This window comes from Bacillus sp. AK031 (assembly GCF_053903065.1).
In genome coordinates, this window is record NZ_CP096424.1 from 2,522,043 (window position 1) to 2,634,142 (window position 112,100).

Annotated in this window: 135 protein-coding genes and 1 riboswitch (1 of these 136 only partly in view); of the genes, 39 read left to right on the plus strand and 96 right to left on the minus strand. The window is 40.0% G+C overall.

What is annotated here, in order from left to right; translation table 11 throughout:
• The first annotated feature begins 96 nt into the window (after positions 1–96).
• A complete protein-coding gene (locus M1E09_RS12960; protein WP_456271284.1) occupies positions 97–387 on the plus strand; it encodes a hypothetical protein in 291 nt (96 codons plus the stop codon).
• 193 nt (positions 388–580) lie between these two features.
• Here M1E09_RS12960 and M1E09_RS12965 read toward each other — a convergent pair whose 3' ends face one another.
• From M1E09_RS12965 to M1E09_RS12985, 5 genes are all read right to left on the minus strand, one after another.
• Positions 581–1,291, minus strand: coding sequence for a Type 1 glutamine amidotransferase-like domain-containing protein (locus M1E09_RS12965; protein WP_456271285.1), 711 nt, complete (start codon positions 1,289–1,291; stop codon positions 581–583).
• A 52-nt stretch (positions 1,292–1,343) separates the two neighbouring features.
• Positions 1,344–1,646 carry a hypothetical protein gene (locus M1E09_RS12970; protein WP_456271286.1) on the minus strand — a complete coding sequence of 101 codons (303 nt, stop codon included), beginning with the start codon at positions 1,644–1,646 and terminating at the stop codon, positions 1,344–1,346.
• Positions 1,647–1,876: 230 nt separating this feature from the next.
• Positions 1,877–2,497, minus strand: a complete 621-nt coding sequence (locus M1E09_RS12975) for an NUDIX hydrolase (RefSeq protein WP_456271287.1) — start codon at positions 2,495–2,497, stop codon at positions 1,877–1,879.
• Positions 2,498–2,657: 160 nt separating this feature from the next.
• A complete protein-coding gene (locus tag M1E09_RS12980; RefSeq protein ID WP_456271288.1) occupies positions 2,658–3,689 on the minus strand; it encodes an ABC transporter permease subunit in 1,032 nt (343 codons plus the stop codon).
• Positions 3,682–4,590, minus strand: a complete 909-nt coding sequence (locus M1E09_RS12985) for an ABC transporter permease subunit (RefSeq protein ID WP_456271289.1) — start codon at positions 4,588–4,590, stop codon at positions 3,682–3,684. The genes M1E09_RS12980 and M1E09_RS12985 overlap by 8 nt, the downstream gene beginning before the upstream one ends.
• Positions 4,591–4,946: 356 nt before the next feature.
• Between M1E09_RS12985 and M1E09_RS12990 the strand changes: the two genes are divergently transcribed.
• Together M1E09_RS12990 and M1E09_RS12995 are read left to right on the plus strand one after the other, a co-directional pair.
• A complete protein-coding gene (locus tag M1E09_RS12990) occupies positions 4,947–5,345 on the plus strand; it encodes a secondary thiamine-phosphate synthase enzyme YjbQ (RefSeq protein WP_456271290.1) in 399 nt (132 codons plus the stop codon).
• A 102-nt stretch (positions 5,346–5,447) separates the two neighbouring features.
• Complete coding sequence (locus tag M1E09_RS12995) at positions 5,448–6,116, plus strand: DUF421 domain-containing protein (protein WP_456271291.1); 669 nt, start codon at positions 5,448–5,450, stop codon at positions 6,114–6,116.
• A 391-nt stretch (positions 6,117–6,507) separates the two neighbouring features.
• Here M1E09_RS12995 and M1E09_RS13000 read toward each other — a convergent pair whose 3' ends face one another.
• Complete coding sequence (locus tag M1E09_RS13000; protein WP_456271292.1) at positions 6,508–7,077, minus strand: GNAT family N-acetyltransferase; 570 nt, start codon at positions 7,075–7,077, stop codon at positions 6,508–6,510.
• Between the two features lie 10 nt (positions 7,078–7,087).
• Entirely contained in the window at positions 7,088–7,426 is a 339-nt protein-coding gene (locus M1E09_RS13005) for a hypothetical protein (RefSeq protein WP_456271293.1), read from the minus strand.
• A 226-nt stretch (positions 7,427–7,652) separates the two neighbouring features.
• Here M1E09_RS13005 and M1E09_RS13010 point away from each other — a divergent pair, with 226 nt between their 5' ends.
• The 5 genes from M1E09_RS13010 to M1E09_RS13030 all read left to right on the plus strand — a co-directional run bounded on the left by M1E09_RS13010 (position 7,653) and on the right by M1E09_RS13030 (position 9,528).
• On the plus strand, positions 7,653–8,405 hold the full coding sequence (locus M1E09_RS13010) for a TraR/DksA C4-type zinc finger protein (protein WP_456271294.1): 753 nt from the start codon (positions 7,653–7,655) through the stop codon (positions 8,403–8,405).
• 18 nt (positions 8,406–8,423) lie between these two features.
• Complete coding sequence (locus tag M1E09_RS13015; RefSeq protein ID WP_456271295.1) at positions 8,424–8,615, plus strand: YozQ family protein; 192 nt, start codon at positions 8,424–8,426, stop codon at positions 8,613–8,615.
• 63 nt (positions 8,616–8,678) lie between these two features.
• Complete coding sequence (locus tag M1E09_RS13020) at positions 8,679–8,831, plus strand: hypothetical protein (protein ID WP_456271296.1); 153 nt, start codon at positions 8,679–8,681, stop codon at positions 8,829–8,831.
• 133 nt (positions 8,832–8,964) lie between these two features.
• Positions 8,965–9,129 (plus strand): YfhE family protein, encoded by a 165-nt coding sequence (locus M1E09_RS13025; RefSeq protein ID WP_456271297.1) that lies wholly within the window; start codon positions 8,965–8,967, stop codon positions 9,127–9,129.
• Between the two features lie 114 nt (positions 9,130–9,243).
• Positions 9,244–9,528 carry a hypothetical protein gene (locus M1E09_RS13030; RefSeq protein ID WP_456271298.1) on the plus strand — a complete coding sequence of 95 codons (285 nt, stop codon included), beginning with the start codon at positions 9,244–9,246 and terminating at the stop codon, positions 9,526–9,528.
• Positions 9,529–9,656: 128 nt separating this feature from the next.
• On the opposite strand, the gene M1E09_RS13035 is transcribed toward M1E09_RS13030, so the two are convergent.
• Entirely contained in the window at positions 9,657–10,016 is a 360-nt protein-coding gene (locus tag M1E09_RS13035) for a hypothetical protein (RefSeq protein WP_456271299.1), read from the minus strand.
• Between the two features lie 182 nt (positions 10,017–10,198).
• Between M1E09_RS13035 and M1E09_RS13040 the strand changes: the two genes are divergently transcribed.
• The 3 genes from M1E09_RS13040 (at position 10,199) to M1E09_RS13050 (ending at position 11,690) form a co-directional block, all read left to right on the plus strand.
• Positions 10,199–10,360 (plus strand): hypothetical protein, encoded by a 162-nt coding sequence (locus M1E09_RS13040; protein WP_456271300.1) that lies wholly within the window; start codon positions 10,199–10,201, stop codon positions 10,358–10,360.
• 146 nt (positions 10,361–10,506) lie between these two features.
• The gene (locus M1E09_RS13045) at positions 10,507–11,064 is read left to right on the plus strand and encodes a DUF2179 domain-containing protein (protein ID WP_456271301.1); all 558 of its coding nucleotides are present in this window, start codon (positions 10,507–10,509) and stop codon (positions 11,062–11,064) included.
• A 110-nt stretch (positions 11,065–11,174) separates the two neighbouring features.
• Positions 11,175–11,690, plus strand: coding sequence for a DUF421 domain-containing protein (locus tag M1E09_RS13050; RefSeq protein WP_456271302.1), 516 nt, complete (start codon positions 11,175–11,177; stop codon positions 11,688–11,690).
• Positions 11,691–11,778: 88 nt separating this feature from the next.
• Here the strand turns inward: M1E09_RS13050 and M1E09_RS13055 are convergent, their stop codons facing one another.
• Positions 11,779–12,825, minus strand: a complete 1,047-nt coding sequence (locus M1E09_RS13055) for an ATP synthase beta subunit C-terminal domain-containing protein (protein ID WP_456271303.1) — start codon at positions 12,823–12,825, stop codon at positions 11,779–11,781.
• 174 nt (positions 12,826–12,999) lie between these two features.
• Here M1E09_RS13055 and M1E09_RS13060 point away from each other — a divergent pair, with 174 nt between their 5' ends.
• From M1E09_RS13060 to M1E09_RS13085, 6 genes are all read left to right on the plus strand, one after another.
• Positions 13,000–13,356, plus strand: coding sequence for a DMT family transporter (locus tag M1E09_RS13060; protein ID WP_456271304.1), 357 nt, complete (start codon positions 13,000–13,002; stop codon positions 13,354–13,356).
• A complete protein-coding gene (locus M1E09_RS13065; protein ID WP_456271305.1) occupies positions 13,356–13,670 on the plus strand; it encodes a DMT family transporter in 315 nt (104 codons plus the stop codon). Before M1E09_RS13060 ends, M1E09_RS13065 begins: the two co-directional genes overlap by 1 nt.
• Before the next feature lie 208 nt (positions 13,671–13,878).
• Positions 13,879–14,394, plus strand: coding sequence for a DUF3231 family protein (locus tag M1E09_RS13070; protein ID WP_456271306.1), 516 nt, complete (start codon positions 13,879–13,881; stop codon positions 14,392–14,394).
• Between the two features lie 77 nt (positions 14,395–14,471).
• Positions 14,472–14,717 carry a hypothetical protein gene (locus M1E09_RS13075; RefSeq protein WP_456271307.1) on the plus strand — a complete coding sequence of 82 codons (246 nt, stop codon included), beginning with the start codon at positions 14,472–14,474 and terminating at the stop codon, positions 14,715–14,717.
• Positions 14,718–14,842: 125 nt separating this feature from the next.
• Complete coding sequence (locus tag M1E09_RS13080) at positions 14,843–15,466, plus strand: LysE family transporter (RefSeq protein ID WP_456271308.1); 624 nt, start codon at positions 14,843–14,845, stop codon at positions 15,464–15,466.
• A gap of 844 nt (positions 15,467–16,310) precedes the next feature.
• Positions 16,311–17,069: a MerR family transcriptional regulator gene (locus tag M1E09_RS13085; protein ID WP_456271309.1), complete on the plus strand. Its 759-nt coding sequence runs from the start codon at positions 16,311–16,313 to the stop codon at positions 17,067–17,069.
• Positions 17,070–17,170: 101 nt separating this feature from the next.
• Here M1E09_RS13085 and M1E09_RS13090 read toward each other — a convergent pair whose 3' ends face one another.
• The 3 genes from M1E09_RS13090 to M1E09_RS13100 form a co-directional block, all read right to left on the minus strand.
• Positions 17,171–17,719, minus strand: coding sequence for a hypothetical protein (locus M1E09_RS13090; protein ID WP_456271310.1), 549 nt, complete (start codon positions 17,717–17,719; stop codon positions 17,171–17,173).
• Positions 17,703–18,194, minus strand: coding sequence for a hypothetical protein (locus tag M1E09_RS13095; protein WP_456271311.1), 492 nt, complete (start codon positions 18,192–18,194; stop codon positions 17,703–17,705). Before M1E09_RS13095 ends, M1E09_RS13090 begins: the two co-directional genes overlap by 17 nt.
• Before the next feature lie 222 nt (positions 18,195–18,416).
• Complete coding sequence (locus tag M1E09_RS13100) at positions 18,417–19,847, minus strand: PAS domain-containing sensor histidine kinase (protein WP_456271312.1); 1,431 nt, start codon at positions 19,845–19,847, stop codon at positions 18,417–18,419.
• Positions 19,848–20,058: 211 nt separating this feature from the next.
• On the opposite strand from M1E09_RS13100, the gene M1E09_RS13105 reads away from it, so the two are divergent.
• A complete protein-coding gene (locus M1E09_RS13105; protein ID WP_456271313.1) occupies positions 20,059–20,352 on the plus strand; it encodes a hypothetical protein in 294 nt (97 codons plus the stop codon).
• A 123-nt stretch (positions 20,353–20,475) separates the two neighbouring features.
• Here the strand turns inward: M1E09_RS13105 and M1E09_RS13110 are convergent, their stop codons facing one another.
• From M1E09_RS13110 to M1E09_RS13125, 4 genes are all read right to left on the minus strand, one after another.
• Positions 20,476–20,751: an HU family DNA-binding protein gene (locus M1E09_RS13110; protein WP_456271314.1), complete on the minus strand. Its 276-nt coding sequence runs from the start codon at positions 20,749–20,751 to the stop codon at positions 20,476–20,478.
• A gap of 61 nt (positions 20,752–20,812) precedes the next feature.
• Positions 20,813–21,157 (minus strand): hypothetical protein, encoded by a 345-nt coding sequence (locus M1E09_RS13115; protein WP_456271315.1) that lies wholly within the window; start codon positions 21,155–21,157, stop codon positions 20,813–20,815.
• Between the two features lie 207 nt (positions 21,158–21,364).
• Positions 21,365–22,396 carry an STAS domain-containing protein gene (locus M1E09_RS13120; protein ID WP_456271316.1) on the minus strand — a complete coding sequence of 344 codons (1,032 nt, stop codon included), beginning with the start codon at positions 22,394–22,396 and terminating at the stop codon, positions 21,365–21,367.
• Positions 22,397–22,592: 196 nt separating this feature from the next.
• Positions 22,593–22,742, minus strand: coding sequence for a hypothetical protein (locus M1E09_RS13125; RefSeq protein WP_456271317.1), 150 nt, complete (start codon positions 22,740–22,742; stop codon positions 22,593–22,595).
• A 174-nt stretch (positions 22,743–22,916) separates the two neighbouring features.
• Here M1E09_RS13125 and M1E09_RS13130 point away from each other — a divergent pair, with 174 nt between their 5' ends.
• Positions 22,917–23,147 (plus strand): hypothetical protein, encoded by a 231-nt coding sequence (locus tag M1E09_RS13130; RefSeq protein WP_456271318.1) that lies wholly within the window; start codon positions 22,917–22,919, stop codon positions 23,145–23,147.
• A 90-nt stretch (positions 23,148–23,237) separates the two neighbouring features.
• Here M1E09_RS13130 and M1E09_RS13135 read toward each other — a convergent pair whose 3' ends face one another.
• On the minus strand, positions 23,238–23,561 hold the full coding sequence (locus M1E09_RS13135) for a four-helix bundle copper-binding protein (protein ID WP_456271319.1): 324 nt from the start codon (positions 23,559–23,561) through the stop codon (positions 23,238–23,240).
• 212 nt (positions 23,562–23,773) lie between these two features.
• Between M1E09_RS13135 and M1E09_RS13140 the strand changes: the two genes are divergently transcribed.
• On the plus strand, positions 23,774–24,625 hold the full coding sequence (locus M1E09_RS13140) for a DegV family protein (protein ID WP_456271320.1): 852 nt from the start codon (positions 23,774–23,776) through the stop codon (positions 24,623–24,625).
• A 171-nt stretch (positions 24,626–24,796) separates the two neighbouring features.
• Here the strand turns inward: M1E09_RS13140 and M1E09_RS13145 are convergent, their stop codons facing one another.
• From M1E09_RS13145 to M1E09_RS13170, 6 genes are all read right to left on the minus strand, one after another.
• Entirely contained in the window at positions 24,797–25,012 is a 216-nt protein-coding gene (locus M1E09_RS13145) for a hypothetical protein (RefSeq protein WP_456271321.1), read from the minus strand.
• Between the two features lie 138 nt (positions 25,013–25,150).
• Positions 25,151–26,347, minus strand: coding sequence for a hypothetical protein (locus tag M1E09_RS13150; protein WP_456271322.1), 1,197 nt, complete (start codon positions 26,345–26,347; stop codon positions 25,151–25,153).
• A 257-nt stretch (positions 26,348–26,604) separates the two neighbouring features.
• Positions 26,605–27,123, minus strand: a complete 519-nt coding sequence (locus M1E09_RS13155) for an RNA polymerase sigma factor (protein WP_456271323.1) — start codon at positions 27,121–27,123, stop codon at positions 26,605–26,607.
• Between the two features lie 21 nt (positions 27,124–27,144).
• Positions 27,145–29,100, minus strand: coding sequence for a DUF6449 domain-containing protein (locus M1E09_RS13160; protein ID WP_456271324.1), 1,956 nt, complete (start codon positions 29,098–29,100; stop codon positions 27,145–27,147).
• Positions 29,072–29,971 carry an ABC transporter ATP-binding protein gene (locus tag M1E09_RS13165; RefSeq protein WP_456271325.1) on the minus strand — a complete coding sequence of 300 codons (900 nt, stop codon included), beginning with the start codon at positions 29,969–29,971 and terminating at the stop codon, positions 29,072–29,074. Before M1E09_RS13165 ends, M1E09_RS13160 begins: the two co-directional genes overlap by 29 nt.
• On the minus strand, positions 29,964–30,353 hold the full coding sequence (locus tag M1E09_RS13170) for a GntR family transcriptional regulator (RefSeq protein WP_456271326.1): 390 nt from the start codon (positions 30,351–30,353) through the stop codon (positions 29,964–29,966). The genes M1E09_RS13165 and M1E09_RS13170 overlap by 8 nt, the downstream gene beginning before the upstream one ends.
• Before the next feature lie 217 nt (positions 30,354–30,570).
• Between M1E09_RS13170 and M1E09_RS13175 the strand changes: the two genes are divergently transcribed.
• Positions 30,571–31,446, plus strand: a complete 876-nt coding sequence (locus M1E09_RS13175) for a glycine betaine ABC transporter substrate-binding protein (RefSeq protein ID WP_456271327.1) — start codon at positions 30,571–30,573, stop codon at positions 31,444–31,446.
• A gap of 87 nt (positions 31,447–31,533) precedes the next feature.
• Here M1E09_RS13175 and M1E09_RS13180 read toward each other — a convergent pair whose 3' ends face one another.
• Together M1E09_RS13180 and M1E09_RS13185 are read right to left on the minus strand one after the other, a co-directional pair.
• The gene (locus M1E09_RS13180) at positions 31,534–32,724 is read right to left on the minus strand and encodes an alanyl-tRNA editing protein (protein ID WP_456271328.1); all 1,191 of its coding nucleotides are present in this window, start codon (positions 32,722–32,724) and stop codon (positions 31,534–31,536) included.
• Between the two features lie 8 nt (positions 32,725–32,732).
• Positions 32,733–32,936: a hypothetical protein gene (locus M1E09_RS13185; RefSeq protein ID WP_456271329.1), complete on the minus strand. Its 204-nt coding sequence runs from the start codon at positions 32,934–32,936 to the stop codon at positions 32,733–32,735.
• 326 nt (positions 32,937–33,262) lie between these two features.
• On the opposite strand from M1E09_RS13185, the gene M1E09_RS13190 reads away from it, so the two are divergent.
• Positions 33,263–33,652 carry a hypothetical protein gene (locus M1E09_RS13190; RefSeq protein WP_456271330.1) on the plus strand — a complete coding sequence of 130 codons (390 nt, stop codon included), beginning with the start codon at positions 33,263–33,265 and terminating at the stop codon, positions 33,650–33,652.
• 356 nt (positions 33,653–34,008) lie between these two features.
• On the opposite strand, the gene M1E09_RS13195 is transcribed toward M1E09_RS13190, so the two are convergent.
• The 8 genes from M1E09_RS13195 to M1E09_RS13230 form a co-directional block, all read right to left on the minus strand.
• Entirely contained in the window at positions 34,009–34,533 is a 525-nt protein-coding gene (locus tag M1E09_RS13195) for a CBO0543 family protein (protein ID WP_456271331.1), read from the minus strand.
• 89 nt (positions 34,534–34,622) lie between these two features.
• Entirely contained in the window at positions 34,623–35,270 is a 648-nt protein-coding gene (locus M1E09_RS13200) for a YitT family protein (protein ID WP_456271332.1), read from the minus strand.
• Between the two features lie 127 nt (positions 35,271–35,397).
• A complete protein-coding gene (locus M1E09_RS13205; protein WP_456271333.1) occupies positions 35,398–36,519 on the minus strand; it encodes an NAD(P)/FAD-dependent oxidoreductase in 1,122 nt (373 codons plus the stop codon).
• Positions 36,520–36,700: 181 nt separating this feature from the next.
• The gene (locus tag M1E09_RS13210; protein ID WP_456271334.1) at positions 36,701–37,555 is read right to left on the minus strand and encodes an STAS domain-containing protein; all 855 of its coding nucleotides are present in this window, start codon (positions 37,553–37,555) and stop codon (positions 36,701–36,703) included.
• A gap of 172 nt (positions 37,556–37,727) precedes the next feature.
• A complete protein-coding gene (locus tag M1E09_RS13215; protein WP_456271335.1) occupies positions 37,728–38,645 on the minus strand; it encodes a Na+/H+ antiporter NhaC family protein in 918 nt (305 codons plus the stop codon).
• A gap of 47 nt (positions 38,646–38,692) precedes the next feature.
• On the minus strand, positions 38,693–39,055 hold the full coding sequence (locus M1E09_RS13220; protein ID WP_456271336.1) for a hypothetical protein: 363 nt from the start codon (positions 39,053–39,055) through the stop codon (positions 38,693–38,695).
• Between the two features lie 227 nt (positions 39,056–39,282).
• On the minus strand, positions 39,283–40,008 hold the full coding sequence (locus M1E09_RS13225) for a hypothetical protein (RefSeq protein WP_456271337.1): 726 nt from the start codon (positions 40,006–40,008) through the stop codon (positions 39,283–39,285).
• Between the two features lie 29 nt (positions 40,009–40,037).
• Positions 40,038–40,232, minus strand: a complete 195-nt coding sequence (locus M1E09_RS13230) for a YbxH family protein (protein WP_456271338.1) — start codon at positions 40,230–40,232, stop codon at positions 40,038–40,040.
• Between the two features lie 170 nt (positions 40,233–40,402).
• On the opposite strand from M1E09_RS13230, the gene M1E09_RS13235 reads away from it, so the two are divergent.
• Both M1E09_RS13235 and M1E09_RS13240 read left to right on the plus strand, forming a co-directional pair.
• Positions 40,403–40,984: an HD domain-containing protein gene (locus M1E09_RS13235; protein WP_456271339.1), complete on the plus strand. Its 582-nt coding sequence runs from the start codon at positions 40,403–40,405 to the stop codon at positions 40,982–40,984.
• 91 nt (positions 40,985–41,075) lie between these two features.
• Positions 41,076–41,570, plus strand: coding sequence for a DinB family protein (locus M1E09_RS13240; protein ID WP_456271340.1), 495 nt, complete (start codon positions 41,076–41,078; stop codon positions 41,568–41,570).
• 26 nt (positions 41,571–41,596) lie between these two features.
• On the opposite strand, the gene M1E09_RS13245 is transcribed toward M1E09_RS13240, so the two are convergent.
• Genes M1E09_RS13245 through M1E09_RS13255 form a run of 3 tightly spaced genes read right to left on the minus strand, consistent with a single transcriptional unit; the run spans position 41,597 to position 42,760 of the window.
• The gene (locus M1E09_RS13245) at positions 41,597–41,779 is read right to left on the minus strand and encodes a hypothetical protein (protein ID WP_456271341.1); all 183 of its coding nucleotides are present in this window, start codon (positions 41,777–41,779) and stop codon (positions 41,597–41,599) included.
• Positions 41,780–41,839: 60 nt separating this feature from the next.
• A complete protein-coding gene (locus M1E09_RS13250; protein WP_456271342.1) occupies positions 41,840–42,259 on the minus strand; it encodes a GNAT family N-acetyltransferase in 420 nt (139 codons plus the stop codon).
• 24 nt (positions 42,260–42,283) lie between these two features.
• Positions 42,284–42,760 (minus strand): GNAT family N-acetyltransferase, encoded by a 477-nt coding sequence (locus M1E09_RS13255; protein WP_456271343.1) that lies wholly within the window; start codon positions 42,758–42,760, stop codon positions 42,284–42,286.
• A gap of 222 nt (positions 42,761–42,982) precedes the next feature.
• Here M1E09_RS13255 and M1E09_RS13260 point away from each other — a divergent pair, with 222 nt between their 5' ends.
• On the plus strand, positions 42,983–43,978 hold the full coding sequence (locus tag M1E09_RS13260) for an NADP-dependent oxidoreductase (RefSeq protein ID WP_456274981.1): 996 nt from the start codon (positions 42,983–42,985) through the stop codon (positions 43,976–43,978).
• A gap of 85 nt (positions 43,979–44,063) precedes the next feature.
• Here M1E09_RS13260 and M1E09_RS13265 read toward each other — a convergent pair whose 3' ends face one another.
• The 4 genes from M1E09_RS13265 to M1E09_RS13280 form a co-directional block, all read right to left on the minus strand.
• Entirely contained in the window at positions 44,064–44,858 is a 795-nt protein-coding gene (locus M1E09_RS13265) for a TerC family protein (RefSeq protein ID WP_456271344.1), read from the minus strand.
• Between the two features lie 28 nt (positions 44,859–44,886).
• On the minus strand, positions 44,887–45,279 hold the full coding sequence (locus M1E09_RS13270) for a sporulation protein (protein WP_456271345.1): 393 nt from the start codon (positions 45,277–45,279) through the stop codon (positions 44,887–44,889).
• Positions 45,280–45,296: 17 nt separating this feature from the next.
• Positions 45,297–45,425 carry an FbpB family small basic protein gene (locus M1E09_RS13275; protein WP_456271346.1) on the minus strand — a complete coding sequence of 43 codons (129 nt, stop codon included), beginning with the start codon at positions 45,423–45,425 and terminating at the stop codon, positions 45,297–45,299.
• A 299-nt stretch (positions 45,426–45,724) separates the two neighbouring features.
• Positions 45,725–46,186: a dihydrofolate reductase family protein gene (locus tag M1E09_RS13280; protein WP_456271347.1), complete on the minus strand. Its 462-nt coding sequence runs from the start codon at positions 46,184–46,186 to the stop codon at positions 45,725–45,727.
• 361 nt (positions 46,187–46,547) lie between these two features.
• Here M1E09_RS13280 and M1E09_RS13285 point away from each other — a divergent pair, with 361 nt between their 5' ends.
• Together M1E09_RS13285 and M1E09_RS13290 are read left to right on the plus strand one after the other, a co-directional pair.
• Positions 46,548–48,194, plus strand: coding sequence for a peptide ABC transporter substrate-binding protein (locus M1E09_RS13285; protein ID WP_456271348.1), 1,647 nt, complete (start codon positions 46,548–46,550; stop codon positions 48,192–48,194).
• Between the two features lie 379 nt (positions 48,195–48,573).
• Positions 48,574–49,071: a hypothetical protein gene (locus tag M1E09_RS13290; protein WP_456271349.1), complete on the plus strand. Its 498-nt coding sequence runs from the start codon at positions 48,574–48,576 to the stop codon at positions 49,069–49,071.
• Positions 49,072–49,136: 65 nt separating this feature from the next.
• Here M1E09_RS13290 and M1E09_RS13295 read toward each other — a convergent pair whose 3' ends face one another.
• The 13 genes from M1E09_RS13295 to M1E09_RS13355 all read right to left on the minus strand — a co-directional run bounded on the left by M1E09_RS13295 (position 49,137) and on the right by M1E09_RS13355 (position 63,266).
• Positions 49,137–50,309 (minus strand): endonuclease, encoded by a 1,173-nt coding sequence (locus tag M1E09_RS13295; RefSeq protein ID WP_456271350.1) that lies wholly within the window; start codon positions 50,307–50,309, stop codon positions 49,137–49,139.
• 210 nt (positions 50,310–50,519) lie between these two features.
• A complete protein-coding gene (locus M1E09_RS13300; protein ID WP_456271351.1) occupies positions 50,520–50,912 on the minus strand; it encodes a DUF1259 domain-containing protein in 393 nt (130 codons plus the stop codon).
• A gap of 62 nt (positions 50,913–50,974) precedes the next feature.
• Complete coding sequence (locus tag M1E09_RS13305) at positions 50,975–51,343, minus strand: IDEAL domain-containing protein (RefSeq protein ID WP_456271352.1); 369 nt, start codon at positions 51,341–51,343, stop codon at positions 50,975–50,977.
• Positions 51,344–51,999: 656 nt separating this feature from the next.
• Complete coding sequence (gene dnaN, locus M1E09_RS13310) at positions 52,000–53,127, minus strand: DNA polymerase III subunit beta (RefSeq protein ID WP_456271353.1); 1,128 nt, start codon at positions 53,125–53,127, stop codon at positions 52,000–52,002.
• Positions 53,128–53,267: 140 nt separating this feature from the next.
• The gene (locus tag M1E09_RS13315; protein WP_456271354.1) at positions 53,268–54,770 is read right to left on the minus strand and encodes a flotillin family protein; all 1,503 of its coding nucleotides are present in this window, start codon (positions 54,768–54,770) and stop codon (positions 53,268–53,270) included.
• A 377-nt stretch (positions 54,771–55,147) separates the two neighbouring features.
• Positions 55,148–56,116: a cation diffusion facilitator family transporter gene (locus M1E09_RS13320; RefSeq protein WP_456271355.1), complete on the minus strand. Its 969-nt coding sequence runs from the start codon at positions 56,114–56,116 to the stop codon at positions 55,148–55,150.
• 11 nt (positions 56,117–56,127) lie between these two features.
• Positions 56,128–57,003 carry a cation diffusion facilitator family transporter gene (locus tag M1E09_RS13325; RefSeq protein WP_456271356.1) on the minus strand — a complete coding sequence of 292 codons (876 nt, stop codon included), beginning with the start codon at positions 57,001–57,003 and terminating at the stop codon, positions 56,128–56,130.
• A 159-nt stretch (positions 57,004–57,162) separates the two neighbouring features.
• Positions 57,163–57,363: a cold-shock protein gene (locus tag M1E09_RS13330; RefSeq protein ID WP_113930092.1), complete on the minus strand. Its 201-nt coding sequence runs from the start codon at positions 57,361–57,363 to the stop codon at positions 57,163–57,165.
• Between the two features lie 177 nt (positions 57,364–57,540).
• Positions 57,541–58,299 carry an STAS domain-containing protein gene (locus M1E09_RS13335; RefSeq protein ID WP_456271357.1) on the minus strand — a complete coding sequence of 253 codons (759 nt, stop codon included), beginning with the start codon at positions 58,297–58,299 and terminating at the stop codon, positions 57,541–57,543.
• A 90-nt stretch (positions 58,300–58,389) separates the two neighbouring features.
• Positions 58,390–59,022 (minus strand): LysE family transporter, encoded by a 633-nt coding sequence (locus M1E09_RS13340; protein ID WP_456271358.1) that lies wholly within the window; start codon positions 59,020–59,022, stop codon positions 58,390–58,392.
• Between the two features lie 190 nt (positions 59,023–59,212).
• Positions 59,213–61,060 carry an LTA synthase family protein gene (locus M1E09_RS13345; protein WP_456271359.1) on the minus strand — a complete coding sequence of 616 codons (1,848 nt, stop codon included), beginning with the start codon at positions 61,058–61,060 and terminating at the stop codon, positions 59,213–59,215.
• A complete protein-coding gene (locus M1E09_RS13350) occupies positions 61,057–62,667 on the minus strand; it encodes an aminotransferase class V-fold PLP-dependent enzyme (protein WP_456271360.1) in 1,611 nt (536 codons plus the stop codon). The genes M1E09_RS13345 and M1E09_RS13350 overlap by 4 nt, the downstream gene beginning before the upstream one ends.
• Before the next feature lie 11 nt (positions 62,668–62,678).
• Positions 62,679–63,266 carry a glycerol-3-phosphate acyltransferase gene (locus M1E09_RS13355; protein WP_456271361.1) on the minus strand — a complete coding sequence of 196 codons (588 nt, stop codon included), beginning with the start codon at positions 63,264–63,266 and terminating at the stop codon, positions 62,679–62,681.
• A gap of 312 nt (positions 63,267–63,578) precedes the next feature.
• On the opposite strand from M1E09_RS13355, the gene M1E09_RS13360 reads away from it, so the two are divergent.
• Positions 63,579–64,166: a redoxin domain-containing protein gene (locus M1E09_RS13360; protein ID WP_456271362.1), complete on the plus strand. Its 588-nt coding sequence runs from the start codon at positions 63,579–63,581 to the stop codon at positions 64,164–64,166.
• Positions 64,167–64,227: 61 nt separating this feature from the next.
• Here M1E09_RS13360 and M1E09_RS13365 read toward each other — a convergent pair whose 3' ends face one another.
• Positions 64,228–64,920: an aspartate/glutamate racemase family protein gene (locus M1E09_RS13365; protein WP_456271363.1), complete on the minus strand. Its 693-nt coding sequence runs from the start codon at positions 64,918–64,920 to the stop codon at positions 64,228–64,230.
• Between the two features lie 217 nt (positions 64,921–65,137).
• Between M1E09_RS13365 and M1E09_RS13370 the strand changes: the two genes are divergently transcribed.
• A complete protein-coding gene (locus M1E09_RS13370; protein ID WP_456271364.1) occupies positions 65,138–66,010 on the plus strand; it encodes an aminoglycoside 6-adenylyltransferase in 873 nt (290 codons plus the stop codon).
• A gap of 96 nt (positions 66,011–66,106) precedes the next feature.
• Here the strand turns inward: M1E09_RS13370 and rlmN are convergent, their stop codons facing one another.
• Positions 66,107–67,177 carry a 23S rRNA (adenine(2503)-C(2))-methyltransferase RlmN gene (gene rlmN, locus M1E09_RS13375; RefSeq protein ID WP_456271365.1) on the minus strand — a complete coding sequence of 357 codons (1,071 nt, stop codon included), beginning with the start codon at positions 67,175–67,177 and terminating at the stop codon, positions 66,107–66,109.
• Positions 67,178–67,383: 206 nt separating this feature from the next.
• Positions 67,384–67,698, minus strand: coding sequence for a hypothetical protein (locus M1E09_RS13380; RefSeq protein WP_456271366.1), 315 nt, complete (start codon positions 67,696–67,698; stop codon positions 67,384–67,386).
• A gap of 128 nt (positions 67,699–67,826) precedes the next feature.
• Here M1E09_RS13380 and M1E09_RS13385 point away from each other — a divergent pair, with 128 nt between their 5' ends.
• Positions 67,827–68,051: a hypothetical protein gene (locus M1E09_RS13385; protein ID WP_456271367.1), complete on the plus strand. Its 225-nt coding sequence runs from the start codon at positions 67,827–67,829 to the stop codon at positions 68,049–68,051.
• Between the two features lie 331 nt (positions 68,052–68,382).
• Complete coding sequence (locus M1E09_RS13390) at positions 68,383–69,198, plus strand: STAS domain-containing protein (RefSeq protein ID WP_456271368.1); 816 nt, start codon at positions 68,383–68,385, stop codon at positions 69,196–69,198.
• A 46-nt stretch (positions 69,199–69,244) separates the two neighbouring features.
• On the opposite strand, the gene M1E09_RS13395 is transcribed toward M1E09_RS13390, so the two are convergent.
• The 10 genes from M1E09_RS13395 to M1E09_RS13440 form a co-directional block, all read right to left on the minus strand.
• Positions 69,245–70,927 carry a M3 family oligoendopeptidase gene (locus tag M1E09_RS13395; protein ID WP_456271369.1) on the minus strand — a complete coding sequence of 561 codons (1,683 nt, stop codon included), beginning with the start codon at positions 70,925–70,927 and terminating at the stop codon, positions 69,245–69,247.
• 193 nt (positions 70,928–71,120) lie between these two features.
• Positions 71,121–71,702: a GNAT family N-acetyltransferase gene (locus M1E09_RS13400; RefSeq protein ID WP_456271370.1), complete on the minus strand. Its 582-nt coding sequence runs from the start codon at positions 71,700–71,702 to the stop codon at positions 71,121–71,123.
• Between the two features lie 18 nt (positions 71,703–71,720).
• Positions 71,721–73,574, minus strand: a complete 1,854-nt coding sequence (locus M1E09_RS13405) for a putative bifunctional diguanylate cyclase/phosphodiesterase (RefSeq protein ID WP_456271371.1) — start codon at positions 73,572–73,574, stop codon at positions 71,721–71,723.
• A 297-nt stretch (positions 73,575–73,871) separates the two neighbouring features.
• Entirely contained in the window at positions 73,872–74,603 is a 732-nt protein-coding gene (locus M1E09_RS13410; protein ID WP_456274982.1) for a class I SAM-dependent methyltransferase, read from the minus strand.
• A gap of 242 nt (positions 74,604–74,845) precedes the next feature.
• Positions 74,846–76,030, minus strand: a complete 1,185-nt coding sequence (locus tag M1E09_RS13415) for a DL-endopeptidase inhibitor IseA family protein (RefSeq protein ID WP_456271372.1) — start codon at positions 76,028–76,030, stop codon at positions 74,846–74,848.
• Positions 76,011–76,532, minus strand: coding sequence for an RNA polymerase sigma factor (locus M1E09_RS13420; protein ID WP_456271373.1), 522 nt, complete (start codon positions 76,530–76,532; stop codon positions 76,011–76,013). The genes M1E09_RS13415 and M1E09_RS13420 overlap by 20 nt, the downstream gene beginning before the upstream one ends.
• A 239-nt stretch (positions 76,533–76,771) precedes the next feature.
• A complete protein-coding gene (locus M1E09_RS13425) occupies positions 76,772–77,164 on the minus strand; it encodes an NUDIX hydrolase (RefSeq protein ID WP_456271374.1) in 393 nt (130 codons plus the stop codon).
• 507 nt (positions 77,165–77,671) lie between these two features.
• Positions 77,672–77,893, minus strand: a complete 222-nt coding sequence (locus M1E09_RS13430) for an EthD family reductase (protein ID WP_456274983.1) — start codon at positions 77,891–77,893, stop codon at positions 77,672–77,674.
• A gap of 167 nt (positions 77,894–78,060) precedes the next feature.
• The gene (locus M1E09_RS13435; RefSeq protein ID WP_456271375.1) at positions 78,061–78,789 is read right to left on the minus strand and encodes a YwaF family protein; all 729 of its coding nucleotides are present in this window, start codon (positions 78,787–78,789) and stop codon (positions 78,061–78,063) included.
• Positions 78,790–78,942: 153 nt separating this feature from the next.
• Entirely contained in the window at positions 78,943–80,208 is a 1,266-nt protein-coding gene (locus M1E09_RS13440; protein WP_456271376.1) for a cytochrome P450, read from the minus strand.
• A gap of 255 nt (positions 80,209–80,463) precedes the next feature.
• Positions 80,464–80,564, plus strand: a riboswitch (purine riboswitch).
• A gap of 109 nt (positions 80,565–80,673) precedes the next feature.
• On the opposite strand from M1E09_RS13440, the gene M1E09_RS13445 reads away from it, so the two are divergent.
• A complete protein-coding gene (locus M1E09_RS13445; protein ID WP_456271377.1) occupies positions 80,674–81,966 on the plus strand; it encodes an NCS2 family permease in 1,293 nt (430 codons plus the stop codon).
• Positions 81,967–82,841: 875 nt separating this feature from the next.
• Here the strand turns inward: M1E09_RS13445 and M1E09_RS13450 are convergent.
• Entirely contained in the window at positions 82,842–84,326 is a 1,485-nt protein-coding gene (locus M1E09_RS13450; RefSeq protein ID WP_456271378.1) for a Na+/H+ antiporter NhaC family protein, read from the minus strand.
• A 239-nt stretch (positions 84,327–84,565) separates the two neighbouring features.
• Here M1E09_RS13450 and M1E09_RS13455 point away from each other — a divergent pair, with 239 nt between their 5' ends.
• Complete coding sequence (locus M1E09_RS13455; RefSeq protein ID WP_456271379.1) at positions 84,566–85,063, plus strand: L,D-transpeptidase family protein; 498 nt, start codon at positions 84,566–84,568, stop codon at positions 85,061–85,063.
• 27 nt (positions 85,064–85,090) lie between these two features.
• Here the strand turns inward: M1E09_RS13455 and M1E09_RS13460 are convergent, their stop codons facing one another.
• The 11 genes from M1E09_RS13460 to M1E09_RS13510 all read right to left on the minus strand — a co-directional run bounded on the left by M1E09_RS13460 (position 85,091) and on the right by M1E09_RS13510 (position 92,646).
• Positions 85,091–85,363 carry a GNAT family N-acetyltransferase gene (locus M1E09_RS13460; protein ID WP_456271380.1) on the minus strand — a complete coding sequence of 91 codons (273 nt, stop codon included), beginning with the start codon at positions 85,361–85,363 and terminating at the stop codon, positions 85,091–85,093.
• A gap of 214 nt (positions 85,364–85,577) precedes the next feature.
• Positions 85,578–86,414: a DUF2785 domain-containing protein gene (locus tag M1E09_RS13465; RefSeq protein ID WP_456271381.1), complete on the minus strand. Its 837-nt coding sequence runs from the start codon at positions 86,412–86,414 to the stop codon at positions 85,578–85,580.
• A gap of 8 nt (positions 86,415–86,422) precedes the next feature.
• A complete protein-coding gene (locus M1E09_RS13470) occupies positions 86,423–86,974 on the minus strand; it encodes a GNAT family N-acetyltransferase (protein WP_456271382.1) in 552 nt (183 codons plus the stop codon).
• Between the two features lie 204 nt (positions 86,975–87,178).
• Positions 87,179–87,520, minus strand: a complete 342-nt coding sequence (locus M1E09_RS13475) for a zinc ribbon domain-containing protein YjdM (RefSeq protein WP_456271383.1) — start codon at positions 87,518–87,520, stop codon at positions 87,179–87,181.
• A gap of 38 nt (positions 87,521–87,558) precedes the next feature.
• Positions 87,559–88,458, minus strand: coding sequence for an EamA family transporter (locus tag M1E09_RS13480; protein ID WP_456271384.1), 900 nt, complete (start codon positions 88,456–88,458; stop codon positions 87,559–87,561).
• 4 nt (positions 88,459–88,462) lie between these two features.
• Complete coding sequence (locus M1E09_RS13485) at positions 88,463–88,957, minus strand: hypothetical protein (protein WP_456271385.1); 495 nt, start codon at positions 88,955–88,957, stop codon at positions 88,463–88,465.
• Between the two features lie 59 nt (positions 88,958–89,016).
• Positions 89,017–89,292 (minus strand): YiaA/YiaB family inner membrane protein, encoded by a 276-nt coding sequence (locus M1E09_RS13490; protein ID WP_456271386.1) that lies wholly within the window; start codon positions 89,290–89,292, stop codon positions 89,017–89,019.
• Positions 89,293–89,471: 179 nt separating this feature from the next.
• Entirely contained in the window at positions 89,472–90,044 is a 573-nt protein-coding gene (gene clpP / locus M1E09_RS13495) for an ATP-dependent Clp endopeptidase proteolytic subunit ClpP (protein WP_456271387.1), read from the minus strand.
• Between the two features lie 19 nt (positions 90,045–90,063).
• On the minus strand, positions 90,064–90,744 hold the full coding sequence (locus M1E09_RS13500) for a sigma-70 family RNA polymerase sigma factor (protein WP_456271388.1): 681 nt from the start codon (positions 90,742–90,744) through the stop codon (positions 90,064–90,066).
• A 291-nt stretch (positions 90,745–91,035) separates the two neighbouring features.
• Positions 91,036–91,641: an alpha/beta hydrolase gene (locus M1E09_RS13505; RefSeq protein WP_456271389.1), complete on the minus strand. Its 606-nt coding sequence runs from the start codon at positions 91,639–91,641 to the stop codon at positions 91,036–91,038.
• A gap of 21 nt (positions 91,642–91,662) precedes the next feature.
• The gene (locus M1E09_RS13510) at positions 91,663–92,646 is read right to left on the minus strand and encodes a ring-cleaving dioxygenase (protein WP_456271390.1); all 984 of its coding nucleotides are present in this window, start codon (positions 92,644–92,646) and stop codon (positions 91,663–91,665) included.
• A 222-nt stretch (positions 92,647–92,868) separates the two neighbouring features.
• On the opposite strand from M1E09_RS13510, the gene M1E09_RS13515 reads away from it, so the two are divergent.
• The 3 genes from M1E09_RS13515 to M1E09_RS13525 all read left to right on the plus strand — a co-directional run bounded on the left by M1E09_RS13515 (position 92,869) and on the right by M1E09_RS13525 (position 95,833).
• Positions 92,869–93,690, plus strand: coding sequence for a hypothetical protein (locus tag M1E09_RS13515; protein WP_456271391.1), 822 nt, complete (start codon positions 92,869–92,871; stop codon positions 93,688–93,690).
• A 19-nt stretch (positions 93,691–93,709) separates the two neighbouring features.
• Positions 93,710–94,615, plus strand: a complete 906-nt coding sequence (locus M1E09_RS13520; RefSeq protein WP_456271392.1) for a VanW family protein — start codon at positions 93,710–93,712, stop codon at positions 94,613–94,615.
• 708 nt (positions 94,616–95,323) lie between these two features.
• Complete coding sequence (locus M1E09_RS13525) at positions 95,324–95,833, plus strand: hypothetical protein (protein WP_456271393.1); 510 nt, start codon at positions 95,324–95,326, stop codon at positions 95,831–95,833.
• 74 nt (positions 95,834–95,907) lie between these two features.
• Here M1E09_RS13525 and M1E09_RS13530 read toward each other — a convergent pair whose 3' ends face one another.
• The 7 genes from M1E09_RS13530 to M1E09_RS13560 form a co-directional block, all read right to left on the minus strand.
• Positions 95,908–96,435, minus strand: a complete 528-nt coding sequence (locus M1E09_RS13530) for a GNAT family N-acetyltransferase (RefSeq protein ID WP_456271394.1) — start codon at positions 96,433–96,435, stop codon at positions 95,908–95,910.
• A gap of 66 nt (positions 96,436–96,501) precedes the next feature.
• Positions 96,502–97,152, minus strand: a complete 651-nt coding sequence (locus M1E09_RS13535; RefSeq protein WP_456274984.1) for a YdcF family protein — start codon at positions 97,150–97,152, stop codon at positions 96,502–96,504.
• 76 nt (positions 97,153–97,228) lie between these two features.
• Complete coding sequence (locus tag M1E09_RS13540) at positions 97,229–97,456, minus strand: NIPSNAP family protein (protein ID WP_456271395.1); 228 nt, start codon at positions 97,454–97,456, stop codon at positions 97,229–97,231.
• Between the two features lie 169 nt (positions 97,457–97,625).
• Positions 97,626–98,762, minus strand: a complete 1,137-nt coding sequence (locus M1E09_RS13545) for a bifunctional cystathionine gamma-lyase/homocysteine desulfhydrase (RefSeq protein ID WP_456271396.1) — start codon at positions 98,760–98,762, stop codon at positions 97,626–97,628.
• A gap of 4 nt (positions 98,763–98,766) precedes the next feature.
• The gene (locus tag M1E09_RS13550) at positions 98,767–99,684 is read right to left on the minus strand and encodes a PLP-dependent cysteine synthase family protein (protein WP_456271397.1); all 918 of its coding nucleotides are present in this window, start codon (positions 99,682–99,684) and stop codon (positions 98,767–98,769) included.
• Between the two features lie 15 nt (positions 99,685–99,699).
• The gene (locus M1E09_RS13555) at positions 99,700–100,161 is read right to left on the minus strand and encodes an S-ribosylhomocysteine lyase (protein WP_456271398.1); all 462 of its coding nucleotides are present in this window, start codon (positions 100,159–100,161) and stop codon (positions 99,700–99,702) included.
• Between the two features lie 254 nt (positions 100,162–100,415).
• Positions 100,416–101,060: a class I SAM-dependent methyltransferase gene (locus M1E09_RS13560; RefSeq protein WP_456271399.1), complete on the minus strand. Its 645-nt coding sequence runs from the start codon at positions 101,058–101,060 to the stop codon at positions 100,416–100,418.
• 233 nt (positions 101,061–101,293) lie between these two features.
• On the opposite strand from M1E09_RS13560, the gene M1E09_RS13565 reads away from it, so the two are divergent.
• The gene (locus M1E09_RS13565) at positions 101,294–102,193 is read left to right on the plus strand and encodes a hypothetical protein (RefSeq protein WP_456271400.1); all 900 of its coding nucleotides are present in this window, start codon (positions 101,294–101,296) and stop codon (positions 102,191–102,193) included.
• A gap of 15 nt (positions 102,194–102,208) precedes the next feature.
• Here M1E09_RS13565 and M1E09_RS13570 read toward each other — a convergent pair whose 3' ends face one another.
• The 8 genes from M1E09_RS13570 to M1E09_RS13605 form a co-directional block, all read right to left on the minus strand.
• Entirely contained in the window at positions 102,209–103,507 is a 1,299-nt protein-coding gene (locus tag M1E09_RS13570; RefSeq protein ID WP_456274985.1) for a Glu/Leu/Phe/Val family dehydrogenase, read from the minus strand.
• Between the two features lie 363 nt (positions 103,508–103,870).
• Complete coding sequence (ggt, locus tag M1E09_RS13575; RefSeq protein ID WP_456271401.1) at positions 103,871–105,583, minus strand: gamma-glutamyltransferase; 1,713 nt, start codon at positions 105,581–105,583, stop codon at positions 103,871–103,873.
• A gap of 367 nt (positions 105,584–105,950) precedes the next feature.
• Positions 105,951–106,289 carry a KGG domain-containing protein gene (locus M1E09_RS13580; RefSeq protein WP_456271402.1) on the minus strand — a complete coding sequence of 113 codons (339 nt, stop codon included), beginning with the start codon at positions 106,287–106,289 and terminating at the stop codon, positions 105,951–105,953.
• 393 nt (positions 106,290–106,682) lie between these two features.
• Complete coding sequence (locus M1E09_RS13585; RefSeq protein ID WP_456271403.1) at positions 106,683–106,862, minus strand: small, acid-soluble spore protein, H family; 180 nt, start codon at positions 106,860–106,862, stop codon at positions 106,683–106,685.
• Positions 106,863–106,943: 81 nt separating this feature from the next.
• The gene (locus M1E09_RS13590; RefSeq protein ID WP_456271404.1) at positions 106,944–107,078 is read right to left on the minus strand and encodes a hypothetical protein; all 135 of its coding nucleotides are present in this window, start codon (positions 107,076–107,078) and stop codon (positions 106,944–106,946) included.
• Positions 107,079–107,212: 134 nt separating this feature from the next.
• Positions 107,213–107,758: a GNAT family N-acetyltransferase gene (locus M1E09_RS13595; protein WP_456271405.1), complete on the minus strand. Its 546-nt coding sequence runs from the start codon at positions 107,756–107,758 to the stop codon at positions 107,213–107,215.
• A 285-nt stretch (positions 107,759–108,043) separates the two neighbouring features.
• Positions 108,044–108,325 (minus strand): hypothetical protein, encoded by a 282-nt coding sequence (locus M1E09_RS13600; protein WP_456271406.1) that lies wholly within the window; start codon positions 108,323–108,325, stop codon positions 108,044–108,046.
• 60 nt (positions 108,326–108,385) lie between these two features.
• Positions 108,386–108,937, minus strand: coding sequence for a VanZ family protein (locus M1E09_RS13605; RefSeq protein WP_456271407.1), 552 nt, complete (start codon positions 108,935–108,937; stop codon positions 108,386–108,388).
• Positions 108,938–109,205: 268 nt separating this feature from the next.
• Between M1E09_RS13605 and M1E09_RS13610 the strand changes: the two genes are divergently transcribed.
• Complete coding sequence (locus tag M1E09_RS13610) at positions 109,206–109,478, plus strand: YpbS family protein (RefSeq protein WP_456271408.1); 273 nt, start codon at positions 109,206–109,208, stop codon at positions 109,476–109,478.
• Positions 109,479–109,530: 52 nt separating this feature from the next.
• On the opposite strand, the gene M1E09_RS13615 is transcribed toward M1E09_RS13610, so the two are convergent.
• A complete protein-coding gene (locus tag M1E09_RS13615; RefSeq protein ID WP_456271409.1) occupies positions 109,531–109,968 on the minus strand; it encodes a Dps family protein in 438 nt (145 codons plus the stop codon).
• A gap of 202 nt (positions 109,969–110,170) precedes the next feature.
• Between M1E09_RS13615 and M1E09_RS13620 the strand changes: the two genes are divergently transcribed.
• The gene (locus tag M1E09_RS13620) at positions 110,171–110,929 is read left to right on the plus strand and encodes a SurA N-terminal domain-containing protein (protein WP_456271410.1); all 759 of its coding nucleotides are present in this window, start codon (positions 110,171–110,173) and stop codon (positions 110,927–110,929) included.
• Positions 110,930–111,096: 167 nt separating this feature from the next.
• On the opposite strand, the gene M1E09_RS13625 is transcribed toward M1E09_RS13620, so the two are convergent.
• Entirely contained in the window at positions 111,097–111,576 is a 480-nt protein-coding gene (locus M1E09_RS13625; protein ID WP_456274986.1) for an NUDIX domain-containing protein, read from the minus strand.
• Between the two features lie 94 nt (positions 111,577–111,670).
• Positions 111,671–112,100 carry the 3' portion of a selenocysteine-specific translation elongation factor gene (gene selB / locus M1E09_RS13630; RefSeq protein WP_456271411.1) on the minus strand. 1,463 nt of this gene lie beyond the right edge of the window, so the window shows 430 of its 1,893 coding nt (coding positions 1,464–1,893); its start codon lies beyond the right edge, outside the window — the gene reads right to left on this strand; its stop codon occupies positions 111,671–111,673.

Here is a 112,100-nt window from a genome sequence, read left to right on the forward strand (position 1 = left end):
CCGAGCTAAAATGATCGTTACCTGACCGTAAAAGTCAGTCATCCTCACGCAGATATCATATTAGGAGAGACAATTTTTTAAAGAGGAGGTGCATCCATGACTTTCAATATTGAACAGCTTGCTGAGGAAATGCCGGATTTCACCAGCCACAATGAAGCCAGCGCGTGGTTTGGCAATCGGTTTCAAGGGCAGTTTATTTTTAAAGAGAAGGATGTCATTAATGAGGTCCCCACTTACTTCTATCATATTGTGAAAGATACCAATAACTATAACGAGTACATGAACTTGCTGTCAGATGAAGATCAAAAAATTGACTCAAAGACTTCTTTCTACAGCTATACAACCGTTATCATTTCTGAACATGGAGATGTAGAGATATCCTTGTAAAGGTTAAGGTTTTATTCTGCCATGAAGATGGGAAATCCGTATGTCAGTCATAAAGAAAATATAAAACAAAACGTCCTGTACCATTCACAGGACGTTTTTAATATGAATCTTGGAGAAGGATAATCCAAGGGGAGACTTGATCTATTTATCCATTTTAAATTTATGTATTCCTTCCCCATTAAGGTCCCGTTTGTTAATTTGAAGCAGTGCTCCCTAGATATATTGTATCCATTCTTGTCTCCACTGCGTTGCCTGCATCTTCTTTTATAAAATACGCTGAAGCGTGGGGCCGGGAACTGACGACTTTCGCCAGCTTTCCATTAATAAAATGCAATGCGGCTCCGTCATCTGCTGCAAATCCAGGACTAATCTTTGATTCAGAAATGAACCTGGAATAGGAAGGCCTCCTCTCCAGTTCACCATCATAGTGTGGACAATGGCTTCCTTTTAGAAACCCAAGGCTCTTCAATGGTTCCAATCCATCACCGAAAGAATCCGTCACCCCCTCTTCGAACCAGCATATCGAGCCAGCACTCAATCCTGCCAGCACAATACCCTTCTTCAATGCTTCCTCTAATGTTCTGTCCAATCCCCATGCCTTCCATAGTGCAAGAAGGTTCTTTGTATTGCCGCCGCCAACATAAATGATGTCCTGCTCCAAAAGAAAACCATGTATGTCCCTCGTATGGGGTTTAAATAAAGAAAGGTGGGAAGGGACACAATGTTTGTTATTAAAAAAGTTATAAAATCTTTCAATATAACCCTCGGAATCTCCACTTGCGGTTGGAAGAAAACAAATCTTGGGGTTCGATACAGAAGCTTGACTCAATATATAAGTGTCGATAAGATCATTTTCCGGTTCCATCGAGAACCCGCCGCCTCCCAGTGCGATGATTTGCTGCATGACTTTCCTCCTTTGTACATATTTTCCTGGCCAGGTATTGCGCTTGGCCGCATTAATTCAAAAACTTGGGGTTGGTTTCAATATGTCTCAGTAAATCCAACTCCGGGTGCTTTTTATCCAAACTGTAAATATATTGAATAAAATGTTCACTTCCAAAGGAGTACGCTACTTCAGGAAACAATTCACTGATCAGAAGCAACTCCTTTCGGCTGGCAATTTCTAGAAATTGGATGGTCTTTTCTTCATCCTGCAATAGCAGGTCCAGCAGCCTGTTCAAGGTATTTTCCATTCGTGCATCATCATCATCCATAAGAGCTAATTTACCGAGTATATTCCTTACATTTTCGTTAAACATTCTATTTCCTCCAATAAGCAGACTTCTTTGATGAAAATTGCAGCTGTTTTGTAAAGGCTCTCTTCTTAAACTTTGTTGCTATTTAATATGAATTTCAAAAAATATAGCCATAATCCATAGGAAATAACTTAGTAAGCAAGAAAGAAAATTGCTACTCTCCCTGTTTAGAAAGAATAAACCTTGTACCCAGGGGATATACGAAAACAGCCTTTGTAAAACCTACATATATTTTACTCTCCGAGGAGTTCCTCACAGAAATGCTTTAAGATTTGGGCTGTCAGTCCCCAGATTACTCTATCTTTGTAAAAGTAAAAATATTCATCCAGCTTTCTTGTCTGCCAGTTATAATTTTCCCCTCCCGCAATTAAATCAAGAGGAAAATCTTCTTCTGGCTCAATTTTAAATCCCACTTTATAAATCTCAGGTTCATTGTTAAGAAAGTATGACAATGGAACAGTAAACACTTCTGAAACTTCGTCAGGATTCGGCAATATTTCTGCTTCATTATCTAAGATCCCAATATAGGGAAAAATGAAGGTGCCGAATGAAGAGACAATATAATCCATTGGATAAATTCCCGTTAGGCTCACTTGATTAATCCCTAACTCTTCACATGTTTCCCTGATTGCCGTTTGTTTTTCTGTGGGGTCTTCTTCGTCAACCTTCCCTCCAGGAAAACAAATATCTCCCGGCTGTCTCCTTAACTTTTCTGACCGGACTTCAAACAGGATGTGAATTTCACCTTTTACTTCTATTAGTGGCAGCAGCACCGAAAACCGATAGTACTGGCTGCTCCCTAATATTGTTGGAGTTCTATTCGTGAATATTTGTTGAATACGATTCAGGTCCATCTTCTCACCTCATATTTACCTTTACCCATTTTGAACTTCCTGACAACTTTTTTGATTCACCGGTTGGATTAGAATGCCGACCCGTACACCGCTGAACGGGACACCTCTACTTTTTTTCAGCGAGCTCCGGTGTCCCACAATGGCTAGCTTACTTTTGCATTCACATTGGTGTGTTTTTGACATTATTGTACAGTTCAAATTTTTCTTTTGTAATTTTTTGCTTCATCTTACTAGCGTGACCATCCCTATCCTTAAACTTTTTTTTCTTCTTCCTGGCCGGGTTATCCGAGAGCAGACTGATTTCCTGTATGGAGGAAGAGATGAAGTTGTAGGCAAGGACTGTAAGTGACAGTGAAACTAATGGTACGAAGACCAGCCAAGGCGAAAGCATCAGTTCAAAATACGCTTTTCCGATATTTCCCGCCCACTCATTGGATAGTGAAAAGCTCCTTACTTCGCCGACCATAATCTCTTCTTCAAATGATCCTCCAAGAAAGAGAGAAAAGAAACTTAGATGCGCAAATAATATAAGAACCTTCACATTCTGCTGTACAAACAGCAATACAAGCCTTGGAAGCAAATTCTTGAATATATGATTTTTATACAAGTGCCAGCCTCTTGCCCCTAATGTCCTGGCACCATAAACAAACTCTTCTTTAAGAGCCTTTTTCAGTTCTTTGGAAAGCAGTACGATTAATGGAGGGATACCGATAAGAGCAATCAGGAATAACTGTATAAAGAGATATTTTAAAAAATGTTCTTCAGCTTCCAGTATAATATCCAAAGGCCTTAACAGCATGATTGCGACAACTGCCAACGGAATGTAAATCATCGATTCAACAAGGCCCTCAATCCAGGAGATTGCTCGTTTGATGAATGTAATCAGGAAAACAGACACCACCAGGGCAGCGAGTACTTGTATAACACTTACCAATGCGCCTGCAAGAATCGTATATTTTGCCCCCTGTATCACATACGACCACAAAGGGGTTCCGAGCCTGTTGGTTCCAAAAGGAGGTACTTCAGCTGGTGAAAAAGGCGGCCCCAGCATCTCTCCGTTCTTTTCAAAGAAATCGATGTTTTCTACATGGCCGGCGAAAAATGGTTCATATAAAAAGCTTGCTGCCAGAAGAAGAATGAGGAATGAACAACTGATAACGAACTTCGGTTTTCTCAGCAAACTTCTAAACATACAGCTCTTCCTCCTTTCCCTGTCCTGTCTTTTTCAACAGGTAAAACTCGGATAATGAGAAGACCATATAAAAAGGAAGAAAGACTGACATTGTTATCAACACGAATGAGTAGCCGCTTGACCATATTAGCAGGTCCATCAGCCCCTTCATATTAAATAGCCGTTCAATAATAAACAAATTGGATAACATGAAAGCAAATATAACCTTTGACCGATAGAACAGACTATATAGAGCATTCCGGAGACTATGTACGAACAGTATATATATTCTGTTCAACCCTTTCCCCCTGGCAAGATCGACATATTGCTTACCTTCCTCTTCCCTCAACAGCAATATCGCTGTTTTCACCAGGAAAACGGAAGGGACAATTGTCAAACAGAGAACAGGCAGCAGGTAAATCTCTTCATTAAGCATTGCAATTTCAGCGACTAATGTTCCGGTCCTTCTGAGTATGATAATGACTAACAACTGCAAGCCGACAATAATAAAAACATCAGGCAGTGCTTCCAGGATATCCACAATAACCGAGAAACCCTTTTTCATTTTGGCAGGCAGCAATGAATGAATGATTGTAAATACCAATGTAATGAGGAGCGCAGCTGCCAGCGCCAGCAAAAATACCTTCATTGTGTAGCTGTATCTTCCCTCCATCATTTCAAAAAAGGTATATGACCTCCCGAAGGTCGCATTTATCTGCCAAAGCTCAGGTTGTAAAAACACCAAAAATTCTTTCTTCAAGCTTGCAAGATATGATAAAGGATAGAATCCGATTCCTTCCCCGCTGGGAGCAAGTACTTCGATAATATACCTGAACCCTAGACCTCCATAGAAAAGCGAAGGGAGGCAACCGATTAAAAACATTCCTGCAAACACCATTACTACATCCCTTATATACCTCATCCCCGACCCCCAATAAATATTCTGTCTTTTATCTCTTTTAGTAATTCTTTTTATGGATACTATCTCCTGCTTTTTTCCCTTATTTTCTCTTAACAGGCAGTATTTAAGTAATATCCACTCAATGGGAATTTCAGCATGCCCTGCTCTCTCATTTCAAGCAAAGAGCCGCATATCCCTCCCACTTCATTCAATCCATTATTAGAAAAGGCATTCGCAAGGATTATACCTGTAAACATAAGCGAAAAAGGAGGATTTGATACACCGATATAGAAGTTTTAATGCGATTGGGAAATGGGTATGTTAAAGGTTTAATTGTGCCTCAACTGCTGCATTAAACAAGAAGAAAGGATGATAAAATGATAAAACAATTTGAACTCAGCACCTCCAAAAGAGATGAAATGGTTGATATTACTTCATTGATACAGGAATGGATCAAGGAGAATGGAATCCTGGAAGGGACACTGATTGTCCAGTCGATGCATACAACGGCGGGAATTACTGTAAATGAAAATGCTGATCCCGATGTGAAAACTGATTTTCTCATGAGATTGGATGAAACATTCCCTTGGAATCATATGAAAGACATGCACAGGGAAGGAAATACTGCAGCTCATTTAAAGACAAGTACTGTAGGACATGCCCAAACCCTTATCATCTCGGAAGGGAAGATCCTGCTGGGAACCTGGCAAGGGATCTATTTCTGTGAGTTTGATGGCCCGCGTTCCAGAAGGTTTACCTGCAAACTGACTGAATAAGGCAATATTGTTCTGGTATAATCACCTTTTCTTCTCCGTATCCTATTTAACGATAGATTATGTTTTTACAGCTATCGATTGGATAAAAGGAAGTGAAAGTTTATGGACTACAGTTTACTATGGAAGGCTGGGATCATTGTCATTGGAGGCACTCTGCTCCTTCGGGTTGCAGGGAGAAAGTCTATATCCCAGATGACTCTTGCCCAAGTCGTGATCATGATTGGGCTGGGATCACTTTTAGTCCAGCCCATTGTCGGAAAAAGTGTGTGGACAACACTTCTAGTAGGACTGATCTTAGTGTTGACACTCGTTTTTATGGAATTTACTCAAATTAAAAATGACTCCCTGGAAAAATTTATTACAGGCCAGTCAAAAGTTGTTATCCATAATGGAACTTTACAAAAAAACGCCTTAAAGAAGATGCGCTTGACTGTTGATCAATTGGAAATGAAGCTGAGGCAGTCTCAAGTAAGTGATATAGCTGATGTACAGTATGCAACATTGGAGCCGAACGGGCAGCTTGGCTTTATTTTAAAGCCTGATAAACAGCCAGCTTCAAAAGGAGATATCAGCCAGCTTAGACAGGAAATAGAGCTTCTTACTCAAATAATCAATAATCGTTTAAACGCTGTACCCCCGCCTCCATTTAAAGGGAGGCCCACACAACAACCGGCAGCCTATACTGCCTCTACTTCTTCTCCTCAGGGAACCCTGTTTGATGAAGTGAATAATCAAGGACATATGACTGATCCCCCAGATGATTTGCAATAATAAAAACGAGGCTGGGACAAAACCTTAAAAAAAGGCTCTTTTCGCAAAGAATGTGTCTGAGTAACAAGAATGGATTTCCGCTCCAGGTGCACGACTCCGCGGGGCGGGCGGTGAGCCTCCTCGGCTTTGCCTGCGGGGTCTCACCTGTCCCGCTAGTCCCGCAGGAGGTCGCGCACCTTCCGCTCCAATCCGCCTACGTTCAGGAAGCAACGGTAAATAACCTTAAAAGGAACATCTTTAAAATAAGAGCCTAATAACTTGAATAAACCGCATGAAGACAAGAGTATATCCCCTTGTTCTCATGCGGTTTTATTTTCGATTATTTCTACTTAAATCAATTAGTTTTCAACTTATGTCCAGCCTCATTTTTATTAAACTTTACATAATAATGTTACTGTACACTTTCTAAGTACTCATTCTTCAGTAAAGAAAACACCACTGTATCATGATACCTTTCTCCATCGAAATCAGTTTGGCGTAGGATGCCTTCTTCCTTAAACCCATGGGAGAGCAACAGTTTTCGCGAGCCAATGTTTTCAGCAAAAATATCCCCCACTACCCTGTTTAAGCCTAAATCAAGAAAACAATAGGAAAGGACTCTGGGCAATATCTCTTTCATAACTCCTTTGTGCTGGTGATCTTTTCGAATCACTACTCCCATTTCAGCTTTCTTATGCCAGTAATTCAACTTATGGAGCCTCAACATACCAATAACTTCCTCTGTGGCTTTATCAACAATGGCCCAGGGAATTTCCTTTTCTGCACGATATTGCTCCTGGTGCCGTGCTATCTTCTCTGCCACATCGGAAATATTCTGAGGGGGATGGGGCGTTAAGTACTTCATTGTTTCTTTGTCTCCTAAGAATTTATACATCTGTGGCGCATATTCAGTTTCCATGTAAGATAAATAATAATGATCTGTAGTAATGATGGGTGCTTTTTTGGTATGTAAATTTTTCATCGTTCTCCCCTTATTTCTTGCCCATCTTAATGAGCTTATTGTTGTTATACGTGATGATCACTTGATCACCTATCCTATAATCCAAATACTTGTCACAGGCTACATCAAAGATTTTTTTATTGCTGAATTCCACAATACACTTTTTTTCCTTTTGGTTATCATTTTTGATTTCCTTATTTGTTTTTACTCCTGAAGCAACTGATGAGTCGCTGGGTGAATAATATTTCTCCACCAATGTTACTTTATCAGTTTGGGATCCATCGTCGTCTGTTTTCTCATATAAGAGCATGAAAGTCAATATTCCAATCAGTATGATAATAATCGCAATTTTTAAAATCACTTTGTTCATCCTATTCTCCCCTGTTTTGAAGTATTCAGCAACTTATGAATATTTTAGAAACAGGGTAAATATTACAGGAAGATGTTTCGAAAAAAAGAACTCTTTACTATACTTCGACCGCTTTTGGATAATTCCTTTTAAATATTCACGACAGAATCCGGAATGATTTAACATTAATGAAATCCTTGTTCTGCTTCATACTAATAAAGAAAATTTCCTAGGAAGGAATGATGAAATGACACTGACAAAACAACAACTGTCTGCCTTCCGCTCGACTTTAGAAGAACTGGAAAATAGTATCAATAAAAGACAGGAAGATAATGATAAATTTGATTTGAATCAAGGGCATTTTCATGAATCAATGGGCGAACTTTCAAGCTATGACAACCATCCAGGCGATGAAGGAACAGCTCTTTATGAGCGCGAAAAGGATATTGCGCTTCACCAGCATCTCGACTATGAATTGGAGAATATCCAAAAGGCTTTGACCGCAATGGAAAACGAAAATTATGGAAAATGCTTAAAGTGCGGTATAGAAATACCTGTCGAAAGACTGGAAGCAATTCCTACTACTCTTTATTGCAAAGAACATAGTCCGGACCAAACGGTTTCCCATAATCGGCCGATAGAAGAAGGGGTTTTGATGCCTCCATTCGGTAAGTTTTTCCTGGATGACAAAGATGAAAATACAGCCTTTGATGCAGAAGATTCCTGGCAGGCAGTTGCTGAATGGGGAACATCTGAAACTCCTTCAGCACTGATGAATCCGCCAGAGGATTATAATGATGTCTACCTTAATTATGATGAGAATGTCGGCTATACAGAGGATTTTGAGAATTTCGTCGGAAATGACATCGAAGGCAGGAATATTACGGTATACCCAAATGAACAGCATGAAAGATATGAACAAGCATTGGATGAAGAAGGCACAATGACAACATTCGGCGACTTGCCTGCATATGAACATGATCCCTATGTAGAAGACTAAAGAAAGAGGTGATATTTTTTGAATAAGAACCAAACTCAATCGACACAACTTGCCGGCAGAACCTATGAGTCAAATGATTACAAGCGAAAAGATGAATTATCACAAGGTCTTGCAATCACACATGAACAAGCAAGTGACAGTTTGACCGAGGGTACAATTGATGGAAAAATTGAAAATGCAAACGGAAAAGATATTGACCTGCAGCGCTAAATAAACAAGGGTGATAAGGGCACTTTCCTTTTCACCTTTCCAACTGATAAGGAGTGAACCCTCATGGTAAACACAGAACCAGGCAAGGTAGCAAAGCTTTCAAATGAACACAAAGCAACCTATCCCGGCAACAAGCACATCAAACAAAACGCCGGCAGTATATATGGTCCTCAGCGAACAGAAAATCAATTGCCAATCGTTTTGGAACAAGAATAAGCCTTAACCAATAACGCGATGAGGGTCTATCCCCCATCGCGTTATTTGGTTATTCGTTTATTCTGTCCTATAGCGGGTATTAATCCAGTAAGTATTAAGTATTATTATTAATTACTTTGAAAGGAGAATCAGCATGGTACGCAGAAATGAAAAAAGACTTCCGTACAAAGGGATTAATTCTGAAAAAAACAATGGATTATCATCTACTCAAGAAGTTCTTTATGCCAAAGAATTTAAGGAGGCAACCAAAGCCGGTTACCCGGAAGAAGTAAGACAAGACAATGGACAGAATCAATAAATCACGAAACCGGAGGAAACTTCCTCCGGTTTTTTGTATCCATGTGCCGTTCCGATTATTAGCAGGCAAGTAGGGTAATGTATTCTATACACATTATTAGGAAGGAGGATCTATATGGAATTAACACTGGTGCATATTTTGCAATTATTTTTACTTGCCGCAGCTACTTTGTTTGTCAGCGGTCTCATAACTTTTGTTCTGCCTGGAATTTCTTTAGCTGTTCTGCTAATTTTGAGTTCCATGGCCGGGTATATATTTACGGCTTCCAACCAACTCGGAGAATTGATTATACCTATTTCCATCTTAAATGCAGCTCTTGCTTTAACTGCCTCCTGGCTAGTCAGGTATGGACAGTTTATCAAAAAGATGGCTGAAAAATATCAAAATGCCACTGTCTAGAACAAACAAAAAGGGTGCCCCTTACTAAATACAGGGTCACCCTTTAGTCATTGGCTTTTTCACAAGTTTCTCCCAAATGCCTTGTCAGCTTTCAACTGAACAATCCTTTCTCCAATCAAACAGCTTCTTTAATAATACATACCGCGGTTATTATCCAGAATTTCAGCACCTAAATAACCTGCCCCTAATCCAAGCAAACCTGCTCCTAAAGGGGATAGGCCTCCTCCTGCACCATATCCGCCGCCATAAGGTGTGCCATATCCAGGAACACCGTAGCCATATCCGCTGTACCCAGGCGAACCATACCCGCCATATCCAGGGTTTTGATAAGGGCCATACTGTCCCCCATATCCCGGACTGCCATAGCCATAACCTGTATTATATCCAGGCCCATACCCGGGATATCCACTTCCATATCCACCAGAAGGAAAACCGCCAAACAATAAATTCTGTCTTTGATTTAAAAAACGCTCTCTATGATTAAACAAGACATACACTCCTTAGAAATTATCATACTTACTCTTCGCGATATGTATATGCTCCAGGTACTTGTCTCGACATTTTCAAGTGTTTCAAAATGTTTATCCTCTCGTGTTTTAGTGAAATTGTTTATAAAGAACAAAAACAGCCTTCTATACTTTTGTGAGAGTTATTAAAAGGAGGAGTTTAAATGAAAAGAATGAAAAGAGCAGCTCTATTAGTTCCCTTGAGTGCAGGCATGCTTTTATCCGGTTGCATGGAGGAAGGAAGGATGAGCCCTGAGGAAGAGGATGTGGATGTTGTTGACCCAGGACTTGGAAACGAAGAAAGCAATGAAGGCACCTCAGAATAAGGTGTTGAATCAAGACTGCCGGCTCCCTGCAGCCGGCTTTTTATATTTTATAAAAAAATCAGCAAAAAACTCTTTCTTCCATCCCTTATTCAGTGTTATATTTGGAAAGTATTTTTTTCAAATTAAATGTTAAGGGAGTTTTTCCTATGATAGATATTTTGCTGATATTTGCACTTCAGTTGATATATGTTCCGATTCTTACACTAAGAACCATATTTCTTGTCAAAAATATGAGTGTAGCCGCTTCTGCTTTTGGATTTATGGAAGCCTTAATATATGTTTTTGGATTAGCGCTTGTATTTTCCGGTGATCAAAGCATTGCCAGCATGCTGGTTTACGCACTCGGTTTCGGCGTTGGCTTATATATTGGCAGCAAAGTTGAAAATAAACTGGCTATCGGCTATACGAGTATTGTAGTCAATTTAATGGAAATGAATGAAAAGCTAATTGAAATTCTAAGGAATGAAGGGTTTGGCGTTACCGTCTTTGAAGGAATGGGCCGGGACAGCAAACGATATCAACTTGAGATCCTGACAAAACGCAACCGCGAGGAAGAATTACTGGAAATCGTTGAAGAACACGAGCCACGTGCTTTTGTAATTTCCTATGAGCCTCGCCGCTTTAAAGGTGGATTCCTTGTCAAAGCAATGAAGAAAAGAATGAAAAAGAACCAGCGTGAGGCTTCAACAGCACCGAATAACTAATCTACATCTATAAAAACAGGCACTCTGTTCCCAACAGGGTGCCTGTTTTTTGTTTATCATGCTCATTTAAAGGTAAAACAAATCACATAGAAAAAGAAAGGAGAATCTGAATGTTTTTCTATGACTTACAGACTATCCAAAGAACGATAATCATTGGATTTTGTGCTTATATCTCGTTAATTATTTTGTTAAGAGTATCCGGAAAAAGGACACTCTCGAAATTGAATGCTTTTGATTTGGTTGTGACCGTGGCAATGGGGTCCACCCTTTCATCGATACTGATTAATAAGAATGTTACATGGGCACAGGGGATCACCGCATTTATCATGCTGATCGGACTTCAGTTTGCCATCGCCAAGCTGGCAGTCAACATGTCACCCTTTAACAAGCTGATAAAATCCAAGCCGCAGGTGTTATATGTGAATGGTGACTTCAGAACACGACCCATGAAGAAAGAAAGGGTACTAAAAAAAGAAATCCGCCAAGCTGCACGTTCACAAGGCCTCAGTTCAATGGCACAAGTGGATACAGTCGTACTGGAATCGGACGGATCTCTCTCCATCATAAAAAAATCAGAGCAATCAGAAAAAGATACGTTAATCGATGTAGACGGGTATCCCGGGTAAGGTTTACGACTTTAACCCACAGAGGGACTGTCCCCCACTGTTGCTTTACCACGCTAAAAGGGACTGTCCCTTTTAGCGCTTTAAACGGTTAAAGCTTTCCGATATATTTGAGTTCCTGAGGCGACTGGCTGTCTGCGCCTCCATCGATGATTTTTTGTACTCCTGCCAGTGTCGTTTCTGTTGGAACATATTCGCCCATTTGGTTAGTGAATGGTTCAGCAACATAAAAAGGCTGAGTCAAAAATGCTTCCAGCTTTTGTCCTCTGTTATACAGCTCCAGCTCTGATTCCGGGATCCTATCTTCCCCGATATTGTTAACAAGGACTCTTATTTCCCTGTATCGACGCAATAGTTTGCGGGCTCTCCGCTGTATGGACAAGTGATTATTATCGAGCAGCGCATCTTCAAGCAGCGTAGATGTTGCTTTTACAGGCTGTACAGCCGGATACATTTGCCTTGTCGCCAGGTCCAGGTCAAATGGAATCAAAGTATCCAGCGGCCCGTATGGATCATCTTCATCGACAGCCTCCCCGCTCGGATCATATAAAAATGTGGTGATTTCCGGAAACCCTGATTGCTCAAATTCCTCATTCATAGTGAACATGTCACCTGATTTCACTATGGCACGGTCAGCAATGATAACGGCTTCTTCCTTATTCTCCAAAGAATTCAACAGTTCAAATACGTCTTTTGCACCTTTACAGACAAAGTCACACGCTTCTTTTGCTTCTTCCACATCCGGGACATTTGATTCTGCTTCTATAAATATCATTTTGAACCCTTTTTCCTGGAACCTGACAATCAGTTCATTCAACAGAACCAATTGGCCCATTTGAGCACGAGCGATGAATCCGATTTTTCCGCCTTTGACAATCGGGCTGAATAAATCGACGACCTTTATTCCGCTTTCGATCATCTCCAGCCTGCTTCCACGAATCAGTAATTCATCAATCGTGCAGTTTGCTAATGATGCTAACGCCACAATGGTTTTAACCTCCGCTCTCCCTACCGGAATCTTTCCTGTGCACAGGTTAGAAACTGTGGCTGGCCGTAGTCCAACAGCTTTAGCAGCTGATGTAAGATTAGGCACCCTGCGGCGAAGCAGGGCAACATTTAACTTTATATTACTATTCATAATGCTATCACCCTCCGTTACTTTATATAGTGATTTATTTTACTTTAAATAACAAGTTGCTTTATCATAATTTTATAACTCAAGGTTTTTAAGTACTTTCTATTTGCGATTTTTTTTGCAATGTGGATAATGGGGAGGGTAATATAGAATCTTTAATCAGGAAGGATGGCAGATATGGCTTGGATATATCTGATTATCGGCGGTTTATTGGAAGTTGGCTGGGCGATAGGGTTATCTTTTTCAGAAGGTTTCACTAAGCTGGTACCAAGTGTTATTACCGCTGTTCTTCTGTTCATCAGTTTTTATTTCTTTGCAAAATCAATGAAAATGATTCCGATTGGAACAGCGTATGCAGCATTTACAGGAATTGGCGCCGGGGGAACTTCCCTCATTGGAATGGCCTTTTTGGGTGAGGAAGTCAACGGGGCAAAGATTTTTTTCATTTCACTTCTTATTTTTGCCGTACTTGGCCTGAAATTCACAACTGAGGACAATGAGCCAGATCCTGTCCAGAGCAAGGGGGAAAAATAATGGCATGGATTTTCTTAATTGCTGCCGGCTTGTTTGAAGTACTCCTCGTAACATTTATGAAGTTATCAGATGGATATAAAAAACTGATTCCAACAATTTTAGCTTTCATATCAGGAGGCATAAGCTTTTATTTACTTTCACTTGCACTGATTTCCATTCCTATCAGCACAGGTTATTCGGTATGGACAGGAATTGGTTCAGCAGGAGCAGTCATAGCAGGGATGCTCTTTTTCCGAGAAAAGAAAGACCTTAAAAGAATATTCTTTATATTATGCATCATTGCCAGCGTAATCGGTTTAAAAGCATTTTCCTGAAAGGAGCAAGTCATATTGCTCCTTTTTTTATTTCATTTCAATTTGTTACTTCAAATAGCCGTACCTGGTTCACCCCACTCTTCTCCCATAATTTCCCGAAATGATTCCTCTCTCAAATACAGAATACATTGAAGCATTTTGTAAATATTAACGATGTGCAGCGTAAGAAAGGTGGCACTTAAAATTGAATTTAATCAGGAGGCTTACAATGGGCATACTCAGTGGAAATCCTAAAGATGAACCTTTACATTATGGTGAGGTATTTGGTACATGGTCGTATTTGATGACAACAAAAGGAATGATTGCCGGATATCAGACAATGAAAAATCATGCAGGGGATGAAGATTTAAATAAATTCATTGAAGATGCCATACAAAATGGGCTTCAAGAAGTGAAACAATTAGAGGAATTACTGAAGGAAAACGGTGTAGGCCTTCCTCCTTCCCCGCCTGAACGCCCGAATGCGTGCGTTGAGGACATTCCTGTTGGTGCAAGGTTTCAAGATCCCGAAATCTCTGCTTCGATTTCAAAAGATATCGCCAGTGGATTAGTGGCATGCAGCCAGGCAATCGGGCAATCCATCAGAGAGGACATCGCCATGATGTTCGGGCAGTTTCATGTCCAGAAGGCAACACTTGGCGGAAAATTACTGCGTCTGAACAAAGAAAAAGGTTGGTTGATTCCCCCACCGCTGCACCAGCATAAACCGGATGATTGTAAGTAAATTCAATCAAAAGAGGAAATTCCATCATTGGAAATTTCCTCTTTTTCCCCTTTTTAATAATAGAAGGAGTGATACCTATGACAAACAATAGCCTTGAGGAAGCTTTAAAACAAGTTGAAATGGCTGAGCGCAATCTGCTGGATGCACAAGGAAACAATGACCCCCAGCATTACCAGCGTGCACAGCAGGATATCAGATATGCCCAGGAGTTATTAAGTAGTATTCACGGCTCAATATCCAGCGCTTCTCCCGATGAACAAAAAAAGTACCATCGGGCCCAGGAAATGATGAGACTTCTTGAAGAAGCTCAAGCTTCCCTGTAGATTCAATCTATTTTTTCAGAGCAGCTGTTTTAACCTACCCGTGAGGCAGCTGCCTTTTCTGATTTGTGATAATGAGGACAACTCCTGAATAAGATGTACAAGTTATCTTATTTAGGGGTGAAAAGATGGGAGTTTTTTTAAGTTACATTTTTCTGGGATTATCTCTGGCCGCTCCAATTGGCCCTATTAATGCGGCTCAGCTCGATAAGGGGATTAAAAGCGGTTTTTGGCATGCGTGGCTGATAGGGGTCGGTTCAGTCGCCGCTGATTTTTTATACATGCTTGTTGTCTATTTTGGTGTCGTCAATTTTCTACATACTCCTTTTATGAAAACCTTTTTATGGTCTTTCGGTTTCTTTGTTCTTGTATATACAGGAGTTGAAAGCCTCCTTGGTGCTGGAAAAATCAATTCTCTATCACGGCAGAAGGATGACTCGTATATCAAAACATTTATGACTGGTTTCCTTATGGCGCTTTCAAGTCCGTTGACAATCCTTTTCTGGCTTGGCATCTACGGTTCCGTCCTTGCAAGGACGGCTCAGACATTTGACCAGACACATATGCTCATCTACAGTGGGGCAATTTTCATCGGCATTACCATTTGGGATATTTGCATGGCCGCACTCTCAAGCTCGTTCAGAAGATTTTTGACGGATAAATTGCTGGTGCTGATTTCCTCCATTTCGGGTCTTTCATTGATCGGGTTTGGGCTTTACTTCGGCTGGGAAGCCATCAAGATGATTTTTTAAAAAATCTTTAACAAATTAAAGCAGCGAGGGACATTCCTAACGAGTTCGGATTTCGAATTCAAAAACTAAATTAGCACACCAATCAGCAGTCCAATTCGCAACTGAATTAGACTGCTGCCTTTTTGTTGATATATATAGGGGTTAATAATATGACCGCTAAATCTGCCCTGAACTTCGCCCCCCCTTTTAACATGGCGTCATAGGTTATTGTCAACATGAAAATTTGTATGCTAATCGTTATACCAATTGGTGTGTTACAAACTGGCAGGGGGTGTTGATTTTTGAAAGGCAGATAAATGAAGCGGACATTTTTTTCCTTAATTCTGAGTAACCTCTGATTATTTAAATAAGGGTAGTTTTTCCCGTTATTCTGCAAAATAGAGGTAAATTTAAGGAAATAACAGGAATTTTTCCCCTTAAGGCAAAGTCAAATGTCCCATTTTTATGCTTTTGGAGCAAATAGCGGGAATCATTCCCTCTATTTACTCTATTTTTCGTGCTGTTTCCTCAATAAGGGGAATTTCTCCTCTTATTTTGGAGGCTTACTATATGAGGATTCTTGGATAACCGGAATTCACTAACCAGTGCTTATCTTGGGATAAAAAATGCTCCGAGCATGTGTCTTCATGCACCAAGCATTTCTCTTCCTATATTCTTGCCAAATTGCTTTTTAATTTTGGTGCGAAATACTATACAAAAAGTGATGTTAATTCATATTTTATATTTCAAAACAGATCCCTTAGGGTATTCCCCTTCTGATTTAATGTGTTTAAACAAAAAGTTTAAATAATTGTTTGACTCTGACGCAGCGTTATAGATTAGGATATAAGCAGGAGGTGATGAGGTGACGTATCAAGTAAAAGAAGTAGCGGAAATGGTCGGTGTAAGCGTGCGCACATTACACCATTATGACCATATCGGACTGCTTCAGCCTGAAAATATAACACCGGCCGGGTACAGGCAGTATACAGATAAAAATCTCGAGCGCCTTCAACAAATCGTATTCTTTAAAGAAGTGGGTTTTGGGCTTAAAGAAATCCAAAACATTTTAGACAGCCCTATGTTCGACAGAAAGAAAGCTCTTATGGACCACAAAGGTGTACTGGAAAAGAAAAAACAACGGCTTCAAAACATGATAGCAACTGTAGAGAAAACTATAGATTCTATTCAAGGAGGCATAAAAATGGAAGGGAAAGATTTATTCGGTGGTTTTAGCATGAAGGAAGTTGAAGAACATCAATCGAAGTATGCGAAGGAAGCCGAAGAAAAGTATGGGGACGTATATAGGACATCTCAAAAGAAAACAGCTGACTACTCAGAAGCAGACTGGCAAAACATCATGGCAGAAGCAGACAGCATTTATAAAAGGCTGGCAGCCCTAAGGGGGTTGCCATCAACTGATAAAGAAGTTCAATCAGCAATCGAAGACTGGCGTAAACATATCTCTGCCCATTATTATGAATGCACTATTGAGATTTTTCGAGGTCTCGGTGACATGTATATCGCGGATGAGCGCTTTACCAAGAATATCGATAAATATGGTGAAGGATTGGCGGCCTTCATGAATGAAGCCATTCAAGCATACTGCAAACGCCAGTCTTAATTTCGATGGGCTTAACAGTGGTACAGGATATATTCCAAAGATGCCGGTTCAGCCTGAAAATCCCTGAATTGTGATGAACAAATCAATTGGAAAGACAGATATTACGCTTTACCGTATATATCTGTCTTCTTTATTCTCTTTTTAATTACCTTTCTAAACCAGCTGAAAAATAACATGTTAATTCCTACAGCAAAACAATAAAACAGGAATGAAAAACCTGAGTGCCACTTATTGAATTGAAATAAGTTAAACTGCAGTGAGATCAATTCCAGCGCTGTCAATATGGCTGCACCTATTAACACAAAAGGAAAAAACTTCAGACTCTTAAGCGGGTAAAAATAAATTAAAATGATCATTTGGATCGGGTATGCAGCTACCTGCAATATTATGTCAAAGAGTTCTGCATGAGGAAAATCAAGAGTGTCATAAAAATCAATCGGTGGTTCAGCAAGAGTCGATTCTACCAACGTAATAAGGAGCAAATTAAAGAAATATAATGACAGGAGCTCAGTCCCTAAAAATTCTTTATACTTTTTATGGATAAAATATAGAACAGCTGACACTAGAATGCTAATGCATAGTGAAAAAATTTCATTCTCATCAAATTTCTCCGGCATCAAAGGCTCAAGTATATTACTCATTAACTTCATACCTTACCTTCTCTTTTCTCATTATCTTTTCAATCAGCCCATCTGCCATAAAAACGATACATATGATGACCATTCCCAAAAACAGATCAATAGAAGGATACCAGCTGCTGCTGTCTGATTTTAATAATCCTGCTGCCAGAAACCACTTTTCTGCGGCTGTAATAGAAGAAACCCACAAAAAAAGAGCAAATACCTTTACAGCAGGAGGAACTTCGATTTTAAATAAATAGAGACCCCATACCAACAATGAGGGAAGGATAACAGCATAGAATAATTTGACTGTCCATTTATCCACAAGCTGATTGGTGAAATTAAGGCGATCGTAGCTGGAAAACACCTTGTAAAATATATTTTGGCAAAGATATGAACTGAATAGAGTGATAAGGAACAATTGAATCGTGTCAATGGCCCTTTTGCAAAAGATGAGAGAGTACAGCAACAACACTGACAGAATTATGGTCACAGTAAGCAGCAATTAACAGAACTCCTTCCAAAAAATACTGTCTATGCCCTTTAGTATAACTATTTACCACCTGATTATTACCCCTCAAGCTCCAATAAAAAATAAGTATAAATGCATGAGGGGTTTAACCGCCCGCTCACAGGAAACTCGGAGCAACAAACACAATACAACTACCTTGTTAAACAAAGGAAAAAAAGTAAAAGAAGAACTGTTTGACAGTTCTTCTTTTACTAATCATCTATTATCCGTTACAGGAAGAGTGATAATGATTTCCGTCCCTTTGTTTTCCCTGCTTTTTATTTCAAGACTCCCTCTATGGTTCTGAATAATATTATTAGTCACCATTAATCCCAGTCCTGTTCCTGTTTTCTTCGTTGTAAAAAAAGGGGTTCCAATATTGCTGATTAACTCTTCGGGAATGCCGCACCCTTCATCTTTAAATGATAAAATCACTGCACCTTGATTTCCCTTCGCTGAAATCCATACTCTGCCTCCAGTCCCCATTGCTTCAATGGAATTTTGAAGGATATTAATAAATACCTGCTTGAGCTTGCTTTCTGAGCAATAGAGCGGCAGATCTGTGTCCGGGAAATCCATATGAATCTCAATGTTGTACATATTTGCTTGAGCCTTCATAAAAACAACCACTTGTTCAATGACTCTCCTGATATCGATTTCTTTCAACTCATCTACAGTCGGTTTGGCAAGAAGCAGGAATTCATTGACGATAGAGTTGATACGGTCTATTTCCGAAAAAATAATATTGTCATATGGGAATGCTTTGTCCTGATAATTTGAAGATAACAGTTGAAGGAACCCTTTCAAAGATGTTAACGGGTTTCTGATTTCATGTGCAATTCCAGCAGCAAGCTCACCCACCAGGTTCATCTTCTCGGACTTTTGGAGCAGTATGTTATTCTCCTTTTCAAGAGCTTTATGATAAGTATTGTCCCTGAAAACAACTTGAAAAGCATTTTCACCCTGAAACATGATTTCGGTACTGGCACACAAAATTTCTTTATCCCTTCCATCAGGCAAACGGATCCTCACTTCCAGTTGATCTCTATCAAGATGGTTATTCACCAGTTCAAAGTAATCATCGTGGTAGTCTTTATTAATGAAATGCAGAATCGGTTTTCCGACTACTTCATCTTCCGTAACCCCCAGGACTTTCTTGCCAGCTTCATTCAAGTACAAAATTTCATTTATATTATGGACGCAAATGGGATCGGGACACAAATCCACTAGTTTACGATATTGCTCTTCACTCTTTTTCAGCTTGTCTTCCGTTCTCTTGCGCCTCGTTATATCTTTGACCTGGCTGATTAAATAGACATGTCCATTCTTTTCCCGGAAAGACGATACACTCAGATGGATCCAAACCGGATGTCCCTCTTTATGTACATATCGCTTTTCCATTTCATAATATTCTAATTCTTTATTTATCAATTGCTCTGACAAATGAACGTCGATTGCTACATCGTCCGGATGAGTGATATCCTTAAAATTCATTTTCAGCAATTCACCTTCTGTATATCCAGTAATTCTAGTAAGAGAAGGGTTTACCATAAAAAATCTCCCCTGGGTATCAACTAAAGCCATTCCTACAGCGGCATAGTTAAAACTGGCGTAAAAAAGATCATGTTTGTATTCCTCACCCATCATAAGCCTATTCTCCTTCACTACTAAACTATTATTCTAATAGTAGCATGAAACCGAAACGGCAAAAACCCCTTATTTTTCCAAATGTACGATTTGTCAGAAACTTCTGTATTATAATCAATGTGCAAATTTGCTTGATCTGTTTAACCCTTTCCTTTTGTGGTAAACAATTTATAGGCAGCTAGAACACAAAATTCAAAGGAGAGTGTTAGATATGAATAAGAAAAATTTATTACTATCGATCCCTCTAGCAGCAGGAATCATCCTGACAGGTTGCAGTGATGAAGAAGGCCAGGAAGATGACACACTTATTGAAGATGAAGAAAACATGAATGAAACAGATTCAACAGAAGAAAATTCTGATACCACTGGCAATGAAGAAGACAGCATTGATTCTGAAGGATCTGACGAAGATAATGAAGGTAGTTTAAATGAGGTTCCGGAAGATCCTTATGGTGAAGGTACTGATGAACCTGATTTAGATGATAGTGAAGATGAAGAGCTGTAATATAGATATATTTAACAGAAAAAACGGCCGTAATTGGCTGTTTTTTTTGTTTGAAATTTAACGGATTCAACCCAAATATCATTCAAGTGAAAAGGCCAGCTCCCAGGCTGGCCATAAAGAAAATTAATTATTAACACTGTCTTTTAACGCTTTACCCGGTTTAAATGCCGGCTGCTTCGTAGCAGGTATTTCCATTTCTTCTCCTGTTTGAGGGTTTCTTCCTTTTCTAGCTGAACGTTCCCTGACCTCAAAGTTTCCAAAACCGATTAATTGCACTTTTTCACCTTTGGAAAGAGTCTCTTCGATATTTTGCAGCACAGCTTTCACTGCATTTTCTGCGTCTTTCTTACTTAGTTCAGCTGATTCAGCTACCGCGTTGATCAATTCTGTTTTGTTCATATGTAAAACCCTCCTAATGAATTATCTTCTTCATATGATTCTTACCACTGGCTCAAGAGTGTTAAACCTTTTCTGAAACAACAATCATACGTTTATGAAGAAATACTTTGCACCGAGTTGCATCTTCTTTAGAGAATCCTTCTTTTAAAAGCAAATCTCCTAGTTCTGTCAATTCCACCGATCCATCATCTTCATCAAAAGCAGTTGCCAGACCATGGATGCCTCCACCAATTTGTTGAGTATCCACGTTGAGCAGTTTCCCTTTAAGCGAAGTGTTTGCTTGAAGGCTTTTATACTGCTCAGGGTCAACGGTTAAAAATTCATAGGTCCCGACATTCTCTTTCATTTTAAGATCTTCTGACAATTCACTTTCAGAACTATAAACTCGATACACGTCCCTTTTCATACCTATCCCTCCTTCCCATATCCTCTCAATTCCCTCTGCCTTTTTAAATAAACACTGGCTGATAGAACGTTTCACCAACACCCTTTCATTTCCTCCTTCAAGGCCTAAGAGGGTAATTAAAAGGGACATTTCCTGAACAACAAGGTATTTAGAAAACAGCCTTACTAAACGCATAAAAAAATGAGCACCATAATGGCGCTCATTTGATTAATATAATTGCCTTCCTTGTTGTCCGATAGCATAATAAATCCCATGTTTCAGAGTCGAGAAACAGCTGAATCTGGAGAGTTGCATGTCTGTTGCTGTAATTTCCTGAGCAAGCTCGGGAGAAATTCCTACAAGGATCGTATCAGTACCTATTAAAGAAGCAGCAGCGGCAAGCTTGCCCAAAAACTCTACTGTAAACTGGCTGATATATTGATGAAGTCCAGTCAAGTCAATAACAAGATAGTCGGCCTTATGTTTAGGCAGGTTATTCAGGGTCTTAGTTATCAAGTCTTCGGAACGGTTTTCATCATATTTACCCAGTAAAGGAACCACTACAATCCCTTCAAGAACTGGAATGATCGGAGAAGAGATTTCTTTAACGAGGTTTGTCAGTTCCTTTGTACGCTCTTCGACCATGCTTTCCAACTTTACAATACGTTCTGACTCTGACCTTCTTGTCAACTCATGGATATTCTCTTCAATGGTGATAGTGGAAGGAACTATTTTGAACTCACAATGATCTCCCTCTTCTATTTGGTCCTTGGTTATTTCAAACCATACATTCTCGCCGAATAAACCGGAAAATATACCCGAGAAATGACCCGCGAGAAAGGTACCTGTTTTCTCTTTCCCTTGAGCGACATTAATTTTGTATTCCCAGCTGTCTGTCAGTTTGACTTTAGCCTTTCTTTCAATTTTATTCAATTCGGAGATTTCAATTTTACCCCAGCCTGCTGAAGCATATGTATTGGGGATCGCTTTTGCAACATCCTCAATTGGCATGTCCAATGACTGAAAATATTGGCCGACAACGAGACCTTGCCTGAAGCCTGTTGTTTCCATCACTACTTTTGCTGCCTCTTCACCTGATACTTCTTCTATCGTATCAAAAAAAGATTTCATCGCTGACGAAATCCAGAATAAGACCGCATCCTCACCTTCAAATTGGAATAATCCCTTATCACTCTCCCAGGCAAAATCCAATCCGCTGATATTAATTTTATCCTTATGTATTCCATCCGTTCCATTCATTCGTTCAGGACCCCCGTATCATTGATACTACTAATTTATCTCATGTAAGTTTATACGTAAAGCACCAGCCCTTATATACCAGAAACCAAAAGTGTTTAGTTGTATTTACTTACCCTATATTGAAATGACTCCGACAGTGTTGCAACAAAGAAACAGAAAGACAGCATAAAAAAAGCTCTGCAGCGAATGCAAAGCTTTAAGCACCTAACAATAATAGCCCGATCATTAAAATGGAGGGAATACCATAATAGAGGAGGCTCATGTTAATGACTTTCTTATCTTGGCGGCCTTTCCATTCGCCATACTTTTCATTTTTTGCTGTGTACCAGTTACCTTGATTATTCATTTACTTACCTCCTAATAATATATCATTTATCACTATTTACCCTATCTAACAGGATTTAAAAATAGAAAATTAAGGAAAAGGCGGCCGATTATGAAATAGGGTTTGATATACCTAATTCAAGGGAACTTTTTTAATAAAGAATTAAAAATTTAAATATACGGGGAGGAATAAAAGTTGAAGAAAAAAGACAACGAGCAATACAAGGGCAGAGGATTTGAGAATTTTGACAATCCAGAACAATATAAAAAAGAGAAAGAAAGTATCCTTGACAAATTTGAGAGTGAACAAAACGTTGATCCCCTTCCATTAGAAGATATTAAAGAAGAACAAAGGGAAGAAAGAGAAAAAACCAATACAAAAGACCAGTCATCAAGCGAAAAGAAATATAACCAGGACTATAACTAAGCTTAATGAGTTACCGTGCCTGATAAATAAGAGAAATTACAAAGAGCAGTTCCCTATACAGGAGACTGCTCTTTTACCAGTAACAAAATCCTAGATCATCTTCTTGCAGGCGTCCACACAGTTGAAGCAAGCGTCAGCGCATTTTTGGCAATGGTCGTGGTCGTGCTTCTTACATTCATTACCGCAGGATTCACAAACTTCAACCAGCAACTTGAGGATACTAGTGACATTTGGACTTCCTGACTGCATGGCGCTGATGGCAAGGTTACAGACATCTGCACACTCTCTGTCCAATCGGATGCACTGAGCCATCTTGCTAACATTGTCTTCCTTCAAACAGCTGCCAAAACACACATTGCAAGCCTCTAAACATTCCTGGCAAGCTTTTACACATTCACTATAAGTTTGATTCACTCTGCCACCGCCTTTATAAGTATTTTCAAAAAATTGTTTACCACTGTATTTTTTTGTTAAACACTTTAAATAGAATTTTTCAGGAACAATTAGACAAAAAATAGAAAAGGACTCTTTTTACTGATAGAATAAAGTTGGTGATTTACAATTCAGACACCCTTTAACAACCTAAATGAAACCAAAAAATTATTATTTATGAAAAGGAAGAGACAATGACAAAAATCGCATGGATAACAGATAGTACTGCCTATATTACAGAAGAGCTTAAAAACCATAAGGACGTCTATGTTCTGCCACTGAGCATCATTTTTGGCGATGACGATTATGAGGATGGAGTTGATTTATCCACTGATGAATTATATAAAAAAATAAACAGTGAAAAAGAAATACCAAAAACCTCCCAGCCATCTGTCGGTAAAACAGCTGAGTTATTTTCACAGTTAAAGGAACGTTACGATGCTGCCATAGCCATCCATATCTCAGGCAAGCTAAGCGGCACTCTCGAAGCAACCCGATCTGCAGGCGAAATTGCAGAATTCCCTCTGGAGACTGTGGACAGTAAATCAATGAGTTACGCAATCACGTCCCTTCTTCTATCTGGCATTAAGCAATCCGAAGAAGAAGCCGATTACAAGCAATTGGCTGCAAACCTTCGAAAAGAAGCGGAACTCCATGAGAACCTGATTCTATTAGGCAATCTTGAGCAATTTTATAAGGGAGGCAGAATGTCAGGCACTCAGTTTTTACTGGGCAACCTGCTGAAGATCAAACCGATCATCCGCATCAATGCATCCGGTGAATTTATGCTTGCAGAAAAAGTTCGGTCAGAAAAGAAAGCCACCAAAAGAATACTCGAACTCTTTAGCGAGTCATACAATAAATATTCGATCAGCCAAATCCAGATCCTCCATGGAAATGTTCCTGAAAGAGCGAATGAAATCAAACAAGATTTGCATTCAAAGTACCCTGCACTCGATATAGTAGTGGGCGAAATCAGTTCGACAATCGCAGTCCATGCAGGTGAAGGAACAGTCGGCCTTATGTGGCAAAATCACTCTAGATAGGCAATGATTCTCTGTTTTTATGAACCACTTTCATATTTCAAGCAAATGGAGGAAGAAATCATTATCGATTTCTTCCTCCATTTGTTATGTTAGTTATTCAGCTTTTCCATCGACTACTCAATCCGTTAATGCGAGACATTGGTTTTTGTCCTAGTGATTTCTTCGCCTCATTTAAAACAGATTAAAAATATATGGCCCTACAGAGAAAATATAAATCAGCATGTAAACAAGCATGAAGTAAAATACTCCTGCAAATGTTCCCCAATCAGGATCTCTTCCCCACTTCCATACTGCTGCCGTAATGATACTCATTAGAACCAACAGGATACTGCCGCTGTTTGGAAATGTATAATAGAAAGGGGCCATTTCATAAAAATAAGGATTCATTGCCTTGTTCATATAAGTGAATGGCATAACCAGGAATATAAGGATGCTTGCATATTCAACCCAGTTAATGTCATCCTTTTCAAATATATTCGGTTTTAGAATATACAGAGTCAACAATAGCGTTAGAGAAGGCAAGAACTAATAGAATGATGTTAAAACTGTAACCATACTGCTGAAAAGCATTAAAAATGCATTATATGCACTGAGTTTCCAATCTTCGGCATTCAGCTCTGTACTTGCCTCTTTCACTTCGGCAGACTGGGAGGCTCCATATAATTGATAATGATCACCATTAAAGGAGATCCACACAACTGACTGATCATTTACCTTCATTGGATTTTGAGCGACATGATTATTGGTATTAATCGGAAGTGCTTCAATTGCACTTCCATTATCGAGCGGTCCGGAATAAAGCCTCATCGCACTGTTGTCCCCGATTCTCTGTCCTTCAGCCGTGAACATTAAGTGAGGTCCATTGCTTAAGTTCACTATGTTTGCATAATCAGGAGACTCAAGCTTCGCGTTATTCTCTTTGTTAATAAACGATAATTTTTCTACAGACAATGGCGTGCTTGCCAATTCGTCAACAGGGCCTGACGCTTTATACATATTAAAGGAAAGCGATCCTCCTGTTCGCATCTGCCGTCCATATATAATCGAAACCTTTTCTTCTGTTGTCATCATGACAACATTGCCAAGTTTATCATACGCAGAATTTTTCACAGTCAGTACAGGGTTTTCAATCATTACCCCAACAGAATTCACAAAAAACAATTCCCCATTCGCATCGTCCTTCTGATGAATTACCGCATAACTGCCGTCACTGGCTAAAACAATATCAATAATGTCATTCGGAAAGCTATGTACTTCAGTAGAGTTCTCATTGTCAATATCATACTCGTAAACCGTTCCCGATTTCCAATACAAAACCTTTCCTTCGTCAGTGGCAAGGCCTGTCACATCTTGATCGATCACCTGCTCTTCTCCATTTTGGGAAAGAGTCAAATTGCCTGTCGACAAAGTCAAAAACCTTTCACCATCAGTCCAAAATGGATAACCCCTCGGTATATCCATGTCAATCTCTGCAGAATCTTCTATCGTAAGTCCGTCACCAACAACAAACTTATTTACCTTATCAACGTTAGTAAGATATAATTCATTTTCACGCTGAAAACTGATTGGCATCTCTTTTCCTTCATATGGCAGATAAACAGACCGGCTCCACTCTTCATTAGGCAGCTTTGTCATAGTCGAAAGCTGGTGGAAATACAATGCTGCTAGAAGCCCAGCAATTAATAAGAACGGTATTCCAAATGCTTTTAATTTTTCCTTCATCGTAACATCCTTTTATTATTATTTGGATTTTGAAAAGCAATAAATACTTTCTTTTCCTGATTCCTATACCAGGGCAATCCTTCACCAGAAGAATAATTAATATTACAAACATGTAACACCCTTGATAGACACATGTAAAATATTAGGGTGAATTTTCCGAAAAGTCAATGTTTCTTTTTGTTAAAATACTATTTTAGCAGAATACTTACTTTCTCCATGAAAAAGGAGTCTTCTCATTTCAAGAAAACTCCTTAGTCTTAAGCACTGAATTTCATTGAGTATCGGTTTTTCAGTGTTTGCCTTGCTCTAAAAAATCTGGTTTTCACTGTACTTCTCTTTATATCAAGCCGCTCTGCAATTTCTTTCTCATTTAGTCCGTATTGCACACGCAGCAAGAAGACTTCCTGTTGGCCAGGCGGTAATTGCCTGATCTCTGTCACTAACTCTTCCTTCAACAAGGAAATCCCAACAAAATGTTCTACTTCCTGACCAGATGACAAGAACTTCGATTCTCTTTCAAGATCAGCAGGGTCAATCAATACTTCCCGTGCTCTGATTTCTTTGCGGACAAAGTCGATACTGGTCCTTGTGGCAATCGAAGAAAGCCATCCTCCTGCTTTGCTTTCGTCAACTAAGCTTTCAATCTTGTTGAATGCCTTCAAAAAGGTTTCCTGAACAATATCTTCTGACAGACTGCTGTCTTTCGTTATTCGGTAAGCGATATGAAAGACAAGCTTATTGTATTTTGTGTATAGCTGGTCGAAACATACAGCCATGGGTCTTCCCCCCTCTTACTATCATCTGGTGAAACCTTCAGTAATATATTGCGGAATAGTTTCTTCAGTGAAGCCTTTTATATCCGGATAATCTTGTCCTTTGAAATAGAATGCAATCATATACTCGCTCTCCATCGACCAGGAAGTACTCTCTAATAACTCTTCAATTTTTTCATCTGATTCAATGGTCATTGTTTTCCCTTTTTGCTCCAGTTCTGCAACAGAACGCTGGAAATCAACCGCAGGACCAGAGGCCTCCTGATGATCTTCGCGTTTAAAAACAACGACTCTTGAAACATCATTCGCTGTGACTTTAACTTTTTCAAAAAGCCCTTTTGTCTCCAGCCACCTCTTGAAGTTTGTGTAGGCTGGTTTCCAAGAGGTATAAATTCTCCTGTCATCACTGAGGAGCACCTCAATGTCATAGAGTGTATCCCTTCTATCAACCATGCTTTCATAAGATTCTTCTTTCACTTCCTGTTTAAGAACCTCTAAAGCTTCTTTAAGCAAACTTTCATCTGTCAATGACATTTGTTTATTATGCGGTCCCCTTGCAGTGATAGAAATCTTATCTGCCATCTCGATATCAACTGACAGAATGGGTTCTATTGCTTGTTTGTATTCAACAGATTCATAGATTGCTGCATAATAAGATTTGTACTCACTGCGTTTTATATCATATTCCCTGATCACCTTGCTCCCGTCTTTCAACTCATAAACAATAAAGGCCTGGTCCATACCGTCCCTTTTCGGCTTCTCAGATACAATCTCCTCATGCAACTTCCTGACATTTTCAATGTTTTCTTTCTGCTCCAGGTACCTGACAGGTTCCTCTCCGTAAGAATCAAGATAACTGTAAACATTATCACTAAAATGAACCTTGCTGATTTCATCCATATCAGGAATGGCCTTTTCATAATTGTTAAAGCCCAGCTGGAAAGTAAATATGATTAATGAAATGAACACAGCAAAGCCGGCAAGCTCCTTCCATCTCGGAGAGACTCTCCATGTCTTTTGCAAAATCATCTCAGAAATAAGATATCCAATGATGAATCCTGAACCATACCCAAAAAGTGTCCAGGAGAGTTTACTTTGAACCTCACTGAAATAAGCTCCCGACAACAGCATTAAACAGAGGATGATTCCAAACTTGAATACCGGCTTCATCAATGGTACTGAAATTGCCTGAGATGCTGTTTCCAATTTCCGCTTTTTATATAGAACAATAGATAATACATACAACAGGATACTCAGACCCGCATAAAGCACCACTTCAACAGCGGACAAACTGACATTATGAAACATCCCCGCTTTTAATATTGGCGAAAAACTTTCCGGCTGGACATTAAAGAAGTACTCTTGCGGAAAACCAAACAGGAAGTTTTTTAAATTTAATACAACCAACACATAGATGCCTGCTGGAAACAGAAGGGCAATATATGTCAACAGTGCTTGTATAACAGACAATCCTGTCAGCATTCCAAGCGTTATTCCAACGACAAAAAATAAGATATCCATTAATAGGGTTATAAGAGTCCATTCGAGAATATCCTGCGGCTGAAAATGTGGGCCCAAGTCATTCGACAAGGTTATGACTGTCATAAGTAAGGCAGTTATAATCACTGGAATCACCAGCATGAGGAATCCTGCTATCGAAAAGTGATAGAAAAGTTTTTCTCTCTTTACAGGAAGACTGTGTATCATGTCCGCCTGTTGTTTAACATGCAAATACCTGAATAGAAATACAGACAGCAAAACCGGGATTACCATCATCAATCCTGCCTGAAGAACAAAATTCAGTTGAAACATATGGCCATATGTAAGGTAATAATGATATTCTTCATTAGATAGCTGCATCCATACATTTAGTGGAAGAGCAAATAACAGTCCGATAAAATAAGCAATACCCAACCAGCCGGTATTTCTGCCAATAAGGATGAATAATTGTTTATTTCCCAAGGATGTTCTTGACTGCATAACCTGCATCCTCCATTTCATAAATAAAAATTTCTTCCAGAGTGAGGGGGAGAATGTCAAAAATCAACGGATCGAAAGTCTTTATCTCCTCTTCTATATGTGAAGCGTCCCCTTTTACAATACAAGAGATAACACTCCCTCTCTTCTCTTGATGGACCACTTGCAGTTTCTGCAGTAATTCTTGCGGATCGTCCCGGAAAGCAATCTGAACTTTATGATAACCATATTTCAATTCATCAAGCTCTTTTTCAATCAGAAGCTTCCCTTGATGAAGAATTCCGACATGGTCACATAGGTCCTCGATTTCTTCAATATTGTGTGAAGATATCAGAATGGTCATTTGCCGGTCTGCCACCTCCTGCATCAGAAGGGACTTGACCTGTTTACGGACGACAGGGTCCAATCCATCTATTGGCTCGTCGAGGATCAGGACTTCAGGATTACAGGAAAGGGACAGCCAGAATGCAGCCTGCCTTTGTACTCCTTTGGAAAACTTATGGAGTTTCGTATTTGGGTCCAGATTAAAAACATCACTTAATTGTTGGAACTTCTCGGCATTCCAATTCGGATAGATGTTCTTATAAAAGTCAGCCATTTGCTTTAAAGTATATTGAGGAAAAAAGCAAGGCATATCCGCAAGGAAAAAAAGCTTTTGTTTTGCTGCGGAGTTTTCAAAGACCCTCTCTCCGTCTAAAAATACCTCTCCTCTGTCCGGTTTATAGATTCCTGCCAGCATTTTAAGAAGAGTAGTTTTTCCAGCACCGTTTGAACCAAGCAGCCCATATACTGAACCTTTTTGCACAGACAGAGATACATGATGGACTGTTTCGCGGCTCTCGAACTGCTTAGATACCTTTTGAAATTCAATCATTGTTTCTTCCTCCTCCCACACTTTTTGCTGTTCTATTTATCAGGTCGATCATTTCCACGGTGGAAATGCCAAGATAGAGGCCTTCTGCAATCAACCTTTCCAACTCGGAAGTAACTTTCTCGACTTTCATTGTATTTTGAATGCGGACTGCTGGATTTACAAAGCTTCCTCTGCCTTTTACTGAATAGATATACCCTTGAGTTTCCAGTTCCCGATAAGCCTTTTGTATTGTGTTAGGATTGATTGTCAATTCACCCGCAAGCGTCCTGACCGAGGGAAGCTGTTCGTCCACTTTCAATACCTCATTGATAATCATTTCCTTTAATTTCTCGACAAGCTGTTCATAGATCGGCTTGCGGCTCCGCAAATCTAATTCAAACATATACACCCTCCCATCTGTATGTAGTGTACTATGTGTCTTAATACAGTTAATCTTAGCTTAAATTTTTTTAAAATCATAGCTTTTTTTATAAATTTTCATCCCTTAATAATCTTTTTGCTGACTCCGCTGCAGCTTGCAAGTCTTCTTTATGCATATTAACTATTGGCAGCGGAAACAATTATCTTATGTAAGTAAATTGGAGAAGAGGTGTTATAAAATGAAGAATTCACGCTATTTATTACTTTTGATATTGCTGTTTGCAGGCATTCTACTTTCAGCTTGTAATAATGGCAATGGAGGAAATGGTGAGGAAGGCGGTGAAGATAAATCACTGGTATTCGGACGAAATAACTGGGCAGAAAATGTCGCTGTCTCGAACATGTGGAAGATTCTTCTAGAAGAAAAAGGCTATGAGGTAGAGTTAAAATCCATGGAAAAAGCTCCAGTATGGCTTGGAATAACCCGAGATGAGCTTGATGTTGCACCTGAAGTCTGGCTCCCTAATACTGATAAGCCTCTTATGGATAAGTATGGTGAACAGCTGGATATCCATGAAATATGGTATGAAAACACAGGACTCGGATTGGTAGTCCCTTCTTACATGGAGGATATTTCAAGTATAGAGGAACTGAATGCAAGAAAGGATGAATTCGGCGGGAGAATTGTCGGAATTGATCCAGGAGCAAGCCTGACAGCAATGGCTCAAACGGCCATTGATGAATATGGCCTTGAACTTGACCTGGTTACAAGCTCAGGACCGGCGATGATGGCTGAACTTTCAAAAGCTTACAAGGATAAAGAACCTATTGTCGTCACATTGTGGAATCCTCATTGGGCATTCTCGGAGTATGATTTAAAGTACCTTGAAGACCCCAAGAAAGTTTTTGGGGAAGCTGATGACATATATTATATGACAAGAAAAGGTTTTGAAGATGATCATCCTGAAGTAGTGCAATGGATGAATAATTGGAAAATGGACGATGCTTCACTTGGAAGCTTGATGGCCGTCATTAAAGATAACGGAGATCCGGCTGAAGGGGCAAAAGCATGGATTGAAGATAACCGGGACATGGTCGACGAGTGGCTGCAATGAAAAAGCGCAAGCCTCACGTTTTAAAAAATTTACACCTTAAAAAGGGAAGTAATCTGGTGATCAGATTACTTCCTTTTTTTTAATGAGTTATATTCGTTCTAATAGGCGGTTTACCAATTCCTCACCAGTTATCACAGCACTCCCGCCGCCTTGTGCCATGGCAGGATTTCCACCGCCTTTCCCGTTTGTTATCTCTAGGGCAAAACCTATCAACTCTTTACTATTTACCTCAAGTGAAGAGGCTGTGCCAACTACATATTGGAGCTTATCTTCATTTTCACTTACAAATAAGACAATCCCATGGTACTCGTTCAATATTGTCCTTGCAATCTTTTGTAAATCTGACATTGAACGGTTCTGAAAAACATGAGTGATGATCTCAAGGCCATTTTTTTCAAAGCAGGTTTCAGCAATGTTTTTTGCTTCATATTGAAGAAGTGTTTGCCGCGCCTGTTCTAGGAGCTTTTCGTTTTTATTGCCATTTTCAATTAATGTCATAAGCGCCGTCTTCATCTCCGCAGGTGGAGCATTCAATAACTTGGTTAAATCTTTAAGCACCTCATTTTTTTGATGAAGCTGGATTGCAACACGGCGACCGCAAACAAAGGAGATTCTTATATTTTTCCTCTGCTTTTCCCAGCCCAGGATTTTTATCATGCCTACTTCTCCAGTACTGGAAGGGTGGGTTCCGCCACAGCCGTTATAATCGAAGTTTGGAATAATCACCAACCTGATATTTTCATCAACAGTGGGCTGTTTCCTCATTGGATATTCAGTCAGTTCTTCTTTCGCCACCCATTTAGTATGTATTGGCCTGTTTTCAAGAATAATCTCATTCGCCAGGTTTTCAGCTTTATGGGATTCCGCTTCTGAAAGGGTCTCCACGTTTAAATCAATTGTGCAAATGTCTTCTCCCAAATGAAAGCTATTCGTCTCATAACTCAGGCCTTCCGAGAAACTGGCAGACAATATATGCTGGCCGGCATGCTGCTGCATGTGGTCAAAACGCCTCTCCCAGTCTATAGAACCGACTATTTCATGTCCTTCTTCCAGAGGCCTGTCTATATAATGGCGTATGATTCCATTTATTTCCTGAACGCCTTGTACTTTACAGTCATTCAGAAACCCGGAATCAGCCGGCTGACCGCCTCCCGCAGGATAGAAAGCCGTTTCTTCTAATTGAACGAACCACTTGCCATCTTTATCTTTTTGTTGTCTGACGATTTTTGTTTTAAATGTCACCCTATATGAATCTTCATAGAATAGTTTCTCCTTCAATACCTGTCTCACCTTCTCTGTTCAATATATTCTTTCGGGTCTGTAAACATGGAGATTGAATCAATTATTCCAACATAGATCAGGAATGCACCGAGCAAGATAAAGCCAATTTTCACTATCTTGTGCTGGACATTATCAGCATCCTTGTCTTTAAGCCCTGCAAAAGCAAATATTAGCAATGCCAAACCAGCCAGCAATGAAACAACAAACAAATGGAAAACCTCCAATCCTATTGTATACTCCTTCTATCCTGTTTTTCCATTGATTTAAACAATCAAACTTATACCCGAATAGAAAGATCTATTCCGATGGTTGTAACATTGGTTGTTGGATGGCTTAAATCAATGAAAAAAGGCACCCCTGAGCAACTACAAGTGTGCTTGGCAAATCATCCGTTCACATTATTACCCCGTTGCCCTGTTATTATTTCCCTGCACAGCTGGGATAAACCTGATTTCCTTATCCATATATAATGGACTATAAAAACGATAGAATGAATACAGTGCTCAGTGGGCAATTTATGAAAAGGAGGGATTCCATGAATGAATTTGTTGAAAAAATAAAGTCATTTTCTAAAAACTTAAGTCATGATTTGTCATCAATGGTCAATGAACTTAACTGTGAAAAGATTCCGCTTACACAAGCAATTGAGCTGATAAAAAGCCACCCTCATTGCCACCACAGCAGCCAAACCTTACTGGGCAGCGTGTTTAATACATACAGGATTGTGGTTTCCACATTTTCCATTCACCTGGAAACCAAAGGCGCAAAAGATGATTTCATTTTGGAACTCTCAATTTTTTCTGATGGTAAAGTCATCTATTCATACAAATCCTATGAAGCTAAATCTAAAAAGCTCAAAACCATATCAATACCAAAAGCACTGTTAAATGATGAACTCCTACAGCACAATGGATTGATTCATTAAAAGGTAGGCACCTACAAAAGGAATGAGGATTAAACCCTCATTCCTTTTGTGCTTCACTCCATCCATTCTGTGAGGAAAGCCGATTTTAATTCACTTGCGTTTTACCAGACACTGTTTTTTCACTAATATTAATTAAAATATCGATTTTTTTAGAACAAAGGCTGTAATGTATCCAGAGTTGCCAATTGAGGGGGGCGTTTCTGGAAACAGGGAAATTGGCGGGCCCATAGACGCTCTATGAGGATGTCGTTTCCGAAAATATGAAAATTGACATACCCATAGCCGCCCCTTGAGGTTGTCGTTTCTAAAAACACAAAAATCGGCCTATCCATAGCATTTTGTTGATCTATTGGCATTTACTTAAGTACATCAAGTGGAATATCAAAAATCAACCAAAGCCCAACAATAACCGGAAATGTCAGTATCCAGGCAAATAATGGTTTCCTGTAATGGATAATCAGCATCGTAAACATCATTAGATTAAAAAGAATATCCCATCCAAACCCCCACCCTCTGTGATAACTGAGTCCTCCGAGCGAATGGGCAACGTATTCATTTAGACCATAAATCGTGGTCCACAACAAAACCGCCAGAAATTGTTTTCCAATTGATTCTGGCAGCCTCCCTATAAAAATGGCAACAGTTGCTGTATATTGGATTCCCATTTTTGCTAGAGCGATAAACGTATGATTCAAGCCAGCTAAGCGATCTGCATCATCCATTGGATGGAATTCCCAAAGTGAATAATCAAAGAGGAGAAATTGGGATAGGAGATCGCCAATTATGAAATAAAGCAACGTAGGATAATATTCTTTGAAATTTTTCCATTCACCATATTTAATTCCGGCAATTATGTAGATTGATAAAAGGAGGATACTCATAATACGGCCTTTCAGAGCAAGGATTTTCCTTATCATTCTTCAAAGAGGCAGATATTATGCTAAAAAGCAGTCCTTAAACACCCCTGTCTTCATAACCCTTGCCGCTCTCGAACCGAGGGGGAGGTCCGGTTTGCTAATAATATTGGCTTTTTTAATAGAACATTCACCTTCAACACAACAATTAGGTCGAGAATTCGAGTTCCTATATATTGACAAATCAAAGCAAAAAGAATAATCTTCCAGTCAACCACCAGCCCCGTTAAGAGAAGCAGGCTTCCATTAATATAAAATAGACACTTTCCAGGTGAATACCCTTTTAGCTTGGAAAGAATCAGAGCCAAAATATCCATCCCTCCTGAAGATGCACCCATCTTGAACAATATCCCTATGCCAACTCCAAAAATGACAGATCCCATAATCGTATCTATCAAGATGTGCGAAATAGGTGATACCCCGGTGGAGGAGATTATCTCGATGACACCAGAAGTAACTGATACACAATATAAAGTCCATAATACACTGCTTCTTCCAAGCCATCTCATAGCTGCTAGAAGCAAACCAACATTCAATCCCCATAACGTAAAAGCATAGGGTATATCCATTAGAAATTTCAGGAGGACTCCAACACTTGCTGCCCCCCCTGAAGGGATAAAGTGCGGAAACAGGAACAATGCCATCGAGGCCCCCTGTAAGGCGGCAGCGATACCGAGCAGGCCAGCTTTTTGAATGTAACTCATATCTTTTCTCCCTTTAATAAAATTGGAAATAATACAAAACTAAAGGTTATCATAACATATTCGTCCTTTTTTTATCAGGAGATTAAATCAGGAAAATCAGTTGACTATGCGCCTTTCAACTGTAAATCTATGCATCTGTAATTGCCCCCAGGACCTCATAATCGTTCATATCCAGAATTGTTTCTGCTCCGATTGCCAATCTTGCTAATTCTGCTCCTAGAAATGGTCCGCTTGTCAAACCTGATGCACCCAGTCCATTGGCAACCAGGATTCCCTCATAGCCTGGCAATCTTCCTATAACAGGCAGAAACCCGGGGGTGTATGGCCTGAAGCCGACCCGGGTTTCCAATAGGGTCGCATTCACGAGGCCGGGAGCAACCTTCAGTGCCTTATTAAGTATTTCATAAACCCCTCCAGCAGTAGGTCGGTTGTCAAATCCTGTATCATTTTCATGAGTGGCTCCAGCCACAATTCGTCCATCCCCAAAACTGAGGAGATACTGATCATTCGGCGGCATGATGACCGGCCAGTCGGTGGTGTTCATCCCCTCCATTTCGAGATGAAGGATTTGTGCTTTCTGGAATGAAACCTCAAAGTTCACACCAATAGCGTCTAAAAGCTCTCCAGCCCAAGCACCGCCTGTAATGATAACTTCATCTGCACTCAAATATTCTTCCTCAAAAAGGACTCCCGTTATTTTATTTCCTTTTTGAACCAAAGACCCCTGCCCAGTTTTAAAAGCGGCTCCATGCTTTCTGGCCCCATTAATTAAAGCGTCTCTAAGTGCTCTCCCATCAACGCGGGCTCCCCCACTCACAAAAATTCCACGGCATTCCTCTGAAAGGATCGGGACAAATTGTCTGATCTCTTCGTTGGTCAGTATTTTGATATCCCCTATCTCAGGAGCCTCTTCACGTTTTTTCTTTACCCTCTCCACCATCTTCTCTAATTTTTTAACATCTTGGTGCAGACTGATTGCACCTACTTTTTTATAACCGGTATCTTTTTCTCCATCATCCTCTAATTTTCTGATCAATTCAGGGTAATAACCCGCCCCCCCTTTTACCATTTGATACCAAGCTTTATTGCGTCGTTGAGAAAGCCATGGACATACTATACCAGCTGCAGCGTCTGTTGCCTGCCCTGTATGATGGCGGTCGACAATAATAACTTCTGCTCCTTCTCTTGCTAAATGATAAGCGGCCGAAGCTCCAAGAATTCCGGCACCGACAACGATAATTTTCTTCATGCAAACACCTTTTCTGTAAGATTTCTTTTTAAAATTGTACTAGAGTTATCATAACTACTCAATCAAGGCAAAGGAAACCAATATGCCGCCTGAGTAAATCGAAAACCACAAAGCTAAAGCCAAATTGAATGAAGAGAAAATTATCTAAAATAAAAAAACCGGAGTATGCTCCGGGTTTTCTTTACGATTGTTTAGTAAAAGTTCCGACATGCTTTGCAATAGAATGAGAAAGTGTGGATTCTATGGAGATCCTGTCTAAAGGTATTCCCAGCTGTACTGCTGTCACAGCAATTTCAGGGCGTATCCCTGACAAGGTAGTTTTGACGCCAATCAGGCTTAACGCGTCAATCAGCTGGAAGATTTCATGTGCGACCATTGTATCTATTATTACTACACCCGAAAGATCAATGAATAGCTGATCGACCTCTTTTATCGTACATTGATGCAATGTATTTTCCAGTATCACCTTGGCTCTTGCAGTATCGATATCACCTACAAGGGGAAGCAGGGCCGTATCAGCACTGATGGAAATGATTGGAGAGCTCAGTTCATTGATCATTTCCTGCTGTGCTCTTAACTGTTTCAATGATGCATTATGGGTACCTTCAACGAACTGAAGGACTACATAATCAAAGACATCTTGGATAAGATCTTTCCATTTATCAATTCGCTGCTGCTCGATTCTTTCATCTGCCTCTTTCGCAAATTGATTTATGTAAGAAAAATACTGATCTCTCACTCTTAAGAACTCACGGATTACATTATGGATGGGAGTTTCAATGTGCTCCCCATCATTGGCGATCTTATGTATCCACTTATTGAAGTTTTCGTAGAATACATCTCGATCATCAACGAAGACATTTGCCATATGCACATAAAATTCATGGTTTTGTTCTTTTAATTTGGATATCACTACATCACTTGTTGAGGCATAAACTCCTGATGTCTCATGCCTTGCTATTGATTGATACCATTCCTCACTCATGTGTTTGGTTCGTTTTATAAAAAAGTCGTGCAACTGCTGGTTTAGACGCATAACCTTGCTCCCTTCTAATGCATTTCTACATAAATTTTACCTCACTCTATTACAAAAGAAAACAAAGATAGCTTGCCTTTCGATGGTGACATGTATAAGAGGTTGATTATCGTTTGGTTAAATTGTTTTTTATTCCTCAACACCACTCTTGAACGAACGACTTTGAAAATAATCAGCTAGATAATTCAACTTTATTTCTAACATACTCTCTGTAGAAAGAAAAGATAATAGTTAACAATGGCAATGACCACAAAAACACGGCATACGGCAAGTAAGCCAGGATCGGCACACCCAATATGGTACTGCACATGATGGCCAGTACACTCCATGGAATCATTCCTGGAAATACCATCGTAGAATCCCCCATGACTCTTGCAAGTTCTAAATTTCCATATTTATCTTTCCAATGATTTATAAAAGATCGGCCGGTAAGAATAATCGGCAATGTCTGGTTGGCTGAGATTAAAGAGATTACCAGAGTAGCAAAAATGGTTTTCAATGAATCGGCCGCAAGACCTTTTGAGTTCCGAAGCCAATTGTTAAGCAGCGGCTGAATAATGCCGAACCCTTCAAGCAAGCCATTATAGGCTCCTGCCAATGCCAAAAAAAGAAGCAAAAAATACATATTCGACAGGCCTCCGCCTATTCCATCGACTCCAAACCACAAGGACTTAAGCACTGAGACTGGATTCACCCCATCCACTAAAGCAATCATCGCTGCTGCCAGCACACTGCAAATGAAGGCATACAAAATTCTTATTCTGAAAAGGACAAATAGGATCAGGATTAAAGGGGGCAAGAACTTAATTAATGAAAGATCTTCCCACTGAAAGTCCTGGCTGCTGAAAATCGTGTTTCCTGCTCTTTGGTTTGTATCCGCTAGAAAGTAAAAAACAAGGCATACAAGCACAGCACCCAGAGTAGTCGGCAGGAATTTACTAAACTGCTTTCCCGTATCTGTTTCCACAGTATGCGAGAGCAGCTGATGCGAACTTGAAAAAGGGGATGTCCGGTCACCGACAAAGGCACCAGAAACCAAAGCCCCTGCCGTTATTTCCGGAGGCATCCCCAAAACAGCAGCAGTGCTCATCACTGGAATCCCCACTGCACTCAATGTACCTACCGATGTGCCAAGAATCATCGAGAAAAAATAAGTGTTGATAAAAAGGATAAAACATAAAAGTGAGCTGGTGTTATAATGTGCAGGGTGATGGATATCAACTGGTCAATTACACCGGATATGTACCAGGAAGGCAAAATAAAGCTTACTAACAAGAGAATAAAAATGACTCCTCTCGTTCGTTTTACACCTTTCCACGAGAGTCTCCAAACACCTTTAACATCGGCTCCCTTTTTAAGAATAACGCCCATTAAAACCAGATAACCCGGTGAAAATCCAAAGAACAGCGGAACATTTATTGCAACAGATAAGAGTACTCCGCTAAGAGTCACTGTTACGATCCCTACTACTTCTTTTAAAGAAAATTGAAATGAATTCAAACTGATCAACTCCTGTCTAACATACAATCCATTCTACAGCAGATTTTCTCATTATTGTTCCGTCAGACCTTATTAGCACTATATATATTAATTGATTTTTTGCTGTGTACAAAAAGAATTTTTTTATGACAACGTGCTTTATATATTTTAATTATGAAGCGTTACCATAATCATTGAAAAAAGAGAACCACAGAAGTGATTCTCTTTAGCCTCCTTGCTTTATGGTGTTAGTCAAAATTGAACTCGCTCAGTTTATCACTGTGGCTGGCAATCATTGCAATAATGGTATTTGCCTCTTCTTTACTGAAAATGAAATGTGATTCGTCTCTTATCAGCTGGCCATCTTCCGTGCGGATCCTGTTTAACCTTCTCAATACCCCGTCGCCTGTGTCGGTGATTATGCCGAACTGGTAGGTTACTTCCACCTCGTCAGCATGTAAAAATGCCGTTACTTCAGGCGTTTCCCATTCTACATCTATTTCTTCAAGGATATCGCCTTCCTCATAATCTTCCTCTACTTCGTCATAGTCATAATCATCGACCACATAGTGGACAGGACCTTCTTCACCTTCATCTTCTACAACATAATCGATATGGTCATCGTCATATTCATCTGCCTCATCGTAAAAATCAACTTCCTCCATACTTAAGTAATCATGAAGGCTTTCATGAACGGCATCAATGATGTCCTCAATATCAGGAAGTATGACCTTTAGGGATTGGCCATAATCAATATCATAAGATTCCATATAGAATTCTTCATTATAGGGATCAAACATAAGGGAACAAAAGTACTCTCTCTCATGGTCTTCTGTCTCTACATAAAATTCAATCCTTGGATGCTTGGCTCCTCTATCGATGTTCATCTGACCGACTTGATCATATTTTTCACATATGGATTCAAGGTGATCTTGCAGCTCACCGCTTACTCTGTCAAACCACTCTAACTTCATGCTATCCCATCCCTTCTTAAATGCCTTCATTATCCTCTCGTTTGTTCATAACAATAATGAGATACCAGCTCTTCAATCTGATCATGTTCAGGAAACTTTCCATTGAATTCAAAAGGAATTTCTTCAATAAACGATCCGTTTTGATATACATGGATGACACCTTTTTGGTTGATTACACTGAATTCAGGTTCAAATACAAAACCGTTTTTCTGAATAGCTCCCATCTTACCTCTCCTTGTCTTACTTTCTATTTTTAGTATGATAAAAAATGGTGGAAAATAATCAATCTTACATAGATAGGTTAATTATGGTAAAATCTCCATGACAGGCTCGATTTACGAAAAAGTGGCAATTGCTACGAAACATCCATTTTCAATGTAAGGGGTACAGATAAATGAAGCAATCACTCGATTTCTTATTAGAAATTGACAAGCTAAAGAAGATTGTAAGAAGGACATATATCTCAGACGGAAGCCGGAATGAAAATACTGCAGAACATTCCTGGCATGTTGCGATGATGGCAATGACTCTATGGGAACACTATGAGCATAAACAAGATGTCGACTTATTCAAGAGCATCAAGATGCTTCTTTTGCATGATATCGTAGAAATAGATGCCGGGGATACATATGCTTTTGATGATTCGGGCTACGAAGATAAAAAGGAGCGTGAAAATCTTGCAGCAGACAGATTATATGGCCTCCTTCCTGAAGATATTGCAAATGATTACCGCAGTACCTGGGATGAATACGAAGAAGGAAAAACACCAGAGGCTGTTTTCGCCCATATAATCGATCATATCCAACCTTTGATGTTGAACATTGCAACTTCAGGTATTTCTTGGGAAGAACACGGTATCCATTCACAACAGGTTTTAAAACGCAACCAATGGATAGAAAGCGTTTCTCCTGCCATTTACAATCAAGTAAAAGAGTGGGTCGATAAGGGCATAGAAATGGGTTGGCTGAAGGCTTAACCGCTTTAGCACTTTAAAGCATCACAAGGGACTGTCCCCTATGACGCTTTAAAGCGGTGAAGCTAAATTAGTGATCATGGGGGTTTATGTGATGAAGGCAGTGGATACATTAAGATCTTTGCAAAGTTATACAGATTATTTAATAGGCCTCAAGTCAATCAATACAGAGTTGGCAAACGCACCTATTACGGAAGGAAAATGGTCAATCAAGGAAATCATAAGCCATATTTACAGATGGGACATCTATCTTTTAGAGGTGGCTCTGCCATCTGCTATTCAAAGTAAATCAGTAAATTTTCCTTCTCATGATGAATACAATGAAGCATCTGTTCTTTATTCCGAAACAGTCGGCTTCAATGAGCTTATCGACCATTCTGTTCAAATAAGGAACAACCTTATCAATGAGATAAACAATTGTAAAGTTAAGTTGGAAGAACCTATTACGGTTCAAGGAAATACTCATTGCCCTAACACAAATGCTGTCTATACGTTCCTTTATTTATTGGGTGAATTCGTCGAACATGATAGACACCACTTTAACCAAATCAATACTTACCTGTCACCTGAGGGGGCAAAACCCATATAAAAAAACGCCAAGAGTTTGGCGTTTTTTTATTGGTTGTCATCTTCATTTCCAGTTACATTTTTGATTGCCTTTGAAGTAGTGTCTACAGCTCCCATAGCTGCATTTTCAGTAGCCTCTAAAGCTTTGTGGGTTGCATGGAATACTGCACCTGCACTATCTTTGATATTATTCGTGATTGTATCTTTTCCCTTTTGCTGATTGTTTGACATATCATCACCTCCTGGACAAGCATAGGTTATGCTAAATCCAGGATTATATCCTTGCCTGATCTAAGTGTTCCATCTTTTTTGCAGGTAATATTGCCTGCTTCCTTTAGGAAAATCCTCCAGAATCCCAAAAACTTCATACCCTTGCTTTTTATAAAAATCAGGTGCCTGAAAACTGAAGGATTCAAAAACATCAATAGGCAGCCCTTTTTTTTGCCGATTCTTTCTTTTTCGCCAATAAAGCTCTGCCATAGCGATTGCCTCTGCAAAATTCATCCACCCATAGGAAATCGATATGTCAATGGCCCCAGAATAAGGTGGCCTATTCCCTCCAACGATCCTGTCACTTGTAACTCTCAACATAGAACTGACATTTCCCTGTGGAGACTTAACCTCATCACTAGTATTGCCCATATTATGCTCAATGACTTTTCTTTTAATAAAATCACTATCTTCCTGCTTCCATAACTGTTCGATTTTCATATCACTGTTAAGCCCTTCGTTAATTTAAGATTGGAATACTTGAATATACAGACCATCACTTTTCTTTTCAGTCCAATTACCTATTGTATATTGATCAATTACATTTCTCCAAAAGATAATGGCTGGCTCATTGCCTTCTATCTGCGACACTTCCCAAGTCCCCTTGAACCGCTCAAACACTTCGATTGCCGCCAAACGCCCCAACCCGGTTCTGCGGTATTTCTTCATAATAAAAAATTCAGCGATTGAATGGAAGGCTTCCCCCTCATTGAGTACTTCCCTTACTAATACAAATCCAACATATTGATTCCCCACCTTGAGCGTAAATGGAAATCTGCCTTCTTCTTCCCAATAATGATCCAGGTAAGGATAGGATCCAAATTGACCGTTTTCAGTTACATCAGCCCTATTGAATTCTGAAAAATCATAAAAATAGAATTGCATTAAATTTTTTATTACATCCTTTTCACTTAATGATGCTACACATAGTTCCAGTTTCATTTTCATTTCTCCATTCCTGCTGGCGATAACCTTTTTTTGAACCGTATATCCTTTTTAAGCAATAACAGTTCTATTTCTATGAGAATGTTTAAATTCCTTCTTTAGTGCTGTTTTCCAATGAAGTGAGCAGGATTTTTCGTTATTCTGTACCGATATGCTACCTTAACCTTATAACCTGCATACTAGGAGGATGATTCATTTGATACAAAAAAAACAAAAAAAATCAGCCTGGCTTCACGCCCTTCCGGAAAACCAGATAGCAAGGACTTTTCAATAAAGGAAGTGCCAATCAATGAACCGAACGAAAACCAGGTGCTCGTGAAAACGATCTACCTTTCTGTTGATCCTTACATGAGGGGAAGGATGTCTGATGCAAAATCCTATGTGGAACCATTTAAGCTAAACGAACCCTTAAATGGCGGCGTTATTGCAAAAGTCGTTCAATCGAAATCCAGTCAGTTCAAAAAAGGGGACTTCGTTATTGGCATGCTCCCCTGGCAGGAATACGCCGTTGCTTCAGAGGTAGAAATCCGTAAAATCGATTCAGAAATAGCCCCGCTGACCTCTTACCTCGGGATATTAGGGATGACAGGGTTAACTGCATACTTCGGCCTTCTGGACATTGGCCAGCCAAAAGAAGGCGAAACGGTCGTCATTTCAGGAGCAGCAGGTGCCGTTGGATCGGCCGCAGGCCAAATTGCCAAGATAAAGGGTGCAACGGTTGTCGGAATTGCTGGATCGGATGAAAAAGTTGAATACCTAGTTTCTACACTTGGATTCGATAAGGCGATCAACTATAAAACCTGCGGAAATATCAAAGCGGCCTTAAAGGAAGCCTGTCCAACCGGTATCGACGTCTACTTTGAAAATGTAGGGGGAGAAATAGGGGATGCCGCTCTCAGTATGCTCAATAAACATGCTCGTGTGCCTGTGTGTGGAGCAATTTCAGCTTATAATAACACAGAGGCAGATATCGGAAACCGGGTGCAAACGAATCTAATCAAATCAAGCGCCCTTATGAAAGGGTTTGTAGTCAATGATTACTCACACCGTTTTAAAGAAGGAGCAGCCCAACTGGGGAAATGGCTTTCGGAAGGCAAGCTAACCTACGAAGAAACCATAACTGAGGGATTCGATAACATCCCTGAAGCATTCCTCGGCCTGTTCGAAGGAAATAATCTCGGTAAGCAATTGGTTAAAGTAAGTGACCCTTCCTGACAAACAAAGGATAAAGCAAAAATAAATAAAGTGCATGATAGCCGGCAGGAACCCCTGCCGGCTATATTTCTTAATACTCCTTGATTCAATTAAAATCCGAGCTCTTTTCCATTTGGGTTTCTGGCTCTCCCTTTTCTTTAGATAAAAACCATCCCCCGGCTGCAATCAAGATGAGAACTGTATAAAAGGTGATTTTCCATCCAGGTGACTTTGCGAAACTTTCCGATAATACAGCTAACGAAGGGTGGGAAAGTGTATATACAGCAAGTTTGACACCCACCCATCCTACTATCAGAAAAGCTGCAACTTCAAGGCCGGGTTTCCGGTGGAGCAGTTTCACAAAGAATCCAGCTGCAAATCGCATGATAATGAGGCCGATTAGGCCTCCGGCGAAAATGACAAGGAACTTGCCTCCATCCAGACCTCCTATTTGCGGGAGTGAGGTATCTGGCAAAACGACAGCCAACGCAACAGCAGCAAGGATGGAATCAACTGCAAAGGCTATATCTGCGAGTTCAACCTTTAACACGGTCTGCCAAAAACCCACTGGTTTCTCTTTCTTCTCAGCATTTTCTTCATCACTACTTTTCTTCACAACAACTTTCCTGAATATATGATTGGCTGCGATGAACAATAAGTAAAGTGCGCCAAGAGCCTGAACCTGCCAGATGTTCACCAGAAAACTGATGGCAAACAACGACCCAAACCTGAATATAAACGCACCAGCCAGACCATAAAACAACGCCTTTTTCCGCTGTTCTTCAGGCAGATGTTTTACCATGATCGCTAATACAAGAGCGTTGTCCGCCGCCAACAGTCCTTCTATTCCTATTAATAGCAGAAGCACCCACAAGTATTCCATTAATAAAGCAAATTCCATATGATGACCCTCCTTGAATGTTTAATGTCTATAACACAGAGATAATATCTTGATCTTTACTTTCCATTCCCTCATCGAAGAAAAGCCTTGTCTTGAACTGAAAGCGGACAGTCTCTGATGAAGCCTGGAGAGAAGGAGGTATTCTAAAGGTGAATTTTCTTTGATTCCTTTCCTGGGGTTTGACCACAGCAGAAGAAAGGATTGTAGCAGTATTGATAACTGTTTCCTTTTTTGACAGCGTATCCGTCATCACCAGGTCGCACTCAATCCTGTTAATCTGCTGGTCCACCGTACCTCCTTCTATATAGAAGCATCCTATTACTGTTTCTCCTGCCTGAAAAGTATATTTGGGCAGCTGCAAATCAATTCGGGCCGATCCTATTCCAATCAAAGACATATATTTTCTCAGTAACACTTTCATTGCCTCCACTTTGAAATTTATTTAGAGTTATTAACCAGTTTTTCATCAAGCCGCATTTCAATCTTTTCAATTTTCACTTTATCCAGCAGGAGCTCTTCTTTATTTTTTCTTAAAAGTTCTGCAATGGTCATTTGACCTTTTTTCATTACTCTCACTCCCCTCTCCCTATGGCGGCCTTTTGAATAACTCTCCCAGGCCGCAAAAAAAGCCTTTACCAACAATTTGGCAAAGGCTTTTCAGGAACATAAAAAAAGACCTCTACCGCACAGGTAAAGGTCTTGCTAACAACGTCATCGCTGCCAGCAAAGCCGAGAGCCAAGGACTCCGAAATGACGACTTTGCTGTAAAAGCTACTCCCCTTCAGGAGAAACTATTCAAATGTATAAATCAAGAATAAAACATCCATAAGAGTCTGTCAATTAACTTTGTGAAAATTGGGCAAAACCTATTTAACCTTTAAGGAATAATGCAGCTGCACAAATTGGTTATTACGTCGCATATCCTTAAGTTCCAGTGCTAATTCTTCATCATGGCTCCTAAAAAGAGGTATCCCGTTTCCTAACAGTGAAGGAGCAATAGTAAGGATCAACTCATCAACCAACCTGCCTGGCAGCAGTGAATGTACAAGTTCTCCCCCTCCTACAATCCAAATATTTTGTCCTTCCTTTTCTTTAAGTGAATTAATAACACTCTGAATGTCCCCTTTTAGCACCTTAACAAATTCATTCCCTTTTCCCATGGAAGATGAAGCAACAAAGCACTCTTTATTTTCATAAGGCCACCTCCCCTTTTCAAGGATGAGGATTTGTTCATATGTTGACCTTCCCATCAAAATGGTATCCACCGATTGATAAAATTCTTCATATCCATTATCCCCTACACCTTGAGTGCTGAAAAGCCAAACCAAGGAATGATCTTCCCTGGCTATATAACCGATAACCGTCCAGACTGAGTGCAGTAAATAAAATAGATCTTCTCATAACAAATCTCTCTTTTTTCCGGCAAAAGTATACTTTAGTTTCTTTCGGGAAAACTCTACTAGAATCCTTTTAACTAGCAAAAGTAAACTTTTAGATATTTCAAAATAATTTTAACTGTATTGAAAATCTTCTGAATGTTCTCTTGATTGTTAATCTTGGTAATTAAGTTATTATTTCAATATAAAGTCTAATTCTTGATTTTCAGTTTTTTTATGATTAACATTGGTAATGGTCCCGCTTTCACAAACGGGATACATATAAAAAAAACAGATAGGTGGTTACGTTTACATGAGAAAACAGTCATTCATTTTACTGTCTATTCTGCTTGTTTTAAGTGCTTTCTTAACAGCATGTGGAGGCGGAAATGACAACAACAACAATGAAACTGCCGACACTGGCGGCGGAAAAGATGAGCAAGTACTGAACTTGCTTGAAAGCTCAGAAATTCCTTCCCTCGACACAACTCTTGGAACAGATTCCGTTTCATTCAATGTAATGAACAACGTATTTGAAGGTCTTTATCGTTTAGGTGAAGATGATGAGCCTGTTCTTGGATTGGCAGCAGAAGAGCCAACTGTTTCTGAAGATGGTAAAACATATACATTCAAACTTCGTGATGCACAATGGTCCAATGGAGACCCTGTGACTGCGAAAGACTTTGAATATGCATGGAAAAAAGCTTTAAACCCTGATAATGCTTCTGAGTATGCTTACATTATGTTTGACATCAAGAATGCTGAAAAAGTAAACAACGGGGAACTTCCTGTTGATGAAGCAGGAATCAAAGCAATCGATGACAAGACTCTTGAAATCCAATTGGAAACAATTGTACCTTACTTCAAATCATTGCTTACATTTGCAACATTCCTTCCGCAAAACCAGGCATTTGTTGAAGAGCAAGGCGACCAATACGGCCTTGAAGCAGACACGACTATTTACAACGGTCCTTTTGTCCTTTCAGAATGGAAGCATGAGCAAAGTTTCCAAATGAAGAAAAACCCTGATTACTGGGAAGCGGATGTTGTTAAATTGGAAGAAATCAATTTCAACATCGTTAAAGATACATCAACACGTGTTAACTTGTATGAAACAAAAGAAGCTGACGTTTCTGTATTATCTGAACAATATGTAGACACATACAAAAACGACCCTAACTTCCATACTAAATTGGGAACTTCCGTTTTCTTCCTTCGTTTGAACCAGAAGAACGAAGTATTCGCAAACAAAAATGCACGCCAGGCATTTGACATGGCATGGGATAAAGAAGGTCTGGTACAGGTTCTATTGAACGACGGATCAATCCCTGCATACTATCTTGTTCCAGATGACTTTGTAACAGGACCAGATGGTGACGATTTCCGTGATACAAACGGCCAGCTGGGTGAATATAACCCTGAGGAAGCGGCTGAGCTTTGGAAAACGGCTCTTGGCGAAATCGGCAAAGATGAAGTTTCTGTTGAATTATTGAACTATGACAGTGAGAACTCCCGTAAAATCGGTGAGTACCTGAAAGAACAATTAGAGCGAACTCTTGAAGGCTTGACAGTTACAATCTCTCAACAGCCATTCAAGCAAAAACTGGAAGTTGAGCAAAAAGGAAATTACGACTTCTCATTTGCAGGATGGGGACCTGACTATCCAGACCCAATGACATTCCTGGATATGTTCGTATCGGGAAGTTCATATAACCAAACAGGCTTCTCTAATGAAAAATACGACCAGCTTATCAAAGATGCACAGACAACATTGCTTGGTGATCCTGAGAAACGCTGGGAAGCTCTTTTAGAAGCTGAAAAAATCTTAATGGAAGAGCAGGCCATCAGCCCTATGTACCAAGACGGTGAAGCTTACATCCAAAGAGATTATGTTAAAAATCTATATCGTCACAACTTCGGTGCAGACTACTCTTATAAGTGGACTTATATCGGAGAATAATACAAAAGTGGAGACCATTAATTTGGTCTCCTTTTCTGTATTCATTAATGTGAATTAACATTATGGGACAAACCTTTCCTAATAACCTTGCATACTATATACTACCCTCAAAAAATGTTCAATTTTTAGAAACAATTACTTACTGGATTATACGGACTTTTCTTTACATTAATTATATTATGTTAACTATCAAATCAAGGTCGATATGTTATCTATGATATATGTTTATCCAGAAGTTATAAGGATAATGGTATAATAAATACCTTTTTATGCGTTTCGAACTATGTTTAGATGGCCACAATAGGTACTACCCATCCTATCCTCATGCTATCAAACACCCCAAGCGCCACGGATATTTCTTATAAAAGGTGTGACTCAATTGCAAGTAGTTAAAGTTTACTTTCCCGAAACCAAAGGGATCATTAAGATCATGGCAAGTGTTTATATTCTATTATTAGCAGGTGGAAGCGCGTTAAGCTTTATGCTGAATGAAACGCTTGCACAGTGGACAACGTTCCTATTACAAAGTCTTCTCTATATTGCAGTCTGCTCGCTTATCTACATTGCGATTAAAAGTCAGCGGATCATTATTACCGAGAAGCAGTTTATCCTTAAAGTCATTGGCGTGACCCGGCACAAAATCGACTTCAGTCATATACAGGAAGTTAAAAAAGGAAAAATGAGCGGGTCGCCAATAATGGAGATTCACGCAAAAAAAGATCAATATAAAAAAATCTGCCCTGTCCCCTTTCTGCCATTCTCTGAATCATGGGATGAACTTCTGTTAACGATTGAAAGGAAATGCGGGAGTGAAGTAATAGGGAACATGGATCTTAAACGAAGAAAAGGTGAAGTCCGGACCTGGAAAGAATCTTAATGAATCCTGCTATACAACAAATAAACCAAGGACACCATTGTCCTTGGTTTTTCTTGGTCAATTTATCACCAAATTAATTCCGCCCATTCAGGATGGTCAATAAAAGGATTGCGGTTCCCTTGATAATTTTCAAAGATGATATTATTTCGACGTATCTCCATTTTATCTACAGGATCTTTTTTATGCCAATCCAGTAATACGGAAACTCTTCCATGAAAAGGGTTAGATCTATTATCGACCTTATTGTTTAATTCTAGATCAGTCTCCCCGTTATCTCCTTCATATCTGACCGCCATATAGAAGAGCATGCGTGCAACATCTCCTTTCACCTCATCTCTTGGCTCCCAGGAATCAGCGTCAGAGTAATTCCCAAACGCTTCTTTATGAGGGATTCCTCCATTATCAAAATCCAGATTGCTTCTTGACGAATTTACTGTCGTATCTGTCGGGCGCAAATGATGCAAGTCTGTACCCGCACCTTGGGAGGTACCGAAACTTCCATGTGATTTTGCCCAAACGTGTTCCCGGTTCCAGTCTTCCGAACCTCCCCCATTTGACTGTTTTGATTGTGATCTGCCTGTATATAGGAGAATGACATTATTTCGATTAGATGGATCCTCGTCCGTTACCCTTAACGCTTCCCAGACGCCATTATAAGAAAGCATCCGATGGTCGTCAATGATGTTATGAAGTGCCGATTTTAATGCAAGGCCGGTTTTTCCTCTTGCCTCTTCGTAGTAAGCTTCCTCCACTTCGGGTATTTCTTCTCCATAATCAGGGTTTTCCTGCATTGATACTAATACAATTTCTTTAATTGATTTAATTCCTCGATGAGCAAAGTAGGATTCACGGACACCTGAAACTTTCAACTTTTCCCCCAATAATGAAGGGTTACTCTTCAAACCGTATCTTTCACGGAATTCTAAAGGGATTTGGATAAAAATCATCTTCTCACTCTCTGTTTCATCTTTGCTGTCTGCCAGTGTCAAAGCAAAATCATTTGAAAATCCCTCTCTTACTACCTTATCGCCCGACAATGGCTGGCCAACGATAAAACCCTCTACAGTAAGAGCTTTCCCTTCAGGTTCCAAAAGGGATTCTCCAATTGAAAGTGCAGTATCAGATCCATTCGTTTTTATATAGCCTCCAGAAGAACTGTCCTTAAAAGTGCATCCCGCTGTAACGCATAACAGCAATATGAAAACCACTGCCACACCATATTTTTGATAGAAATACATGTTGCCACCCCTTTTCTTGTATTATATCAACTAATGCCACCTAAATTCGCAAATAAGTAATGAACTAAAAATAGATTACTATACGTCCTGATAGATTTGTATGGTGCCTTCAAAAATGAGACTATCTCCTTATAACACACAAAAAAACAACCCATTGCTTAGAGTTGCTTTTTCTCGAGATATTTATTTGGCGAAAAACTTTGGAAGATGTTAAGATTTAAGAACTTCAAAAGCTTTCGAAAGTCTTTTGGCAAAGGATTCAGGTTTTTCTATTGTTTGGACATGCAAGTACTTAATTGCCGGTTCTGCAAAAAGCCAATGGTTATGCAGTGCAGTTATTGGGATATCATTCTTACCTAACTCAATTGTAAAGTCAGGGACTTCTTCCGGCAATAATACGATTTCAGCATGATTGAGAGCTGTGCCGTCTTCCTGGAATGATTCAAAGTGAATTTCCATGTCTGTTTCACTATTGAAAGCCCTTCCTTGTACCATTACATCAATATCACATGGTTTCTCAAGAGCAATCATTCCGTCTTCTGCTTCTCCTTCGGCGCCCAGGATCTCCTTCAACTTTTCAGCAGTATCTTTCAAGTCCTTCATTTCACTCCTCCTTTGGTCATTCTTGCTATCTCTACTTTTTCACTTGAATTTTCTTGAAATCATTACCGTTTAATAGAATATTCTTTAATACTAGCTGAATCCTTATTACCGCTGCTGCCGTTAACTCCCTTGAGTGCATTTGTTAATTTAAAGAACCATTGCTTATCTTTTGTTTGAAGCGCTATATCAATAAGGTACTCCAACTGTGCCTCGGTAATACTTTTATTATCAGGCATTCTTTCTATTAGGCTGTCATCCATATTCAATGAGTAGCCTATAAGATCTTTATCGTCACTTTCAATCACCCTGATTTTGAATAGCGGGTCCAATGGATCGATATTTTCCATATATCCCTGTATCAGTGCGCCATTTTTTGCAAATCCCCTAACCCAATCGCCAATTCCTACTTTGTCTCGTTTACTACTACTCATTCTATTACACCGCCTTATTTAAATTGCTGTTTCATTTTCAAGTCATTATTTATCAGCTTCTGTCTTTTTTATTATCTTAGTTGCTAATTATCCGAAAATTGTTGATGATAAACATGTATACTGAATTACAACGTGCTAATAAGAGGACTAAAAAGGGCCTGTTCTTTTGGATTGCTGCTATGTATAAGGCTGTTTTTGTAAATATTGTAGCTTGGCGGCTATTGAACAGTGATCTCTGCTCCAACTGCGTAGGGAGTAGCTCAGTCACCCTATAACACGGCACTTTGTGTTTCAGCTAATCCACAAACCTGAAGCTGTTAATCATAGAAAAAAACACCGGACCACTAAACGATAGGCCGATGTTTTTCCCTGTAAAAAATCATATTCCGATCAAAAATTACTTTAAGGTAATCTCTGGTGATTGTATATACATTTAACAATCTTGCTGTGGACACAACTTGGATGCCTTTTGTAAGAGGGCTATTCTTCAATAATAAACGCAATCGATAAGACTACCGAGGCAAAAAAGCCGATTCCAAAAGCATATCCACTATAAGCACTTTCATCAAAACCAATCACTATTATTGCACAAATAAGGATGGTGATGTAACAGAATATTATGAGCTTGTTTTTTACTCCTCGTTCCTGCTGCATTGTTAAGAAGCTCTAACTGGGGAAATCAGATGCAATGTGGACTTTTTATTATATGGAGTAATAATAACAGGGCGAAGATTTCCTCCAAAAGTGAGCGAAACCATTTCTTCATTGATGGATTTCAATGTTTCTGCGAGAAATTTGCCATCAAGGGAAATTTGCAGTTCTTTATCCCCCTTGATATCCTGCAGCTTAATTCTCTCCGTAATCTGACCAACTTCAGTTATATTCGAAGCTATCTGCATTTTCCCATCTTCTGTTAAAGATAATGTGACGTTATTGTGTTTCCATTGAGAAGCGAGCAGATTTGCCCTATCAACTCCTTGAAGCAGCAAACTTCTGGAAACGACCAGCTCAGTGACAGATTCTTCAGGGATGATGCGACTCACATCAGGATAATTGCCTGAAATCAGCCTCGTATAGAACAGAATATCCTTCCCCCTGAAAGCCATGGAATTCTCATTTGGATAGATAGAGATGAATTGATGTTTGTCTATAGAATTCACCAGTTCCCCCAATGCTTTCACAGGCAGAATGAACGACCCGGTGACCGTTGAGTTAAGGACCGTCTTTCTTAGAGCCATTCTTTGGGAATTGGTAGCAATCATCGTGAGTGAATTCTTCGAAAAAAGCCAATTTACACCTGTAAGAACCGCTCTTGAGTTCACTTTAGCAGCAGCAAATTGAGTTTCTCTAATCATCTCGATTAACAGGCTTCCTTTCATTGTCACCCCGTTTTCTTCAGATATTCCAGGAAGTGAAGGATAATCCTCCTCATCCATTACACTCAGCGTCGTTTCTATCTCCCCTGCAGTAATTTTAATATGGCGATTATTCTTCCTAACATTAATTCTTGTACTATTCGGTAGCTTCTTGATCAACTCATGGAAATACTTACTGGGGACAAGAAGAGTTCCCGGTTCAATGATTCTCCCTGAAGTGTAATCATTACCAAGCGGTATCTCCCTGACAATGGTAATATCACCATCCCCTCCGGTTACCACTATGCAGTTGTCTGCAGCTGTTATTTTCACTCCACTCAGAGCAGGGTTTGCCGTTGGCTCCGATACTGCTCGTGCAACTATATTCAATACTTTCTTTAACATATCGCTACCAATGAAAAATTCCATAATGCTCTCCCTTATCATTTGTTCTCATTATATTTTAACACATTGAAATATTCAGAATTCAAAAGATTATCAAATATCAAAAGCGCACCCTGTTGGATGCGCTTAAACTCGCAGATAGACCTTGCTTAATTACAGGCTGCTTACTGTTCGCTGTCCTGTTTTACATCTTTAACTTCAGGTGCTTCGTCCGCTGGTTTCCGTGATTCTTCAATAGCTGTCTGGCTTCCGGCATCAGCAATCTGATTCGGATTTGATCTTGAAACATAAGACTTTAACAGCTCACCTACGTCTATGCCCGTCATTTCTTTCAGAGGTTCCTGCATATCGACCATCGTTTTCGTAATGCTTTTACCGAAAGAAGGAATGCCATTTCCATTTCCTGAATCAATGATCTTGACAGATTCAATGTTATTTAATGGCTGTGCAATTTTCTCTGCAAATAGAGGAAGCATTTCTATCAGTTTCTCGGTAATGATAACATCTCCATGCTTTTCCATCGCTTCGGCCAGCAATTTACGTGCTTCGGCTTCGGCTTTCCCTCGCTCACGGATGACATCCGCTTCTGCAGAACCTTCCTCTCTTCTTATCTTAGCTTTTGCTTCACCGTCAATTTCAGACCTGCGTGCTTCTGCCTCAGCTTTTTTCGTGGTTTCGTAGTACTCCGCATCCGCCTTAGTTTTTCTTACTTTACTTTCTTCTTCTTCTAATTTAACCGCTCTTTCACGTTCTAAAAATTTCAGTGTCAGCTCTTCCTCTTTAACTTCTTTTGCCAACTTGGCTCTTTCGAGTTCATAAGACTGCTCTGATTTTGCACGTGCCCTCTCTGTCTCTTCCTTAAATGAGGCATCCTTAATATCCTTTTCTTTCTTGCTTTCAGCAATGGAAATTTGGCGCTTGTATTCTTCTTCTTTTGCCTGCTGATCAGTTTGCGCTCTGTGAATTCTGGTTTCCCGTTCATTTTCGGCTTCGGCAATTTCAGCAAGCTTGCGGACTTCAGCAATACGCGGACGCCCAAGATTCTCCAAGTAACCATTTTCTTCATCAGCATCACGCAAGTCAGTAAGGCCTAACGAGGTAATTTTGAATCCCATCAAATCCAGTTGTTTTTGTGCAACTTCTGAAACATCAGCGTTGAATTTCTCCCTGTCGCTGTTTATATCTTCAACTGTCATCTTTGAAAGAATCGCTCTCAGGTTACTCCCCAGGACTTCGATGATCTCTGATTCAATTTCATCTTGGTCCTTCCCCAGGAACTGCTCTGCATAATTAGCAATCCCATTAAGCGTGTCAGCTACCTTTACCATTGCAACTGCATCTGCTACAATCGGAACTCCTCCATTGGTATATACGCGCGGTGTCGACAATTTCAATTGAAACGAAGTCAGGTTTACGGGTGTTGAAGTCTGGAACCTTCTTAACCGATACCCGCCTCCCCTGATGATTTTCATCGATCTTCCTTCATCGTCTGTGAAAATGTTCGTTTCTTTCTCCGGATCGCCTAATCTCGGCCCAGTAATGATCAGTGCCTGGTTGGACTTAGCTGTACGATAACGGAATCTCACCCAAAAGAAATATCCTACACCAGCTATTGCCGCAATAATCAGCACCGGTATCAGGATCATAAGTATACCTATAAATTGCATAATGTTTTCCCCTCCTATAATCTCTTTCCCTTTGGTTTTTATCTAGCGGGTACAGTCTATATACGAGGGTAAAAACAAAAAAGTTTCAATTTTTACAAACTTATTAAAGTTAACTGATTTGTTCTGTGTTACTTCCAGTAGTTCTTCATAATCTCACTTGTCCATCTCTTTTTATAAGGGAATGGTTTTTCTTGCTTTTCCTTGCAACAAAAGCCACTCTTACTGATAGGGTTACATTTTTAATATTGGCGATGGCTCTGATTTTCTTTTTCCTGGATTTCATGGCGTTCTCCAGTGTCTGGCAGGGCTTGGGGTTAGGTGAATATTGTTAAACACAAAAAAAAGCCGCCTTACATTCCTGTAAGGTGACTTCTTGGTTACTCGGACCCTTTATTGCCTTTCCATCTAAGGTGCTCATCATCTTCATCAAATTCAACGAGGACATCAGTCACCCCTTTTTCCTGTAATATTCTTTCTTCGATCCGGTCTTTAATGTCATCTGCAGCTGCAACCGTGATTGTTGGGTCGACTTCGATTGTCAATTCAACATGCAGCTCATCCCCTTCTTTGAGGACAGCAATTTCCTGAACATCCTTTACTCCCGGATCTTGGAAAGCGATATCCCCGATTATTTTTCTCATAGATAAATCGGCTTCCCCAAGTACTCCCGCAGCATTGTCCAGGAAGGTCTTACCGACTACTATGAACATAAGCAGCCCGATGATGATTGAAGCAATCCCTTCAGCTTCATGGAACGTTGTGTATTGAGCAATAATGACCGCAACAAGAGCCAATAACCCGCCTCCGGTTGCCACTAGGTCCTCCAGGAAAACAAGTTTTGTTGCTGCCTTGGCCTTATTGATATTCGCAAAACTCTTTGGAATGATACCTAAACCTGAAGCTTTCACCCCTACTTCATGCAGTGTTTCTTTCATGGCTTTATATAATACAAATGCTTCAAGAATGACAGCCAGTATCAAAACACCGGCTGTTATCAGAAAGCCTTCCGATTCACTTGGATGAAGAATGTGATGATACCCTTCAATGATGGTTTCATAGGCCATGATCCCCACTATAAGTACTGCGGCCAGCAACACTAAATTGACGAGTCTTCCAAACCCGTTCGGGAAGCGGGGAGTAGGAGCTTTTTTACTAAGAGCAGACCCGATAAAGACGAAAAATTGGTTAGCTGAGTCGCCGATGCTGTGCAAGGTTTCTGCAAACATCGCTACATTTCCGGTCATAGCATAGGCAATACCTTTTACTGTTGCTATAACTGCATTAATAATAGAAGCTAACAGAGCTGATTTATTTCCTTGTTTTAACAGAGCAAATAATTCACCCATACTCTTCCTCCTCAGTTTGCTTTCTGAATATTTGCCTTATCCTGATCCATCTTAAATTCAATAGTCGAGTGAGTCACATGGCAATCAGATATTAATCTTCTGATCTGCTTCTTAACTCTCTTTTGGTCATGAACGTCCATACTCCCTGAGACTTTCAAATGGACAGAAATCGCATTCTCTTCTCCATCAATCGACCAGATATGCAAATGAGAAATTCCCTGTACTCCTTCGATCTCCTTTATATCTTTTTCAACTGAATCAAGATTGATACCTTCAGGAACCCCATTAAGAAATATCCTCATGGTTTTTATAAGCTTTTTCACCACATTAAACAATACAAAGCACGCTATGGCGATAGCCAGTATCGGATCAAGTATATGAATATCTTTAAATAACAGAACAATACTGACGATCAATACACCGACCCATCCAAGAATATCCTCCAGCATATGCCAACTGAGAACACTTTCATTCATGGATGATCCCTTTTTCAAGCGGTATGCAGCTATCCCATTAATCATGATGCCCAGAATCGCCAGCCAAATCATTCCCTTGGCATTAGGATGCTCAGGATGAAAAAGCCTTGGAACAGTCTCATAAAGAACTAGCAGGGACCCGACTATTAAGATGATTGAATTGATCAGGGCACCAAGCAAGGAGAACCGTTTGTATCCAAAGCTGAATTTCTGATTACTGCCCTTTTTAGAAAGCTTTTCAAGATACCAGGAACTTCCTAGAGAAATCGAGTCGCCTAAATCATGGACAGCATCTGAGAGGATAGCCATGCTGTTGGTCATAAGGCCGCCGATGAATTCGATGATGGCAAAAGAGAGATTTAAAAAGAAAGCCGTTTTTGAATTCTTTGCAGAAGAATGATTGTGCTCCATGATTCCAACCTCCATCTATGTAATCATACACTCCTATTACCCATCAAAATTGAATGTATTCAATGGCTAATTCAGTTAATGCAACATTCATCAGAGAGAATATAAAAAAGCCTGCAGAATTTCCTGCAGGCTCGTAAATTTCACTCAGAAGTTTACTTATTATGCTTTATTAACGTTAGCAGCTTGAGGTCCGCGTTGACCTTGCTCGATATCAAAAGTTACTGCTTGACCTTCGTCAAGAGATTTGAAACCTTCGCCTTGAATAGCTGAGAAATGTACGAATACGTCTTCTCCACCTTCAACTTCGATGAATCCGAAACCTTTTTCTGCGTTAAACCATTTTACTGTACCTTTTTCCATGTTTGTTGCCTCCTAGTGCGTTTCACACATTATTAATACTATCCTTGCTCTCAGCGGTATTCAGAATTAAAGATCTCAACTCTTTGTTTCTTATACACCGAACAAAAATAATTCTTCTTTATCATAACAGGTTACCGGAAGATATGAAAGCAAAACAGCACTTTCTTTAAAAATTTTTTAACGAATTTGGCTGATTACGTATTTTAAGCCTTGATGGGCAGTGCTGAAAACTCGATTGCCTTGCGATAACTCACCGGCAGCCATGGCAAATTCCGGAGTGATTCCTGCAATGATGCACTGAGAGCCAATAAGCTTTAAACAGTCACAAAGTTTTTGGATATGGAATTTTATATTCATATCCAGTTCATATATTCCTCCCAGATCAACCACGACGTACTCTATTTTGTTCGCAGCACATTCCCGGAGAACAGAAGCGATCATCATTTCTGCCCTGTCTGTGTCGAAGTGTCCAATTAAAGGCAGTGCTATCGTTTTCTCCCAAACCTTTATGATTGGAACAGATAATGATTTAATCAGCTTTTCCTTCTCTTCATCTTCTTTGGCTTTCGTAGTGACGTCGGTAAGCATTACGACATAACCGTCAATCATTTTTTCTTCATTTTTGATCGGTGTAATGACGATGTCTGCTGCAAACTTATCTCTGATCGTAATTCTTGCCCTATGTATTTCTGTCAGCTCTTCCATAATTCTCTCTTGGTGAGATGGTTTATGGTGGAAGCTGCTCATATGCAGCCCTATCATCTCTTCTGCACTATCAAGTCCAAAAAGAGGTGCCAAGTCGGACATCAACTTTGCTGCATTACAGTTCATCCATGCTATAGAATATTCCAGATCAGCGATGATTATATTTTCTCCTATGCTGTTTAAAGCATTTAAGAGAGAGATCTTTTCTGGTAGCACTCCTATAGGATTCATCTTTCTCCCCCATTCATTTTCACCACCTATTATACTACTTCTGGCTTTGCAACTCTATTTTCAAACATAAGGACCAGTCAGCGCTTCAGATTAATTCAAAAGCACACAAATGCCCTGCCAGCCAAAATAGATTCCAAATCCTATGAGAGAAACCCCTGAAAGAACGGAAATCAGGACCAATATGTTGGAATTGAAATATCTGCGCAGGAAAGTCGTTAGGAAAGCCACAAATAAATCCCACATGGATAATCCCAGAAAAATCATACAGCTGTAAATCAATAGGTGACCAGTTCCATTGCCTGCTGCGGTCTTCGCCAGGACAGACCCATATATACCCAGCCAGAACAATATCGACAGTGGACTTGATATAGACATAATAAAACCAGTTAAGAAACTTTTCACCAAGGAGTCCTTAGTCCTCACTTCATTCCAGGAAAAAGTTTTCATGCTTGTAATACTTTCGATTCCTGTGTAAACCAGTACAAAACCTCCGAACAGCCACAGAAAAATCTGAACAGCAGGTATATCGAGAAATTGCACCATCCCGATATAAACCAGCAGCATGAAGATGGCATCAGCAAACATGGATCCAGTTCCAACAATCCACGCATGCCAGAAACCGCTTCTTATTCCTTTGTCCAGCCTTGCTGAATTAACGGGTCCAATCGGAGCAGCCAAAGCTAGTCCAAGAATGATATAGCCCAACAGTATGTTAATACTCAAATGAACTCTCCACCTTTTATAAAGCTTGTACATTTTATGTAGGAGAAGAGGTATTTAGAATTGTCTTTCAGTTATAATCAACTATTTGGGAATTGTGGTTTCTCCTTCATTAGGCAGCATGGAAATATCAGAGAGGCTTTCGGGCAATGCCAAAAAACCTTTTGCCTGAATTTGCAAAAGGTGATTGGCTCTATTGCAGGAACCTTAAGAGGTCTCCGTAAATGATATCGTCGGATAATTCAAGTTCTTCCCTAACTATATCCTGATAAGGGAGGCACCCACCGTGTGAAAGTTTACCGCTGGCTGTCTTGTAACATACACCGTCTTTGAAAATGTAATCCCCCGTGATAAAACTTCCATCTCGGAAAATAACAGGATGATTATCATTCCTGGTGAAGATATCATGGCCGAATGACGGCTTGCTTCTTGTATTGATTCCTAACAATTGAAGGATTGTCGGCCTTATATCTATTTCTCCGCCGAGATTTGGAATGGTCTTGCCGCCTTCACCAGGTATATGAATAATGAAGGGGATCTCTTGCAGTTTAATGTGATTTACTGGTGATGGTTCCATCCCAAGCAGTTCAAAAACACCTTCTTCATATTTTTCAGAGATACCATAGTGATCTCCATAAAGGACGAACATCGTATTCTCATATAAGCCTCTCTTTTTCAGGTCCTTAAATAAGGATTTCAATGCTTCATCCTGATACCGGACAGTAGTGACATAGCGGTTGACTACATCGATCTCCGTTTCGGCTTCATCAATCAACATGTCCTCTTCTTCCAGCAAAAATGGAAAGTGATTTGTCAGTGTAATCAGCCTGGTATAAAACGGCTGGGGAATATTTTCGAGCATGTCTGCAGTCTGTTCAAAAAACTCCTTATCCTTGATGCCATAATTCACTGAGTTTTCTTCGGTGACTTTATAGTCTCTTTCAGAATAAAAGTGATCATATCCCAGCGCCTTATACATGTTTTCTCTGTTCCAGAAGGTTCGTTCATTTCCATGGAATACTGCTGAGTAGTAATTCTCTTCCTTAAGAATGTGCGGAAGGCTGTAATAGGTATTTTCAGGCTTTTGTACGAAAACAGAGCCGCTGGCAAGCGGGTAGAGGCCGTTATCAATCATAAATTCCGAATCGGAAGTCTTGCCTTGCGCTGTCTGGTCAAAAATATTGCTGAAATAATAACTGTCTTTAATAAGGCCATTTAAAAAAGGGGTTATTTCCTCCCCGTTCACTTCTTCGTTTATAACAAAGTTTTGGGTCGACTCCATACTGATTAACATGACATTTTTCTCTTTGGCTACTCCAAATAAATCGGAGGTAGTCCCGGTTTTACTCTTAAGATATTCTTCAGAAGGAACTGCGTCTGCTTTTGAGGCCAATGGCCGGCTCAGCGGTGTAATGGCACCAAGTGAAAAGTCAAACAGATGATAATTGTATGGACCAATAGCTTTCACCAATCCCTCACGATCATAGGAAGCAGAAAACAAGTAGGGGGACTTCAAGAGGCCAAATGCCACAGTGGCCGCTGTCAAGGTAATCCCAGCCGCAATATACTTCCCCTTTTGAACCGATTTAATTTCATAGCTTTCGGTAGTGGTCTTTAGAATCCATGGAATGATCAGCAAATCCATGAACAGCAAAGCATCCCAGGGACTCATCAATTCAACCGTACTCGGACCAAGCCCGCCGACATTATTAAACTGAAACAGGATGGGAAGCGTCACAAAATCTGTATAGAACCTGTAGTAAAGTAAATCACCATATAAAAGGGCATTAGCTGCAACCCAGGCTATCCAGAAGAGGGTCTTCTTAAATCTTTTTGTAAAGTAAAAACTTAGTCCCATCAGCAGGATCAATGAACCAAGTGGGTTGACCACTACAAGTAAAAAATCTGCAGCCGTGGTGATGTTCAAGTCGAAACCTAACATGACCACAAATACCGTTTTTATCCAAAGAGCAATAACAGTGAAAATCACTAATGATAAGGGCTTAAATCTGTTGATATGATCCTTCTTTAAAATGTTCATAACGTTGGCACTTCGCTCAATTTATGTGACCGGAGTTCTTTCAAGAAGAGATTTATAGCAGATTGAACTTCATTATGATCATAATTCCCCATTAAGGCCACTTGAACCCAATTTCTTTTTAGCAGATATTCACTTTCATAACTTAATAGGACTCCTTTTTGTTTTAAAGAATCTCCGAATTCTTTTGATGACAATAAAGGCGGCAGTGGAATGCTCACGATCCCAGGTGAATAGTATTCATCACCCAGATACTCCACTCCTGCATTGGATAGTGAATCCTTCACAATTTGTGAGAGCCTTGATGACTTCGTTTCATCTAAACAATTCAATGCCATACGAAGAGCGGCAACAAGGTTTGATGAGTGAGTATAGGGAACACTGCCATGCAATTGATACATTCCCAGGTCCAAGTATCTCGGCAGTGAAGGATCAGGATTCATGGGGTCACGATGAAATAGTATTGCGAGACCCGGGTAAGAACCCAGGCCTTTTCCGCTTACGGTTGTGGCCATATAAACATTTCTCAAATCCATAGGGACCACCCCTGCAGAACTGCAGGCATCCACACAAAGTTCAACACCATGCTTCATGCAAATCTTCTCTAATCCTTCAATATCAAATAAGTACCCTGTGGATGTTTCACAATGCACTGTCCATAGCCAGGCCACTCCGGGATGAAGATCGAGATAATGATCGACCTCTTCATTTCCGATCGGTTCGTTCCATTCTTTTTCATAGACATCAAATAAGAGACCCATTCTCTCAGCATGATCGATGAGACGAGAACCAAACTCGCCATTCGCCAGGATGATACCTCTTTCATTTCTTTTCTTCAACTGAGCCGCCACCAGATCATTAGACAATGTACCGGTACCAACCAAAACCTGGACATATCGGGCACCTGTTATACGCTTAAGCTTTTCACGAACTTCCTCCATTTCAGACACAAACCCGGTCGATCTGTGGGAAATCGCCCTCTTGGAAAAAGCGGTTTCCACTTCTTTTCGGACTGGCACAGGACCGGGAAGAAAGTTCACAGGTTCCTTTGTTGAATTCCTTTCCATTAGTCTCTTAAATGCTTTAGTGGAAGTTTCAAAGCTGTCTTTTGTCAGGTACATGGGCTGAAATCTTGCTGCCTCATCGCCCACTAATGGACCGAACGGCACAAAGCCAATTCGCTTGTAGAGCTTAAGCTGAAGGACAGTACCAGAAATTAAGGCAAGGTTATAGCCTTTCGCAAGACAATGGGAAACCGCTTTTTCAACTAACTTGTAAAATATTATACTGCTCCTGTATTCCTTCCTCACAGCAAGCAGGCGAATTTCGCATGGAACACTGCCTTCAGGCAAAAAAGAATCAATATCAGCAAGTTTTTGGTCAAGCGAAAAAGGTCTGCTGCCTCGTACAGCTATCATTCCGGCCAGTACGGCATTATTTTTGGCTATAATATAGGTATTTTCATGATGAAATCGATCAACCAGCATCTCTTTTTCATTTCTCTGGTGCTGAGGGATTTCATCAACAAATGTTTGATAGTTCAATCTATGTATCTGGTTAAATTCTTCAGGCTCGGTTGCTATTTTATAGTGTAGAGAATCTGTGTTCATTCTCAAACCTCCTATGGCTGCCGGTTATGAAGTTGTCTCGGCGGTGATTTTTTATGTACCAACAGTACTATGCCAAACATGACCAGCAAAACAGACCAATACTCAGGAGGGTGATCTGTCAGAAAAGCGGTCAGAGGGATGGAAAGCATTGCTATGAATCCTGAAAGCTTATACTTCTTAGTTATCAAAAAGAGGATGCCCATTATCAATCCCAAAACCAATATGCTCGAAGGCACCAAGTAAAGAGAACAGGCCAAGAAGACGACAATGCCCTTTCCTCCCTGAAATCCCAGCTGAATCGGGAATATATGGCCGGCAAGCAGAAAAAATGCACTTAGCACCATAGCCGTGGGATCATTTTCAGCCATCCAATAGGTAATTGATAATGCAGCTATCACTTTTGCAACATCGAGGATGACTGTCAAAACAAACCCTTTTTTCCCCAAAATGCGTCCTGCATTCGTCGCTCCGACATTCCCGCTCCCGTGAGAGCGTATATCTTCCTTCATATAATATCCTGTTACATAATACGCTCCATTTAAGCCGCCAAATCCATAGGATAAAAGACAGACGGCAACCAGCATATAGATATTCATCATTTCACACTCGATTCATTGTTTTGGAAGAATGGCAGATTTATTCCTGACCCATATAAAGTTAACGATACAACTCGTTAAAAAGTTTCATTTTTTTAAAAAAAATGGGTTCCATGAATTTTGTAAATAGAACTTCCTAAATAGCATTCTGCCTGATTTCTTGTTTCTATAAATATATTCTTACTTATCATAACAGAATGATCATTGCTGAAGTAGTGGTTATTCTGCTCATCAATCCTCCGTTTTTCAGTTCTAATAAATCAGCAATTATATGAATATATTTAAACATCTTGGGTTCAGAAGAGAGGTGAAGTGATGGAAAACAACAAACCGTTTTGTGCACAGACCGGCGACCCAGCCCCGTTATTTACAGCAGAAGCTTATTACAATTCAGAAAAAAAGATTAAACAGGTTTCCTTAACACAACTGAAAGGTAAATGGGTGATATTATTTTTTTACGGAAGTGATTTTACTTTTGTTTGACCAACTGAATTGGCAGCGGTCGCTGCTATTTACCCTGGTCTAGTCTCTTTAAACGCCGAAGTGCTGGCTATCAGTACGGACAGCGTCTATGCCCATAAAGTATTTACTGATGTTTCTCCATCAGTTGCAAAGGTACAGTACCCGCTTGTTAGTGATAGAACGCATGAGATATCAGAAAAGTACAGAGTATTAAATGAGAAAACAGGGGCAGCCATGCGAGCCACGATCATTGTGGACCCTGAAGGAACTATCGCCGCCAGATTGGTAAACCCTTCTGAGGTGGGCCGCAATGTATATGAGGTGATGAGACTTCTTCAGGCAGTTCAATATGCACGGCAGACAGGGGAAGGAGTTCCCGCCAACTGGCTGCCGGATCACTACGGCCTGATAAAGGATCCAAAGCTGATTGGGAAGATATAAAAGTGGTGCCTGGCACAATAAAGCTGAATTGTACCAGGCACCTTTTTACAGAAGAGCTCCTTTACAGTTCAATCGCTTTTCTTACAGCTGCTTTTGCATGAATATTTGCCGTATCAAACAACGGAACGCCCGAATCACCTTCCTTAACCAGCAGTCCGATTTCTGTACACCCTAACACGATTCCCTGGGCTCCTTTTGTTTCAAGTTCCTCAATGATTTTTTTAAAATAAAGACGGGAACTATTATCGATCTTTCCAAGGCAAAGCTCTTCGAATATGATGCTGTTGATTTTGTTTCTGTACACTTCTCCAGGAATTATAATTTCAATCCCGTTTAATTGTAATCGTTCTTTATAGAATTCCTGCTCCATTGTATATTTTGTACCCAGCAGGGCTGCTTTCCTAATCCCATTAGCCCTTAAACTCTGTGCAGCCGCATCGGCTATATGAAGGATCGGAATGGTGATTCTTTCTTCCAGCTGCCCGATCACCTTATGCATTGTGTTGGTGCACAAAAGGATGAAGTCTGCACCAGCTTCTTCTAAAGCAGCAGCAGCTTCCCCCAGAACATCTCCTGCTTTTTTCCAGTCGCCTTCCCGTTGATAACGTGCAATTCCTTCAAAGTCCACACTGTACATAATACATTTTGCGGAGTGCAAACCGCCCATTTCAGTCTTCACTTCTTCGTTGATCATACGGTAATATTCTAATGAAGACTCCCAGCTCATGCCGCCAATCAAACCAATTGTTTTCATCCTTCGACCCCTTCCGCAGAATTCTTCTCACTACCATTATAAAACATTCGTTTGCCCAATGGCTCCCCCGAATTCTCCGTCTCTGTTAAATTAACTATTCAAGAGAGCTTTTCTTTTAGAAGCCAGGGTTTGCATTTCTCTTTATTTAAACTCAATATTCTGAATTTTGATATAATCAGGATGAAAGGAAAAACATCTTCAACGGGAGGCCATACATATGAGAACTGACCAAGAAATGCTTCAATTGATTATGAATAAGGCAGAAAAGGATGAAAGGATAAGAGCTGTGCTCCTCAACGGATCACGTGCAAATCCCAATGTAAAAAAAGATTTTTTTCAAGACTTTGATATTGTGTATCTAGTAAGGGAGATAGACTCATTCACTTCAGATCATCGCTGGGTTGATTACTTTGGCCGCCGTATCATGATGCAGATGCCGGAAGACAAAGTCGTCCCTCCTCCCTTGGGGAATGGAGTGTTTGTTTATCTTATGTGGTTTCAGGACGGAAACAGGATTGACCTTACATTGCTTCCTGAGGAGCAATTGGAGACTTTACTCAACCCTGACAGCCTTACAAAGGTTTTATTAGACAAAGATGGGATAATTGCTCCCCTTCCTGCGGCAAGCGACAAAGATTACCTTGTCAGGAAGCCCTCTGAAAAAGAATTCAGCGATACCTGCAATGAATTCTGGTGGATCTGTATGAATATAGCCAAAGGATTATGGAGAAAAGAATTGTCCTACAGCATGTTCATGTATGAGCAGATCAACCGAAATGTGCTTATGAGAATGATTGAGTGGGAAATCGGAAGAAGGACCGGCTATACAAAAAGTGCAGGTAAGCTTGGAAAATATTTTGAAGATTTCCTAGAGCATGATGAGTGGGATAACTTTGTATCGACTTATACGAATGGTACTTATGAAAACATTTGGGATAGTCTATTTACAATGACTGAGTTATTCCGTCAAGCGTCCCGAACTGTTGCTGAACACTTTGGCTTTCCTTACTCTTACGAAGAAGACAGGAATGTTTCACAACACTTGATGCATATCAGGAGCTTGCCTGAAGATGCAGAGGATTATTGTTAGTCTACATAATATTTTTATGTTAAAGAGTGTAATTTTATAGAAAAAAAAAGCTGTCAGCAATACGCTGACAGCTTCTTCCCTGCAAAGAAGATATTATTATGAACGAATTTTATCCTTTTTAATCTGCTTGCTTCGGAGCTGTCCGCAGGCAGCATCAATATCAGTACCATGTTCAGTACGTACACCGCAATTGATTCCCTGATTCATCAATGTACCGTAGAATTCAACAATGGCTTCTTTTGTACTTCGCTGATATTGCCCATGTTCATCGACGGGATTGTAAGGAATTAAGTTAACATACGAAAGATGCTTTTTATTTTTCAGAAGCTTCGCGAGCTGGAGAGCTTCTTCTTTATGGTCATTAACATCCTTTAACAATATATATTCAAATGTGATGCGGCGGTTTGTTTTTTCAAGGTAATAATCAATGGCGGGCATCAGCTTTTCTAATGGATAAGCTTTGTTTATTTTCATGATTCGGGAACGCAGTTCATTGTTTGGAGCATGTAGGGATACTGCCAGATTGACTTGAATATTCTCGTCCGCCCAATCATAGATTCGGTTAGCCAGGCCGCTTGTCGAAACAGTAATATGTCTGGCACCAATCGATAAACCTTTCTGGTCATTGACGACACGTAAAAAGTCCATTAGATTATCGTAGTTATCAAACGGTTCCCCGATACCCATGACAACAATATGGCTTACTCTTTCATCCTGTTCTTTAGCATCGAGATGATGCTGGACATTCATGATTTGCTCGACGATCTCGCCGCTGGACAAATCACGGTTTTTTCTCAGCAATCCGCTTGCACAGAAAGAACAGCCAATATTGCAGCCCACTTGTGTAGTGACACAAACAGAATACCCATAGTTGAACTTCATTAGCACTGTTTCAATCAGATTTCCGTCTTGAAGCTTGAAAAGGAATTTAATTGTGCCATCTTTTGATTCTTGTTTGATTTCCTGCTCCAAGGTCCCGATATGAAAATTCTCTTCTAAAAGCGTGACACAATCCGCTCCAATATTTTTCATATCTTCAAAGCTCTTCACACGTTTTTTATATAACCAGTCCCATACTTGAGAAGCACGGAATTTCTTCTGCCCATGCTCAACCATCCAGGATGTCAGTTGATCTATCGTTAAACCATATATAGAAACTTTTTCCATAGTAAAACCTCATTTCAAAATACTTGCCTTTTCTACTTTTTCTATACTACTTAAAGTATGCCAATGTCGCAAGCCATTTATAATGAAAATAGATGAATATCTGCTCTCAATCTGATTATTGAATGATTCAATCACACCATTACAGGTGGTTTCTCTTTTTATAATGGTACGTTTCTCTTCAAAATCACACCCTTGCAGAAGCTGGCTTAGTGGGACTCATCACCGGACTGTTTCTGCCCGTGAAGGGATATATATTTTATAGAAGGTACGTGATCACCGTACCACTCATATTCAATATCGTAGGAAGCTTTTTCCTTGATCACATTCCAGAGGTTTTCATCTTTAACTTCAAGTTGCATGTCACCAGCAACGATATAATAGTGCCCGCTTTTTTCAAGCTTCTCGGAAATAGTTACTTCCTTTAACTTATCCTTATGAATTAATGTGTAATTTCCAATGTAGTAGATGACTGCCGAGAGTATAATGATTGTAACAATGATGCTTCTTAACAGTTTTGACACTAGAACTCCTCCTTTCTTTTTTTGAAACTCCTCCTTAAGGCCGACAAAATATTCTATTAATTCGGATAAAATACTTATATACTAGAAGAAAGTAAGAAAATAAGTGAATTTTTTTAAGGAGAGATAATATGACCGGAACCATTGCTGTCATTATGGTTTTTTCCATCCCGATAATAGCGATTTTAACTGACCACTTCCAAAAAAGCTATAAATACAAACAGTCAATAATACAAGATGAGTTAAAATTGGAAAAGCTTAAACAGGAAAACTTCGTAATGGAAACTGAGAAAATGAAATTGGAACTGGAGCGTATGAAGCTCGACCGCCCAAAAAACAAGACAGAAATACTCTAAGAACTTTTTTCTGTTTTCACAATTGTTTTCTTTCGCTGTTTTCTTAAGCTTGCTGCTCTTTTAAAAGTGGTGGATTATATCCTCTACATTATGCGATGCAGCTTGCTTTAGAAAACAGTCCTTTATTCACGAAAGAATCCCTTCCCTTTTTCACAGTGTTATTATTCATTTTCCCAGTCAATTGACCGTCACCCCTGCCTCTTCTAATAAAATCCCCAAATATTCCTCACTTTTAATATATTTATACTAACAAGGCGTATAAATTGTAAGTGTTTAAAATGTTATGTAGAATAACAAGGATGTTGACTATATTAATCTATGAGGTAAATTCATGAATGAATTAAGATTGCTGTCAGAAAAGCTTTTGGAAAAGGAATATGAAATTGCTAAAGAAATTACCAATATTAAATCTTATACTGAACTAGGCTTAAACCAGTCGGTGATCAATGAATTGATTGATGGAAGAGCCAAATTGATTCATATTCTGGCTTTGGCTCTTCAGGAAAAAGATAGTGATGCCGCAAGAAACGGTGTCATTGAATGGGCCAAGATGGCAGGACAGTCTGCAATAGATAACAAAGCACCAATGGAAAGCACGTTAAGCACGTCTAAATTATATAGAAAACATATTTGGAAATATATTAGAAGAATCTCTGCAGAACATAACCTTTCCCTCGAAACCGTATTCGATGCATCATCCATCATTGATCCTTTAATGGATGATGCGGTATATATTTTCAGTTTGAGTTATGTTCAATACCATGAGCAAATCCTAAGAAACACTAAAGATGAATTCCTAAAGATTTCTTCCCCTGTTGTTAAGATTTTTGAAAATGTAGCCGTTTTGCCGCTGATTGGAGAAATTGATGCCGACCGTGCAAGAATCATCCTTGACAAGACATTGTCTCAGGCAGCGAAATTCAGGCTTTCACATCTGGTAATTGATTTATCGGGAGTTACTTTAATTGATGATATGGTTGCTCAAGAGATCATTAAGATTGCAGAATCACTTAAACTGCTTGGCATTAAAGCGGTATTAACAGGAATTTTGCCTGATATGGCCCACACGATCATTCAGCAGGGCATTGACCTCCATGATATTGAAACTTTAGGTACATTAGATAAAGCAATAAAAGAACTGATTTAATTCACTTTTAAAAGGGGAACCTTCACAGGATTCCCCTTTTAGTTATCTATAAGTGATTCTTTACCCACTTTTGTGCAGAATCAAAAAAAGGAATTAGTGCATCGGCTTCAAATGGGGATGTTAACCCGGCTGCCTGCAAGTGCTCCTTAAATGAGCGGCTTCCGCCCGCTTTGCACATATCCAGGTAGCTTTTCCAGGCTGCAGGGAAGTCTGATTGGGATTTTTGCCATAACTGCAGCGCGCTGTTATGTGCAAGGTCGTAATCAATAAAATAGAACGGGCTTAAAAAGATATGAGCAATCCCATGAAAACTTCCACCGCCCTCTAAATATTCATTTCCATCATAATCCAATTCAGGAAGGTAGACAGCCTCCAGTTCCCTCCATTTTTGTTTTCTATCTTTAATATCATCGTCAGGACATTCATAGAGATAGTGTTCAAATTCATCAATGGCACTTGCATGAGGCATATACAAAAAAGCTTCCGTGAAGAGACTATATTTATAATCAGCCGCATCATCACCAAAAAATGATTCAATCCACTGCCAGGAGAACCTTTCCATCGCAAAAGAAAAGACTTCAGCCGAATCAACAGGGATGATATATTCCGGGACACCGAGGCTCCTGCTCATATAAAATTGAAATGCATGTCCTGCTTCATGTGTGAAAACGCGAAAATCATTTGAGATACCTGTGAAGTTGGCAAAAATAAATGGCTTTTTGTCACTTCCTAAATAGGTTGCATATCCGCCTCCTCTCTTGCCTTGCCTCGGGAAGAGATCATAATTCTCATTTTCCATCAGTTCCTGATAAAAGCTTTTTGTATCTTCCGACATCTCCGAAAATAATTCCTTCATCTTCTCTGTTATTTCCTTAATATCCATATTCAGTTTCGGTGAGCCACCTTCAAAGAGCACCTTATCATCATAGTATTTCAACCGGCTGACCCCGAGCCTGTTTCTTTGCTTTTCCCGCAAACCAGATACAAATGGTACACCATGAACTTGTATCTGCTTACGGTAGGTGCTCATGTCCTGAGGGGTTATGTCAGTACGGTTCATTCGCTCATACCCAACACTGATGAAATTGTCCCTGCCCAGCTTTCTTGCCATCTTCGTCCTGATTTTTATCAACCGATCAAGAATTTCATCAAACGCAGGTTCATTCTCATTGAAATATTTGGAGCGCGCTTCATAGGCCATCTTCCTTATACCACGGTTTCCACTTGCCATGTAAGAATGTAAACATGTTAAGCTCACCTTTTTACCCTGAAATTCTGTTTCTGCAGTTCCAAGCAGTTTCCCATACTCTGCCATCAGCTGATTCTCCAGGTTAAGTTCTTCTTGAATGTCTGTATTGAGAAACCCGGTCTTCACCTCAGCAAGTCTAAACAACTGTTTGCCCCAAATCTGTTCAAGTTCTTCTCTGAAAGGAGTATGCATCAATGCAGTGTAATATCTTTGCACGAGTTTTTGATAAGCCGGTTCATTGGCCATAAAAGCCTGATAGTCCTTCTCTGCAATATCATTTTTGAAATCCTGGACAAGCCAAAGTGTTACAAGGTTTTTCTCCGTCTCAAAGTCAAATCTCGCTGAGTTCAACTCTTTTAATAGTAAATCTTGTTTCTTAACATTCTCACAGTGTGAGAATTCCATAAGTAATTCATCAAATACCCCGGCAAAATAGTCAAAATCAAAAACATTTTCTTTTTGTTTACGGTAACTTACCATATAATTCCCTCCCTCTTCGCTTAACTTAATAGTAATTTAAATTACTATTAAAAGTAAGTAATTTTATTAATAATTCTTAATAAGGTAAATGCGTACAGGCATTGTTAGTAAATTGGTAACTTTTCCGAAACAAAAAAGCCCACTAAGTGGACTTTCAGTAGAGATTCCCGTGTAAAACACCTAGTGTATTTAGTTAAACAACCATTCTTTTCTGCTGCTCATATTCCTCCTTCAAAATTGAATAAAGTTTCAGATCCTGATGGCTGCCTTTCATGAATAGCCCTTTTCGGATAACACCTTCAAAACTCATACCCGACTTCTCCATGACTCTTTGCGATCCGGCATTCTCCAGGAAGCACCGTGCTTGAATACGGACTAGGCCCATTCTTTCAAACCCAAATGCTATGACCGCTCTGGCCGCTTCTGCAGTGTATCCTCTTCCCCAGTTTTCTCTAGAAAGGACATAACCAATTTCGGCGGTCTTATGTTTTGGGTCCCAGGAGACAAAATCAATTGTTCCAACCAATTTACGACTCCCCTTATGTTCCATCCCCCAAAAAGCGATATTCTTATTTTCATATTGTTGTAGGATATGTTCTGCGAATTCTTTTGAATCTTCTATTGTTACATGCCTCGGCCATCCGACATACCTTGAAACAAGCGGGTCTGTTCCGTATTCATGGATATCCTGAGTATCCTCCAATGTTAACTTTCGCAATATCAGCCGTTCAGTCTCTAAGTCAGGAAGGCTTCCGTAAACTTCTTCAGTATTCATATGATAACTCCTTTTACATCATGTAAGAATTGCGCTGGTATTCCAGGTTGCATCATTGCTCCTTAAGAACTTCAGCAAATCGCTGCTGTTTAACGGCTTGCTGTAATGATAGCCCTGTGCGTAATCACATTGCTGGCTGACCAGAAACTTTTCCTGCTGAGGCTGTTCGACCCCTTCAGCTACGACCTGGATTCCCAGGTTCCCTGCAATGGACAGGATTGCTTTAACGATTGCATCATCTTTTCCGCTGTCATTCACACTCTTAATGAAAGACCTGTCGATTTTAATGCTTTGAATGGAAAAATCTTTTAAATAGCCGAGAGAACTATATCCTGTTCCAAAATCATCAATTGATATTCCAAATCCCTTTTCCTTGAACTCTTTTAAAAGAGCAAGCGTATGCTCCGTATTGACCATTGCCATTGATTCTGTTATCTCAATGGTGACTAGCGAAGGAGAGATTCCGATTTCGTCGACTATGTCTGAGAGTGTTTCAAAGATACCTTTCTTTGAAAATTGTTTAAGAGATAAATTAACCGAAACGATAAAATCCTGGTTCAACTGCTCGTTCCACTGGTGGATTTGACGGCAGGCTTCATGAACTACCCATTCACCTATGGGAATGATCAATCCAGTTTCTTCTGCAATGTGGATAAATTCTCCCGGGTTGACCATCCCTTTTTCCGGGTGGTTCCACCTCAAAAGCGCTTCAAATCCAATTATCTTCTTTTCTTTAAGATTGACCATTGGCTGGTAGTAGACTTCAAATTCCTTGTTCAACAAGGCTTTGCTCAAATCAGATTGCAAGGTTACATCCTTTCTGAATTGTTTCTCCAGAAGCTCATTATATATAGTATAGGAGTTCCGTCCGTCTCCTTTGGTTTTGTACATACTGATATCAGCTTTGACCAGCAGGTCTTCAGGAGAATCGGCATTCACAGGGAAGGAGGACACCCCTATGGATGTTGTAATTGAAATTTGGCGGCCTTTAATAACAATCGGATTTGAGAAGTACTCCAAAATACTGCTGCAGAATTCATTTATTGATTGGGAACTTTGTTCATCATGAAAGATAATGACGAACTCATCTCCTCCCAGCCTCCCTGCAATATCGGAGGCACCGAGCTTACTTTTAATGAAGGAAGCAACTGTTCTAATCACCTCATCACCAAATAAATGCCCATGGGTATCATTGATATGTTTAAAGTAATCCAAATCAAGCAGCAAAAGGTAAAACGGTTTGCCCTCTCCCACTCTTTTTTCCAAATCTTCCTGGATATACAGCCGATTATACAACCCTGTAAGGGAATCGTGATAAGCCATATAGTTAAGGTTATTCCTCTCATCCAAGTATTGCCTTTCCCCCTTGGCCACCGAAATGACAACCAGAAGAAAGACGCTTGCATATTCAAGGTTGAACAAATCATAGTTCACTGAAAGTTGAAAAGCTTCCATGACTGTTGTAATCGAGCCAAATATGGAATGGCCAGCTGTAAGTGAGATGAAAGCCAGGGATAAGTTCCTGGTTTTTTTCCGAGCATGAATCTGGTCAAACCTGACTTGCTGCAGCACTCTGGTGAGGAGAAATAATGTTATTATTGTATGGAGGGCTGCGAACAATAGATTGTTATTCAGGATATATGTATTAAATTCAGTAATCTCCAAATAAAAATTGCACTGTAAGGCCACAAGAAAAAGGCCTGCAACGACGCTGCTGATAAAATAACCGAGAGAATTCTTGTCCTGCTGGATATTTTTCAGGTTATAGAATACTAGACTGAAAGCCAATATGCTGAATACAAACAAACTGGAAATTAAAAGCCAATGCTTTTCCAATACAATTCGGTCCGAAAAGCCGAATTCCTTAGCCATAAAGAAAATGACACACCATATTACCGCTGAAGCTGCAACAGAGTTCAGCAATACTGCTTTTGTGTGGCGAAATAAGATACTATACTTGAGTAAAATAAACACTGATGTGCTTATTAAGATTATTGATATTAAAATGAATAACCGGTCGGTGCCCACTAGACTTTCCCCTTCCACTCTCCGTGACGGCTGCGATAAATTTTACATTTGAACTGATGAGCATTACCCCTCCAATGAACAAGCCAAAAACCCGAAGAACAGTTCAGCCTGCGTTTCCTGGCTATTTCCGTTTCAGGACATTCAAATTAACTCCGCTTTAATAATGAACCTGTGCTGCTTAACTTCGAAATACCCTTTGGTTTCAATGTGTTTATGAATCTTGTACAATCTCTCCATATAAATTTCCGGAGAAAACCCCTCCACCTGCCACGGAATTGCTTTCAAATAATACACCAGGGCACCAATATCATAAAAACGCTGGACAGGATACTGCTCCCTGCTGAAAATGGCCGTAAAGCCGTTTCCCTCAAGTTCACCCAAGGCATATTCCAAATTCCAATGACCGAACTCGCTATTTGCTTCCGCTTCAAGAGCTTCATTGATTTCCAAACAGTCCAATCCACCCACTTGCTGGGTAAGGAATATTCCGCCAGGAGACAGAATCCTCTTGACCTCTTTGACCGAGTAGGCTTCATGTTTATTTAAGATAGTATCGAATTGTCCATTCTCAAATGGCAGGTCTGAATCATTTACAATTCCAACGACCCTTACACCCAGAGGCTCCAGGTTCGCCCTTGCCACCGGGATATTCGGTTCATAAGCTTCTGTAGCATATATGGATGCAGGAAAAGGCCGGAGCATTGATAAGAACTCTCCCCCACCAGTTCCCATATCCAAAACAGATTGCGAATTTCCCATCACCATCAGCGCTTCACTTCCATAAGACCAATCCAGCGGACTGGAAACCATCCTGCCCGTGCCTGAAATGAAAGAGAAATCCCATCCAGAAAATGTTTCATTCGCACTATCCATTAATCTACGAAAATCTTTATTGGTATCCACCGTAATCACTCCGTTGCTCTCTTAATTAGCTTTTAGTAAAATTTCTGAATTCTTTTTTATTTTACCATATTTTTCTTTTCACTTACCTGTTTTTTTATCACGCAGCTTCTTAATATTTCAACAGATTTAATTGATCGGTTTATTTTCCATATGAAAGACCTATGGATAAACAATCGAAAGGCAGGTCAATTCCCGACCGGCCATTCGATTGTTTATTGGATCGGCATAAATCCGACATTCCAAATTCCATCTTCGTCTTTCACCATCTGGAATCCCATCATTCGATTTGAATTATGGAATTTAATCCATCCGCTGTTTTCATCACTTTGAATGAACTCGCCCTCTTGAATTCCATTATACAACTGAAGTATGGCTGGTTTATCAGGAGGAACCAGACGGTTGTCTTCCAAATGTTGTTCCTTTGTCCACTGAACATAGCCTTCTCTGTCTGTATAGAGGGCATAAACGACCTCTTGATTGTTTTCAAGTTCAGCGTTTACATACAGCTTGGCGACACTTAATGGATCCCACTCCTGCAAATGCTCTTCGTTTAGATCCTCTGAGAATTGCTCGTAAATGGCATTTTCCGCTGGAGTCAAGGTGAATTCAGTAGTCGTCTCACCCGCAGCAGTTTCAATGTTTCCTTCCGTATTATCACCATGTGAAAAAGGCAGGATTTCATCCAGCTTCCAGCCATCCTGGAACTTAAGCGTCAGCTCAAAGATCTGAAATTGTTCTTCCCCATCTGTTTCGACAGGCACTTTATAATGGGCGATCCTGATGTTGTCACTGTCTTCCCTGAACCTCTGTATCTCTCCATCCCCCCATAGTAAGTTACCGCTAATGTATTTATTGGGCTGAGCTAATTTTCCATTTTGTTCGATGAAAGGCTGTTTTTCAAAGATTTCAGCTGCTATTTTCTCCGTATATTTTTCCTCTAAATATGAGAGAACTTTTTCTTCTGTCTGAAATTCTTCCCCCATGAAACGATACTCTTTTCCATCATATTTGAACATTGAACCCGTCTCAGGGCCTCCGCCATTTACCACAATTGAATAGTGTGCAAAAGCATTTTCGATAAGTGCTTTAGCTTCCTCTTCGGTGATCTCCGTCACAATCTGTGAGTCTTCCTCATCAACATCTGATACCGCAGGCTGTTGTTCATTGCCACTTGAACCGTTAATGCTTATCCATTCAGACCCAAAGTACATACCGACAAGCAATAATGCCGCTGCCACCAGGTTGGGAACCCAATGATTCAATTTCCTCTTGTTCATTCCCACTCCTTCTTCTTCTGCCAGCTTATTGTGCAACTCGTTTTTAAACTCCGCTCTAGGCGTTAGACCTGGTCTGTCTTTCAACGGCTTCAGAAACTGATCAACCTCTCTTTTGTTCATTAAAAATCACCACTCCTTCATTCGTCTTGGACAGTTGATTTTTCAACAATTTGATTTCCCTATGAAAATCAACTTTGACTTTTGTTTCTTTCCAATTCAGAATTTCCGCAGTTTCTTTAACCGAATACTCCTTCAGTCCTCTTAGAATGATGACATTACGAAAATCCGGTTTCAGTGTGGAAAGGGCTCTTTGAAGCATTTCCCAGTCATCAAGATGATCCATCTCTTTATCTGGTATTCCATCAAGGCTTTTTCCCATGTTTGAAATCAAATCAGGAAGCCTAGAAATCATTTTTCTTTTACGGTAAAAATCAATGGCCGTTCTTTTGGCAATCGACAGTATCCAAGTCTTCACAGTAGATTTCTCCTGAAACCTTTCATAGCTTTTAAATGCCTTTATGAATGTTTCCTGGGTTAAATCCTCTGCATCTGACCGGCTGTTTGTAAAGTATAATAAATAGTGATAAACATCATGAAAATATGTTTCATATAATTCGTCCAAGTTGGCCTTTTCCAGTCCCTTTCCCTCCTTAACTTACACATTAGTCGATTATCCTTCTGATATGGTTTCAAGATTTCAAAAAATTTTTATAAGGCCTTTAGAAAATTCCTCACTCTTGCAGCCTCGTGGGATTGATTGGAACAGACAGACCGTTCATTTGGCCGGAATTAACAAGGATAAATAAGTTACATACTTAATAAAAAAGTAGAGGAGCCCTATTTGAGCTCCTCTGATTAAGGCTATGTATATGCTAATTCTTTTATAAGAAGCAGATCCTCGGGATACATTTGCTCTAGTTGTTGATATTCCTCAATAGACTTCCAGTCAGCTTCTGCAATGTCCTGGTCGTGATCGTTTACTGCGATTTCTCCGCCATCCTTAACCACCTTGAAATAATGTGTTGTCACGTTGATCCCCTGAATAACTTTCTCTTTAACGTAGAGCCTTCTAACTATTGAAACCGTATAACCGGTTTCTTCCTTCACTTCTCTCACACAGCATTCCTCTGGCGTTTCACCTTGTTCAATCCCTCCAGTAGGGACACTCCAAATATTCGTCCCTGCACCTCTGACGACCAATACCTCTTTTTGTTCATTCAAACATATGGCTGCCGCACCATTCCATTCTCTCAATCAATTCACCCCGATACAGCTATATTTGATAATAGTATACACGTTTTTTAGAATTTTTTGATTCTTTATAGATAGGCTTTGTTAAAGAGTTATGTAGTTTTAGGAACCTACTTAAATGATGTTGCCTAATTTCCGCTCCAGGTGTGCGACTCCGCGGGGCGGGCGGTGAGCCTCCTCAGCTTCGCCTGCGGGGTTACGTTCCGGTGGGTACGTAACCTTGGTCTCACCTGTCCCGCTAATCCCGCAGGAGGTCGCATACCTTCCGCTCCAATCAACGGTTTTTTCTATATTTCACTGAATTTTTGAGATTCTAGAACTATAAGAAACGTATTTACACCTATAAAATGACCACAAAAAAACTATTCACTAATAACAGAAGCAGCAGCATAATCCATATATTTTAATTGATAAGAGATTCAGCATTAAAACCTGATTAACAACATCATCAACTAACAGAGCCTATATTTAAAAAGCCTCTTTCTCCAGTAAAGGAAAAAGAGGCTAACCTCATTCTGTCACGGCGATAATTGGTGGTTTTTCTAAATATGTCATTAAATTGGGTACATCATCAGTGACGGCTTTCCACTCAGTTGAGGAAAATGCTTCGTTCATTCCTGCAGCGTCTTCAAACTCAATTTCCATCACGATATACAATTGAAGGTCTGTATTTTGCGTATTGAGGACTTTTTGAATTATTGCACTTTTTAGATGAGGAACCTTTTCAACCAGGGGGGTATGCTGATTGAAGTAATACTTTTCAAAACCTTGTAAGTCTTTGGGTCTTTCTTACATGACAATCACCTTAGGCATAATCGCACTCTCCATTATTGATAGAATAGGAAAGGTTGTCCTACAGACAAAACCTTTCTATCTATAGTATTAGGACAGCCGGCCCATTAGTACTGCCCCCTGACTTTTCTCTTCTCTAAAATATAAAACGGAAGATAAAGCAAAGAAAACAACAATAAAGCCACTGCTTCCAGTGAAAAAATATACCCTGGGTAGGGCCCAAGAAAATCTATAGGACTTGCGTTAATTGGCTTATGAGCAAGAAACATATAGTTCGCATCAATTGCAATATCGATTAAAAACACAAAAAACGCAATAATATTTAGCGCTGCCAAGGATTTGAAAACAGATGCATATGTCACCCTGAACCCTTCAATCCAGACCATGTAGAGACAGGAAAGCACAATCGCAGTATGCGCTATAAAAAATTGAAAGTACCGGAAATGGGGGAAGCCGAAGAACAGTTCAGGTGTGATCATGGCGACAAATGCTCCTGTCATACTGACAAAGAAACTGATCTCAAATATTCTAAAGCTTCTGGTTAACAGCATTATCGTACATAAATAGAGCGATAAGGAACATAATTGAAAAGGTAAATTGATGCTGATGTCCCATTTATCGTTGACGAAATACCAGTATTGAAAAGATATTTCACCGAAAACAAGGAGACCAATCAGTAAGAATCGTAATGGCTTTTTCCAACTGGCTATTATCTCTTCTCTGAACCAGAATAGACCAAGTACCAACAAAAACATCATTGAAATAGCTAATAAATGAGAATTTGAAAATAAATCGAATGGATAATTCTCATAATCAAAGTTCAAAAACTCCCTCACTGAAATGCCCCCGCTCTTTACCACCTTTAAAGCAACGGGGGACAGTCCCCCTTGCTTTAAAGCGTTGAAACTTTAGTTTATTATAATTCTATCATGTTGACAAAAAACCCACCCTTATTGGTGAGTTTTTCTAAGCCGTTGTTTATTCTAGTGCTAGTCTATTTCCCTTGTTTGTATATTATGCATGATAAACCCGCTTTTAGGCATGGCAGGCATCCTTGCCATGCTGTAACTCAAGTCTTGGGCGGGTACATCATAGACCATTTTATTGGCAAGAAAGTTGAGGCTTTCTTTCATAATCAGCAGCGTAACCCATTCCCCTGCACATCGATGCCCCATATAATGGTCTCCTCCGCCTTGGGGAATGAAGTTAAAAGGACTCTCATTCCAGTTAACAAAACGTTCGGGATTGAAAACAGCAGGATCATCCCATAAATCCGGGTGGTGGTTGGTTCCATAAATATCAAGCATCACCAATGTACCCTTTTTGAAGTGGTAGTGCTGCCAGCTAAAGTCCTTTTTAACACGAGCACCTGTAAAAGGTGCGAAAGGATAGTATCGGCGTACCTCCTGGATAAACATTTTCCCATATTCATCCGGATCCTTTTTCAGCTTCTCTTGCACTTCAGGGTGTTCATGAAGTGCAAGAGCACCAAAAGTGATAAATCTGCCGACCGCAACCATCGGCCTAACAATGTTGATTAACTCTATTGCAGCCATATGATCACTCATCAGTTTTCCTTTTAAATCTCTATGAAAAGAAAAAATGTATGCTGCTGTATTTTCACAGGGATTGAGCTTCCTGGAGCGGATGTTCTTGATAATATTTTCAATCCATTTCTCTGTCCTTCCCCTCGCTCTTTTACCCTCTCTGTAACGTTCTCCAACTCCGCCAAATGAATCTATCATTAAAGCAAAATCTCTGGCCCTGTGTTTAACTTCATTTTCTTCAAGCGGAACCCCCGCCCACCTGCACGCTAACCGGCAGATCACTTCTTCCGTTTCTTCCATCAGGATGGCCTCTTTCTTAATATCCATCTCCTGTGCTTTTCTTTCCCACTCTTCTTTTGTCAACTCTTGCAATTGCTTTAACCGGTCAGGAGTCATTAATGACAAGAACATCCTCTTTCTCTGTTTATGATTCTCGCCGTCCATTGTTTGTATGGCACTTTCTCCAAATAAGGTCTTTTGAACTCTTTTCGGCGCGGCGCCTTTCCGAACGAATAATTCATCATTGTAAAACAGCTCTGCTGCTTCCTTTCCGCTCATGCATATTGCTTTTTGACCCAGAAGCCTGGTTTGGAAAATATCAGAATTCATATAATCCCTTCTGTTTGGGATGAATAAGTATCCTTCAGAAATCAACGAAAGCGTATGGTCCAGCCCTTTCTCCTTCGGCAGCAGACTTTTAGAATCCATCTTTGCTCATCTCCCCTTTGAAAAATATGTATAAGAATCACTCTTAAAAATATACTTGTAAGTTTCCCGCATGGACGTTAAATAAACCCGTACCTATGATAATCAAGTTATCACTTCCACACTTTAAAATAACGGTGGACTGTCCCTCAATGCTTTAACGTGTTGAAGTGTTTTCTTCATGTTAATAATTTGAATTCAATAACAATTCATGTTCCTATTGACGATTAGTTTTGATGTTGTTAAGATTTCTACTATTATATTTAAATAGTAATTCCTTGTATAAGTTCAAGAATAAGGCTTGAACGTTTCTACCGGCTACCTTAAATAGCTTGTCTACAAGGATAGGGATAACTGTATACTAGTATTCCTATCCTTATGGATAACTGCTTTGGCGGCGCTGCTGTCAAAGCTTTTTTTATATCCTGCACACCCAAACCATAATAAAGCAACAGGAGGTCCACCATCATGAGAAAGTTTTTTCAATTTGAAGAGCGTGCTACAAATTACAGGCAGGAAACTCTGGCCGGCATCACTACCTTCCTGTCCATGGCTTATATACTAGTGGTAAACCCAATAATACTGAGCCAATCCGGAATGGATAAGGGAGCATTGTTCACTGCTACAGCCCTATCAGCGATAGTAGGAACATTGCTGATAGGGATACTGGCGAATTACCCTATCGGCATTGCTCCAAGCATGGGACTGAATTCATTTTTCACTTTTTCGGTTTGTATCGGAATGGGAATCCAGTGGGAAGTTGCCCTTACAGGCGTGTTTGTGGCGGGAATCATCTTTATGCTATTGAGCCTGCTGAAAATCAGAGAAAAAATCATTAACGTCATTCCACAGGACTTAAAGCATGCAATTGCAGCTGGAATCGGCTTTTTTATTGCTTTCATCGGTTTAAAAAATGCCGGGATCATCATCTCTAATCCTGATACTTTTGTTTCAATCGGGAAGCTTGCCTCCCCTTTGACAGGGCTGGCAGTGGCTGGATTTGTCATCACCGTTTTAATGCTGGTGCGAGGGATGCATGGAGCAATCTTTATCGGAATGGTCATCACGACAATCCTTGGAATGGTATTCGGCTTAATCAGTGTCCCTAATTCAATCACAGGTAAAATACCAAGTCTCGAACCGACATTCGGCGTGGTATTTCACCATCTAGATGATATCTTCACTCCCGAAGTAGTGACAGTGATCTTCACCTTTCTCTTTGTGGCTTTTTTTGATACGGCAGGTGCCTTAATCGCTGTAGCAAGCCAGGCTGGACTAATGAGAAATAACGAGATTCCCAATGCAGGGCGTGCCTTGCTTGCAGACTCTGCGTCCGGAGTTGTTGGGGCGGTGCTGGGTACTTCCACGACAGCATCTTTCGTAGAATCCTCTGCAGGTATTGCAGTGGGAGGAAGAACGGGGTTTACCTCCATCGTTATATCAGCTTGTTTCTTTATCGCTCTTTTCTTCTCTCCAATTCTCGGGGTCATCACCCCTGAGGTCACAGCACCGGCACTCATTATCGTAGGTGCCCTTATGGCAACCGAAATGAGCAAGATTAATTGGGGCAGAATGGAAGTGGTCATTCCTTCATTCGTAACAATTCTGATGATGCCTCTGACATTCAGTATTGCAACAGGCATCGCGCTTGGCTTTATCTTATATCCACTGGCACTTATATCACAAAAGAGGTTTAAGGAAGTTCATCCAATCATGTATGCTCTTTGCATTCTTTTCACATCCTACTTCTTGTTTGTATAATGTAAAAAGAGGATGACGGTTTTTATACCCAAGTAGTTCATTTTTGGAGTATAAAAACACTATTTGTCACCTTAATTGAACTGCTTTTTTTATATGAAATCGCATACTAATCTGCACCGTGATTCGTAAGATAAAGTGCAACCAAAACTGCCGGCCTTACTGAGAAAGTGATAAGATGAAGGAGAAGGAGCAGGATAATGGAAGAAGATTTTTTGATTATAGAAAGTCCTATCCTTAAGTGAGGGGTCACAGATCCATAAATAGGGGGAGAAATTCCCCTTAAACTGCAAAACATAGCTGAGTTAGCTATAAATAAGGGGAGATTTTCCCCTTAATCCTCGCATAGCACCCCATTTTTCATGTTTTTCAAATGAATAGCGGTAAATTTTTCCCTTATTTCAACTATTTTTAGTGTCATTTCCTTAATAAGGGTAGTTTCTCCCCTTATTTTTATCAGCTCATACTGCTGATTTCATTTGGGCCCATGTGATTCCGCTCTTGGATGGCGGGGTGGGGCCACCCAGTGAACAAACGGCATTGTTACTTGAAGAAAAGCCGTCTTTCAAACAGTTAATCCGCTGCATATTTGAACCCCTTATGAAGGAGCGAATTATAACCTTAATGGACACAATTCTTTATGGTGTTTTTATGCCATTTCGCAAGTTAATTCGCTACATAAATCGCAAGACTACATCAATGTTGTGGAAACGTGTGCGAAACTAGATGCGAAAAAACACTTGAAAGATGACTTGCTGTAATACCAATAAAAAATAGCATACGAATAATGGTGAGAATTCGTATGCTAAAGACTTTGGATTTTTACGTTCTGTACCTCTAAAGTGAACTCCTTATTTTTATACCGGCAGCGTTTTTGTTTATGAATGATAATCTTTCGGCATGACCTCTTCGCCATTTTTACCGCTGTACCTAAGTCCCCAGCCTGTCAAAGCTGCGATCAGCATTACAATGAGCAATCCCCAGCCTTGGAATACAAAAGGGAATACCTCTGTAGGGCTGACAACCGGCAGGAATTCATATTCTTCCGCAGCTCCTTTGATTGTAGCCCAGGCAAGCAATACCCCTCCGCTCCAGGGAAAGATATACCCTAATGATGACGAAACGGTATCAAGGAAATTGGCCCTTCTGTATGGATGGATATTCATTTCTTTACCGATTTTACGTACAAACGGTGCGGCAGCAATTTCTGCTGCAGTATTGATTGTGATGAAGATATTCAAGAATGCGACAATTCCAAAGATGGATAACTCCGCCCTGCGAACAACATTATTGATCAACCTCAGGAAAAAGTTTTTAATGACTTCCATTGTGCCGGCCACTTCCATTAAATGAGCGGCGGCCAAGATAAATAATATTAAGATCGCCATATTGAAATATCCGCCTATTCCGTTCATTAACGCCCCTTCAACAACAGCGTTCCCTGCTTCATCCTTATAAATATGAATTACTTTGCTGAATGGAGTTCCCGATAGGAAAATGACAGCTATAGATGCAACAATCCCCCATGTAAGCGAAGTTAACAGATGATGGCCGCTTAAAGCCAAATACAGCACAAGCGCAAACGGGATCAGTAACAGCAGGCCTGCGGGCGAAACCTGTTCCTGAAGTTGCAGCATTGTTTCTGTGCTTCCTATATCACCTCCGCCGCCAAACATCACAAACAAAATCAGCGCCGGTATTGCAGCACTGATTGAATATTTAAATCGGGAACGGACAACACCCGGTACATCAGCATCCTGAGTCGTCGCTGATACAATCGTTGTATCCGAAACCGGTGCCAGATTATCCCCAAAAACAGCGCCGCTGAGTATGGCGGCAAGAAGGATTATTGGATCTGCACCTAGAATTATACCCGCGGGATACATCAAAATCCCAAAAGTAGCTACCGTCCCATACCCTGTCCCTACTGCAGTAGAAAACAGTGCAGCAAGAAGGAAGGTTAACCCGACAAACAATCCGCCTTCCAGGTTGGTTTGCAACCCAAACCAGATCAATCCATCAACCAGGCCTCCGGCTGACAGTAATTTTGCGAACATCCCTGCCCAAAACCAGGCAATCACGGCAATAACACCTATTGGCTGTGCCATGCCTGAAAACAAACTTTGAGCATAATCAGACCACTTTGATTTACAGAAGAACAGACCAATCGCAATTCCTATCACCATACCAAGAACCAGCGCTTCTTCTGTAACAAGTTCCACTACACTCAATGAAATTGCCCAAATGATGAAGAACACCAAAGGGATAGTGGCAGCAAACACCCCTCCCCTGAACTCCAGGCGTTCAATGGATTTTTCTCCAATCGCTTCATCAATCACTTGTTCTTTTTGCTTCTTATCCATAACGTTCCCCCCTAAGTTGCAGTCTCTATCAGTCTACCATTTACCGGAAAATTTTGAAAAGAATAAATAATATCAGAATAACATTTTAGTGCTTTATACCCCTTTAAACTCAATCTTCCATCCTTCCAACTACAATCTGCGAATAACATATTGATGGATATAAAAGGAAGAATCCATATTTATGCCACTTTTTCCAACCCAGTTACATAAAGTGAATTAAACAATATAGGAGGGCAGCTATGTATAAGCATACGGTTAAACCTGGAGAAACACTGTGGTCGATTTCAGAGGACTACCGGGTGTCTTTTCAGAACTTAGTAAATGTCAACAGTATCACGAATCCAAACATGATATATGTGGGGCAGAAACTAACCATTCCCGGAATTCCGAATCCTGATAACATTCCATATACAATTCAAATCTCAACAACCCAGCGCAAGCTTACACTTACAAAAGATGGATCTGTTGTCAAAACCTATCCTATTGCAGTGGGCAGAATGGTATCTTCCACCCCCACAGGGCAGTTTGTCATCATTAATAAGGCTCCTAATCCCGGCGGGCCATTTGGCACAATGTGGATGTCACTTTCAAAAAAACACTATGGAATCCACGGGACCAATAATCCCTCTTCTATTGGCAAAGCAGTATCAAAAGGATGCATTCGGATGTACAACAAAGATGTGGAAGAACTCTCAAGGACAATTCCAGTAGGCACACGGGTTATTATCAGGCAATAAAAAAGAACCCTTCGCTTGGGTTCTTTTTTATTTGAGAATGTCACGATATTGATGATTGTTTTCTAAAACGGAAGCGGCATAAGCACATTGAGACTCGATCTTATAATTCTCGTCTCTGGCGAACTGTACAGTTTCGTCAACCAGTCTTCCTCCAACCCCCTGTCCCCTTAAATCCTCTGACACATATGTGTGCTCAATGACAAGAGTATTATCTACTTTTCTAAAAACAATTTCAGCGTCGGGAGTCTGTTCCTTTTCACCAAAGAAAAATTTATTCGTGCCTTTCTTAATCTCACTCATTGCAGGTCTCCTCCTCTCCATCTAAAGTTAATTATCTATTCCTGCTTAGAAAGTTTGTTAAACTTTCAAACTCTCTTGAAGTCGTCTAATAGTGACGTCACCCTTAACCTGCCCAAATAACTAAACATTAATCTCCATCTTCCTGGCCTGGGTAGTCATCCCCATCTTTTCGTAAAAACTTACAGCCTGATTGATTGAACTCCCCTGCACCAAGCTACGATGGGTTGTAAACCACTTGATGCCAATGACCAAGAACTTTTTTGATGGTTTTTTGTGTTTCCTTATGATTTTGCAAATACTCAAGACGGAAATATAGTGACTTTAAAAAATCAGATATATTTTTCTTCCTTCTGAAAAATGGCAGGGTATATCCTGTAGACTGATTGCTTGCTTTAAGCTCAGCATTTAAAGAAATGATCCATTCATCCAGTATGTGGACCTCTAATCCTTTCTTCAACAGAGCTTCAATGGCAAAAATCAATCTTTCATCTTCATCATCCATATATACCGCTTCTTTCTCAAAGCATAAAGCAATCACTTCCAGACAAGAAGGGATTAGGGCACGATCAAAAGATGGATGGTTAATGGCTGCTGTTAAAAGATCTGCACCGTGAGCAATGCTGTGAGCCCAGCCTTTTCCCGAGACAAAACCGCGGGTATCTCTTTCTTCTTTTAAATAGTTGATTGATTTATCTATTGCGCTTTGGATGAGTGTTTCCGGCAGTTGCAGACCGTTTGAATCCTTTTCAAGAATAAGGGCAGCTGCCAATGATGAAAAGCTTCTGGTGAATACTGAATCAGTAAATCTCTTGCCTATTTCATAAAACAAATGCTCCTCATCCAATACTTTCATCAGCAATTTCCTTTCCTGTTCGATGGAAAGGATATCACTGTTTACCCATCTTGCCAGGGTACTGTAAATCAAGGTATCTCTCAGTTCAGGGTCAGGATGGCCGATATCTTCGATCATTTCTGTGAGCAGCCTGTCAATATTAGCAATGTTTAGATCACCTGTACTATGGTATTCTTGTAAAATGCTTTTCAAGTCCATATCAAACCTCAATTCTTGTTATTCTTCCATTCTTCTGCCAGTATTCCATATACTTCATGATCAACATATTGATCATAAAGCCTCTCTGCCTGCCTGATTCTTCCTTCATTAACAAAACCCAGCCTTTCAGGAACGCTTCTGCTTTTTCGATTTTCCACTGCTGCCCGGATTTCCACTTTATTCAATTTCAGTTCGCTAAAGGCATAGGCAGTCAAAGCTTTAGCAGTTTCAGTCATAATTCCATGGCCTTGAAAATCCTGTCCAAGCCAATACCCTATGTAAGCAGTCCGGTTGGACCAGTCAATTTTGTTGAAGCCGGCTGTCCCAGCTATTTCACCTTTAAAAAGGATAAGCGCAGTCAAACTTTTCTGTTCAGCATAACTTGTAAGGCAGAATTTAATGAATTCTTTTGTGTCTTCAGCTGACCTGGTTCCATCAAGCCATGGGAGCCATTCACGCAAATATTCTCTGGAGGAATTTGTCAGGTTGTATAATTTTTCAGCATCATTCAGTTCAGGCAGCTTCAAAGATAGGTTTTCATTGATAATATGTTTAAACATTTTCACACCCGCTCCTTAATAGTAATAAGTCATTCTCATTTTCTGAAGATTCCACTTCTATAAATAATCTATCGGCAAATCACTCGCAGACTTTATGTACTTGTATAATTCACATTCGTATAAGCTTAGAAAATAAACTTAATAAACGTCCAGAGGTTGCTCCCCAGACGCTTTACGTGGTGTTTTCTTATACAAAATTAAAAACTATGCCTTCTTGACAAATTCTGATTTTAAGTTCATTGGACCAAAGCCTTCAATTTTGCAGTCAATGTTATGATCTCCATCAACCAGCCTGATGTTTTTCACCTTTGTTCCTATCTTAAGAACAGAGGAGCTTCCTTTGACTTTTAAATCTTTAATGACCGTAACGGTATCGCCGGCACTTAATTCATTTCCGTTTGCATCTCTGATCACTTTCACTTCTTCAGAACCCGAACCTGCTGAATTCAATGTCCATTCGTGGGCACATTCCGGACAAACGATCAACCTTCCATCCTCATAAGTGTATTCTGAACTGCATTTAGGGCAGCTTGGCAATTCGTGCATTTATAAATCCTCCATTTCAGTCGCATCTTTAGACGTATTTATTCTTCTGCTTTAAGAACACGTTTCTTAAAGCGTGGTAAATTGGAGACTATTATAGCAAGCAGAATAAGTATAACACCAACCCACTGCATATAAGTAACAGATTCCTTTAATATCATCATGGAAAGCCCAATCGTGACCGGCAATTCTGCCGACCCCAAAATACTCCCCATTCCCGATCCTATTTTCGGCATGCCATATGCAAATAAAAACGGAGGTATGAACACACCAAAAAAACCAAGAAGTGTTCCATAATACCCTATACTTGAAATATCTCCTGCGCCTTGCTTCACCACTTCCGGCAGGAATGTTACCGCAACGACCAGAAGGCTTCCAGTAACCATATAAAAACTCCGCTGGACTGCAGGCAATTCCGGTGCAACCCTTGCATTGGCAAATATGAATATAGCAAAGGCTGCTGCTGCCAACAATCCGAACACGACTCCTCTGCTATCAACCGCAATTACATCACCGATATTGATAATATTACTGCTAAAAATAGTCCCGATGAATAATATGACTATTGATAGGAATGTTTTTTTCCTTGGCATTTTCCTGTCCAGGAATCCTTCAATCAGAATACCCATCCAAACAAATTGAAATAGCAGAATGATAGCAAATGATGCTTCCACAGTCTCTAATGACAGATAATAGAAGATACCAACCAAGCCTGAGGGGACCCCGCCCGCCATTAATAACATCTTTTTCTTCCGGTTAATCCTCGGAAGGTCTTTTGCTAATATCCAGAATACGGTGATCATCAGCCAGCCGGTTATAAATTGTGCAAGCGACACTTCTGCTGTTTTAATACCTTCTCTATACGATACTTTTACAATGGTCGAAAGGACGCCGTAGGAACAAGCTCCAATAAAAACAGCAATTAGGTACTTAAGTTTCATCGTATCATTCCTCCAGCAGATCTAAGCCGGAGTTGGATGTGGAAATTTTTTTGAAATGTTCTTCTATCTGCTGACAGTGCTCCTCGTCATGCTCAATCAATCCCTTAAAGTAATGGCTCCAGGTGATATCCTTCCCAGCCATAGGCTGACTGAAAATCTCCTTCGGCAAGGCTTCGACCATGGATACGAGCAACAAGCGGGTTTTTTTAAAATCCTGAATAATCTCGGCTGGTGTCCTTTTCTTTGCATATGACGCTGCACCATCATTTAATTGTTGTACATCGACTGTGTCAGACCTCGGTTCTTCCTTTAAAAGGAACGGTTTCAATCGGTTATCGATAACAAATTTGTCCCAGAAGCTAAAATGGGCAATAACTTCAACTGGTCCCCAAGCACCCTCTCGAATTGGGAGAACCCAATATGACTCCGGCACTTCCTGCCAAGTTAATACCCAATCGATGATTTTTGTTTTCTCCTTGATAATCCGCTGTTTTTCCATAACGCCCTCCTATAATAATAAAAAGCGCAGGTAATTTAACATTCTGCGCTGCTGATGACTTATATATTATTGCTTGTTCCATTGCTGCTGTTCGTTCTGGTTTGTTGTTGTTCAGCAAGGATCTCGTTGTCTTCGGCATTATCCCTGGTCACCTTCTGAGTCAAAATGGCACCCACTGCAACCAGGATCATGACTGCAATATAATAGCCTTTTTCGTTTAATTCCAAGCTGGTCTCATTGTATAGGCCAATCGAAAACAAACCCACGCCTGCAAACAAAGTAAAGTATGATAAAACGGTAAAGGCCGGGGTGTTCCTTCTTCTATACCTATGCATCACAACACCTCATTTCAAAAATTATATGAACAAACTGAATATACCATAATTTTCTTGCGAAGTGGATAAAAATTTACCATTCTTGAAACTCTGAGTGCAGGCTCAATAACAGTAATGTTGACTATTTCTTAGTTGCACAGCAAAAAAAGAGCTCCCTATGGGAACCCGATATTTGACAGTCAAACGATTTTGTCTATTATTCCATACTCCAAGGCTTCTTTTGCTGACATGAAATAGTCTCTATCTGTGTCTGAAGCAACTTTTTCAATATTTTGCCCCGTGCGCTCGGCAATAATAGTATTAATGTGAGCTTTAAGCTTTAAAATCCTCTTAGCAGAGATTTCTATGTCTGTCGCCTGCCCTCTTGCTCCGCCGAGCGGTTGATGGATCATAATCTCACTGTTTGGCAGCGCCAATCTTTTACCCTTGGTTCCTGCCAGGAGCAGCATCGCTCCAAAAGATGCTGCCATCCCCGTACAAATCGTGCAAATTTCCGGTTTAATATACTGCATTGTATCAAAAATGGCGAATCCGGCGGATGTTGAACCTCCCGGGCTATTAATATAGAGGGAGATGTCTTTTTCACTATCCTCTGCAGCAAGAAATAATAGCTGCGCCACTACACTATTAGCAACGTGATCATTAATTTCTTCGCCAATCATAATGATTCTGTCTCTCAGCAGTCTTGAGTAGATATCATAGGATCTTTCTCCACCTTTTGTTTGTTCGATGACATATGGAACTGTTCCCATTGTTGCCCTCCATTCCGATTTAGGCAGCAAGAATCGGACTTCTCTGGAATGATCTTTGTATCCCACTCGAAAGCAATGTTGATGTCCGGTACTCCATAGAAGGTTCTGAGGTTGTCTCTTTTGTTTCCTTTAACAGCCTTATCATCATGGATGGAGACTCGTTTATAAGACCATCAGTTAACAACCTGGAGATTTGTGAGAGATCTCCGTCTGCATCTTCCAAGCAGCCGGTTTTCAAACGAGTCCTCATTCTGAATAGGGATGCTTTAACAGCACCCTCTGTTGAAGCAATCTCTTCAGCAATTTCTTTAAAGCTATATAGGAATACATCTTTCAACAGAAAAGTCACCGTTTGCTGCATCGTGAAATTCTTTAACAGCTTTTCTATCACATTTTCAACCTCTAATGAACATACCTGTTCTTTACACCTGTCAAGCTGATTCTCCATTAACTTTGTTTCTTTTGCGTTCTTTCTCACGGTATCTATCCAGTTATTTCTGGCTATCGTGTACAGCAACCCTGTGCTTAATGAGGAAGGACTTTTAGAATATGTCCTCAAAACCCTTAAAACGGTTTCCTGGGCAAGGTCGTCACCATCCCAGCTGTTTCCTGCAAGTTTGCAGCAGTAAGATTTTAATTTTGGATAATAATCCATTAACTGTTCCGCGGTTTGGGGTGTATTGCTAAGCTTAGCTCTCAAAACTGATCACTCCTTTTTGCACCTCTATATTAGAAACGTATAAGCCGGCCAAAAGGTTACGGGGTTTAAAAAGTTTCCGGACCATATTATTGCAGCCCTTCCCTAATGAATTCATTTTCATTAAAATACATACTGATTTTCACCTATTTATCAGCTTTTTCAGACAGGGAATTGAAATCCACTTCAATTCCCCTTATTCATTTTGTTAAATTATAGCACACATCAATTGAATTTATTCCCAATTAAAAATGCAGGAGCCGCTGGGCACTCCTGCATTTTCTATCCTCATTATTACATTTTTTCTTTAAACCAATCGGCAGCTTTTACAACTTCTTCTCTGGTCAATTGATGCCCGCCTCTGGTCCAGAATTCAGTAACATCTGCATTCGCTTTTGTCAGGTCATTAATGAGTTCTTTGGTCTCCTTAGCGGGTATGAGCGGATCATTTTCACCCGCAGCTATAAAGACAGGGGTTCCGGTTAAATCGGCCATTTTCGATCCACGAATCGGAACCATTGCATGAAATAATACAGCTCCTCTAACGGCATCTTTATAATGGTACATCATACTCGCAGCTATATTGGCTCCGTTTGAATAGCCAATTGCAATCACTTGGCTGCGGTCAAAGTCGTACCTTTCCGCACATTCGTCAATAAATTCTTTCAATTCTTTGGTCCTGTATACCAGATCTTCTTCATCAAACACACCTTCAGAGAGCCTTCTGAAAAAACGGTTCATCCCGTTTTCCGAAATATTTCCCCTCACTCCCAACACTGGGTATTCAGGGGCAATCATCTCCGCCAGCGGAAGCAGGTCTCGTTCATTTCCTCCAGTACCATGAAGAAGCAGCAGGGTCGGCCCTTTCTGATTTTTTCCCGGCTTAAATATGTGTTCCATCTTCATCCTCCTTCTATTCGTTTATTCTTTCGTTTTCAGAGGCTTCAATCTTGCTTCAATCTGGTCGCGCTGGTCTTCAAAATAAGGTGGAAGTGCGAGATTTTCTCCCAGGTGTTCAAAATCTTCATCACCTTCAAACCCAGGACCATCAGTGGCAAGTTCGAAAAGAATTCCGTTTGCTTCTCTAAAGTATAAAGAACGGAAGTAATATCTCTCTACAAATCCTGAGCTGGGGATACGCAATTCTTTTAGAAGCTCTACCCATTTTTTTAATTCCTCTTCATTTTCCACCCTGAAAGCAACATGATGGACACTTCCGCGTCCCGGCCTTTCCACCGGAAGGTCAGGGCGTTCTATCAGGTGGACTTCAGCTCCAGTACCTCCTTCCCCGGTCTCCAGCACGGAAACCTCAAATTCCTTTCCATCCACTGTCATTGAATAACTGCTTTTATTTCGATAGCCCATTAAGTCGGTCAGGATCTTCTCGGTTTTTTCCCTTTTTGCGACAGTAAGATGAATCGGACCCAATCCGCGAATCGCATATTCTTCAGGTACAGGGCTTTTCTCCCAAGGCTTCCCGCCTTCTACACCCTTGTTGTTTTCATCAGATACAAGCATAAGCCTCTGTCCTTCAAAATCTCTGAAAGAAAGAACTGCTCTCCCACTTTCAGTTGATATTCCATCATGATCAACCCCATGTGCTTCCAATCGTTTCAACCAATAACTCAGGGATTTATCTGAAGGAACGCGTAATGAAGTTGTCGAGATGCTATTGGTACCATGGTAGGTGTTTCCAGCATGTGGTATTTCAAAAAAGGTTAAATCTGTTCCCGGATTACCTCTTTCATCAGCATAAAACAGGTGATAAACAGATGTATCATCCTGATTCACTGTTTTTTTGACAAGGCGCATTCCTAAAATTTGTGTATAAAAGTTAAAATTCTCTTTTGCATTAGCAGTGATGGCGGAAACGTGGTGCTGGCCTTTCAAAGGTTTCAAATCCATTTTAACTCCTCCTTATAACAACTCTATTTTCTTCATAATGTGAGTGTTATTGCGTTTATTGATCTTTTCTTAATTGTAACGTTATTTATCTCAAATTAAAAATATTTTAGATTGAAACTTCACAAACACGGTTCCTTGTTGTTTCCATTTTTTTTTGGCTATTCTTATTGAAATTCAGCGCAAAATAATGATATTACCTTACATTCGGAGTTGATTAATTTTGTGAGAAAGCTTGTCATCATTTTTATTATACTTTCTGTTTTGGCTGGTCAGCATACGCAAAATACCTTTGGAAAAACAGGTACGGCAATTGATTATTATATCGAAATGTCCTCTTGGGAAAAGGTGGATGAAATTCTTCCACGCAAATCGGTCTTTACTGTCATTGATGTTGAAACCGGTGAACATTTCAAGGTTCAAAGACGGGCTGGGAGCAGGCACGCAGATGTTCAGCCACTTACTTTTAAAGATACTAAAATCATGAAAAATATTTACGGCGGCAGCTGGAGCTGGAAACGCAGGGCAGTCCTGGTGTACTCCAACAATCTATTGATAGCCGCTTCCATGCACGGCATGCCTCATGGAGCAGGAGCACTGAAAAATGGTTTTCCCGGGCACTTTTGCATCCATTTTAAAGGGAGCTCGACACATAAGACAGGAAAGCCGGACCTGTCCCATAATCTTATGATTTTAAAGGCAGGAGGAAAACTTGACCCGTTTTTAAAGGAACTACCTCCCGTTGCTGTGCTGGAGGTATTCCTTGCGGGCGTAAAGAATAATGACGAGGATCTTATCAGGAAAACCGGCACATCCCGGAAAACAAACATTGAAATTGCCGACAAAGTCGAGGCTCTGAAATGGAGTATTAATTCAGCCGATCAGGAAAAGCAGAAGCCATTAGTTTCCACAGTCCAAGTAGACATCCAGCTTTTCATTAAAGAAACAGGCCCCATAAATACTAACATTGCCTTCCATATTGTGAGAACCTCACCAACATCCCCGTGGAAAGTTGATGGGAGCCCTTTGTTCGAATTGCTTAGATAAATTCAAGGAGGTGAATATTTTGAGTCTTTTTCTTTCTATACTGATGGCACTCCAGATTCATACTGCCCCACCGGAACTTACCGTAAATCATGATGGAGAAACCATTTTCAAACTTAATCGGTCTGAATTTGAATCAAGTCCTTATCCGGAATATCTGATCGACCATAAGAAATTAGATGAATTAATGCATTCGGTTAATGAACAAATCTCAACAGAACCCACCAATGCATCTCTCAATGACCATGGAATAATCGTCGGAGAGAAAAATGGACGAATGCTGGACTATCTTAAATTTAAAAAGAATTTCTATCGAGCTTTTTATAATAACACCTCCGCTTCTCTGGAAGTTCCATTAAAAACCGTTTATCCAAAAGTGGACAGCGAACTTCTCGAGAGAATCAAGCGCAAACGGATCAGCCATTATGTTACCTACTTTAACAGCCGTAATAAAGAAAGAGTCCATAACATCAAACTCGCCTCTGAAGCGATCAACAATCATGTAGTGTTTCCTGGAGAAACTTTCTCATTTAATCGAGTCGTAGGAAAGCGGACTGTTTCAAAAGGATATCTCCCGGCACCTGTCATAGTAAAAGGCGAGTTGACTGAAGGTGTGGGGGGAGGAATCTGCCAAGTGTCTTCAACTTTGTTTAATGCAGTTGACCGTGCAGGGGTAAAGATCCTGGAGAGGTACTCACATAGCAGAAATGTTCCTTATGTTCCCCCAAAGCGTGATGCTACCGTCAGTTGGTATGGTCCTGACTTCACTTTTAAGAATCAGCATAACCAGCCACTGCTCATCCGTTCCCGTGTGATTGGAGGCCAGATGATCATAATGGTATTTTCTTCCGAAGATATCGACTTTGACCAAAAAGACATTCCGAGCGCCCCATCTAAGGTTACAAGTGAAGTAAATACAAATTATTAAGCAGTGTTTCCTACGGATAAGGGGTTCGGGGTTCGGATTTCGAATACAAAAACTAAATTATCACACCAATCAGCAGTCCAATCCGCAACTGAATTAGACTGCTTCTTTTTGCTGTTTATAAGGGTTAATACGCTAAATCCGCCATAAATCTCGACCCCCTTTTAACATGGTGTCATAGGTTTTTGTCAACATGAAAATTCAAATGCTAAACCGTTATAACAATTGGTGTGTTACAAACTAGCAGGGGGGTTTTTGAGAGACTGATAAATGAAGCGGACATTCTTCCTTAATTCTGAGTAACCTATGAATATTTATACAATAAGGGTAGTTTTTCCCGTTATTCTTGATAATAGGGCTAGATTCGGGGAAATAAGGGGAATTTTTCCTCTTAAGGTAAAGTCAAATCGTCCATTTTTATGTTTTTGGAGCAAATAGGAGGAATTCTTCCCTCTATTTACTCTATTTTTCGTGCTGTTTCCTCAATAAGAGGAATTTCTCCTCTTATTTTGGCAGCTTATTTCATGAGGATTCTTGGATATTCGGAAATCACTAACCAGTGCTTATCTTGGAATAAAAATGCTTCGAGCATGTGTCTCCTAGCTCCAAGCATTTTTCTTCCGCTTGCTTTATCATTTAAAGAAGCCATTCATAATATATGGTATAATTAGCATATTATTTAGAATTATCAAATTTCAATCAGGAGGTAACATGTTATTATATATTGCTTTTGCCGTTCTTATAATCAACTTGGTTTTCTTCTTAGCCAAGTGGCTTGCTCCTGAGTCAGAACTCCTTAACAGTTTTAAAAAAACTTCTCATTTCTGGTGGACTCAAGTTGTGCTTTTACTCATTTGCGGTTATTTTTTCGGTGCCCATTTTTACGGATTGTCCAAAGCTGAATGGTATACCAGCCCTATTTTCGAAAGAGAATCACAACTGTATGTAGGTGAACAAAATGGACCCGCTATACGCCACGAGGCATTTGCATTTGCAGGCAGTCCTTTTGAAACGGAAATCATCATCCCCGGCATCAGGGATGGAGAAAAGGCCATATTGTCTCCCGTATCGGAAAAAGGTGAAACCATTGAATCCATTCACATTAAAGCCAATGATGAAAGCTCACCTCTAACCATCACGTTCCCGGAAAAAGGGCAGTGGAGAATAGATGTTGAAGTTGAAGGAGATGAGAGAGGCTCTATTGTATTGGAGGTAAAGTAACCTGTCCTGTTGACGGCTGTTCATTAGAAACAGAAGGCACCGCGCCTTCTGTTTTTTCTACCGGTCTATATAGCTTATTTATTGCTGATCCAATACCTTTTGATAACGTTCCCATTTTCTTCAATATAATCAGCGTCTGCCTTGCCGCTGTTTTTTAAAATTGTTTTTTCCGAACCAATATTTCCTTCATCGCAGACAACCAAAACTTTCTCAATTCCCAGTTCTTTCGTTTTTTCTAAAGATAGGGACAAAATTTGGGTGGCATATCCCTTTCTTCTAGCCGAAGGCCGAATTCCATACCCAATATGCCCCCCTGCATTCATAAGGTTCTCTGTTAATGAATGCCTGATATTTACAGCCCCTACAATCGCTTGGTCAGTGTCTACAAGCCAATAGGTAGAATCAGGAACCCATCCTTCAGGAAGACCTAGCCCTTTTGAATTATTATCGAGGAACGTGAGCATTCCCTGGAAATCAGTCGGGTCCTTTTCAATAACCCATGGGACCATATCCTCACCACAGTCTTTCCACTCTTGGTAAAACTCAAGATACTGTTCCTGCAATTCCATTGTCGGCTGTACGAGGGTTACATTTTTGGCCATCTCTTCACCTCCTATGTAAATTTCAACTATATTACCATATATTTCAATATTAATAAATAAAAAGATTTATAGAGGACTAATATCTCCGCGTTCTCCATACTTGAGGATCCTCAGAAATTCACCCCATACTCGGTTTCTTCCTGTTTCACTTTTACTCCAGGTGTTCCTGTTTACTATTGTTCCATTATATTCAGCATCAAATGAAAAAGGAATATACCTAATATGGTCTCCCAGATGTTTGACCAGCGTCCTTTCCTGACGTCCTGCAACATGGCTTTTACATATATACATGATTGTTTGAGTGTTTGTGAAGTTATAAATCTCTTTAGCATATAAAACGTTTTCCAATGAATTTGAAGAACGATTTTCGTAAATTATATTTCCAGATGGTACTCCAGCCTTCACAAGATGTGTAATGATAACTTCAGCTTCAGTAGCCTGACCCTCTTTCCATTCCTGATGGGGCACCCCTGTCAGACTCCTTCCACCTGTGACAATTATCGTTCTGCATAGATTCTTCTGATAGGCTTCAATTGCCTTCTCCCAATGGCCAGGATGTGTACCGCTGAATATAAACAAGACATCACTTTCTATAAGTTCCCTGGCTTCCCCAAAAACAATTTCTGTTAGATTTTTGATCTTCCGCTCGGTAAATTCCGGCGCTTCCGGTTCTTTTGAAATTATTGGTTTCATCCTAACATTTCTCCTCTTTTTCATATTCACCTGTCATCTCCCAAAACTCTTGTTGGCTATCGAGAAACAATGGCTGCAATGACGACTTTCTCTTTTTTGCTTATTTATGCAGTTTTGTCTGTTTTATTTGCTGTTCAATCATTTCATATTCTTGATAGCTATCATATTTCCATATAGCTGTTATTTTCTCCTTGGATGTATCAACCCATCTCCCAACAAGATGTGCTCCTTGCTTCTTTTGATTAGGCAGCAGATATTTATGGGAAAATTCATTAAACACCCCCAATTGTTCTTCATTTATCCTGTACGTTTTCACTTGATAAATCAATATCACCACACCTTTATTCATTATTATACTGTTTTGTTCGGTTTTTGCAATATATTATTTCTCTTTTATTCTCATTTGTTAATGAAAACAAAACAAAAAAAAAGGAAGGAACAAAATGTCCTTCCAGAAATCACATTCTCACTAAATGAAGACTCTCGCGCTGATAATTCTAAGATTGTAAGGCACTTTCAACGTCCTCAATCAGATCCTCTACATCTTCAAGGCCAATCGATACGCGGACAAGCCCATCTGTTATCCCTAACTCAACTCTTCTTTCCGCCGGTATGGAAGCATGAGTCATTTTTGCTGGAACGGAAATAAGGCTTTCCACCGCTCCAAGGCTTTCAGCAAGGGTAAAGTAACGGACGTTCGTCAATAGTTTTGCAGCATTTTCTTCGCTGCCGACATCGAATGATATCATCCCGCCTGCCCCGCGTGCCTGTTTACTATGCGTTTCATTTCCTTTGTGTGAATCCAATCCAGGGTAGTAAATGTTACTTACCTTAGGGTGATCCTGCAGGAATTCAACAAACCGTTTTGTGTTCTCTTCAATCTCCTCCATCCTGATCCCCAGTGTCTTGATGCCTCTCATCAGTAACCAGGAATCTTGCGGCCCTAAGATCGCCCCTGCTGAATTCTGAACAAAGTGTATTTCTTCTGCAAGCTTCTCAGAATCAACAACGATTAATCCTGCAACTACATCACTATGCCCTCCGAGGTACTTTGTTGCACTGTGCAAGACAATATTAGCACCATGTTCAATCGGATTCTGCCAGTAAGGGGTACTAAAAGTATTGTCGACAATGAAAAGGAGATTATTTTCCTTTGCTAATTGAGATACTGCCTGAAGATCTGTAATCTTCAACAATGGATTAGTTGGTGTTTCTACGTAAATAGCTTTAGTGTTCGGCTTTATTGCTTCTCTAACCTTATCTGTATCAGAGGTATCCACAAAAGAAACCTGCAGATCAAATCGATTCATTACTTTTGATAGAAGACGGTATGTACCGCCGTATACATCATCAGTAAAGATGATATGGTCACCGGAGTTAAACAACATCATCAAGGAAGAAATGGCTGCCATTCCTGAGCCGAATGCAAAACCGGCGTGTCCCCCCTCTATATCCGCAATCAAGGTTTCCAGTGCATGCCGTGTCGGATTGCCAGTACGTGAATATTCAAATCCGCGATGCTCCCCCACCCCGTCCTGTTTGTAGGTGCTTACTTGATAAATCGGAACAGATACAGCTCCTGTCCTTTCATCACCTGTTATTCCACCATGTATAAGTCTTGTTTTTCTTCTCATATTTTCACTCCTCATAAATTCCTTGGCTTAAGTAACGTTCACTGCTGTCTGGAAAAACAGTGACAATGTTAGTTCCTTCCTTCGCTTTCTCCGCTTCCTTCAACGCCGCTGTAAATGCCGCGCCCGAAGAACTGGCCACAAGCAGCCCTTCTTTCAATGCAAGTTGTTTCACCGCATTGAAAGCCGCATTGTCAGTAATCGTATAAATTTCATCAAAATAGTTTGTATCCATATAAGAAGGTAAGAATTCCATGCCGATTCCTTCTGTTTTATGCGGTCCTGATTCTCCCCCATTAAGAATCGATCCCTCAGGTTCAACTATAACCGTTTTAACACCGGGATTTTTCTCTTTAAGGTATTTGGCAGTTCCCATGAACGTTCCACCTGTTCCACCGCCTGCAATAAAGATATCAACTTTCCCATCCAGTTCCTCATAAATTTCCGGACCCAGAGTCTCATAATAGGTGTCAGGGTTGGAAGGATTATCAAATTGCTGAGGACAATAGGATCCTTCCATTGTGGCACTTAATTCTTTCGCCTTTGCAATGGCACCTTTCATTCCTTCATTTGTAGGAGTATTGACGACCTTTGCACCCAATGCGCGCATAAGCGTTTGCTTCTCCACACTGAACTTCTCAGGTGTGACAAAGACTACCTTATACCCTTTCCCTACAGCTGCCATCGCGATACCAATCCCTGTATTACCGGCAGTTGGTTCAATAATTGTGCCTCCGGGCTTAAGAACCCCGGACTCTTCTGCATCTTTCAATAGTTTCACCCCAAGGCGGTCCTTGATGCTTCCGCCCGGATTGAAATATTCCAGTTTAGCAAATAGGCGGACCCCTTCAGGGATTCCCATATTGGTAAGCTCTATTAGCGGGGTTTTACCGATTAGTTCTTGTACACTTTTTACATACTTCAAGAACAGCACTCCTTATTATGCAAATACTTCTGTCCATTCATTTCTGCGATCAAGCATTTCCCTTGCAAGTTCTTTGGCTCCTTCTAAACTGTGGCTTGCGGCGAATCCACATTGAACTTCATTGCAGGCAGGAACTTCCGTCGCCTCAAGAACATCTTTAAGCGTATTTTCAATAACGTCCAAGACGATCTCATAACTATCATCATTAAGGATGGTAATATAGAATCCTGTTTGGCATCCCATTGGACCGATATCGACAATTCGATCATGATGATTTCTGCTGAACTCCGCCATCATATGCTCCAACGAGTGAAGAGCTGGCATCTTCATAAACTCCTTGTTTGGCTGCTTCAGGCGAAAATCATATTTATAAATTTTATCTCCGCTCTGGCCTTCTGTAATTCCAACGAGCCTTACATAGGGTGCTTTCACTTTCGTATGGTCTAAATTAAAACTTTCTACATTCATTTTTGGCATATCCATCTCTCCCTGTCTCTCATTTATTTTCACAGTTTTTCATAATCTTAGCAGCTATCACAAAGTTGATGTTGATTTTGGCAGGATACGCAAACCCGCGGACGGAGGGTGACCCTATTCTAGCCATTAGTGACTTCAGGAAACCACCTTCACGATCTTCCCGCAGGATACTCGTATCTTTTTTTCGATTAAAGACTTCTTAAAGTAAAACCTGAGTATGATATTTAATTTATAGCCAGCTGTTAAAGGAGCCTTTATTTCTTAGTAGCCGCCATAATCCAAACATACTTATTTTTCTGAATAAATTCAACAGAAAAGCCATGCCTGTTGCATATTCCTTCGAGTGTGTCGAGGTATGTGTAGTGTTCGCTGTTCAAGTCATCCACAAGATTGTTGTAGTAAGAAGCAACTGCCCTTTCCATGATCTCTCTTTTAGCAGCTTTGTCTTTGAAAACTGTATCAGCAAACACAATTACTCCTCCTTTTGGAAGAATAGCACTGTATTTTTTAATCGCTCTTTCTTTATCCTCATCTATTAAATGATGAAATGCATATGAACTTACAATAGAAGTAATTTGTTCATCAGGCATTGGAAAATTTAGAAAGTCTCCATCCTTGATTTTCGCTTCAGGTACTTTTAATTGCCCGATTTTCAACATTTCCTCTGATGGTTCAATTCCATATACGGTGAATCCACGGTTGACTAACTTCCTTGTAAGGTTACCTGTGCCGACCCCAAACTCCAAAATATTCGGGCCTGTAGATTTACTGACTACAGATTGCAGAATTTCATCGTACTTATCAAACACTTCACGATATTCTACATCCCCTTCTTCCGATACTGTATGGTCATAGGTTTCTGCCCAATGATTGAACAAATCAACAAATTCACGACTCATTTTTTATCACCCTTATTTATCTAATAAACCCGATAAGAATACTCAGGTTTTAAGTTGAATTAATAATAACATAGGATTTTTAAAAAATAAATCGGCAAATGCCCATAAATTTAAAATTTTTTTCAATATTCATTTAGAAATATAATGTTTCACTTGAACCAATGGTTAAGTATACATCTTTAAAAAAGGAATAAATCCCCCTGGAAATTCAAAGCATAAACAGGAAAGAAGCAATGCAAGCCAGAAACACGGCTGCATCCAATCCAGGGGGGTATAAGGAACAATTGAAACGAATAAATAAGAACTCTCTGCCCTTTATTGTTTTGTCTATTGTCCATTTATCACTGCTGGTGTTTACTTTATTTAAAAAATGCGAGAGACATACTCTCACGTTACTATTGTCCAACATTAGCTTCGCTTACATTTTCGAATACTTCGTTTTCAATGTTTTTCATTCTTACCGCTATAATCCTAAAATCTTAAAGAAACGGGCTCTGGATAATGCTTTGGGCGCATTACTTTCTCAAGCAATATACATCCCGATAACTGCAACTTTTATTTCAGTATTCAAACTGGGGTGGCAGTGGAAGTCCATCTTTATCATTTATTTTCATGTTATCGAGTTATTTTTTTTAAAAGTGAAGAGTTACAAGCTCTATTGGTGGAGACCACTCTATACAACACTTCTCCTTCCAATCTATTTTGCTTCCAGTGACTATTGGAATGCCAATTTAAGGTCCGGAAGAACAAGCATACTTTGGCTTTCAACCTACCTATCAAGTGGAGTTGTCACAAAAACCCTTGCATTTATTTGGGATATTTTCAAAAAACAAAAAATTGGCCTGGGCAGAAACCATACCTGGAAGGAACACTTTTTAATTTCTCCTTTATATATGTTGGTTTATGTAGCTATCTCTCTTGTACCGGCAATCCACAAAGGCCCTGCAACAAAGTTCTTAACTTTTATGCTTATGTTGTCATTAAACCTTTTGCTGTCTCTTCTGAAAATCATTAACAGCAGCCAACTTTTCATTAAAACAGCTGTTTTGAACATGCTAATGGTCTTTCTTTCACCAGCTCTCAAAACATTTATTTTTGCAAAACAAAAAAAGACTGATTCAAAATCCAGTTGAATCAGTCTGCATTATTCAGCAATCAATTGGCATTGACCAGTTCTTTATCCAGCCCCTCGCTTTCATCGCTTCTGTTAAGCGGCCTACACCAACAAGATAGGCGGACTCTCTCATCGAGGCATCTTTCTCGTTCTTCATTCGATAAACACTTTCAAAAGCATTTTCCATTTTTTCTTTCAATTTTTCATTTACTTCTTCTTCTTTCCAGAAGTAGTGCATGGCATTTTGCACCCACTCAAAGTATGAAACCGTAACTCCTCCGGAATTGCACAAAATATCAGGGATAACGAAAATTTCTTTTTCTTCCATAATTTCATTTCCTTGAGGCGTCGTTGGGCCATTCGCTGCTTCAGCTACGATTTTTGCTTTAATAGTCGGTGCAGTTTCCTCAGTGATTTGATTTTCGAGGGCAGCTGGAACGAGAATATCACACTCTGCTGCAAAAAGGTCCTCATTGGAAATATCCTCGCTTCCTTCAAAGCCTTTAACTGTTCCATTTTCATTAACATAGTCAATGAGACTGACTATGTCCAGTCCATTAGGCTGATAGGCTCCACCTCCGGCATCCGTAACCGCCGTCACCTTAACACCTTGTTCATGGAGCAGTTTAGCTGTAATAGAGCCTACATTCCCAAAACCTTGAACGACTGCAGACAGATTATCCATTTCCAGGTCCAAACGTTTCGCGGCCTCCATAATATTGATGACGACTCCTCTGCCTGTCGCTTCTATCCTACCCTCTGAACCGCCTATTATCACTGGTTTTCCAGTAATAAAACCTGAAACATCCTTTCCTCGAAGCCTGTCAAATTCATCGAGCATCCAGCCCATGATCTGCCCATTTGTATTCACGTCAGGTGCCGGCACATCTTTTTCCGGCCCTATAATTGGTTCAAGCTCTCTTATATAGCCCCTGCTTAATTCCTCCAGCTCTCTTTCAGAAAGCTCTTTCGGATTGACTATCACTCCGCCTTTACCTCCTCCGAACGGAAGGCCTACAAGTGCGGATTTTAATGACATCCACATGGATAAAGCAACAACTTCATCTTCATTTACATCGGGATGAAATCTGATACCTCCTTTTGTTGGGCCGAGAATATCGATATGCTGTGATCGCATTCCCGTATAATTTTCATATTCACCATTGTCTTTTCTTACAGGAATCGATACTTTCATCACTCTTTTTGGTTTCTTCAATGTATTATAGACGCCTTCAGGAAGATCCAGGGTTTCAGCCGCCCTTTTTATTAACTGTTGAGCAATTTTGTATGGGTTGGTAATTTCATTACCATCTTTTTCTTCTTTCACCGGCATCTCGGTCTTTACTTCTGCAGCCAGTTCTTCTTGTTCGAGATTCTTGGGTTCTTTATTCGTAACTTTTGGTTTCTCTTCCATCTTGATATCTTTTGCTGGATCAGGTTTTCTCATTGTTCTCCCTCCGTTTGCCTTCAAAGATTTATCTGGTTTCTTACTCTCATTAATTCCCATACCCACTGGGTACCGCTATAAACGTCCAGACATGATCCTCAGCTTATTCCAGTGCATAAAATTCAGAAAAATCGAGTAAATATGTGATGTAGGATATACTTGAAGGTTTCTCACGGTTGACGAATCGTAATACGCAGGTTCATGAATTAGAATTTCCTCATTGAAAAAGACTGCTTAAGAGCAGTCTTCTTACATTCTATCCGCCTCTTCTTTCCAGACGGCGGACGCTTTCCCCGGCCTTGTCGAATCGGCAGCACCATATAAAGTATTTTCTTCGTTATTGATGAGGATCGCCTGGACATTTCCTATAGGCATACTGTCGTCTAAAATCTGTATTCCAAGACTTTTGAGTTTTTCTTTAATACCTTCATCGAAATCATCTTCCACCCATACTTCCGGCGCTGTACTGTTATAAATTCGTGGATGTTCAATCGCCTCTTTAAGGTCCATTTTAAAGTCCAGAACATTCAAGATGACGTGAGCAACTGAAGAAACTATCGTCGGACCTCCCGGAGAACCTAAGGTCATGAAAGGCTCGCCATCTTTCAGAATGATGGCAGGGCACTTTGCACTGACTGGATATTTCCCGCCTCGCATCTCATTCACATGATCCTTTTCGACTTTAAAATCCGTTAAATCATTATTCAGAAGGAATCCATATTCAGTAATCATGATCCCTGCCCCAAAGTAATGCTCAAGTGAAGACGTACAGGCTGCTACATTTCCCCACTTATCAACAGCTGTGAAGTGGGTTGTTTCTCCACCTTCCTCTTTCTTTTGTGATTGCGAAGCTGCTCCAGGCTCTATCCCGCTGCCATCATATTTCCAAGGGTTTCCGAAATCGATATCTGGATTTCTGCGGCTCAGATCGATGAACCTTGCCCTTTCAGCAATATATTCCAGATGCAGCAGCCCTTCGACAGGTACGTTATGAAAATTAGGATCGCTCATGTACGCAAGCTTATCCGAGAATACAAGTCTCATAGCTTCTGAAATAATAAAGTATTTCTCCCATGAAGATGCATTATATTCACTTAAGTCAAATTGCTCAATGATTTTCAAGATTTGAAGCACATTGGTCCCACCACCATTCGGAGGAGCAGGGACCGCAATGTCAAATCCACGATAATTGCGGACGACTGGTTCTTGAATTTCACACTCATAATTTTCAAGATCTTTCATTTCCATATGCCCGTTATACTCTTGCAGCCGGTCAATAACAGCCTTTCCGATTTCACCTTTGTAAAGAGCATCTATCCCTTTTTCCTTAAAAATCCGGAATGTTTTCGCCAAGGCTTCATTTTTGACCAGGTCCCCTTCTACTAATGGCACTCCATTTGGAAAGAAAAAATCTTTGGCTGAATGTCCAACCCTGTCTCCATACAGCTTTAATGCCATATCCCAAAGGAAGTTCACCTTTATGCCATTCTCGGCGAGATCAATCGCCGGATCAAGCAACTCGCCAAGCTCCTTCGTCCCATAAGCTTTGTTGAGTGTATCCATAGCTTTCATAATTCCTGGTATCCCTACAAAACTTTCGTTCATTGTCCTTTCAACAAAAGGAATCAGTTTACCATTTTCATCAAGGCATAACTCCGGATGTGCACTCTCAGGTGCCTTGGAGTGGCCGTTGAACACCTTTGTTTCTCCTGATTCTCTGTGGTGATAGACAATGAAGCCGCTGGCTCCAACCCCTGTATTGAAAGGTTCGGATACTGCAAGGGCAAACTGCATGGCCACTATTGCATCCGCTGCAGTCCCGCCATTTCTAAGGACATCAGCTCCAGCATCGCTTGACTCTTTAGTGGCACTTGCAGTCATTCCAAAATCCCCGACTGCTTTATACTGATCATCAGTACGTTCAAATTTTTGATTGTTGAATATATCCCTTATATCCATCATGTACCCTCCTGACATATACTGTGAATCGTGAAAAAAGTGGAAGGATTCCTCTCTCCTTTTTCATCTCTACCAATGTGGTCCTTCAAACCAGTTTAGGGTTTTAGTCTTTCATAAGCTTTCGTATATCTGTATTACCGTTACCCTTTTTCTATTTACCTTAAAACCCTTTAATCTCCACTGTCTCCGAAATCTTTGTTACCTTTGAAATAGTATTAGTCCAACTTTGCTCCAATCAACCCATTGTAAGATAAATCAAAATGAAGGACTATAAAACCAAGAAGAAGGCAGCAATTTATAGAGGAGAAGGTAAAAAGGAGCTTGCACAATTAAATGTGCAAGCTCCGAGATTTTTCAACCGAGACAATTATTACTGATTGTTGTTTTGTCTGCTGCGGGACTCTCCGCCTTTTTCTCCGATTTCTTTATAGAATTCTTTGTCATGGTTGTTGGATGTGGCTTCTCCGCCTTTTTTACCGATTTCCTGATAGAACTCCTTATCATGGTTTTGAGATGTGGTTTCTCCGCCTTTTTCTCCAATTTCCTGATAGAATTCCTTATCGTGGTTGTCAGAAGTAGTGTTTCCACCTTTTTTGCCGATTTCCTGATAAAATTCTTTATCATGATTTTGCGCTGTTGTCTTACCGCCTTTGCGGCCTGCTTCTTCTAAACTCATTTTGCCATTGTTTTGATTATTGTTCTTAGCCATTATAAAATCCTCCTTAATAATACTTAATTTAAGTCGATTTACTCAAGCTGATTTCTGAGATGAAATTTCATAGACTCACTTAAGGCCATAGTGACACCCGTTGGACTATGAGGAACAACATCTGCTTTTTATCTTAACCTTTGTTGTTACTCTTCCACCTTTTAAGACTCATAAACAGGAAAATCACGGTTTAATACTTTTGTAATACTCCTGTAATTCTATTTATGCTAAACATGTGATATGAAACCTTATCCTTCTAGTGATCATTTTCAACTTCAAAAACCAACATGCAGTTTTATGTAATGTTTCTTCTTATAGTATTGATGAAAAGAGCATTTAGCAAGCATTCCAAAACAAAATGCCCCCTAAATAGGGAGCATTGATATCTCATCTTTATTCTTCTATTAAATCCTGGACCGCCACTTGTGAACGCTCTTCAAGGGGACCTCTTAAATGCACCGTTGCCATTCTTTGGTCTTCAAGCAATTCGTCAATCCAGACAGCAACTCCTTGATATGTAACATTAATGTCTGCCGACGAAGCCAATATTTGCTTACATCTGTTAATTTCCATCCATATGCCTCCATTTTGATGATATGGAGATAGTTTGCCTGAAGCACACAATTTTATTCGTGCATTTTTTTAGTCTGATGATTAGTCCTGATGGCTATGGATGATTACCGATTCTCCCAATTCCATTTCAGGTGAAAGATGCTTTTCCGAATGACATCCAAGCAATGCAGCTATGGAAAAGAACATACAAATTAACTTCAGCCGCTTTTTATTCATTCCGTCTCCTCCTGCTCCTGATCCTTCTTCTTATTTAAGCAGAAAAACCACATCCTACCTACTGTTTTTCTTAAATATGCTTAAAAGAATGAAATGCTGTTCTGTATCAATACCCACAATGGAAAAGTTCCAAGCTAAGTTGTTTGCCATTCCGGCTGCAATAAAGAAAACATGTATGTATCATGAGATTTACCATGCTGGTAAATATACCCCCTTAATACCCCCTCTTCTTTAAAGCCGAGCTTTTTCAGAAGCCTTTGCGAAGCTTGATTTCCAAGAAAAGTAATGGCTCCCATACGGTATAGTTGGAGCTCTTCAAATGCATATTCTATTATTGCCTCAGCTGCCTCGCTAGTATATCCCTTAGCCCAGAAATCAGGATGAATTTCAAAACCGATTTCGGCTTTTTTATTTCCCCGCTGCAGATTATTCTGGCCAACCGTCCCTATAAATGTGTTATCTTCTTTTAAAACAATCCCCCATCTCATGGATCTCATGCCTGCATATCCTTGTTGGAAGGAGGCAATAATATCTTTCGCCTGATCTATTGTCACAAGGGATTCCATTCCATAGAACCTGGTTACATTGTCGAGCGACATTATTTCAAAATATCGCTGGGTGTGGCTTTCATTGATTTCAACTAAATTAAGCCTGCTGGTGTCCAACTCAGGAAATGGCATAAAGGACCGTCCCCTTTCAATTATGTTATTAATTTTCAAATGCTCTTTTCGCAAATATTGCGGCTGAAGAACAAGAATGGATTTCCGCTCGAAGGCACCGGTATATCTGCCTTGAAAACAACTACTCAGAAAAGAGCCTATTCAAAAGAATATAAGCTGTATCTTAACCAATGGAAGGCATTGTTTGTGTTGAAAATTGTCGAATTTATTAATTCTTTTCTGTTTCTTACAAATGAAAAAAGGGAGTATAAGTTGAATTATACTCCCTGATTCTCTTCATAATATCTATTTCTTCTCTTGACCCTTAGTAACAAGAGAATTTTCATTATTATTAAGGTATTGGTCGGGATTTACACCTTTTGAAGGTTCCCCGCTTTCCAGGCGTTCCTGCAATTTTTTATTCGCTTTTTCTGTTTTTGAATTGCTCGCGTGATGATTTTCATCAGAATAAAACTCCTGGTTCAGCTTCTGATTGGCATTTTCTGCTTTAGTCGGTTTCTTATCGATAAGGGTTGCCTCCTTTTGCGTTAAATGGTTTGTACAGTATTCTTTTCCCGCTTTAGGCATTGTTAATCATTGCTTATTTCAAATAAACAAACCATTCCCATTTGGCTGACTTCCTTTATCCTATTCCTTCCAGTAAGTGAATTTCTTCCAAATCCTCATAAACAGCAAAAATAGAAACGCGCCCAAAAATGAACCGAACGTATTCATAATCCAGTCATCTATATCCGTGGCACGGCCCAAAGGCATTATAAACTGGATCACTTCTACAGATATCGAAAGAGCGCTCCCGGCCAAGGTTGTTTTCAGAAGGATAAACCTTCGTTTTCTGATCCACCAGGCATAAAAGAACGTGAAGGGAATGAAAAGGAAGATGTTTGCGGTCAGATTTCTAATCGGTACATCCAAATGGTTTCTGTATACCAAATTCAATTTCAGATTATCAAAGGGCCGAAAGTTAACAGTCCCTTCCAAAGCCACCCCTGGGACGAGCGGAGAAAGTGTAATGAGAAAAATTCCACCTAATGAAATCAGAGTGAACAAAACAGGGATAAGATCGGCCCATCTAACTTCACCCTTTTGCTTTTTCCATAGATAAACGGTCATCACAAGCGTGGCTGTAACCATAGCAAGGATGGGTATAACCCAACTGAATTGTCTCCAAAGCTGTATCATCTTCAGCCCACTTTCTTAACTTAACTGAATTCTGTTTACGATAGGCAATCATTAAATCGCTATCTATTAATCATATATACTTGCATACGAATCTGTCGATTACTATTTTCATGGAAAAAGAGGTTTGATTCAAGGTTAAAAACTCACTAATTTCCATTTCATTTTATCATTTGCAAAATAGATCTAAAAGGTTGCGATAATCCGGGTAAATGAGCATAATAAAAAGGGACTTAACATATCTAAATGAAACCCTGTCAGGAGTGAGTACATGAGTGTCCATAAAGCTATTACAGATCATTCAAAAAAACAAAATAGCATTGCAAAAGAATTCCTTATGCTTGATGAACAGAGAGAAAATTATATTGAAGAAGCAGTAAATCTCTGCTTAAAAGGTGAATCCTTTACTACTGATAAGATTAATCAGGTTACAAAAAGAATAAATGATGAAGCAAGGCTGGGGATCGTACCTGAAAGAAAATTTGTGACGATTGAAATGGTAGAGGAGTATTGCGCCAAGTTATCGAAGGATTCAGCGAAGTAAAGCGCTTGTCTTATATAAGTAAAACCCCGGCCAATATAGGACCGGGGTTCTTCTATGCATTATAGGCACTTAACATCCATACATGTTGTTCGAGTGAAGACTTTATCCCGATAAACATATCGGCAGTAGGCTGGTCATGGAGCTCTTCGGCTGTTTCTATGAGTTTTTTTGACTCCTTGATAAGTTGTTCAAAGTCTTTCACGAGAGCAGACACCATCTCTTTTGAATCCTCCTGGCAGGTTGCTTCTTCAATCGTGGCGGTTTCCAGGTACTTTTTTAAAGTGGCAACCGGTTTTGCTTTTAGTGTAAGGATTCTTTCAGCGATTTCATCGATATATTGCCCTGCTTCTGTATAATATTCCTCAAATTTTTCATGCAGTGTAAAGAAATCTGTCCCCGTTACATACCAGTGATAATTATGTGATTTTGTATACAGGATATTCCAATTTGAGAGTTGATTATTCAACATGACAATTAGCCCGTTTGACATTAAGTGAATTTCCCCTTTCGCTAAAATTTGTTTCAATCTTGTTAAATTGACGCTTATATCTTTCCTTTTCATCACAAATGTTATACACTTGCCACTAAGTTATTTAAGTTTGGCGATTCTCTTATAAGCTTGCACCGACTAGACAACTAAGAGATTCGGTTAGTTTTTCCCAAAATGTTTTTTTGAAGAGAGGGGTATTTGAATGAAGAGTAAATGGAAATTAGCAATGCTTGCGGGCATGTTAACAATAGGACTGGCTGCGTGTGGAAATGAGGAAAACAGCCAGGAACCAGAGACGGACAGCAGCACTCAAGAAGAACAGACAGCCCAACTTGAAGAAGCACAAAAAAAGTTGGAAGAACAACATGTTGATGAAGAGCAGACTGTAGCGGTCGTTAATGACGAGAGCATCAAAGGAGAAGCTTATAATACGCTGCTGTCCCGGACCCAAATCCAATATCAGCAGATGGGACAAGACCCAACTTCTGAAGAGATCGCAACGCAGCTGAAAGAAAGCACGATTGACAGCCTTATCGGACAAACTCTGCTTCTGCAAGAAGCGGACAAGAAGGGGTATGAGGCTACAGATGCAGAAATACAAGAAGAACTTGATTCACTGAAGGCAGACTATGAAGACGAAGCTCAGTTTGAAGAGATTTTAGAAAGTAATGGCCTTACACTTGATGAGCTAAGAACCGAAATTGCAGATAACATTAAATATACAGCCTATGTTGAGAAAGAACTTTCAGTAGAAGAAGTGAAAGAAGAAGATGTAAAGGCTTATTACGACAAATATGCAGAACAAAACAGCGGCAGTGAAGACACAGAAACCCAAATGCCTGAATATGAAGAAGTAAAAGAACAGATCAAACAAGAACTACAAAGACAAAAAACTCTGGATGTACTCGCTGCAGAAGTTGAAAAATTGAAAGAAAACGCTTCTATCGAAATAAAGATCTAATTCTAATAATATTCTTTGACAGCTTAACATCGGCTGAAAAAAATTTTTAATCATGTGAGTGATGAATGATATTTTCAGCAATCAACAACCGTTGAAACTGAAACAAACAAAAGCCTGCCCGTATTAAGAGATTTCTTTTCTCTTTGACGGGCAGGCTTTTTGCTCTTTCATAACTCTCTAATTGTAACCTCAGCTGAATGTTTTTCAATTCCATCCCATACAGAATGAATCTCAAACACGCCTTCTTTAAAAAAATAAGGAAATCTCCTTTTAAACCATGGCTGCATGGGTAACCCAAGGGCTTCGTTCTTACAAACCCATTTCAATTTACCTTCTGGAGGTTCCTGCAACAGTTCTCCGCTCAGATCGGTCGCCAGGTAGTTATAGACAATATACCGATATTTCTTATGAGGAATAACAAATTCATCTATACCTTTAAACTTCATTGCCCCGACTATCAATCCGGTTTCTTCCTTCACTTCCCTTTCCGCTCCCTGTGCAGGGCTTTCAGGAAAGTCAATTTTGCCACCAGGAGCTAAATAACCGGGAAATCCCTTGTCAGACGGCCTTTCTACTAATAAAATCCGTTCCCCTTTTTCAATCATTACCATTGTATAAAGCTGGGTTTCATACTCTTTCCAATCCATCATTTCCCCCTAATACTGTTCATCCATTGGAAGATTAGTTAAGGGCGAAAGCGACGTACCCGCCGCATTTTCCCCCTTTGACAGTGAATCCTGTTCAACTATTCCGCTGCTTCCATTTACGCTTATTCTCAACTCTCACTGTATATCCTCTGCTGTCCAGGGTTTCCAGGAAGGGAATCAAGAATTTACGTGACAGACCTAAAGTATCTTTTGCCGCTGATATATCGAAATCATCAGCTGTTGACTCTTGCAAATCGTTAACAGCTTCTGAAAACACATCAAAGTGATAGGCCAATTTATCATCAAGGGGTATAACGAGGTTTTGTTCCCGATAAAACTGCAGCAAACTTTGATGCAATTCCCCAGGAATCCCAGCGTCCTTGAGATATTCGGTTAATTCCAACGGTTTCCTTCCGCCTTCCTTCAATAATTCCAATGCCTGCCGGGACCTCTTGGCCCACTGTTGCGGTACCGAAGGCGTGAAACCATTGATATGAAGGAGATGCCCTTCCCGATTCCACTTC

Excerpts from the sequence above, each read along its gene's own strand:
- M1E09_RS12960 (WP_456271284.1), top strand. The coding sequence starts at position 97 with ATGACTTTCAATATTGAACAGCTTGCTGAGGAAATGCCGGATTTCACC.
- M1E09_RS12965 (WP_456271285.1), bottom strand. The coding sequence starts at position 1,291 with ATGCAGCAAATCATCGCACTGGGAGGCGGCGGGTTCTCGATGGAACCG.
- M1E09_RS12970 (WP_456271286.1), bottom strand. The coding sequence starts at position 1,646 with ATGTTTAACGAAAATGTAAGGAATATACTCGGTAAATTAGCTCTTATG.
- M1E09_RS12975 (WP_456271287.1), bottom strand. The coding sequence starts at position 2,497 with ATGGACCTGAATCGTATTCAACAAATATTCACGAATAGAACTCCAACA.
- M1E09_RS12980 (WP_456271288.1), bottom strand. The coding sequence starts at position 3,689 with ATGTTTAGAAGTTTGCTGAGAAAACCGAAGTTCGTTATCAGTTGTTCA.
- M1E09_RS12985 (WP_456271289.1), bottom strand. The coding sequence starts at position 4,590 with ATGAGGTATATAAGGGATGTAGTAATGGTGTTTGCAGGAATGTTTTTA.
- M1E09_RS12990 (WP_456271290.1), top strand. The coding sequence starts at position 4,947 with ATGATAAAACAATTTGAACTCAGCACCTCCAAAAGAGATGAAATGGTT.
- M1E09_RS12995 (WP_456271291.1), top strand. The coding sequence starts at position 5,448 with ATGGACTACAGTTTACTATGGAAGGCTGGGATCATTGTCATTGGAGGC.
- M1E09_RS13000 (WP_456271292.1), bottom strand. The coding sequence starts at position 7,077 with ATGAAAAATTTACATACCAAAAAAGCACCCATCATTACTACAGATCAT.
- M1E09_RS13005 (WP_456271293.1), bottom strand. The coding sequence starts at position 7,426 with ATGAACAAAGTGATTTTAAAAATTGCGATTATTATCATACTGATTGGA.
- M1E09_RS13010 (WP_456271294.1), top strand. The coding sequence starts at position 7,653 with ATGACACTGACAAAACAACAACTGTCTGCCTTCCGCTCGACTTTAGAA.
- M1E09_RS13020 (WP_456271296.1), top strand. The coding sequence starts at position 8,679 with ATGGTAAACACAGAACCAGGCAAGGTAGCAAAGCTTTCAAATGAACAC.
- M1E09_RS13025 (WP_456271297.1), top strand. The coding sequence starts at position 8,965 with ATGGTACGCAGAAATGAAAAAAGACTTCCGTACAAAGGGATTAATTCT.
- M1E09_RS13030 (WP_456271298.1), top strand. The coding sequence starts at position 9,244 with ATGGAATTAACACTGGTGCATATTTTGCAATTATTTTTACTTGCCGCA.
- M1E09_RS13040 (WP_456271300.1), top strand. The coding sequence starts at position 10,199 with ATGAAAAGAATGAAAAGAGCAGCTCTATTAGTTCCCTTGAGTGCAGGC.
- M1E09_RS13045 (WP_456271301.1), top strand. The coding sequence starts at position 10,507 with ATGATAGATATTTTGCTGATATTTGCACTTCAGTTGATATATGTTCCG.
- M1E09_RS13050 (WP_456271302.1), top strand. The coding sequence starts at position 11,175 with ATGTTTTTCTATGACTTACAGACTATCCAAAGAACGATAATCATTGGA.
- M1E09_RS13055 (WP_456271303.1), bottom strand. The coding sequence starts at position 12,825 with ATGAATAGTAATATAAAGTTAAATGTTGCCCTGCTTCGCCGCAGGGTG.
- M1E09_RS13060 (WP_456271304.1), top strand. The coding sequence starts at position 13,000 with ATGGCTTGGATATATCTGATTATCGGCGGTTTATTGGAAGTTGGCTGG.
- M1E09_RS13065 (WP_456271305.1), top strand. The coding sequence starts at position 13,356 with ATGGCATGGATTTTCTTAATTGCTGCCGGCTTGTTTGAAGTACTCCTC.
- M1E09_RS13070 (WP_456271306.1), top strand. The coding sequence starts at position 13,879 with ATGGGCATACTCAGTGGAAATCCTAAAGATGAACCTTTACATTATGGT.
- M1E09_RS13075 (WP_456271307.1), top strand. The coding sequence starts at position 14,472 with ATGACAAACAATAGCCTTGAGGAAGCTTTAAAACAAGTTGAAATGGCT.
- M1E09_RS13080 (WP_456271308.1), top strand. The coding sequence starts at position 14,843 with ATGGGAGTTTTTTTAAGTTACATTTTTCTGGGATTATCTCTGGCCGCT.
- M1E09_RS13090 (WP_456271310.1), bottom strand. The coding sequence starts at position 17,719 with ATGAAGTTAATGAGTAATATACTTGAGCCTTTGATGCCGGAGAAATTT.
- M1E09_RS13100 (WP_456271312.1), bottom strand. The coding sequence starts at position 19,847 with ATGATGGGTGAGGAATACAAACATGATCTTTTTTACGCCAGTTTTAAC.
- M1E09_RS13105 (WP_456271313.1), top strand. The coding sequence starts at position 20,059 with ATGAATAAGAAAAATTTATTACTATCGATCCCTCTAGCAGCAGGAATC.
- M1E09_RS13110 (WP_456271314.1), bottom strand. The coding sequence starts at position 20,751 with ATGAACAAAACAGAATTGATCAACGCGGTAGCTGAATCAGCTGAACTA.
- M1E09_RS13115 (WP_456271315.1), bottom strand. The coding sequence starts at position 21,157 with ATGAAAAGGGACGTGTATCGAGTTTATAGTTCTGAAAGTGAATTGTCA.
- M1E09_RS13120 (WP_456271316.1), bottom strand. The coding sequence starts at position 22,396 with ATGAATGGAACGGATGGAATACATAAGGATAAAATTAATATCAGCGGA.
- M1E09_RS13125 (WP_456271317.1), bottom strand. The coding sequence starts at position 22,742 with ATGAATAATCAAGGTAACTGGTACACAGCAAAAAATGAAAAGTATGGC.
- M1E09_RS13140 (WP_456271320.1), top strand. The coding sequence starts at position 23,774 with ATGACAAAAATCGCATGGATAACAGATAGTACTGCCTATATTACAGAA.
- M1E09_RS13145 (WP_456271321.1), bottom strand. The coding sequence starts at position 25,012 with ATGAATCCTTATTTTTATGAAATGGCCCCTTTCTATTATACATTTCCA.
- M1E09_RS13150 (WP_456271322.1), bottom strand. The coding sequence starts at position 26,347 with ATGAAGGAAAAATTAAAAGCATTTGGAATACCGTTCTTATTAATTGCT.
- M1E09_RS13155 (WP_456271323.1), bottom strand. The coding sequence starts at position 27,123 with ATGGCTGTATGTTTCGACCAGCTATACACAAAATACAATAAGCTTGTC.
- M1E09_RS13160 (WP_456271324.1), bottom strand. The coding sequence starts at position 29,100 with ATGCAGTCAAGAACATCCTTGGGAAATAAACAATTATTCATCCTTATT.
- M1E09_RS13165 (WP_456271325.1), bottom strand. The coding sequence starts at position 29,971 with ATGATTGAATTTCAAAAGGTATCTAAGCAGTTCGAGAGCCGCGAAACA.
- M1E09_RS13170 (WP_456271326.1), bottom strand. The coding sequence starts at position 30,353 with ATGTTTGAATTAGATTTGCGGAGCCGCAAGCCGATCTATGAACAGCTT.
- M1E09_RS13175 (WP_456271327.1), top strand. The coding sequence starts at position 30,571 with ATGAAGAATTCACGCTATTTATTACTTTTGATATTGCTGTTTGCAGGC.
- M1E09_RS13190 (WP_456271330.1), top strand. The coding sequence starts at position 33,263 with ATGAATGAATTTGTTGAAAAAATAAAGTCATTTTCTAAAAACTTAAGT.
- M1E09_RS13195 (WP_456271331.1), bottom strand. The coding sequence starts at position 34,533 with ATGAGTATCCTCCTTTTATCAATCTACATAATTGCCGGAATTAAATAT.
- M1E09_RS13200 (WP_456271332.1), bottom strand. The coding sequence starts at position 35,270 with ATGAGTTACATTCAAAAAGCTGGCCTGCTCGGTATCGCTGCCGCCTTA.
- M1E09_RS13205 (WP_456271333.1), bottom strand. The coding sequence starts at position 36,519 with ATGAAGAAAATTATCGTTGTCGGTGCCGGAATTCTTGGAGCTTCGGCC.
- M1E09_RS13210 (WP_456271334.1), bottom strand. The coding sequence starts at position 37,555 with ATGCGTCTAAACCAGCAGTTGCACGACTTTTTTATAAAACGAACCAAA.
- M1E09_RS13215 (WP_456271335.1), bottom strand. The coding sequence starts at position 38,645 with ATGAGCACTGCTGCTGTTTTGGGGATGCCTCCGGAAATAACGGCAGGG.
- M1E09_RS13225 (WP_456271337.1), bottom strand. The coding sequence starts at position 40,008 with ATGAAGTTAGAGTGGTTTGACAGAGTAAGCGGTGAGCTGCAAGATCAC.
- M1E09_RS13230 (WP_456271338.1), bottom strand. The coding sequence starts at position 40,232 with ATGGGAGCTATTCAGAAAAACGGTTTTGTATTTGAACCTGAATTCAGT.
- M1E09_RS13235 (WP_456271339.1), top strand. The coding sequence starts at position 40,403 with ATGAAGCAATCACTCGATTTCTTATTAGAAATTGACAAGCTAAAGAAG.
- M1E09_RS13240 (WP_456271340.1), top strand. The coding sequence starts at position 41,076 with ATGAAGGCAGTGGATACATTAAGATCTTTGCAAAGTTATACAGATTAT.
- M1E09_RS13245 (WP_456271341.1), bottom strand. The coding sequence starts at position 41,779 with ATGTCAAACAATCAGCAAAAGGGAAAAGATACAATCACGAATAATATC.
- M1E09_RS13250 (WP_456271342.1), bottom strand. The coding sequence starts at position 42,259 with ATGAAAATCGAACAGTTATGGAAGCAGGAAGATAGTGATTTTATTAAA.
- M1E09_RS13255 (WP_456271343.1), bottom strand. The coding sequence starts at position 42,760 with ATGAAACTGGAACTATGTGTAGCATCATTAAGTGAAAAGGATGTAATA.
- M1E09_RS13265 (WP_456271344.1), bottom strand. The coding sequence starts at position 44,858 with ATGGAATTTGCTTTATTAATGGAATACTTGTGGGTGCTTCTGCTATTA.
- M1E09_RS13270 (WP_456271345.1), bottom strand. The coding sequence starts at position 45,279 with ATGAAAGTGTTACTGAGAAAATATATGTCTTTGATTGGAATAGGATCG.
- M1E09_RS13275 (WP_456271346.1), bottom strand. The coding sequence starts at position 45,425 with ATGAAAAAAGGTCAAATGACCATTGCAGAACTTTTAAGAAAAAATAAA.
- M1E09_RS13285 (WP_456271348.1), top strand. The coding sequence starts at position 46,548 with ATGAGAAAACAGTCATTCATTTTACTGTCTATTCTGCTTGTTTTAAGT.
- M1E09_RS13295 (WP_456271350.1), bottom strand. The coding sequence starts at position 50,309 with ATGTATTTCTATCAAAAATATGGTGTGGCAGTGGTTTTCATATTGCTG.
- M1E09_RS13300 (WP_456271351.1), bottom strand. The coding sequence starts at position 50,912 with ATGAAGGACTTGAAAGATACTGCTGAAAAGTTGAAGGAGATCCTGGGC.
- M1E09_RS13305 (WP_456271352.1), bottom strand. The coding sequence starts at position 51,343 with ATGAGTAGTAGTAAACGAGACAAAGTAGGAATTGGCGATTGGGTTAGG.
- dnaN (WP_456271353.1), bottom strand. The coding sequence starts at position 53,127 with ATGGAATTTTTCATTGGTAGCGATATGTTAAAGAAAGTATTGAATATA.
- M1E09_RS13315 (WP_456271354.1), bottom strand. The coding sequence starts at position 54,770 with ATGCAATTTATAGGTATACTTATGATCCTGATACCGGTGCTGATTATT.
- M1E09_RS13320 (WP_456271355.1), bottom strand. The coding sequence starts at position 56,116 with ATGGGTGAATTATTTGCTCTGTTAAAACAAGGAAATAAATCAGCTCTG.
- M1E09_RS13325 (WP_456271356.1), bottom strand. The coding sequence starts at position 57,003 with ATGGAGCACAATCATTCTTCTGCAAAGAATTCAAAAACGGCTTTCTTT.
- M1E09_RS13330 (WP_113930092.1), bottom strand. The coding sequence starts at position 57,363 with ATGGAAAAAGGTACAGTAAAATGGTTTAACGCAGAAAAAGGTTTCGGA.
- M1E09_RS13335 (WP_456271357.1), bottom strand. The coding sequence starts at position 58,299 with ATGAATCCTATAGGAGTGCTACCAGAAAAGATCTCTCTCTTAAATGCT.
- M1E09_RS13345 (WP_456271359.1), bottom strand. The coding sequence starts at position 61,060 with ATGAACATTTTAAAGAAGGATCATATCAACAGATTTAAGCCCTTATCA.
- M1E09_RS13350 (WP_456271360.1), bottom strand. The coding sequence starts at position 62,667 with ATGAACACAGATTCTCTACACTATAAAATAGCAACCGAGCCTGAAGAA.
- M1E09_RS13355 (WP_456271361.1), bottom strand. The coding sequence starts at position 63,266 with ATGATGAATATCTATATGCTGGTTGCCGTCTGTCTTTTATCCTATGGA.
- M1E09_RS13365 (WP_456271363.1), bottom strand. The coding sequence starts at position 64,920 with ATGAAAACAATTGGTTTGATTGGCGGCATGAGCTGGGAGTCTTCATTA.
- M1E09_RS13370 (WP_456271364.1), top strand. The coding sequence starts at position 65,138 with ATGAGAACTGACCAAGAAATGCTTCAATTGATTATGAATAAGGCAGAA.
- rlmN (WP_456271365.1), bottom strand. The coding sequence starts at position 67,177 with ATGGAAAAAGTTTCTATATATGGTTTAACGATAGATCAACTGACATCC.
- M1E09_RS13385 (WP_456271367.1), top strand. The coding sequence starts at position 67,827 with ATGACCGGAACCATTGCTGTCATTATGGTTTTTTCCATCCCGATAATA.
- M1E09_RS13390 (WP_456271368.1), top strand. The coding sequence starts at position 68,383 with ATGAATGAATTAAGATTGCTGTCAGAAAAGCTTTTGGAAAAGGAATAT.
- M1E09_RS13395 (WP_456271369.1), bottom strand. The coding sequence starts at position 70,927 with ATGGTAAGTTACCGTAAACAAAAAGAAAATGTTTTTGATTTTGACTAT.
- M1E09_RS13400 (WP_456271370.1), bottom strand. The coding sequence starts at position 71,702 with ATGAATACTGAAGAAGTTTACGGAAGCCTTCCTGACTTAGAGACTGAA.
- M1E09_RS13405 (WP_456271371.1), bottom strand. The coding sequence starts at position 73,574 with ATGGCTAAGGAATTCGGCTTTTCGGACCGAATTGTATTGGAAAAGCAT.
- M1E09_RS13410 (WP_456274982.1), bottom strand. The coding sequence starts at position 74,603 with ATGGATAGTGCGAATGAAACATTTTCTGGATGGGATTTCTCTTTCATT.
- M1E09_RS13415 (WP_456271372.1), bottom strand. The coding sequence starts at position 76,030 with ATGAACAAAAGAGAGGTTGATCAGTTTCTGAAGCCGTTGAAAGACAGA.
- M1E09_RS13440 (WP_456271376.1), bottom strand. The coding sequence starts at position 80,208 with ATGGATTCTAAAAGTCTGCTGCCGAAGGAGAAAGGGCTGGACCATACG.
- M1E09_RS13445 (WP_456271377.1), top strand. The coding sequence starts at position 80,674 with ATGAGAAAGTTTTTTCAATTTGAAGAGCGTGCTACAAATTACAGGCAG.
- M1E09_RS13450 (WP_456271378.1), bottom strand. The coding sequence starts at position 84,326 with ATGGATAAGAAGCAAAAAGAACAAGTGATTGATGAAGCGATTGGAGAA.
- M1E09_RS13455 (WP_456271379.1), top strand. The coding sequence starts at position 84,566 with ATGTATAAGCATACGGTTAAACCTGGAGAAACACTGTGGTCGATTTCA.
- M1E09_RS13460 (WP_456271380.1), bottom strand. The coding sequence starts at position 85,363 with ATGAGTGAGATTAAGAAAGGCACGAATAAATTTTTCTTTGGTGAAAAG.
- M1E09_RS13465 (WP_456271381.1), bottom strand. The coding sequence starts at position 86,414 with ATGGACTTGAAAAGCATTTTACAAGAATACCATAGTACAGGTGATCTA.
- M1E09_RS13470 (WP_456271382.1), bottom strand. The coding sequence starts at position 86,974 with ATGTTTAAACATATTATCAATGAAAACCTATCTTTGAAGCTGCCTGAA.
- M1E09_RS13475 (WP_456271383.1), bottom strand. The coding sequence starts at position 87,520 with ATGCACGAATTGCCAAGCTGCCCTAAATGCAGTTCAGAATACACTTAT.
- M1E09_RS13480 (WP_456271384.1), bottom strand. The coding sequence starts at position 88,458 with ATGAAACTTAAGTACCTAATTGCTGTTTTTATTGGAGCTTGTTCCTAC.
- M1E09_RS13485 (WP_456271385.1), bottom strand. The coding sequence starts at position 88,957 with ATGGAAAAACAGCGGATTATCAAGGAGAAAACAAAAATCATCGATTGG.
- M1E09_RS13490 (WP_456271386.1), bottom strand. The coding sequence starts at position 89,292 with ATGCATAGGTATAGAAGAAGGAACACCCCGGCCTTTACCGTTTTATCA.
- clpP (WP_456271387.1), bottom strand. The coding sequence starts at position 90,044 with ATGGGAACAGTTCCATATGTCATCGAACAAACAAAAGGTGGAGAAAGA.
- M1E09_RS13505 (WP_456271389.1), bottom strand. The coding sequence starts at position 91,641 with ATGGAACACATATTTAAGCCGGGAAAAAATCAGAAAGGGCCGACCCTG.
- M1E09_RS13510 (WP_456271390.1), bottom strand. The coding sequence starts at position 92,646 with ATGGATTTGAAACCTTTGAAAGGCCAGCACCACGTTTCCGCCATCACT.
- M1E09_RS13525 (WP_456271393.1), top strand. The coding sequence starts at position 95,324 with ATGTTATTATATATTGCTTTTGCCGTTCTTATAATCAACTTGGTTTTC.
- M1E09_RS13530 (WP_456271394.1), bottom strand. The coding sequence starts at position 96,435 with ATGGCCAAAAATGTAACCCTCGTACAGCCGACAATGGAATTGCAGGAA.
- M1E09_RS13535 (WP_456274984.1), bottom strand. The coding sequence starts at position 97,152 with ATGAAAAAGAGGAGAAATGTTAGGATGAAACCAATAATTTCAAAAGAA.
- M1E09_RS13545 (WP_456271396.1), bottom strand. The coding sequence starts at position 98,762 with ATGAGAAGAAAAACAAGACTTATACATGGTGGAATAACAGGTGATGAA.
- M1E09_RS13555 (WP_456271398.1), bottom strand. The coding sequence starts at position 100,161 with ATGCCAAAAATGAATGTAGAAAGTTTTAATTTAGACCATACGAAAGTG.
- M1E09_RS13560 (WP_456271399.1), bottom strand. The coding sequence starts at position 101,060 with ATGAGTCGTGAATTTGTTGATTTGTTCAATCATTGGGCAGAAACCTAT.
- M1E09_RS13565 (WP_456271400.1), top strand. The coding sequence starts at position 101,294 with ATGCAAGCCAGAAACACGGCTGCATCCAATCCAGGGGGGTATAAGGAA.
- M1E09_RS13570 (WP_456274985.1), bottom strand. The coding sequence starts at position 103,507 with ATGCCGGTGAAAGAAGAAAAAGATGGTAATGAAATTACCAACCCATAC.
- ggt (WP_456271401.1), bottom strand. The coding sequence starts at position 105,583 with ATGATGGATATAAGGGATATATTCAACAATCAAAAATTTGAACGTACT.
- M1E09_RS13580 (WP_456271402.1), bottom strand. The coding sequence starts at position 106,289 with ATGGCTAAGAACAATAATCAAAACAATGGCAAAATGAGTTTAGAAGAA.
- M1E09_RS13585 (WP_456271403.1), bottom strand. The coding sequence starts at position 106,862 with ATGGAAATTAACAGATGTAAGCAAATATTGGCTTCGTCGGCAGACATT.
- M1E09_RS13590 (WP_456271404.1), bottom strand. The coding sequence starts at position 107,078 with ATGAATAAAAAGCGGCTGAAGTTAATTTGTATGTTCTTTTCCATAGCT.
- M1E09_RS13595 (WP_456271405.1), bottom strand. The coding sequence starts at position 107,758 with ATGCCATTTCCTGAGTTGGACACCAGCAGGCTTAATTTAGTTGAAATC.
- M1E09_RS13600 (WP_456271406.1), bottom strand. The coding sequence starts at position 108,325 with ATGCCTAAAGCGGGAAAAGAATACTGTACAAACCATTTAACGCAAAAG.
- M1E09_RS13605 (WP_456271407.1), bottom strand. The coding sequence starts at position 108,937 with ATGATACAGCTTTGGAGACAATTCAGTTGGGTTATACCCATCCTTGCT.
- M1E09_RS13610 (WP_456271408.1), top strand. The coding sequence starts at position 109,206 with ATGAGTGTCCATAAAGCTATTACAGATCATTCAAAAAAACAAAATAGC.
- M1E09_RS13615 (WP_456271409.1), bottom strand. The coding sequence starts at position 109,968 with ATGTCAAACGGGCTAATTGTCATGTTGAATAATCAACTCTCAAATTGG.
- M1E09_RS13620 (WP_456271410.1), top strand. The coding sequence starts at position 110,171 with ATGAAGAGTAAATGGAAATTAGCAATGCTTGCGGGCATGTTAACAATA.
- M1E09_RS13625 (WP_456274986.1), bottom strand. The coding sequence starts at position 111,576 with ATGGATTGGAAAGAGTATGAAACCCAGCTTTATACAATGGTAATGATT.